Below are 110,233 nucleotides of genomic sequence, written 5' to 3'. Positions count from 1 at the left end.
CGCGACACGCCGCTCTCGCCCACGAACATGTGGTGCGCTTCCTCGGTCAGCATGAACTTCGTGGTGCGCGCCAGCGGGTCGAAGGCGCTCTCGGCCAGCGCCGACAGCTGGAACTTGCCGTCGCGGTCGGTGAAGTACGTGAACATGAAGAACGCGAGCCAGTCGGGCGTGCGCTCGTTGAAGGCGCCCAGGATGCGCGGGTTGTTCTCGTCGCCCGAGGTGCGCTGCAGCAGCGCCTCGGCTTCCTCGCGGCCATCGCGGCCGAAGTGCTTGTGCAGCAGGTAGACCATGGCCCACAGGTGGCGGCCCTCTTCCACGTTGATCTGGAACAGGTTGCGCAGGTCGTACATGCTGGGCGCGGTGAGGCCCAGGTGGCGCTGCTGCTCCACCGACGCGGGCTCGGTGTCGCCCTGCGTCACGATGATGCGGCGCAGGTTGGCGCGGTGCTCGCCGGGCACGTCCTGCCAGGCCTTCTCGCCCTTGTGGTCGCCGAAGTGGATCTCGCGGTTGGCGTCGCCCGGGTTCAGGAAGATGCCCCAGCGGTAGTCGCGCATCTTCACGTGGCCGAACTGGGCCCAGCCCTGCGGATCGACGCTCACCGCCGTACGCAGGTACACCTCGTGGTTGGTGGAGCCCTCGGGGCCCACGTCGTCCCACCAGTTGATGAAGTTCGGCTGCCAGCCTTCGAGCGCACGCTGCAGCGTGCGGTCTTCGCCGAGGTTGACGTTGTTGGGGATCTTCTCGCTGTAGTTGATCGTGCTCATGGGGGGTTCCTTCCGAATACACACAAACTCGGGACCGAACGCAGAAGTCGCGAAGGTTTCGCAGAAGCCGCAGAAGAAAAACCAGGGAAGGTTCTCGTGATTCTTCTTCTGCGGCTTCTGCGTAGCTTTTGTCTTCCTTCTGCGTTCGGCTGTTCTTGTCTCTTCCTGTGGTCCTGTATTTGCCTCAGACCCGGTTCAAATCGAAGCCGGCTTTCTGGCCGGTGCCGTAGACCTTCAGCGCGCCCTTCTCGCCCACGGCGTTGGGGCGGTTGAAGATCCAGTTCTGCCAGGCCGAGAGGCGGCCGAAGATGCGGGTGACCATGTTCTCCTTGCTCGCGAAGCGCAGGTTGGCTTCCAGGCCGGTGAGCGAGTCGGGCGACATCGCGGCGCGTTCCTCGATGGCGATGCGGATCTCGTCGTCCCAGTCGATGTCGTCGGGCGCGGCGGTCACCAGGCCCAGCTTCAGGGCCTCGTCGGCATCGAGCGCCTTGCCGGCGGCGGCGCGGGCGGCTTCCAGCGGCGCGGCCTCTTCATAGAAGCGGCGCTGCAGGCGGCTCTGGTCGTTCACCATGGGGAAGAAGCCGAAGTTGAATTCGTCGAGCGTGAGCTTGGGCGCGCGCTCGGCGTCGTCGGGCAGCGCGAGCATGTAGGCGCGGTCGGCCGCGAAGGCCAGTTCGGCCAGCGTGCCGGCAAAGCAGGAGCCGGCTTCGATCAGCGCGAACAGGCTGCGCGAGGACACGTCCAGGCGCGCCAGCGTGCGGCGCAGCGCGCCGATGGTCTCGCGCACCAGCCAATGGTCCTTGTTGGCGAGCATCACGGCGTCCGACGCGAGCACGGCGGCAGCGTCGCCCTCGGTCTTGAGCAGCCAGGTGCCGATGTCGAGCTCGTTGGTGCGCAGGTTCAGGATGGCGTCGTCGAGTTCGCGGCACATCGCCAGCGGCCACCATGCGGCGCCGGCTGCCTCGATGGCGGCGATGTCCGACGGCTGCGCGCCGGTGGGCGCCTTCACTGTGATGGTGGCGGTGCGCTTGCTGCGGTCGATCCGCACGTCGACGTTCGCGTACGAGATGCCGTCGGCGCTGTCGGTGCGCTCCAGGCGGGTCAGCGCCACGCCCTTGCCGTTGGCCGGGCGGTCGCTGCCGGCGGCGAGCTGCGAAGCGCGCTCCTGCACGGCGGCGGCGAACTGCGCGGGCTTGGCGACGGCGTCGACCAGGCGCCAGTCGACCGCGCGCTGGCCGCGCACGCCTTCGACGCTGGTGCAGAAGATGTCGGCGAGGTCATGGCGCACGTGGCGCTTGTCGGTCACGCGGGTCAGGCCGCCGGTGCCGGGCAGCACGCCCAGCAGCGGCACTTCGGGCAGCGAGACGGCGGAAGAGCGGTCGTCCACCAGCAGGATCTCGTCGCAGGCCAGCGCCAGCTCGTAGCCGCCGCCCGCGCAGGCGCCGTTGACGGCCGCCAGGAACTTCAGGCCCGAGTGCTTCGAGGAGTCTTCGATGCCGTTGCGCGTCTCGTTGGTGAACTTGCAGAAGTTCACCTTCCAGGCGTGGCTGGAAACGCCCAGCATGAAGATGTTGGCGCCGGAGCAGAAGATGCGGTCCTTGCCGCTGGTGACGATCACGCTGCGCACCTCGGGGTGCTCGAAGCGCACGCGGTTGAGGGCGTCGTTCAGCTCCACGTCCACGCCCAGGTCGTAGCTGTTGAGCTTGAGCTTGTAGCCGGGGCGGATGCCTCCGTCTTCCGCGATGTCGAGCACGAGGCGCGCGATGGCGCCGTCGAAACTCATCGACCAGTGGCGGTACTGGCCGGGTTCGGTGCGGTAGTCGACGCGCTGGGGCGCCTGGAGCGTGGTGGTGTCGGTCATGCGGAAGTCTCCTGTGGGGCAGTGTTCGGAAACCGTGAACAGGAAAGATAATGCACTTTCTTGCTCCGATGACATGCATCATGCTGCATGCACACAGGCAAGTCAATGCCTGCTGCACTTTTTTTCAGATTTCAGGAGTCCGGAAGGCGCCTAGACCAGTCCCATGGACTGGCGGACGGCCGCACGCAGGGCCTGGAAGCTCTGCGGGAGCGTCTTGCCGCTGGTGTCCACCGACAGGTCGGCCTTCGAATAGAAGGCGGCGCGGCCGTTCAGGATGCGGCGCAGGTCTTCCATCGCTTCCTTGCTGGCGGCCATCGGGCGGGTGTCGCCCTGCGCGGCCACGCGGCCCATGTGCTCCTCGGGCGCGGCCTGCAGCCACACGGTGGTGCAGTGCGCGAGCAGCTCGTTGAAGGTGGCCGGGTCGGAGACGATGCCGCCGGGCGTGGCGATCACCACCTCGCTGTAGATCTGCACCGCTTCTTCGAGCGCGCGGCGCTCGTAGCGGCGGTAGGCGTTGGTGCCGTACAGGTCGTGGATCTCGCGCACGCTGCAGCCGGCGAGCTTTTCGATCTCGCGGCTGAGCTCGATGAACGGGATTTCCAGGTCTTCCGCCAGCATCTGCCCCAGCGTCGACTTGCCCGCGCCGCGCAGGCCCACGAGCGCGATGCGCCGGTGCCGCGCCGGGTCGACCGAGGCGGTGCCCAGCAGCTCGCCGATGGCCACGCGCACGCGGCGCAGGTCGGCCTCGCTGCGGTTCTCGAGCAGTTCGCGGATGAGCAGCCACTCTGGCGAGCTGGTGGTGACGTCGCCCACCAGCTCGGCCAGCGAGCAGTGCAGCGCGCCGGCCACCTGCTGCAACACCAGGATCGACGCGTTGCCGATGCCGTATTCGAGATTGGCCAGATGGCGCTCCGACACGTCGGCCGCGACAGCCACCGCCTTGCGCGTGAGCCCGCGCTGCGCGCGCAGGTTGCGCACGCGGTCGCCCAGCGCCGACAGCAGCGGATTCTTCGCCTCCCCGGCGACGGCCTGGCCCGGCGCGCCGTTGCCGCTTTCAGGCGCGGCGGCCAGCGCCGCGTCTACATGCTCGTTCATGCAATTCCTCGTTCTTCGCCGGGATTGTGCGCGCTCAGGGTAAACACCATAGATGCACTATATTGCTTGACACTCATTGTCTCGATGCTTATTGTTCGGCCACACGCAAGATACTGCACACTCAGTGATCCTGCAAGGTAGTTCCAAAGTTCGAGGCCCCACGATGTCCGACAGCAGCACTCCCGCCACCGGCAAGGAAGCATTTCACCAGCTGATCGCCGGCCTGACCGCCCAGATCGCCGGCAAACCGCTCGACGGCGAGCTCGACCGGTGGCTCAACACCCACCACGGCGCCGGCAGCGCCAGCTTCGAGCAGCTGCGCCAGGCCTGCATCGGCGGCGTCGCCGAAGGCTGGCTCTGCGAGCGCGAAGGCGGCGGCATCAGGTACGGCCGCGTCTTCAAGGCCGAAGACGTCCTGCACCGCTTCTCGGTCGACGTGGTCGACATGCAGGACATCGCCGGCCCGCACCACACGCATCCCAACGGTGAGATCGACCTGATCATGCCGCTCGACGGCGCCGCCGCCACCTTCGACGGCCGGCCCGCGGGCTGGTGCGTCTACGGCCCCGGCACCGCGCATCGCCCGACCGTGGCCAGCGGCCGCGCGCTCGTTTTATATCTCCTGCCCGAGGGGCAGATCAGGTTCACCCAATGACCGAGCTTCTTCCCAACTACGTCTCCGGCCGCTGGCAAAGCGGATCGGGGGCCGGCACGCCCCTGTTCGACCCGGTGCTGGGCACCGAGCTCGCGCGCGTCGACGCCACCGGCCTGGACCTGCCGGCCGCCTTCGCCTTCGCACGCGAACAGGGCGGCAGCGCGTTGCGCGCCCTCACCTACCGCCAGCGCGCGGGGCTTCTCGCGGCCATCGTGAAGGTGCTGCAGGCCAACCGCGACGCGTATTACGAGATCGCCACCGCCAACTCCGGCACGGTGAAGAACGACTCGGCCGTGGACATCGACGGTGCGATCTTCACGCTCGGCCAGTACGCCAAGTGGGGCGATGCGCTCGGCGACGTGCGCGCGCTGCGCGACGGCGACGCGGTGAAGCTCGGCAAGGAGCCGGTGTTCCAGTCGCAGCACCTGCAGGTGCCGACGCAGGGCGTGGCGCTGTTCATCAACGCATTCAACTTCCCCTCCTGGGGCCTGTGGGAGAAGGCGGCGCCCGCGCTGCTCTCCGGCGTGCCGGTGATCGTGAAGCCCGCCACGGCCACCGCCTGGCTCACGCAGCGCATGGTGAAGGACGTGGTCGACGCGGGCGTGCTGCCGGCCGGCGCGCTTTCCATCGTGTGCGGCAGCTCGGCCGGCCTGATGGACGCGCTGCAGCCCTTCGACGTGGCTTCCTTCACCGGCTCGGCCGAGACGGCGGCGGTGATCCGCTCGCACCCGGCCGTGGCCCAGCGTTCGGTGCGCGTGAACATCGAGGCCGACAGCCTCAACAGCGCCCTGCTGCTGCCCGGCGCCGCACCCGGCAGCGACGCCTTCAACCTGCTGGTGCGCGAAGTGGTGCGCGAGATGACGGTGAAGTCGGGCCAGAAGTGCACTGCCATCCGCCGCATCCTGGTGCCTGCGGAGCTCTATGACGCGGCGGCCGAAGCCATCGGCGCCAAGCTCGCGGGCATCACCGTCGGCAATCCGCGCAACGAGAGCGTGCGCATGGGTTCGCTGGTGAGCCGCGCGCAGCTGGATTCGGTGCGTGAAGGACTGGCTGCGCTGTCCGCGCAGGCCACCGTGCTGCACGACGGCCGCGACAAGCCCCTGGTCGACGCCGACCCGGCCATTGCCGCCTGCATCGGCCCCGTGCTGCTGGGCGCGCGCGACGCCGACGCAGCGCAGCAGGTGCACGACGTGGAAGTGTTCGGCCCCGTCGCCACGCTGCTGCCCTACCGCGACCTCGCGCACGGCATCGCACTGGCGCATCGCGGCCAGGGCTCGCTCGTCACCTCCATATATGGAAGCGACGACGCGGCACTGGCGCAGGCCGCGCTCGCGGTGGCCCCGAGCCACGGCCGCGTGCACGTCGTCAGCCCCGAAGTGGCGCAGGCCCACACCGGCCACGGCAACGTGATGCCGATGTCGCTGCACGGCGGCCCCGGCCGCGCGGGCGGCGGCGCCGAACTGGGCGGACTGCGCGCGCTCGACTTCTATCACCGCCGCGCCGCGGTGCAGTCGAGCCCCGGCGTGATCGCCGCGCTCGGCCTCTAGAAGAGAACACGGAAAAGAACACGGCCGAAGGAGACAAGACCATGACCCCGCCCCCACGATTCAACTTCGCCGGACACCTGTTCGACCTCAACCGCGAACGCGCCGCGCGCCCCGCCTACATCGACGACCGCGGCACGCTGAGCTACGGCCAGCTCGAGGAGCGCTCGCGCCGCCTGGCCGCCGCGCTGCAGGCCGCCGGCATCCGGCGCGAAGAGCGCGTGCTGCTGCTCATGCTCGACGGCAACGACTGGCCCGTGAGCTTCCTCGGCAGCCTCTATGCCGGCGCGGTGCCGGTGGCGGTCAACACCCTGCTCACGCCCGACGACTACGCCTACATGCTCGACCATAGCCGTGCGCAGGCGGTACTGGTGTCGGGCGCGCTGCTGCCCACGCTGCAGGAGGCGATGTCGCGCGGCGGGCACGAGGTGCGCGCGCTCTTCGTGTCGCAGCCCGCCGGCGCGCTGCCCGAAGGCGCGCAGGAATTCGACGCCGCGCTCGCCGCCGTCGAACCGCTCGCGGCGCCGGTGACCACGGCTTCGGACGACCCGGGCTTCTGGCTGTATTCCTCCGGCTCCACCGGCAAGCCGAAGGGCACGGTCCACACGCACGCCAACCTGTGGTGGACGGCCGAGCTCTACGGCAAGCCGGTGCTCGGCCTGACCGAGGACGACGTCTGCTTCTCGGCCGCCAAGATGTACTTCGCCTACGGCCTGGGCAACGCGCTGACCTTTCCGCTCTCGGTGGGCGCCACCGTGGTGCTGATGGCCGAGCGCCCCACGCCCGACGCCACCTTCCGCCGCTGGGTGGAACACAAACCGACCGTGTTCTTCGGCGCGCCCACGGGCTTCGCGGGCATGCTCGCCTCGCCCAGGCTGCCCGCGCGCGAAGCGGTGGCGCTGCGCATGTGCTCCTCGGCCGGCGAGGCGCTGCCGGGCGAGATCGCGCAGCGCTTCAAGCAGCACTTCGGCTGCGAGATCATCGACGGCATCGGCTCGACCGAGATGCTGCACATCTTCATCTCCAACCGCCCAGGCGACGTGCGCTACGGCACCACCGGCCGGCCGGTGGAAGGCTACGAGGTCGAGCTGCGCGGCGAGGACGGCCGCCCCGTGCCCGACGGCGAGGTAGGCGACCTCTACATCCGCGGCCCGAGTTCGGCGCTGATGTACTGGGCCAACCGCGAGAAGTCGCGCGAGACCTTCCAGGGCGGCTGGACCAAGAGCGGCGACAAGTACACCCGCGACGCCGACGGCTATTTCACCTACGCCGGGCGCAGCGACGACATGCTCAAGGTCAGCGGCATCTACGTCTCGCCCTTCGAGGTCGAGGCCACGCTGATGCAGCACCCGGCCGTGCTCGAGGCGGCGGTGATCGGCAAGGAAGACGCCGACGGCCTGACCAAGACCAAGGCCTTCGTGGTGCTGAAGGACGGGAGCGCGGCCACCGAGGACGAGCTCAAGGCCTTCGTCAAGGAACGCCTGGCGCCCTACAAGTACCCGCGTTTTCTCGAATTCGTGGGCGAGCTGCCCAAGACGGCGACGGGGAAGATCCAGCGCTTCCGGCTGCGCGAGAAGGAAAAGCAGGCGTGATGCACGCGCCGTCTTCCTCTTTCTCCCTCCCCCGCTGGGGGAGGGCCGGGGTGGGGGTATCGGCCTCCATGCAGGCACAGCCTTTGCGAGCGCCGCTTGCCCCCATCCCGACCTTCCCCCAAAGGGGGAAGGAGCAAAAACCATGAGCACCGACTTCGCCACCATCACCTGGCGCAACCGCGAGGTGCGCATCGAATGCCAGTCGATCGCGCCCGAGCGCACCGCTGCGCCGCTCGTCGTGTTCCTGCACGAGGGCCTGGGCTCGGTCGCGATGTGGAAAGACTTTCCCGCGCGGCTGTGCGAAGCCGCCGGCGTGCGCGGCCTCGTGTTCTCGCGCCCCGGCTACGGCCGCTCCACGCCGCGCGCGGACGACGAGATCTGGGACGTCGACTTCATGCACCGCCAGGCGCACGAGGTGTTGCCCGCCCTCTTCGCCGCGCTCGGCCTCGGCGACCAGAAACCCTGGCTCTTCGGCCACAGCGACGGCGGCTCGATCTCGCTGCTGCATGCCTCGCGCTTTCCCGACAAGGTGGCGGGCCTCGTCGTGCTGGCGCCGCACATCTTCGTGGAGGACGTGACGGTGGCGAACATCGAGAACGCGCGCACCGCCTACCTCGGCACCGACCTGCCGCAGAAGCTGGGCCGCTACCACGACAGCGCCGACTCCGCCTTCTGGGGCTGGAACCGCATCTGGCTGCACCCGCCATTCCGCGACTGGAACATCGAGAGCGAACTCGACACCATCCGCTGCCCCGTGCTCGCCGTGCAGGGCATCGACGACGAGTACGGCACCCTCGCGCAGATCCGCGGCATCGCCGCGCGCGTGGATGGATGCGAGCTGCTGGAAATCCCTCAATGCGGGCATTCCCCGCATCGCGATCAGCCGGATCGTGTCATCGTCGCGGCCACTTCCTTCATCACCAGAAATCGGAGAGAGACACCATGACCATTCGCAGCACCGCCCGCCTCGCCTTCACGGCCATCGCCCTCGCCTCGCTGGCGGCGGCCGCCGGCGCCCAGGGCACGGGCAAGCTCAAGGTCGGCCTGATGCTGCCCTACAGCGGCACCTACACCGCCCTGGGCGTGGCCATCGAGAACGGCTTCAAGCTGTACGTCGACGAGCAGGGCGGCAAGCTCGCCGGCCGCGAGATCGAATACTTCAAGGTCGACGACGAGTCCGACCCGGCCAAGGCCACCGACAACGTCAACAAGCTCATCAAGCGCGACAACGTCGACGTGATCGTCGGCACCGTGCACTCCGGCGTGGCCATGGCCATGGCCAAGGCCGCCAAGGAAAGCGGCACCGTGCTGATCGTGCCCAATGCCGGCGCCGACGCAGTGACGGGCCCGATGTGCGCGCCCAACATCTTCCGCAGCTCGTTCAGCAACTGGCAGCCGGCCTACGCCATGGGCGAGGTGGCGGCCAAGCAGCAGGGCAAGAAGAAGGCGATGACCATCACCTGGAAGTACGCCGCGGGCGACGAGTCGGTCAACGGCTTCAAGGAAGGCTTCGAGAAGAACGGCGGCAAGGTCGACAAGCAGCTCACCCTGCCCTTCCCCAACGTGGAGTTCCAGGCGCTGCTGACCGAGATCGCGGCCGCCAAGCCCGATGCGGTGTACGCCTTCTTCGCGGGCGGCGGCGCGGTGAAGTTCGTCAAGGACTACCAGGCCGCCGGCCTGAACAAGACCATCCCGCTGTACGGCCCCGGCTTCCTGACCGACGGCACGCTCGACGCGCAGGGCGACTCGGCCCAGGGCATGCTGACCACGCTGCACTACGCCGACGGCCTGAACACCGCTCGCGACAACGCCTTCCGCGTGGCGTATGCCAAGTCGTTCAAGCTGCAGCCCGACGTGTACGCCGTGCAGGGCTACGACGCCGCCCAGATGCTGGGCGTGGGCCTGAACGCCACCAAGGGCGACATCTCGAAGAAGGCCGAGTTCGCGGCCGCCGTCGAGAAGGCCAAGATCGACAGCCCGCGCGGCGCGTTCACCGTGAGCAAGTCGCACAACCCGGTGCAGGACATCTACCTGCGCAAGGTGGAGGGCAAGGAGAACAAGCTGGTGAGCACGGCCATCAAGGGCCTCGCCGATCCGGCCCGCGGCTGCAGGATGTAAACACCCCAGGCTTCGCGCACTTCGTGTGCTGCGCCAACCCCCTTGCAGGGGGCGACACCTGCGGCCCGGCAAAGCCGGTTCCGCGGTGTCCCGCGCAACGCACGCCTATTGAACAACGATCCCGCCCAGAGAGAACCCCCTCGTGGATTTCGGAACCTTCCTGGTCCAGTGCCTGAACTCGGTTCAGTACGGACTGCTTCTCTTCCTCGTGGCCTCGGGGCTGACGCTGATCTTCGGGATCATGGGCGTCATCAACCTCGCCCACGGGAGCTTCTACATGATCGGCGCGTACATGGCGTTCTCGCTCGCGCCGCTGTTCGGCGACCAGTTCCTGCTGATGCTGGTGGCTGGCGTGGTGCTGGCAGCCGTCTTCGGCTACCTGCTCGAATGGGCCTTCTTCAGCTACCTCTACCAGCGTGACCACCTGCAGCAGGTGCTCATGACCTACGGTCTGATCCTGGTGTTCGAGGAGCTGCGTTCCATCCTCGTGGGCAACGACGTGCACGGCGTGAAGGTGCCCGCGTGGCTCGACGGCAGCTTCGCGCTGGGCAGCGTGATGAGCTACCCGTGGTACCGGCTCTTCGCGTCGGCCGCCTGCATCGTGCTGGCCGTGGGCCTGTACTGGGTGGTGAACCGCACGCGCCTGGGCATGATGATCCGCGCCGGCGCAAGCAACCGCGACATGGTGCGCGGCCTGGGCATCGACGTGAAGCGGCTCTACCGCATCGTGTTCGCCGCGGGCGTGGCGCTCGCGGCGCTGGCCGGCATGATCGCCGCACCGATGTCCTCGGTGTATCCGAACATGGGCGCGAGCGTGCTCATCATCTGCTTCGTGCTGGTGGTGATCGGCGGCATCGGCTCCATCACCGGCGCGCTGGTGGCCTCGCTGCTGGTGGGCTTCGTCGACACCTTCGGCAAGGTGTTCTTCGCCGACTTGAGCGGCATCGGCATCTACCTGCTGATGGCCATCGTGCTCATCTGGAAGCCCGAGGGGCTGATGGGGAGGCGGCCATGACAGCCATGAAGAAGAGCGCCTTCCTGCTTCCCGTGGCCTGCGCGGTCGCCGTCGGCGTCGCCGGCCCGTTCATGGGCAACTACGCATCGGACTTCATCGTGAAGGTGATGATCCTCTCGATCTTCGCGCTGAGCCTGGAGCTGCTGGTGGGCATGACGGGCCTCGTGAGCCTGGGCCACGCGGCGTTCTACGGCATCGGCGCGTACGTGACGGTGCTGGCCTCGGGCAACGAGGGCGGCAACTTCGCGCTGCTGCTGCCGGCTGCGATGGGCGTGGCGGCGCTCTACGCGCTCTTCGTCGGCGCGCTGAGCCTGCGCACCCGCGGCGTGTACTTCATCATGGTGACGCTGGCCTTCGCGCAGATGGCCTTCTTCGTGTTCCACGACACCAAGGTCGGCGGTGGCAGCGACGGCATCTACATGTACGTTCGGCCCGCCATCGGCGCGCTCGACCTGGAGAACCGCACGGTGCTGTTCTACGTGGTGCTGGCCTCGCTGGTGTTCACCTACGCCCTGCTGGCGCTCATCCGGCGATCGCGCTTCGGCGCGGCGCTGGCGGGCATCCGCGTGAACGAGCAGCGCATGCGCGCCGCCGGCTTCGCGGTGTACGGCTACAAGCTCGCGGCCTTCGTGCTGGCGGGTGCGCTGGCCGGGCTCGCGGGCTTCCTGCTCGCCTCGCGCGACGGCGTGGTCAACCCCGAGCTGATGGCCTGGCACAACTCGGGCGAGGTGCTGCTGATGGTGATCCTCGGCGGTCTCGGTCACCTGCGCGGCGCGGTGATCGGTGCCGTGGCGTTCACGCTGCTGAAGGAAATCTTCTCCACGCACGCGGTGATGGGCCCGCTGGCCGACCACTGGCAGCTGACGCTGGGGCTCACGATCATCGTGTTCGTGGCGCTGCTGCCCAAGGGCCTGATCGGCCTGGTGCAGCGGCTGTCGCCGAAGGGGGCTGCATGACTGTTCCCACGCTCCGGTTTTGTCCCCTCTCCCGCTTGCGGGAGAGGGCTAGGGTGAGGGCTGCGAACCTGACCATCAACCCGCGCTTTCTACCGCCCAATGCCCTCACCCCAACCCTCTCCCCAAGGGGAGAGGGAGCAAGACCATGAATGCAGCCGCTCTTCTTTCGGTCTCTGGCCTGACCCGCCGCTTCGGCGGCCTCACGGCCGTCAACGGCGTCACGCTCGACCTGCACGTGGGCGAGGTGCATGCCGTGATCGGCACCAACGGCGCCGGCAAGTCCACGCTCATCAACATGCTCTCGGGCGAGATCGAGGCCAGCGAGGGCCGCATCACGCTCGACGGCACGGACATCACCGGCCGCGCGCAATGGAAGCGCGCGCGCGACGGCGTGGGCCGCAGCTACCAGCGCACCACCATCTTCCCGGAGTTCAGCGTGCACGAGAACTGCCGGCTCGCCGCGCAGGCCGCCACGCCGAAGCCCTGGGCCATCTGGGAGTCGTCGCGCGGCTGCGCGACCAGTAGTGCCTCGGCCGACGCTGCGCTAGAGGCCGCCGGCCTCGCGCACGAGGCGCAGCGCATCGCCGGCACCATGAGCCACGGTGCGCAGCGCCAGCTCGAAGTGGCGATGTGCCTGGCCACCAACCCGCGCGTGCTGCTGCTCGACGAACCCCTCGCCGGCATGGGCGCCGAGGAAACCGACCGCATGCTCACGCTGCTCGCGCGGCTGAAGGCCACGCACGCGATCCTGCTGGTGGAGCACGACATGGACGCCGTGTTCCGCATCGCCGACCGCATCACCGTGATGGTGAACGGGGCGGTCATCGCCACGGGCAACCCGACCGAGATCCGCGAGAACCCGGAAGTGCGCACGGCCTATCTCGGAGACCACTGACATGCTGCTCGTGCGCGACCTCAACACCTACTACGGCAACAGCCACATCCTGCGCGGCGTGCATGCCGGCATTCCCGCGGCCACCTCGGTCGGCCTGCTCGGGCGCAACGGCATGGGCAAGACCACGCTGATCCGAACCATGATGGGCTACGTGCGCCCCGCCTCGGGCGAAGTGCAGGTCGACGGCCGCACCGTCACCGGCTTGCCGCCCGAGAAGATGGCGCGCCTGGGCATCGGCTACGTGCCCGAGGGGCGCGGCATCTTCCCGAACCTCTCGGTGCGCGAGAACCTCGTGATGAGCGAGCGAGCGGGCATCGACGGCCGGCGCGAATGGACCTTCGACCGCGTGATGGCCACCTTCCCGCGCCTGGCGGAGCGCCTGTCGAACGGCGGCCAGCAGCTGTCGGGCGGCGAGCAGCAGATGCTCTCCATCGGCCGCGCGCTCATGACCAACCCGCGCCTCTTGATCCTCGACGAGGCCACCGAAGGCCTTGCGCCGCTGATCGTGGCCGAGATCTGGCGCGTGATCGGCGAGATCCGCGCCACCGGCATCGCCACGCTGATCGTCGACCGCGACTACCGCAAGGTGCTCGCGCACACCGACCTCGCGGTAGTGATGGAGAAGGGACAGATCGTGCGGCACGGTGCCTCGGCCGACCTGCTGGCCGAGCCGCACGCGCTGGAGGAACTGCTGGGCGTGTAGGCCACGCGATGACGCGCGAGATCAGCCTCCTCGACACATCGGGCAAGCCCCTGCCCTTCGACGGCAGGATGCTGATGAACGCGCAGGCCACCGCGTGGCAGGGCTTCGCGCTGGAGGTGCGCGCAATGTCCGGCGATGGCGAGAACCCCGCCTGCTACAACCCGCATCCGCTGATCGGCCTGTGCGTGCGCGGCCATGTGAAAGGCGCGATGACGCGGGGGCGGCGCCAGCATCCCTTCGAGTCGAACGCCGGCGGGATCTTCATCTTCGAGCAGGGCTACGAGGTCGAGCGCGCAACCTGGACCGGCGAGCTCGCCGAGACCATCGTGCTGGAGATCCGCCCCGAGGCACTGCGCAGCCTCATGCCCGAGGGCGACGGCGAGCTGCACCTGCAGACGCAACTGTCGACCACCGACGCGACGCTGTCGGCCCTGGTCATCGCCATGCGCGACGAGGTGGAGCGCGGCTGCAGCTCGGGCCGCCTGCATGCGCAGGGCCTGTCGATGGCGCTCGCGAGCTACCTGCGCAACCGCTACGGCGCCACGGGCAACACCCGGCGCCCGCGCGGACGGCTCTCGCAGAACGACCTGCGCAGGGTGTACGACTGGGTCATGCAGCATCTGTCCGAGGACTTCGGCATCGACGAACTCGCGGCCGAACTGCACCTGAGCGCGGTGCATTTCACGCGGCTCTTCCGCGCCAGCACCGGCGCGACGCCGTACCGCTACGTGATGGAGCAGCGCGTGCGCCACGCGCTGTCGCTGCTGCGCGGCAACCAGTCGCTCGCGGAGATCGCGCAGGCCGTGGGCTTTTCGAGCCAGGCGCATTTCACGCAGGTGTTCCGCCAGCTGGTCGGCACCACGCCGGCGCGCGCGCGGCGCGGGTAAGTCCCGGTGGAGGGTGAAGGAATCCTGCAAGCGGTGATCGCATGTCGATATACCGCGGCGGGGGGCGCGGGCAAATTCATGTCTCTACACAACAGGAGACGAGAAGATGCCCAAGCCATTGCCCACCCCGCCGATCCCCATTTCCGCCGTCCTCTGCCTGAGCCTCGCCGCGGCAGCCGTGCTCACGGCCTGCGGCGGCAGCAGCTCCTCAGGCCCTGCCGTGCTGCCTCTCGTTCCCGCGCCAGCCACGGCTCCACCCGCCGGCACGCCGCTGGCCCTGGCCTGCGATGAAAGCCTGAAGACCGCGTTCAAGCCCGACGCCGACACCACCGTGACGGTGGTGAAACAGTTCAGGAAAGGCGACGACCTGAACCTCGACGGCAAGGCCTCGGGCACGGTCGCGGCCAGCGACGTGTGCATGGTCAAGCTCAACGTGGGGCCCGGCCATGCGGGCCCGGCCGATGCGCCATCGACCTCGCCGGGCATCGGCATCGAGGTGTGGCTGCCTTCGCAGGCCTCGTGGAACAGCCGCATCCGCGTGCTCGGCGGCGGCGGCTTCGTCGGCGACGCGGGCATTGGCGCGAAGACGCAGATCGGTGGGGCGAATGCAGCCGCCATCGCGGCGGGCGAAGGCTCGGTGAGCGCTGTGACCGACGCCGGGCATGCATCGAAGGCGCCGCTGCCTTCGGTGGACGGCTCTTTCGCGATGAACCCCGACGGCACCGTCAACACCACGCTGTGGACCGACTTCGCGAGCCGCGGCATTCACCAGATGGCCGTCAAGGCCAAGGCACTCGCCGCCGGCTTCTACCAGCGCGACGCGAAGTACGCCTACTGGGATGGCTGCTCCACCGGCGGCCGCCAGGGCCACATGCAGGCGCAGGTGAACCCCGACGATTTCGACGGAATCCTGGCCGGCAACAGCGCGATCAACTGGACCAGCTTCATCACCGCCGAGCTGTATCCGCAGGTGGTGATGCAGCGCGACCTTGGCGGCACGCCGCTCACGGCCGACCAGCTTTCGCTGGTGTCCTCGTCGGCGGTGAGCGCCTGCGACAGCGCGCTCACGGGCCAGCACGACGGCTTCATCAGCGACCCCGCCGCCTGCAAGTACGACCCCGCTCAGGACAAGACCGTGCTTTGCACCGCCAGCGGCGGCACCAACGCCACCGCCGCATGCCTGAGCACCGCGCAGGCGCAGGCCGTCAACAAGATCTGGTACGGCCAGACACGCGACGGCAGCGCGCCCGCCCCCGCCAGCGACATCGGCTACGGCGCCACGCTGGCATCGAACCAGCTCTGGTACGGCCTCACGCGCGGGACCGCGCTCAACAGCCCCGGCGCGCCGGGCTTCTCGCTGGCCGACTCGGTGGCCGGCGTGCCCATGCCCTTCCACATCGCCGCGCACCAGGTGGCGCTGAACCTGCAGGACCCGACGATCGCAACGCCGGACTTCATCAACGCCACGGGCAACGGCGCGGACAAGTGGAAGGGCCTGTCTTACGCCCAGCTCGCCAACGCGAGCGACCGCGGCAAGGCGCTGCAGACGGCCTTCGCGAACATCAACGCCGACAACCCCGACCTCGCGCGCTTCCGCGACCGCGGCGCCAAGCTGCTGACGTACCACGGGTTGGCCGACCAGCTGATTCCGAGCTCGGGTACCGCCAACTACTACGAGCGCGCGGCAAAGGCGATGGGCGGCATCGATGCACTGCAGAAGTTCTACCGCTACGTGGAGATCCCGGCGATGGGCCACTGCGCGGGCGTGGGCTCTGTCAACGGCCTCGCCGGCACCAGCCCCACGGCCAACCCGCCGCTGCCGGCGCAGAACCAGCTGTTCACGGCGCTGACCGACTGGGTCGAGAAAGGCATCGCGCCCGACAGCATGGTGATGCAGAACGCCGACAGGTCGCTCGCGCGGCCGCTGTGCACCTACCCGAAGAAGATCGCCTACCTCGGCGGCGACGTGAGCAAGGCCGAGAGCTTCGCCTGCCGCTGAGCGAACCGGCGGCACACTCTGTTGCAAAGCACGAAGGCGATCTTCGGACTTCACCGGGTTTCACCTCTGTGCTGCGACAGCGCGACAGCCGAATGATGGTCGGCTGCACGGCCCGGCGTGGCCGTGCCCACCCATCCGCGAGGCTGCGCATGACGTCCCTGCAATCGCGTCACATCGACAACGTCTACTCCATCACCACCGGCGCGGCGCTGGCCGATCCGGCGGCGAGCCTGGTCCACAAGTCGTGGGCGCGCTGCGTGCGCGACCACGGGCTCGATCCGTCGAGGCCGAGCCCCGCGCGCATCCTGCCGGCGCAGGAAGTGCGCGCGCACCAGCAGCAGCTGGAGCATTTCCTGCGCGCCGCGCGCTCGGGCATGGAAGACATCTACCGCCGCGTGGCCGACCTGGGCTACATGGTGCTGCTGACCGACGCGGAAGGCATCACGGTCGACTACATCGGCAACCCCGCGTGGGACGACCAGCTGCGCAAGGCCGGCCTCTACCTCGGCGCCGACTGGAACGAGGCGCACGCGGGCACCTGCGGCGTGGGCACCTGCCTGATCGAGCGCCAGCCGATGACCTGCCACCAGACCGAGCACTTCGACGCCACGCACATCGCGCTCACCTGCACCACCGCGCCGCTGTTCGACCACAGCGGCAAGCTCACGGCCATCCTCGACGTGTCTGCCCTGCGCTCGCCAGAAGCCAGAGAGAGCCAGCATCTCGTGCGGCACCTGGTGGCCATCTACGCGCGGATGATCGAGGACGCCGACTTCCTGCGCAGCTTCCGCAGCCACTGGATCCTGCGGCTGGGCAGCGCCTTCGGGCTGGTCGACGTGGCGGGCGAGGTGATGCTGGCCTTCGACGAAGGCGGCACGGTGGTGGGCGCGAACGGCGGCGCGCGGCAGGCCTTCGCGGGGCGCGCGCTGGGCGGCGCGATCTCCGAATGGCTTCACATGCCGATGGATGCGATCTGGCGCATCGGCAACGGCGGCGCGTCGGCCATGCCCTTCGCGCACACGGTGCTGCTGCCCGGTGGCGGCGAGTACCACGCGTCGCTGCTGGCGCCGCGCGTGCGCAGGCCTTCGGTCGCGACCCCTGCGGCGCCCGCCGCACGCCCGAACGACCGCCTGCCGCCGCTGGAACGCATCGCGGGCGACGATCCGCAGATGCAGAAACTGCTTGCGCAGGCACGCCGGCTGGTGGACCGCGGCATCCACGTGCTGATCGAGGGCGAGACCGGCAGCGGCAAGGAAGTGCTGGCCCGCGCACTGCACGGCGCCAGCGGCCGCGCGGCGATGCCCTTCGTGGCGGTGAACTGCGCGGCCATTCCCGATTCGCTGATCGAGAGCGAGCTGTTCGGCTACACGCCCGGCAGCTTCACCGGCGGCCGCGCCAAGGGCATGAAGGGCCTGATCGCGCAGGCCGACCGGGGCACGCTGTTCCTCGACGAGATCGGCGACATGCCGATGGCGCTGCAGACGCGGCTGCTGCGCGTGCTCTCCGAGGGCGAGGTGCTGCCTCTGGGCGCTGAGTCGCCGCAGCGCGTGGACATCGCGGTGGTGGCGGCCACGCACCGCCACCTGCCCGGGCTCGTGGCCTCGGGTCGCTTTCGCGAGGACCTCTATTACCGGCTGTGCGGCGCGGTGCTGAAGCTGCCGCCGCTGCGCGAGCGCGGCGACATGCGCTACCTGATCGAGGGCATGTTCAACGAGGAAGCCGCGGCGATGTCTTCACCGGCACGGCTGTCGGAAGAGGCGATGCAGAGGCTGCTGGCGCATGACTGGCCGGGGAATCTGCGGGAGCTGCGCAATGTGTTGAGGCTGGCGTTGGCGCTGTGCAGCGACGGCCGGGTCGGCGTGGAAGACCTCCAGCTACAGCTGCCCGCACGATCGGGCCACGTCACCCCGGCCAACGTGGCCCGTGTCGCCGCTTCTTCGGCCGACGACCCAGATGGCATCGCCGCCACCGAGCTGGTCGAACTGCTCAGGCGCCACCGATGGCACGTGGCACGCGCGGCCGACGAACTTGGCCTGAGCCGTGCCACGGTGTACCGGCACATGAAGCGCCACGGCATCGCGCCGCCGCGCAGCCGGCCGTTGGCGGACGACTGAGACGCGCTGCGACAGTTGTCTCGGCTTCGTCGCATGCGGCGTGCGACAAACGCTTGCGCTGCGACAAAACCCCGCCCAAGTCATTGATCCATCGTCGCCCCGCACGCGGCACGAAAGCTGCGCAACGCATGCCGCGCCGCCCCCAAGGCGCCGCGCATCCATCAACGACGCAACGGAGACACGCAATGACAGACCCCACCACCGCCCCCACCCGGGCCGCGGCCCAATGGCTCGCCGACTTCGCCGCCGCGCTCGCGCGCAACGACATCGACGCGGCCGTCTCGCTGTTCGAGGCCGACAGCTTCTGGCGCGACCTCGTCGCCTTCACCTGGAACATCCGCACGCAGGAAGGCCCCGGGGCGATCCGCGCGATGCTGCAGGCGCGGCTGGCCGACGTGCAGCCCACGGCCTTCGCGGTGGAGGGCGAGGCGACCGAGGCCGATGGCGTGGTCGATGCGTGGTTCACCTTCGAGACGCGCGTGGCGCGCGGACGCGGCCATCTGCGGCTGCGCAACGGCAAGGCCTGGACGCTGCTCACCACCATGACGGAGCTGAAGGGCTTCGAGGAGAAGACGGGCGACAACCGCATCAAGGGCGCGGAGCACGGCGTGCACAAGGGCCGCAAGAACTGGCTGGAGAAGCGCCGCGACGAAGAAGCGTCGCTGGGCTACACCGAGCAGCCCGAGGTGGTGATCATCGGCGGCGGCCAGGGCGGCATCGCGCTCGGCGCGCGGCTGCGGCGGCTGGGCGTGCCGACCATCATCGTGGAGCGCAACGCGAAGGCCGGCGACTCCTGGCGCAAGCGCTACAAGTCGCTGTGCCTGCACGACCCGGTCTGGTACGACCACCTGCCCTACATGCCCTTCCCCGACGACTGGCCGGTGTTCGCGCCCAAGGACAAGATCGGCGACTGGCTGGAGATGTACACCAAGATCATGGAGCTCAACTACTGGAGCTCCACCACCGCGAAAAAGGCACGCTTCGACGAAGCCGCGCAGCGCTGGGAGGTGACGGTTGAGCGCGAGGGCAAGCCGGTGGTGCTGCGACCGAGGCAACTGGTTTTCGCGCTGGGCGTGTCGGGCTACCCGAATGTGCCGAAGGTGGCTGGCGCGGAGAACTTCAAGGGCGACCAGCACCACTCCAGCCAGCACCCCGGGCCCGAGGCCTATGCCGGCAAGAAGTGCGTGGTGCTGGGCTCCAACAACTCGGCGCACGACATCTGCGCCGCCCTGTGGGAGCACGGCGCCGACGTGACGATGATCCAGCGCTCGTCGACGCACATCGCGCCCTCCCAGTCGCTGATGGAATTGGCGCTAGGCGGGCTCTATTCGGAGCAGGCGATGAAGAACGGCATCGACCACCACAAGGCCGACCTGATCTTCGCGTCGGTGCCCTACAGGATCATGCACACCTTCCACATCCCGGTGTACGAGGAGATGAAGAAGCGCGACGCCGACCTGTACGCGCGGCTCGAAAAGGCAGGCTTCATGCTCGACTTCGGCGCCGACGGATCAGGGCTCTTCATGAAGTACCTGCGCCGCGGCTCAGGCTACTACATCGACGTCGGCGCCTCGGAGCTGGTGGCCAACGGCAGCATCCACCTGAAGAGCGGCGTGAACATCGAGCGGGTGAACGAGCGCTCGGTGACGCTCACCGATGGCACCGAGTTGCCGGCCGATCTGCTGGTGTACGCCACCGGCTACGGCTCGATGAACGGCTGGCTGGCCGACCTGATCTCGCCGGAGATCGCCGACAAGGTCGGCAAGTGCTGGGGCCTGGGCTCCGACACGCCGAAGGACCCGGGGCCGTGGGAAGGCGAGCTGCGCAACATGTGGAAGCCCACGCAGGTGGACAACCTGTGGTTCCACGGCGGCAACCTGCACCAGTCGCGGCACTACTCGCAGTTCCTGGCGCTGCAGCTGAAGGCGCGCATGGAAGGGATCGACACGCCGGTATATGAGCGGGCGGCGTCGCACCATACGCGCTGACTTGGTGTTATCCCCTCTCCCGCAGGCGGGAGAGGGTCAGGGTGAGGGTGAGTGCCTCCAATAAGGCGCCGCACTCGAATGGACGCCGCAGCCCTCACCCCAACCCTCTCCCCGAGGGGAGAGGGAGCGAGTCCGCTCACTCGCTGATGAACCGCCGCAGCCCTTCCAGGTCGATCACGGTGATGCCGCCGTACTCGATGCGCAGGAACCCGGCCTCCTTCAGCCGGTTCAACGCCGCATTGCACCGCTGGCGTGACACGCCCGAAAGGTTCGCGATCTCCTCCTGCGAGGTCTGGAGATGCGGCTCGCTGCCCGGGTGCAGCCAGGGATGGAAGAGCCCCGCCAGCGCGCGCGCCACCTGGCTGTCGGCATCGAGCAGGCGATGCGCCGCGTAGTTGCCCATGAACCAGTGCAGCCGCTCGTTGATCTGCTGCAGAAGGAAGTGATCGAAGCCGCGCTGCGTGCGGTGCAGCCACTCGAAGGTTTCCAGCGGCAGCGCCGCCACCCTGCTCGGCCGCAGGGCGATGATGTCGGCCGAGCGCGGGAGCGCGCGCAACAGCGTGCCTTCGCCGAACCAGCTGCCCACCGAGAGTCCGCCGAAGGTCACGGAGCGGCCATCGCTGGAGGTGATCGACCACTTGAGCAGCCCCTCGAGGGTGCCGTACCAGTGCATCGGCGTGTCGCCGCGCCGGCACAGCGCGGCGCCCGCCGCCACCTCCACCTCGCGCATCTCGTCGAGCACGCGCTCGCCAGCGCTCACGTCGAGCAGGGGGAACCAGGCCGAACCTTGCAGCAGTTGCGGGATCGTCAGCGATGCCGCTCTGGGGGCCGGCTTCGTCGTGGGCATGGAATGAAAGCTCCTGAAGGCCCGGGTGCGTAAACCCTGAGCCCAAATGTCGTCGCGATGACTGAGTGTGCCTGCGCACCCAAAAATAATAGCGCGCCCCCCTTGAAAGACACCAGGAGCCCCGACCATGTCGAAGCGCAAAGTGATCGTGACCATCGCCCCCACCGGCGGCATGGCGCACAAGTCGCAGAACCCCCACCTCCCCACCCAGCCCGCCGAGATCGCGGCCGACGTGCTGCGCTGCTGGAACGCCGGCGCGAGCGTGGTCGCGATCCACGCGCGCCGCCCGGACGACGGCGCCACCTGCGACGCCAACGTGTACCGCGACATCAACAGCCGCATCCGCGCGGGCGGCTGCGACATCGTCATCAACAACTCCACCGGCGGCGGCGTGCACGGCGACATGGTGAAGCCGCTGGCCGGCGACCGCTGGGAGATCGCGTGGGAGGAGCGCATCAAGGGCATGGACGCCGGCGCCGAGATGTGCACGCTCGACGCCACCACGCTCAACCTGAGCTTCGAGAGCAAGCAGATCCTGATGGACACGCCCATCACCCGTGGCCGAGAACTGGCCGCCGGCATGAAGGCGCGCGGCATCAAGCCCGAGTGGGAAGTGTTCAGCCCCACGCACATCCTGCAGGACACGACCACGCTGATCGGCGAGGGCCACGACGACGAGCCCTACTTCATCAACCTGGTGATGAACGTGCACCGCAACTTCCAGAATGCGATGCCGTATTCGCCGCGCTTCCTGCAGATGATGGTCGACACCCTGCCCAAGGGCAGCATCTTCTGCGTGAGCGGCATCGGCCCGTCGCAGCTGGAGGCCAACGTCGCGGCGCTGCTGCTGGGCGGCCATGCGCGCGTGGGCCTGGAGGACAACCTCTACTTCCGCCAGGGCGAGCTGGCCACCAATGTGCAGCTCACCGAGCGCATCGTGCGCGTGATCCGCGAACTCGACATGGAAGTGGCGACGCCCGCCGAGGCGCGGCAGATGATGGGCCTGCCGCGGGTGGGCACGCCGAGGCCCGAGTTCGCATTGGGCTGACAGCGGCACGCAGCAGGAAAAGACGAACGGAGACGAATACATGAGCAAGCTTTCCCGCACCGCCCTGGCCGCCGCGCTCGGCGCGGCATTCGCCGCAACGGGCGCCTCGGCGCAGGTGTCCGACGACGTGATCCGCATCGGCTTCATCAGCGACATGTCGGGCATCTACCGCGACTACGACGGCCCGGCCGGCGCCGAGGCCATCCGCATGGCGATCGCCGACATGGGCGGCGCCATCGGCGGCAAGAAGATCGAGCTGGTCACGGCCGACCACCAGAACAAGCCCGACATCGCCGCCGCCAAGGCGCGCGAGTGGTTCGACGTGCAGAAGGTCGACATGCTGGTCGCCGGCGTCAACTCGGGCGCGGCCATCGCCATGGCGGGCGTGGCGGCCGACAAGAAGAAACCGTACTTCGTGGTGGGCTCGGGCGCCTCGGGCCTCACCAACGAATACTGCTCGCCCTATACGGTGCACTACGCCTACGACACGGTGGCCATGGCGCGCGGCACCGCGAGCGCGGTGGTCAAGGCCGGCGGCAAGAGCTGGTACTTCGTGACGGCCGACTACGCCTTCGGCGCGGCGCTGCAGAACGACGCCACCAGGACGGTGCAGGCCGCGGGCGGCACGGTGGCGGGCTCGGTCAAGCATCCGCTGGGCGCGAGCGACTTCTCGTCGTTCATGCTGCAGGCGCAGGGCTCCAAGGCGCAGGTGCTGGCACTGGCCAACGCGGGCGGCGACACGGTCAACGCCATCAAGTCGGCGGCGGAGTTCGGCATCGGCAAGAACATGAAGCTGGCCGGCATGATCATCACCATCAACGACGTGCACGCGCTGGGCCTGAAGGCATCGCAGGGCATGTACCTCACCGACAGCTGGTACTGGAACCAGAGCCCCGAGTCGCGCGAATGGGCGCGCCGCTTCTTCGACAGGCACAAGCGCATGCCCTCCTCGTTCCATGCCGGCGACTACTCGGCCGCGCTGCAGTACCTGCAGGCGGTGAAGGCGGCCGGTACCGACGACGCCGACAAGGTGATGGCGCAGTTGCGCAAGACGAAGTTCAATGACATGTTCGTCAAGGGCGGCTGGCTGCGCGACGACGGGCTGATGGTGCACGACATGCACCTGATGCAGGTGAAGACGCCGGCCGAATCGAAGGAACCCTGGGACTACTACAAGGTGGTCGAGCCGATCCGCGGCGAGGCCGCATGGACCACGAAGGCGGAGAGCCGCTGCGCGCGGTGGAAATCGACATGAGCACATCCCCGGAAATCCAACGCGTGGCAGTGGTAGGCACCGGCGTGATCGGCGCGAGCTGGGCCGCGCATTTCCTCGCGCACGGCCTCGACGTGAACGCGACCGACCCGTCGCCCGGCGCGGAGGAAAGGCTGCGCGAAGCCGTGGCACGGCACTGGCCCACGCTGGAGCGCTTCGGTCTCGCGTCCGGCGCGAGCATCGACCGCCTGCGCTTCCACGACAGCCTGGAAGACGCCGTCTCGGTGGCCGACTTCGTGCAGGAGAACGGCCCCGAGCGCATGGACTTCAAGATCGACCTGTTCCGCCGCATGGACGCAGCCGCGCCGCCGGAGGCCATCCTCGCATCCAGCTCCTCGGGCCTCGCTATCAGCGGCGTGCAGTCGGGCTGCGCGCATCCGCAGCGCGTGGTGCTGGGGCATCCGTTCAACCCGCCGCACCTGATTCCGCTGGTGGAAGTGATCGGCGGCGAGCAGACCTCGGCCGAGGTCATCGAACGCACCATGGCCTTCTACGCGGCCATCGGCAAGCGGCCGATCCACGTGAAGCGCGAGGTCAAGGGCCACATCGCGAACCGATTGCAGGCGGCGCTGTGGCGCGAGGCCTTTCATCTAGTCAACGAGGGCGTGGCGAGCGTGGCCGACATCGACGCGGCCATCGCGCACGGGCCCGGCCTGCGCTGGGCGGTGATGGGGCCTTTCATGAACCTGCACCTGTCGGGCGGCGCGGGCGGCATCGAGCATGTGCTCGCGCACCTGGGCGGGCCGATCGAGGACTGGTGGAAAGACCTGGGAGCGCCGTCGATGACGACGGAGTTGAAGCAAAAAGTCGCGCAAGGCGTGGCCGAAGAACTGGGCCAACGCCGGACAGCCGACCTCGAAGCCGCGCGCGACACCCTGCTGTTAAACCTGATTCGCGCCAAGTCCGACACCGGCAGACTCGACTGAAATGACCGACTTCCTCCTCGATGAAAACCTGATCGCCCCGCCCCGCACGGTGCGCATCGACTTCGACGACGGCTCCTTCGCGCTGCGTTCTCCGATGGCGCTGAAGCCCTATGCGCGCTGCATCGGCGAATGGCTGGAGCGCTGGGCGCGCGAGACGCCCGACGCTCTGGCCTTCGCGGAGCGCGACGAGAGCGGCGAAGGCTGGCGCAAGCTGGACTACCGCGCGCTGCGCCAGGCCGTGGGCTCGGTGGCGCAGGCGCTGCTCGACATGAAGCTGCCGGCGGGCCAGCCGGTGGTGATTCTTTCGGACAACGCCATCGACCACGTGGTGCTGATGCTCGCGGCCATGCACATCGGGCGCGCCGCCTGCTCGCTTTCGAGTGCGTATTCGCGCATGGCGAAGGACACATCGCGGCTGCACGGCATGCTGCAGGCGCTGAAGCCCGCGCTGATCTATGCCTCCGACGCGAAGGTGTACGGCGGCTCGCTCGCGGGCAGCGGGGTGGAGGCCGTCGCGGTGTTCAGCCGCAATGCCGACGCGCACCCGGGCGCCGTCGCCTTCGACAGCCTGCTCGCGGCGAAGGAAACACCTGCCGTGATGGAAGCCTTCTCCAACGTGCTGTCCGACACGCACGCCAAGTACCTGCTAACCTCCGGCTCCACCGGCAAGCCCAAGGTGGTCATCAACACGCACCGCATGCTGTGTGCCAACCAGCAGATGATCGCGCAGACCTGGCGCTTCCTCGCACAGGAAAAGCCGGTGCTGGTCGACTGGCTGCCCTGGAGCCACACCTTCGGCGCGAATCACAACCTGCACATGGTGCTGTGCCACGGCGGCGCGCTCTACATCGACGAGGGCCGGCCTGCGCCGGGGCTGATCGAGAAGACGGTGCGCAACCTGCGCGAGGTGAAGCCCACGCTGCTGTTCAACGTGCCGCGCGGCTTCGACATGCTGCTGCCCTTCCTGGAGGCCGACGAGGCACTGGCCGCCGACGTGCTCTCGCGCCTGCGGCTGGCCTTCTACGCGGCGGCGGCACTCGCGCCCTCCACGTGGAAGCGGCTCGAGGCGGTGGCCGCGCGCGTGCGGCCCACGCGGCCGCTGTGGCTCACCACCTCGTGGGGCGCGACGGAGACATCGCCCGCCATTACCTCCGCGCACTGGAAGCTCGACGGCGCCGGCTGCATCGGCGCGCCGCTGCCGGGGCTGGAGCTGAAGTTCGTACCCAACGGCGAGAAGCTGGAGATGCGCGTCAAGGGCGTCTCGGTGTTCCCCGGCTATCGCGATGCGCCGCGCGAAACCGCGCAGGCCTTCGACGAAGAAGGCTACTACCGCATCGGCGACGCCGGCTTCCTGGCCGACCCGTCGCAGCCCGCGCAGGGCGTGATCTTCAACGGCCGCGTGGCGGAAGACTTCAAGCTTTCCACCGGCACCTGGGTGTCGGTGGGCACGCTGCGCGTGAAGCTGGTGTCGATGCTCGCGCCGCACGTGCAGGACATCGTGCTCACCGGCCACGACCGCGACGAGATCGGCATGCTGGTGTTCGCTAGCCCCCAGGGCGCCGCGCTGGCGCCGCAGGCCATGGGCGAACGCATCGCCGGCGTGCTGCGCACGCTGCGCGACGAGGGCGCGGGCTCCTCGCAGTGCCCCGCCTGCGCGCTGGTGCTCGCCGAGCCGCCCAGCCTCGATGCGGGCGAGATCACCGACAAGGGCTACATCAACCAGCGCGCGGTGCTGACGCGGCGCGCCGCCGAGGTGCAGCGGCTGCATGCGCGCACGCCGGGCGATGCGCAGGTGGTGCGGCTGGAAGGCTGATCGCTTCCTTGTCTTGGGCGCTCAGGCCTGCTCGAACAGCTCCAGCAGCGTGTTCTTGAGCCACCGGTGCAGCCCCGAGGTCTCGTGGCGCTGGTGCCAGAAGAGTTCGATGATGCGCGGCGGCGCCTCCAGCGGCACGGGCATCTTGCGCAGGCCCGTCAGGCGCGGGGGCTCGAACTTCTCGGACCAGGGCAGCACCGCGATCAGGTCGGAGCGGCGCACCACCTCGTATGCCGCGCCGTAGTGATTGACCGTCGCGACCAGGTTGCGCTGCAATCCGCGGCTGCGCAGGAACAGGTCGTAGGTCGGCGTGGTCTTGCCGACCAGGCTCACGTCCACGTGGCGCGCGGCAAGGAATTTCTTCAGCGGAATCCTCTCGGCCCGCGCCAGCGGATGGCCGGCACGCATGATGCAGACGAAGTCCGGCGACCACAGCGCCCGTGACTTGAGGAACGCCGGCCGCCGCACCTCCTCGTTGTAGACGCTGATCGCGAAGTCGGCCTTGTTGTCGGCCAGCACCGGGCCGAAGTCGACCAGCGTGTTGGGAATGGCATGGACCTGCATCGACGGCGCGACCTTGCCGAGCCGCTGCGCCAGCCGCGGCACCACGATGGACGACACGTAGTCGGACATCGCGATGCTCACGCTCGCGGTGCTGCGCAGCGCGTCGAACTGCTCGACGTCCATCGTCGCGCGGATCGCATGCAGCGACTGCGACAGCGGCTCCCACAGGTCGATGGCGCGCCGCGTCGGGTTGACGCCCGCGCCGCTGCGCACGAAGAGCGGATCGTCGAAGGTGTCGCGCAGCCGGCGCAGCGCATTGCTCACCGCGGGCTGGGTCAGCGACAGCTTGCTGGCCGCGCGCGTGACATTGCCCTCGGTCATGAGGGCCTCGAACACCTTCAGCAGGTTGAGGTCGGCATTGCGGTAGTTCATCGCGCGTCCTCTTCGTTCATTCATTCACAAGGTCAATAAACACAATCACGCATATAAATTTGTCGTGATATCCCCGCGATCCTACGATCTGCCGCTTCTCCGCACCACCGAAGTCGAGGGATTCACATGACCATGCTGTCGGCCCGCATCGAGCGCCTGCCGTTCTCCGGTTTCCATCGGCGCCTGCTCTTCATGGGAGGGCTGGGCTACACCTTCGATGCGATGGATGCAGCCGTGATCGCCTTCGTGCTGCCGGTGCTGCGCACCGAATGGGGGCTCAGCAGCGTGCAGATCGGCGTGCTGGCCAGCGCGAACTTCATCGGCTTCTTCTTCGGCGCGCTCGCGGCCGGCACCTGCGGCGACCTGTTCGGGCGGCGCAGGGTGATGATGTCGGCCCTCGCCATCTACTGCGTGGCCTCGCTCTTCAGCGGCATGGTCGACAGCTGGACGCTGTTCCTCGGCCTGCGCATCGTGGCCGGCTTCGGCGCCGGCGCCGAGAGCGCGATCATCGCGCCCTACCTCTCGGAGTTCGTCGCGCGCCGCTATCGCGGCACCTTCACCGGCGCACTCGCGGGCTTCTTCTCCTTCGGCTTCGTGGCCGCCGCGCTGCTGGGCTACTTCATCGTGCCGGCGCATGCACAAGGTTGGCGCATCGTGATCTTCATCACCGCGATGCCGGTGCTGCTGCTCCTGTGGTGGCGCCGCGCGCTGCCCGAGTCGCCGCGCTGGCTCGAAAGCCAGGGGCGGCAGGCCGAAGCCGGCGCGATCGTGGACGCAATGGAATCCGACACCGTGCGCCGGGGCCTCGCGCTGCCCGCGCTCAACGAGGAAGACGTGGCCGCGCCGCCGCCCAGCAACAGCCGCGGCGGCCTGCTGAAGAACTACGCCACGCTGGTCTCGCGCAAGCTGATGCGCATCAGCGTCATGACCTGGCTGATGTGGCTGTCGATCACCTTCAGCTACTACTCCTTCTTCACCTGGATCCCGAGCCTGCTGATACAGAACGGCATGACCATCACCAAGAGCTTCGGCTATTCGCTGGTGATGTACCTCGCGCAGATCCCGGGCTACTTCTCGGCCGCATGGCTCAACGAGAAGATCGGCCGGCAGGCCACCATCGTGGGCTACATGCTGCTGGGCGGCATCGCGGCACTGGGCCTGGCCTTCACGCACAGCGACACGCAGATCATGGCCGCGGGCGTGCTGCTGTCCTTCTTCATGAACGGCACCTACGCGGGCGTCTATGCCTACACGCCGGAGGTGTTCCCGACGCAGGTGCGTGCGACCGGCTCCGGCCTGGCCTCGGCCATCGGGCGCATCGGCGGCATCACGGCGCCGATCCTGGTGGGCTTCATCTATCCGTCGCTGGGCTTCGCGGGCGTGTTCGGCATGACGACCGCCGTGCTGCTGCTCGGCGCGGCGGCCGTCACCTTCATGGGCATTCCCACGCGCGGCCGTTCGCTGGAAGACATCGCGGCGGCGGAGCTTTCCTGAGAGACATCGACCAGACCCCCATGCAACCGAACACGAACAGCCATCTCATCGACGAATCCCTCTCGGCCGTGGCGCGCGCGCACGCCGACACGCAACAGCCGCAGGCCACCTTCGACGCCATCGACAAGGCGCTGGCCGCCACCGTGGGCCACCGGCTCTTCACCATCCTGGTTCATCACCGCGCGGCGCGCGAGTCGGAGCGCATTTACACCAACATGCGCGATGCCTACCCGGTGGGCGGGCGCAAGCCGATCACCGATTCGCCGTGGATGCAGCAGGTGATGCACCAAGGCCAGCCCTACATCGGCCGCACGGCCGACGACATACGCGACGTGTTCTTCGACCACGCACTCATCGAGTCGCTGGGCTGCCGCAGCGTGCTGAACATTCCGCTGCGCTGGCGCGGCGAGACGCTGGGCACGCTGAACCTGCTGCACCAGGAGAACTGGTACGGCACGCAGCACGTCGAGACCGCGCGCGTGTTCGCGCAGCTCGCGGTGCCGGCCCTGATGGCCGCCGACTGAACATTAGGAGACCCCTTCACCATGACGAACGCCGTACTGTTCCAGAACGCCCATCTGCTCGATCCGCAGCGCGCCGAGCTGCTGGAAGACCACCACATCCTCGTGGAGGACGGCGTGGTGCGCGAGGTTTCCGACAAGCCGATCCACAGCCCCTCGGCCCGCGCCATCGACGTGAAGGGCAAGACGGTGATGCCGGGCCTCATCGACCTGCACGTGCACGTGATCGCGGTGGAGCTCAACCTCGCGCGGCAGGTGCACATGCCCAACGTGCTGGTGACGCTGCGCAGCGTGCCGATCTTGCGCGGCATGCTGCGACGCGGCTTCACCACGGTGCGCGACGCGGGCGGCGCGGGCTTCGCCTTCAAGCAGGCGGTGGATTCCGGGCTGGCGCAGGGCCCGCGCCTCTTCGTCTCGGGCCGCGCATTGAGCCAGACCGGTGGCCACGGCGATATGCGCGCGCGCTCCGACTACATGGGCAACGGCGACGGCGTGTGCGCCACCTGCGTGCGCGTCGGCGCGCTGGCGCGCGTGGCCGACGGCGTGGACGCGGTGCGCAAGGCGGTGCGCGAGGAGCTGCAGATGGGCGCGGACCAGATCAAGATCATGGCCTCCGGCGGCGTGGCCTCGCCCACCGACCCGGTGGGTGCCTTCGGCTACAGCGAGGACGAGATCCGCGCCATCGTGGCCGAGGCACAGGGGCGCGACACCTATGTGATGGCGCATGCCTACACGGCAGCCGCCATCGCGCGTGCCGTGCGCTGCGGCGTGCGCACCATCGAGCACGGCAACCTCGTCGACGCGCCCACCGCCACGCTCATGGCGCATCTGGGCGCCTACGTGGTGCCCACGCTCGTCACCTACGACGCGCTGGCCACCGAGGGCGAGAGCCTGGGCCTGCCGGCCGAAAGCGTGGCAAAAGTGTCCAGCGTGCGCGAGGCGGGCCTGCGCTCACTGGAGATCTACAAGGCCGCGGGCGTGAAGATGGGCTACGGCTCCGACCTGCTGGGCGAGTCGCAGCGGCTGCAGAGCGACGAGTTCCGGCTGCGCGCCGAGGTGCTGTCGCCGGCCGAGGCCATCGCCAGCGCGACCACGGTGGGCGCCGAGATACTGGGCATGAGCGACCGCCTGGGCCGACTGGTGCCCGGCGCACTGGCCGACCTGCTGGTGGTGGACGGCAACCCGCTGCGCGACATCGGCTGCCTGCTGGGCCAGGGCGAGCGCATTCCGCTCGTCATGAAGGAAGGCGTGGTGCAGTTCGACGAACTCGCCACCCTGCACTGAACGAGAGCGCTACGGCTGCGCCAGCCACTTGCGCCACAGCACCAGCGCCTTGTCCTGGTAGCGCCGGGTGGCGGCGAGCAGCGCGGTGCGCGGCGCGGTCGACATGAGCTCGGCCGGCAGCAGCGGGTCGCGGATGATGTGCGCGATCACGGCACGGCCCAGCAGCAGCGACTCGCGCGTCGCGGTCTCGAGCTTCTGGGTGGCGAGCCGCTTCTCGCTGCGCTCCACGCCCGTCTGCAGGCGGCGGTAGTCGGCCTCCATGGCGCGCACGTTCCACAGCTTGCGCGCGGCCGCCTGAGCCGCCTCGTCGAGGTCGGCGATGCGGAACACCAGCGCGTCGGAGGACAGCCCCAGTGCCGCCAGGTGCTTGCGCTCGGCCGCGAGGCCGCCCGAGAGGTTGTCGGGCCGGATGTGCAGGCCCGGGTGCAGCGCGGCGAAACCGCGCAGCGACAGTGCGAGCGCGTGATGGCGCCACGCGGTCTTGTCGGCGCGCGGCACGCCGGCGTCGTGCACCGCCAGCCAGTCGCCGCGCCATGCGACGGTCTGCGCCTGCCGGTTGCGCCAGGCATCGACGGTGCGCGACAGCGCCGCGCCCTTGCGGTCGAGCATGTAGCTGCCGCGCTCGCCGCGCGCGATCTTGCCCTCGGCCGCGAGCCGCGTCAGGCCCACGCGCAGGGTCGACTCGCCGATGCCCATGAGCGCGCCCGCACGGCACAGCGCCTGCGCGCTCAGCGTGCCGCCGTCGGCCACCAGAAGGTCGAGGATCAGGTCGGGCGCGCTGGGGACGGCGACCGGCACATTACATACTTTGTCCATGTTTGCAGGAGAGAGAAATATTTCCTACGATCATCGTGAGCGATCGAGCATGTAATTTTGCCCGGAAGGATGCGCGCATGGCCATGCAATACGTGAGCTGCGACACAGACGGCGCCGTCTGCACCATCACCCTGAACCGGCCCGACAAGCGCAACGCGGTCGACGGCCTGGTGGCGGCCGAACTGCGAGAGGCCTTCGGCCGGTTCGAGGCCGAAGAGGCCCTGCGCGTCGCGGTGCTCACCGGCGCGGGCGGCAACTTCTGCGCGGGCGCCGACCTCTCCGCCGTGGGCGACCCCGCCCGCCGCAACGAGCTCGACCCCGAAGGCGGCGGCAGCGGCCCGATGGGGCCCACGCGCATGGCGCTGTCGAAGCCGCTGATCGCGGCGGTGAACGGCTTCGCGGTGGCCGGCGGCCTCGAGCTCGCGCTGCTGGCCGACCTGCGCGTGGCCGACGAGGACGCGGTGTTTGGCGTGTTCTGCCGCCGCTGGGGCGTGCCGCTGATCGACGGCGGCACGGTGCGGCTGCCGCGCATCGTGGGCATGGGGCGAGCGCTCGACATGATCCTCTCGGGCCGACCGGTGGGCGCGCCCGAGGCGCTCGCGATGGGCCTGGTCAACCGCATGACGCCGCCCGGAGGCGCGCTGGCCGCCGCGCAGCAGCTGGCGCGCGAGATCGCCGCCTTTCCGCAGCGTTGCATGCTGGCCGACCGCCGCTCCGCCTACGAGCAATGGGACATGCCGCTGGCCGAGGCCCTGCGCCGCGAAGGCGCGCTGGGCGTGCCGGTGGTCTTCGCCGAGGGCCAGGCCGGCGCCGCGCGCTTTGCCGGCGGCGCCGGGCGCCATGGCGAGTTCGGAAGCTGAAAACCCGGCCTACCCCTGCCCGATGCGGCGCAGCGTGGTCCGCAGCGCCTTCGCGAAGCGCGGGTCGGCCATGGCGCCGACGTTGAAGCGCGACCAGCGCGACACCTGCGTCGAGTCGACGGCGAAGATACGCCCCGGCGCCATCACGATCTTGCGCGGCAGCAGCTCCTTGGCGAAGGCCAGCGAGTCGGCCACGCCGGGCAGCGCGGCCCACACGTAGAGCGACTGCGGGCTGCGCGCGAACACTTCGGCGTCGACCGACTCCAGCAGCTTGATGGCGTTGCGCGTGGCCTCGCCCAGCCGCGTCTGCAGCCGGTTCAGGTGCCGCTGGTAGTGGCCTTCGCTGAGGATGACGTCGACGGTGCGCTCGGCGTACTCCGAGCTGCTCACGTGGATCAGCGCCTTCAGGTCGGCGAGGTCGCTCGCGAGGTCGGCGCCGCAGGCGATGAAGCCCACGCGCAGCGCGGCCGAGAACGACTTGGAGAAGCTGCCGATGTAGATCGTGCGTTCCAGCTGGTCGAGCGCGGCCAGCCGGGGCAGCGCCGTGGGCTTGAAGTCGGCCAGCGGATCGTTCTCGACGACCAGCAGGTCGTGCTTCTGCGCAAGCTGGAGCACTCGGAATGCCTTGGCGGGCGAGATGTCGGAGCCGGTGGGGTTGTGCGCGATCGACTGGGTGAAGAAGAGGCGCGGCCGCTCGGCAACGAGCAGGCGCTCCAGCGCTTCCAGGTCGGGCCCGTCGGCCAGGCGCGGCACGCCCAGCACCTGCGCGCCCGCGAGCTTGAGCTTGCCGAACAGCGGGTAGTAGCCGGGGTCGTCCACCAGCACCTTGCCGCCGGGCGGCACGAAATAGCGGATGACGATGTCCATGGCCTCGTTGGCGCCGTGCGTGAGCACGATCTGCCGCGGCTCGGCGCCGATGCCGAAGTCGGCCAGCTTGCGCACGAGGTGATCGCGCAGCGGCGCGTAGCCGAAGCGGCTGCCGTAGCGAAAGAGCGCGCCGAGCCCCGTGCGCACGACCTTGGGGTGGTACTTGTCGAGCCGCACGTCGGCCAGCCACTCGACCGGCGGAAAGCCGTCGCCCACGGCGATCGCGTCGGGCTCGGTCTTGAGCTGCTCGCGCATGAGCCACACGATGTCCATCGCGCGGCCGAGGCTGCCGGCGTCTTCCTCCGCGGGCCCGGGGGCCGAGGGCCGCGCGCACACGAAGTAGCCCGAGCCGCGCCTGGGCTCGACCAGCCCGCGCGACACCAGCAGCTCGAAGGCGGCGACCACGGTGTTCTTCGCATAGCCGTGCAGCTGCGCCAGTTCGCGCAGCGAGGGGAGCTTGTCGCCGGCCTTGTAGGCGCCGCTCGCGATCTGACGTTCGATGGCGTTGGCGAGCGAATCGGCGATGGTGGTCATGGCCTGCGACTGTGACACAGCGGGCGCGAACGGCCACCCACTGTCCTCACTGTCCCGCCAAACTGTGCCTTCCGGCGGCGGTACAGCCGACCTAAATTGCCTGCTCCCGAACTCGCATTCAGAAGAGACACGCAACGATGGTCGCCGATTCCCGCCTTCCCAACTTCCGCGCACTGACACCCGCGCAGCGCCTCGAACACATCGCGGGCATCGCCTCGCTCACCGCCGACGAGACCGCCCTGCTCGCCCGGCCCGACGCCTTGGGCATGGACCGCGCCAACGGCATGATCGAGAACGTCATCGGCACCTTCGAGCTGCCGCTGGGCGTGGCCGGCAACTTCGTGGTGAACGGCCGCGAGTACCTGGTGCCGATGGTGGTGGAAGAACCCTCGGTGGTGGCCGCGGCCTCGTTCATGGCCAAGCTGGCGCGCGAAGGCGGCGGCTTCGAGGCATCGAGCACCGGACCGCTGATGCGCGCACAGGTGCAGGTGGTGGGCATCGGCGATCCGCATGGCGCGCGGCTCGCGCTGCTGCGGGCGCGCGAGCGCATCCTGGAGGTGGCGAACAGCCGCGACAAGGTGCTGATCGGCCTGGGCGGCGGCTGCCGCGACATCGAGGTGCATGTGTTCGAGAGCACGCCGCGCGGCGCGATGGTGGTGATGCACCTGATCGTCGACGTGCGCGACGCGATGGGCGCGAACACGGTCAACACCATGGCCGAAGCGGTGTCGCCGCTGGTCGAGGAGCTCACCGGCGGCACGGTGCGGCTGCGCATCCTGTCGAACCTCGCGGACCTGCGGCTGGCGCGCGCCCGAGTGCGGCTCGCACCGGCCGTGCTGGCCACGCGCGAGCGCAGCGGCGAGGAAGTGGTGGAAGGCGTGATCGACGCCTACACCTTCGCGGCCGTCGACCCCTACCGAGCGGCCACGCACAACAAGGGAATCATGAACGGCATCGACCCGGTGATCGTCGCCACCGGCAACGACTGGCGCGCGGTCGAGGCCGGCGCACACGCGTACGCCTGCCGCCATGGCCGCTACACCTCGCTCACCACCTGGGAGAAGGACAACACCGGCGCGCTGGTCGGCACCATCGAGCTGCCGATGCCGGTGGGGCTGGTGGGCGGCGCCACCAAGACGCATCCGCTGGCGCGGCTGGCGCTGAAGGTCCTCGGCGTGCAGTCGGCACAGGAGCTCGGCGAAGTGGCCGCTGCGGTGGGCCTTGCGCAGAACCTGGGCGCCCTGCGCGCGCTGGCCACCGAAGGCATCCAGCGCGGCCACATGGCACTGCACGCACGCAACATCGCGCTGGTGGCCGGTGCCGCCGGCGAGGAGATCGACGCCGTCGCGAAGCAGATGGCGGCCGAGCACGACGTGCGCACCGACCGCGCGGTGGCGCTGCTCGAAGCGCTGCGCAAGAACAAGAAGTAGGCAGGCAGACAGGAAGGCGTTGCGGGCCGCGCCCGCATCAACAACAACGACGGAGACGACAGCATGAAGACGGACAGTGCAGGCCGCGCGAGATGGCGGCTGGTTGAAATATGGGGCGACACCGCCGACCTGGGCCACCTCGCGTGGTCGATCGCCATCGGCCTTGTGGTGAGCCTCGCGGGCTTCCTGGTGGCCAATCGGGTGCTCGCGAGCACGGTGGGCACGCCCGAGCTGGCGCGGGCCTACGCCATGCTCGCGGGCCTGGGCGGCTGCGTGCTGTCGGGCCTGATCTGTGCCTGGCTCTTCACGCCCAAGCGCGAGGTGATCGAGGGCACGGGCGCCGATCCGCGCTGGCGCGAGGAAGTGCTGGCCGAACTGGCCGGCGAGCACGGCGACCTGGGCTCGGTGGCCGACCTGCCCCCTGCGGTGGTGCGCGAGATGAAGGAGCTCGAGATCCACGACCTGTTCGCCTCGTACCGGCCGCGCGCCGCACGGCAGGAAGGCGGCGCGCCATGATCGACGCATCGCTGCTCGACCAGATCCTCGTCGCCACCGGCATGGGCCTCGTCGGCGCCGTGGTGTTCGCCGCCATCGGCCTCGTCTCGGGCACCGACGAGACCACCACGCTCGCGCCGCTGACGCTGCTGGTGGTGCTGCTGGGCGTACCGCCCGAGGGCGTCTTCACCTTCTTCCTGGCCGCGGCCGTGGCCAAGCACATGACGCACGCGGTGCCCACGGCGCTGCTGGGCATTCCGGGCGACACCATGGCCACGCCGCTGCTGCAGGACGCCAACGTGCTGCGCAACCTCGGCGTGCCGCACATCGCGCTGCGCAAGATGGTGTCGGGCGCGATCATCGCGGCCTTCATCGCGGTGCCGCTGGCCGTGCTGTTCGCGGTGCTGCTGGCGCCCTACGGCGCGGCCATCACCAAGGCGGCGCCGTGGATCTTCGTGGTGGCGGCCGTGGCCATCGCGTATTTCTCCAGCGGGCGCTGGGCCTCGGTGGCGACGCTGGTGCCCTTCGTGGTGGTGATCGTGGCGCTGCAGGCGCTCACGGGCAAGTACGGCGTGAAGCTCAGCATCAGCTACTTCCTGGGCATCGCCATCGGGCCGCTGGTGGCCGACCTGTTCTCGGTGATCTCGCCGGCCGCGCGTGCGCGCATGAAGCGCGACAAGGTCCGCACCTTCTCGCTGGCGCCCGACGTGAAGGGCTGGTCGGGCTACTTCCCGAACCCGTTCAAGGTGCTCGACCGCGGGCAGGTGAAGTGGACCTTCGCGACGGCGGCCGTCTCCAGCGCCACCTTCGTGTTCAGCCCCGTCGCGATGACGGTGGTGCTCGGCGAGCTGGTGGGTTCGCGCGTGAAGCACGCCTACCACCGGCTCACGACCACGCTGGCCGCGCGCAACGGCGTGACCGAGGCCACCTACATCGCCGAGGCTCTGATTCCGCTGATCGCCATCGGCCTGCCGCTGAGCCCGGTGGCCGCGGGGCCGGCCGCGCCGCTCTTCAACGCGCCGCCGGTCTTCACCATCGACGCGGCCAGCGGCCAGACCCACAACCTGCACAACCTGCTGAGCCACTGGGAGTTCCTGGGCTACGGGATGCTGGCGGTGGTGCTGGCGGCGCTGGTGGCCTATCCGTTCACGATGAACTTCGCGCGCCGCGCGGCGCTCTTCGTCTCGCGCAAGGTCAGCCACGAGGCGATCATCGCGACCTTCGTGGGGCTGATCGTGGTGATCAGCGTGTGGGAAGGCCAGTTGCTCGGGCTGCTGGTGATCCTGACGATGGGGCTGCTGGGCGGGCTGCTGTCGCGCGCCATCGGCTTCAACACCGGCGTGCAGTTCATGGGTTACTACACGGCGGTGCTGACGGTGCCTGCGGTGGTCAAGGCCTTCGGCTGATCGGAGAAAGAGGCGGTCAGCGCACCTTCGCGCAGACCGCCTCGAACACCGCGCCGCTCACCGTCTCGGGCTTGCCGACTGGCGACCACTGGGTGTGGCGGCCGATGTCGAGGTCGTGCACCTCGAGCGGCCCGTTGTAGCTGACGACACGGCGCATCTTCTCGCGGCGGCCCTTGCAGTCGTAGTCGCCCAGGTAGTTGGACGCGCGGAAGGGCTGCTTGCCCACGTCGTTCTGGAGCTCGAAGTAGTCGTAGCGGGTCCAGGCCTCGACGAATTCGCCGTGGGGGCGGATCGACGGGATCTTCAGCGACACCTTCTTGCGGGCCGTGGTCATGAGCTGTGTCCACTCCTGCTGTTTCGGCTGGGGCTGCGCGGAGACACAAGGGACGGCGGCCACCAGCGCAAGGACGCCGACGGCGGGGATCAGGCGAAGGAACGGGTTCACGGCTCGGGCTCCCTGTGTGGTTCTGTATGTCTGCATGGGCCGGCGCCGGCCGGCAGCCGGAAGATATCAAAGCAGGCCCAGGGCAGCTCAGCGCGGCTTCGGCTGGGTCTTCTTCGGGGCCGGCTTCGGCGCAGGCTTCGGCTTGTCGCCACCGAACAGCTTTTCCACCTGCTGCCCCACGCGCGCCCCGATGGCGGTGCCCACACCCGGCAGCACCGCGCTGCCGATGGCCGCGCCGGTGAGCGCGGCGCCGGTCAGCGAGAGTTCGGGGTCGCTCATGCTGCCGCCCACCTTCAGCGGCACGCCGACCACGCCGTCGACGAGGTCGACCGCGATCTCGCCGTCGAGCTTGCGGTTGAAGAGCTTCAGGTTGCCGCTGGCGGTGAGCACGCCCGAGCGGGCCTTGAGGTTGCTGTACTGCATCACCACGCCGTCCTCGGTGCCCTGGGTGTCGAGGGTGCCGGTGAGTTCGTCCAGCGCGGTGGTGCCTCCTCGGCTGATGCCTGCGGTGGTGACGGCCTTGGCCACGTCCAGCCTGGTGAGCGTGGCCGGTTGGACCGAGAAGGTGGTGCGGGTGTGCAGGCTGCGGATGAGCGCGCCGAGATCCTCGGCGCTCGCCGCCTCGGCCGCGAGCGTGGTGGTGCCCGAGAACTTGCCGGCCACCGAGGTGCGGCGGCCGAAGGCCTGCACCAGGCTCTCGATGTCGATCTGGCGCGGCTCCAGGTCGGCCGAGAGCTGGAGCTTGCCGTCGGGCTGCGTCTCGAGGCGGGAGACGCCGTTCCAGGTGCCGCCGCCCACCTCGATGCGGGTGCGCCAGCGGTCCTGCCCGGCCTGGCGGTCCAGGCGCAGGCGCACCGCAGAGGGCGTACCGGCGCGCTCGATGCGGGCCTGGCGCGGTCGCCAGCCGGGGTCGAAGCGGATGTCGCCGTCGTAGGCCAGCGAGATGTCGCGCCGGTCGATCCAGCTCACGTCGCGCCAGCGCAGCTGTTCCACGGGGACGGGCGCGAGCGTCCATGGCGCCGGCAACGCGATGACGCCCTCCCCGCTCTCCCGCGGCTTGGGCCCCTTGCCCCGGAAGGCACGCACCGAGGCGCGCGGCAACACCAGGCCGTCGACCTCGATCTCGTCCACCGCAATGACGCGCTGCAGCAGCGGCGCAAGCTGCAGCTGCACGCTCACGCGGCGCAGGGTGATGGGGCGGGGCTGGTCGGTGGCGATGTCGGACAGCACGAGCACGGGTACCGGCACCAGCGCCCAATGGGCGCCACCCACCTTCAGGGCCACGCCGAAGCGCTTCTCGAAGGCCTCGGCGATCTTCGCGGCCACCTCGTCGTCGGTGGGCAGGCGCGCGCTCACCACCCACACCAGCGCGCCCACGCCCAGCAGCAATGCAACGGCGATGCCGAGGAGCCAGCGGCGCAGGGGGAGCTTCATCGGCGCAAGGTAGCACGCAAAGGCGACTCGGTTTGTCAGCCGCCATCGCTATAGTTTTGGCCACTGTTACAGGCAGGAAGAAAGAAAGAGGCACTGAATGCGTATCTGGAAGAAAGAGGTCTCCGTCGAGACCCTGACGAGCAACCACGTGGGCACCGTCGTCTCCGCGCTGGGCATCGAGTTCCTGGAGGTGGGCGACGACTTCATCCGCGCCCGCTGCCCCGTGGACGAGCGCACCCGCCAGCCCTACGGCATCCTGCACGGCGGCGTGTCGGTGGTGCTGGCCGAGACGCTGGGCTCCTGCGGCGCCCACTACTCGGCCCCCGAGGGCGACCGCGCCGTGGGCCTGGACATCAACGCCAACCACATCCGCTCGGTGACCAGCGGCTGGGTGATCGGCACGGCGCGGCCGGTGCACCGGGGGCGCACCACGCAGGTCTGGCAGATCGACCTGACCAACGAGGCGGGCGAGCTGACCTGCGTATCGCGCATCACGATGGCGGTGCTGCAGGCGCGCTGAAGGCGGCAGCTTTCTTTCTCCTGCGGCAGGGTGCATGCCGGTGTTCAGGGCGGGGTTCATCACCCACAATCACGCCCCGGGAAAGCCGGGACGTCCCGGCCACCGAGCACTACATCCAACAAGAGGAGATAGAAGAATGTTCAACTGGACTGAACGGCCCGCGTCCGCGCTGGCCAACGGCGCGGTAATCGCGCCCGACGAGCGGCTGCCCTGGCTGCAGACCGGCGCGATGGGCGTGCAGCACGTCATCGCGATGTTCGGCGCCACGGTGCTGGCGCCGATCCTGATGGGCTTCAACCCCAACATCGCGATCCTGATGAGCGGCATCGGCACGCTCATCTTCTACTTCGTCACCGGCGGCAAGGTGCCCAGCTACCTGGGCTCGAGCTTCGCTTTCATCGGCGTGGTGATCGCCGCCAGCGGCTACGCGGGCAAGGGGCCCAACGCCAACATCGCGGTGGCGCTGGGGGGCATCGTGGCCTGCGGGGTGGTGTACATCCTGATCGGGGCCATCGTGCAAGCCATCGGCACGGGCTGGATCGAGCGCTTCATGCCGCCCGTGGTCACGGGCGCGGTGGTGGCGGTGATCGGGCTCAACCTAGCGAGCGTGCCCGTCAAGAACATGGCGGCCGGCAACTTCGACGCCTGGATGCAGGCCGTGACCTTCCTCTGCGTGGGCCTGGTGGCGGTGTTCACCCGCGGCATGCTGCAGCGCCTGCTGATCCTGGTGGGGCTCATTTTGGCGACGCTGGTCTACGCCGCGCTGACCAATGGCATGGGCATGGGCAAGCCGGTGGACCTGAGCGGCATCGCCAACGCGGCCTGGTTCGGCCTGCCGACCTTCACCGCGCCGGTGTTCACGGCCAACGCGATGCTGCTGATCGCGCCGGTGGCGATCATCCTGGTGGCGGAGAACCTCGGCCACCTGAAGGCGGTGACGGCCATGACCGGCCGCAACCTCGACCCGTACATGGGCCGCGCCTTCATCGGCGACGGCATCGCCACCGTGGTGAGCGGCGCCGCCGGCGGCACCGGCGTGACCACCTACGCCGAGAACATCGGCGTGATGGCGGCCACGCGCATCTATTCCACCGCCGTGTTCGTGGTGGCCGCCGTCATCGCGCTGGTGCTGGGCTTCAGCCCCAAGTTCGGCGCGCTGATCCAGGCCATTCCGCTGCCGGTGATGGGCGGCGTGAGCATCGTGGTGTTCGGCCTGATCGCCATCGCGGGCGCCAAGATCTGGGTCGACAACAAGGTCGACTTCTCGCAGAACAGGAACCTGATCGTGGCGGCCATCACGCTGATCATCGGTACGGGCGACTTCACGCTGAAGTTCGGCGACTTCGCCTTGGGCGGCATCGGCTGCGCGACCTTCGGCGCGATCATTCTTTACGCCCTGCTGGGCCGCTCGAAGAACTGAGCAGGCCCCGATCCAGGCCCTCCGGAAAAGTGCAACCTCATGAAAGAAGTGTTCTCTGGAGGGCCTGAGGCGGGGGCCCTTCACCGGCCTTTGGCCCGCGCCCGTTAGACTCCAACGCTTTTCGCACCGACGTTTTCCCAATGGCCGATGTCTCCGCCGCGCGCACCAAGGCGGTTTTCGAATTCAAGAGCGCCACGCTGCCGCTGATCGCAGTGATCCTCAAGACGTCCGACCTGGACGTGCTGGCCGAGGCGCTCGACGCCCAGCTGGCGGATTCGCCCGACTTCTTCGAGCAGGAGCCGGTGGTGATCGACCTCTCGCTGCTGCAGGAGTCGCAGGACGACGGCGACATCGACTTCGCCGCCCTGCGCGGCCTGCTGGCGCGCCACCAGACGCAGCCCATCGCGGTGCGAGGCGGCAACGACACCCAGCACGCCGCAGCGCGCGCGGCCGGCCTCTCGGTGGCGGCCATGCCCGCGGCCCCGGCGCCCCGCGCCCCGGCCCCGCCGGCCGAGCCCCCGGCCTCCGAGGCCCCGCAGATCGTGCGCGAGGTGCCGGTGCCGGCCAACGGCACGCTGCTGATCGACAAGCCGCTGCGCTCGGGCCAGCAGGTCTACGCCCGCGGCGGCGACGTGGTGGTGACTGCCATCGTGAGTTTCGGCGCGGAAGTCATCGCCGACGGCAACGTGCACGTGTACGCGCCGCTGCGCGGCAAGGCCATTGCCGGCGCGCGCGGCAACACCGAGGCGCGGATCTTCTCGACCTGCATGGAGGCCCAGCTGGTGGCCGTGGCCGGCATCTACCGGACCAACGAGGTGCCGCTGCCCGACACGGTGCTGGGCAAGCCGGCCCAGGTGCGCCTGGACGGCAAGAAAATCTCGATCGATCCCATTCCCTGAGCGGACGAACCCGATCACGGAATGCGGCGACCCTGACAAGCAACAACTGAATCGAAACAAGAAGGAATGGCCATGGCCAAAATTGTGGTGGTGACTTCGGGCAAGGGCGGCGTCGGCAAGACGACGACGAGCGCCAGCTTCGCGTCGGGCCTCGCGCTCGCGGGCAAGAAGACGGCGGTGATCGACTTCGACGTGGGCCTGCGCAACCTCGACCTGATCATGGGCTGCGAACGCCGCGTGGTGTACGACCTGATCAACGTCATCCAGGGCGAGGCCAACCTGAGCCAGGCGCTCATCAAGGACAAGCAGTGCGACAACCTGTTCGTGCTGGCCGCCTCGCAGACGCGCGACAAGGAAGCGCTCACGCAGGAAGGCGTCGAGAAGGTGCTGGCCGACCTCGCCGCGATGGACTTCGAATACATCGTCTGCGACTCGCCCGCGGGCATCGAGACCGGCGCCATGATGGCCATGCACTTCGCCGACGAGGCGCTGGTGGTGACCAATCCCGAAGTGTCCTCGGTGCGCGACTCCGACCGCATCCTGGGCATGCTCAGCAGCAAGACCAAGCGCGCCAAGGAAGGCGGCGAGCCCATCAAGGAGCACCTGCTGATCACCCGCTACAACCCCAACCGGGTGGCGGGCGGCCAGATGCTCTCGCTGGAGGACATCCAGGACATCCTGCGCATCAAGCTGATCGGCGTGATCCCCGAGTCGGAGAGCGTGCTGCACGCCTCCAACCAGGGCGTGCCGGCGATCCACGACAAGGAAACCGACGTGGCCCAGGCCTACACCGACGTGGTGGCCCGCTTCCTCGGCGAGGACCGGCCGATGCGCTTCGTCGAGGCGGAGAAGCCGGGCTTCTTCAAGCGAATCTTCGGGAGCAAGTAGCCCATGTCCTTCCTCTCGTTCCTGCTGGGCGAAAAGAAGAAGACTGCGAGCGTCGCGAAAGAGCGGCTGCAGATCATCCTCGCCCACGAGCGCTCGAGCCTCAGCGGCAAGAAGCGGCCCGACTACCTGCCCGAACTCCAGCGCGAGCTGGTGGCGGTGATTTCCAAGTACGTGTCGATCAACGCGGACGACATCAAGGTCAACCTGGAGACCCAGGACAACCTCGAAGTGCTCGACATCAAGATCGAGCTGCCCGACCCGGCTCCGACGCCGGCGCGCTGAGCGCGAAGGACCTGAAGCGCAGCGCCGGGCCCGCGTTCAGCGCTGCGCCACGAAGCGCGCCACCTGCGTCAGCACCTCGGCTTCCTTGAGGATGCGGCGATGTCCCCATCCCTGCGTGGCGACGAGCTGCGCACCGCGGATCGCATCGCGATACGCCTGCGCGTCGGCGAAGCGGTTCACGCGGTCGTCGCGGTCATGAACGATCAGCGTGGGCTGCGCGATGCGCGGGCCCACCGCCGCCGGTTCGAGCTGCGGCATCAGCACGCCCTCGCGCGATTCGAAGCGCCGCTGCATCGCGAGGCGCGTGGCTTCGCTCAGCCCGAAGGTGTGGGCGAAGTAGCGCGTGTATTCGCGCGGCGAAGCGGGCGGAGCGAGGAGCACGAGACGCTCGGCCGGTAGCCCGCGCGCGGCAGCCAGGGCCAGCCCGTTGGCGCCCAGCGAATGCGCGACGGCGGCGCGTAGCGCATGGCCATCGGCCGCCAGCCGGGCCGCGACGTAGGCGATGGCACGCGCGAACTGCGGCGAATTGCTCATCGTGCCGGCGCTGCGGCCATGGGCCGGCAGCTCGAGCAGCACGGGCCGCAGCCCTGCGGCGGCCACGGCCTGTGCGAGCGGCAGCATCTGGCCCGCATGGCCGCCCCAGCCATGCACAAGCAGCACCACCGGCGCCGACTCGGCGCCCGAGTCCTGCGCGGCGAGGTGGTAGATGCCGACGCTGGCCTCTTCGAAGGACCAGTCCTCGCGCCGCCATTCGGCACCGGGGCCCTGCCCGCGATAGAGCCACTTGGGCGGCAGCGGCGTGCCGAAGACGCGGTAGGCGGCGCGCACCGCCAGCGCCGGCCAGAAGCGCTGCGAGGTGGTGAGGCCGAAGCGCAGCGCGCGCATCGTGCGGCTGGGCCGGTAGTAGTTGGACTGCGCGGCGTGGCCGGCTGCCGGAGGGGAAGTGCTCGTCATGGGTCGGTGGTCCTTCCGGGCTTCAGTACCAGACCCAGTCGCGGTTGCTGCGCGGCAGGCTGCGCAGGGTGTCGCGAAGGCCCTTGATGCCAAGGACGGCCGCGTAGGCGGCTAGAAAGAGGGCAATGATCAGCATAGTGCTTCTCCTGTTTATCGCACGGCTGTGCGAAATTTTGGCAAATCGAACGCAGGGAATCCGCCTGGTTCTTGAAGGGGCCTCGCTCAGGCGAGGTAGCTGGAAAGAAGCCGCTGCCAGGTCTGGGTAGCGCGGTCGGCGGCCTGCGGGTCGCGCAGGAAGCGCGCGTCGTGCAGCTGGGTCATGGTCACGCCGTTGAGCTCGCTCACGAGCTGCGCCGGATCGGTGTCTGCCTTGAGCTCGCCCGTCTCGATGGCCTGCAGCACGGTGCGGCGCAGCGCGGCGCGCCAGCGGGTGATTTCGCCGAGCAGCACGTCGCGCAGCTCGCCCTCGCGGTCGTCGAACTCGAAGGCGCCTGCCATGTAGAGGCAGCCGGTGTGCATCTCGACATCGCGCGTGCGGGCGATCCAGCGCGACACGATATCGTTGAGCCGGGCCAGGCCCTTGGGCTTCTGCATGGCGGGCACGAACACATCGGCCAGGAAGCCGCGGCCGTACTCCTCGATGACGGCCTTCTGCAGCGCCTCGCGCGAACCCACGCGCGAGAACACGCCGCTCTTGGAGAGGCCCAGCCTGCTGGCCACCGCCTGCAGCGTGATCGCTTCCAGGCCTTCTGCCAGCGCGAGGTTCATTGCCGCGCCGACGATGGCGGCGCGGGTGAGTTCGCTTTTCTGGGTCTTGGCGTCCATGCGGCGAACTTTAGCACAGTCGTGCGAAATCACAAGTGCCCGGAGACAGGCCGCTGCTGGAGCGCCTTAAAGATGTTTTGCTCATGTGAAACCAACAAACGCATCGTTCCCCGAATAAGCGCTTCTGCCGAGAATCGCCGGTCGGCCCCAGCCGGGGCTTCGATGACTCCTCCGCGCCAGATGAACTTCCAACAACTGCGCTCGGTACGCGAGGCCGTTCGTTGCGGCTTCAACCTGACCGAAGTCGCCCACACACTACACACCTCCCAGCCCGGCGTGAGCCGGCAGATCCGCGAGCTCGAGGAAGAGCTCGGCATAGAACTCTTCGTGCGCGCCGGCAAGCGGCTCACGGGGCTCACCGAACCTGGCGGGCACGTGCTGCCGATCATCGAGCGCATGCTGATGGAGAGCAGCAACCTCAAGCACGCGGGCCAGGAGTTCGTCGCGCAGCAAAGCGGCCTGCTCTCGGTGGCGGCCACGCACTCGCAGGCGCGCTACGCGATGCCGGTGGCTGTGCAGGAATTCCGCGCGCATTTCCCGAACGTGAAGCTGCACCTGCACCAGGGCTCGCCCAAGCAGATCGCGCAGATGCTGCTGGACGGCGAGGCCGACGTGGGCATCGCGACAGAGGCGCTGGGCGACTATCCGCAGCTGGTCGCCCTGCCCTGCTACCGCTGGACGCACTCGGTAATAGTGCCGCCGGGGCATCCGCTGCTCGACGCGCCGCTCACGCTGGAGGCGCTCGCGCGCTATCCGCTCATCACCTACGACACGGGCTTCACCGGCCGCTCGCGCATCGACGAGGCCTTCGAGCAGCGCGGACTGCAGCCCAACATCGTGCTGGCCGCGATGGACGCCGACGTGATCAAGACCTACGTGCAGCTGGGCCTGGGCATCGGCATCGTGGCCGGCGTGGCCTACGAGGCCGAGCGCGACACGCAGCTGCGCGCGATCGACGCGGGGCGGCTCTTCGGCATCAACCTCACCAAGCTGGCCGTGCGGCGCGGCACTTACCTGCGCAAATATGTCTACGCTTTCATCGAATCTTTCGCGCCCACGCTGACACGCGCGGTCGTCGAAGGGGCTCTGGGAGACCAGGAGAAGGCCTCCCACTACGAAATCTAGGCTTTGTCCAGAAGCTGGAAGCGGTTGTGTACCGGGGACGACAGAATGGTTAAAAAAGAAGTCTGAAGCTTCACACAGGCGGCGTACATTCGGGTTAATTCCTTGGCTTCCTGGAAATGGATCAGCAATGGCATCGTCGACCTCGCAGCAGCAGCAACAGCAAACAAAGGCCTCCCGGAGGGCGGCCGATGCAGCGGAGCGGCGAGAACGCCTGAGACGGAACCTGCCCGCCACGGTTGAACTGCTGCAGAGCCGACAGGCCGACCGCATCGACGACGCCGACATCGACGCGTACGTGAGCCTCAACTGGCTCGAGTGGCACGGCGGCGGCCTGCGCCTGACCATCACGGGGCGCAACGTCTGCGCCCAGTCGATACCCGCGGCATTGGCCTGAGGGCCTTCCTTCTCCGCGCAAACGAAAAAAGCCGCCGCGGTTGCTTGCGGCGGCCTTGCGACACGTGCCGGTTCCGCTTACTGGCCGGCGATGATGTTCGCGATCACGCCCGTGGCGATGGCCGCGAGCACGAAGTCGCCGCCCACGCCCACCCACTGATAGCCGCGGGGCGGCTGCTGCAGCCTGTAGGCGCGCCAGTCCTGCACCACGTAGTTGCGGCCACGGTACTCCGGCGGCACGCGGCCGCCACGACGCCATTCCGTATGCGGCTGCGGGAAGCCGCGGCGGTCGAACTGGCGGCCATCCCGGAAGTCCTGGTTGCCGCGGTAGTGGTCGCCGTGCGGGCCGCGCCGATCGAAATTGCGGTCGCGCTGCTCATAGCGGCCATCGCCGGGACGGCCGTTGTTGTCGAAGCGCCGATCCTGCGCAAAGGCACTCCCTGCGGCCATGCACATCGCGAGTGCCGCGGCGCCCACGGCCATGATCTTCGAGTTGGTCTTCATCCGGAACTCCTTCATGCGTTGATGACGAGTTCATTGTGTGCCGCGCGTGTATCCGATTCGGCCGCTTCAGGTCGCGGTCAGGTGAAATCAGGTAAGCGCTGGTATCCGCGCGGCGCCTTGTCCTTCATGTGACTGGCACGTAGCGGTTGACCACCATGCCGCTCTCGTAGGCCGTCGAGCCCAACAGCCGCAGCTTGTGGCCCTTGTGGGGGTCGTGGAACACCGAGCGCCCCGCGCCCACGGCCGTGGGGTTCACGAAGAACTGGAACTCGTCGACCAGCCCCGCCGCCACGAGCGCCGACGCGAAGCCCACGCCACCGATGGTGATGATGTCCTTGCCCTGTTCGCGCTTCAGCGCGTTCACTTCTTCCGCCATGCCGCCCCTTGCGATGACGGTGCGCTCCCACCGCGAAGACTCGAGCTTGTCGGTGAGCACGACCTTGCGCGCCTCGACGATCTTCTGCGCGAAGGCGTAGTGCGGATCCGCGGGGAATCTCTTCGCGGCACGGCCCCAGTGATCGAGGTAGCCCTCCTGCACGATGAGCCGGCTCAGCAGGATGGTGTCGATGCCTTCGAAGACGGCGTTGAAGTCGCGCTTCAGCCTGTCGTCCCAACCCCAGCGATCGCCCCAGCCCCAGAGTTGCCAGTCGAGGCTGCCATTGGCCGGCGACACATAGCCGTCGACCGACATCTGCATTTGCAGGATGAGCTTTCTGGTCATGCGCGTTCTCCTTCGGCCAGTATGGCCTTCGCCCATTGCTCCAGCGTGGTGGACGACGTGTTGCGTGGCGAACGGGCTTCCAGAGCCCATCCTTCCTGTTCGTTGAAGCTGCGCGCAGTTTCGAGCACCGCTTCGGCAAAGCTCGGCGACATGCCGGCGCCGAGCATGCTCGCCAGTGCGTCCTGGTGAGGCACCTGCACGTACTGCACCTTGGGCTTGCCGATGGCTGCGCCGAGGATGGCGGTGGCTTGCGCCATCGTGTAGTCGCCACCGCCGTGCAGTTCGTGCACGCGCGTGAGGGTGGCGGCTTCGTCGGTCAGCAGCCGCACCGCGCGATCGCCGACGTCCGCGGCGGAGACCATCGGCATCGGAAGGTCGCCGCGAAACAGCGTGCCGAAGAAGCCGGTGCCAGCCTGCGATGCGAAGTCGAGGCCCTTTCGGAAGTTCTCCATGAAGAAGCCGGCGCGCAGATGGACCAGTTCGGGAATGTGCAGCTCGTCGAGGCCCTGCTCCAGCAGTGCGGCGCCCAGCGAACTGCCCTTGCGCAGATGCGCGCTGAGGCCACTCAGCAGCACCACGCGGCGCACCGAAGCTTCCTTCACCGCCCGCGCCAGGTTGGCGCCGATCTCGCGCTCGCGGGCATGCAGGTCCGCCGCCTGCAGGTCGAACGGGACCATGAGAAACGCGCCGTCCACGCCGGCGAACACCTGCCTCAGCGCAGCGGCGTCATCCAGCGAAACGCCCGCGCTGCGCGAGACCGGCCGTACATGATGACCCGCGGCCTGCAGGCCCCGGACTACTGCTTTTCCCACGTCGCTCGTCGCTCCGACCACCGCGTACGTGCTTGTCTTTCGAGTCGTTGGCATCTTGTCTCTCCATTCGGTTGGGGCTGGAATAACTGCTTGTTAAATGCAAGCAGTTGCAGTATTCGGTGACTGATGCAAAAATGCAAGCAGTTTTTGAAAGAGATCGGAGAGACCATGGCCTCCAGCGAAAAGTCGGCATGCCCGATCAACCTCGCGCTCGAAGTCTTCGGCGACCGGTGGAGCCTGCTGATCGTTCGCGACATGATGTTCGCGGGCAAGCGGCACTTCCGCGAGTTCCTGCAGTCGGAAGAAGGCATCTCCTCCAACATCCTCGCGGAGCGGCTGAACAAGCTGGTCGAGTACGGCGTGCTCTCGAAGGCCGACGACCCCAGCCACAAGCAGAAGGCCGTCTACAGCCTCACCCCGACGGGCATCGACCTGCTGCCGGTGGTCACGCAGATCGGCATCTGGGGCCGCAAGTACCGGCCGGTGACCGAGGAAAGTGCAGCGCCTTCCGTGGCCCTCGAAAAGGGCGGCGCCGCCCTGCAGAAGAAGATGCAGGCCGAGTTGCGCAAGACGCACCTCGACTCGCACTAGAGCCAGAACGCGGCGGCCAACGGGCCGGCACTCAGCCCTGGCTGGTGGAGCGAAGACTCAGCCGCCGACCGTGTTGTGGGCCTGGTGCACGCGCGAGCCGCTGCCGCGCCTCGCATCGCGGTCCACCGGCGGCAGGTCGAGTTCGATCAACGCGCCGTGCGCCTTCGCCAGGTCGAAGCTGCCCGTGGACTGCGGCCTGTCGGTGTGCAGCACGAGCGCATAGGGACCTTCGCCGCGCGCCGCGAGGCGCTGGCCGAGCCTGCCCCCGCCGCCGTTCTCTCTCGGCGAGGAGAGCACCAGCACGCTGCGTCCCAACGCGATGACGGCCATGCGCACGTTGCTGCCGGGCACGGCCACGGGTTCGCCGACGTGAGTATCGGCATCGGCGGCGATGCTGCTGCCGAGCAGGGCGCGGTAGCGCGCCAGCGTGGCATCGAGGTCGGCGACCGCCACCGCCAGGCTCGCGACGCCCAGGGCGCCGTTGGCGTGCACTCGCACCTCGCCTTCAGGCACTCGCAAGGCGCGCGGCGTGAGATCGCCGCACAGGAAAGGCAGGTCGGCAGAAAGCGGGCGCGCGGTCTGCCAGCGCAGGCGTTCGCCGTCGGGCCGCACGCGGCCGCCGTCGAGCGGACCTTCGAGCACGAGCCCCCGCGCCTTCGCATCGTCCACGGTGGCGGCGGTGTCGCGCGGCAGCAATGCGAAGTCGACGATGCCTTCGCCGTGCTTGTGCAGCAGCTGCCACCAGCGCTCGCCGGGCGAAGGCTCGCGCCACGCGATCAGCTCGAGGTAGCTGCCGTCGCCGAACACCACCAGCGCGTTGTGCGTGGCGCGGCCCGGATGCTCGCCGCCGCGCAGCACGTGGAATCCGAGCGCGCCGTAGTCGGCGATGGTGCGTTCGAGGTCGTGGACCGCGACGACGATGTGGTCGAGCCTGAGTGCCATGAATGCGTTCTCCGTGGATTTCCGGGTTCAGGATGCGGTGCGCGCCGCGCCGCCGCCGCCGAGGTAGGCGTCGCGGATGCGCGTGTCGGCCAGCAGCTCGCGCGCCGGACCCGACAGCACGATGCGCCCGGTCTGCAGCACGTAGCCGTGGTGCGCGATCTGCAGCGCGAGGCTCGCGTTCTGCTCGACCATGAACACCGACACGCCCTGCGCGTTGATGCGCGCGATGAGCTCCAGCACCTTGTCGACGTACAGCGGCGACAGGCCCATGGTCGGCTCGTCCATGCAGATGAGCTGCGGCCGGCCCATGAGCGCGCGCGCCATCGCCACCATCTGCTGCTCGCCGCCCGAGAGCGTGCCGGCCTGGAACTCGATGCGCTCGGCCACGCGCGGGAACAGCTCCAGCATGCGCTCCAGGTCCTGCGCCACGGCCTTGCGGTCACCGCGCGCATAAGCGCCCATCAGCAGGTTCTCGCGCACCGTCATCGCGGGGAACAAACGGCGCGCCTCGGGCACGGAACCGATACCCTTGCGCACGATCTGCGGCGTGCTCAGCCCCAGCGTCGATTCGCCGTTGAAGAGCACCTCGCCCGAGCGAGGCTTGAGCAGGCCCAGCACGATCTTCATCGTGGTCGACTTGCCGCTGGCGTTGCCGCCGAGCAGGCTGACGATCCGGCCCTTGCGCACTTCGATGTCTAGATCGAAGTGGGCCTGCACGGGGCCGTAGAAGCTGTTGATCTTGCGCAGCTGGAGCAGCGCTTGCTCCTGCTGCGGCTCATGGAAGGCAGGTGCCGCGCTGCGTTCGGGCTGCCCCTCATCCCGACCCTCTCCCCAGAGGGGCGAGGGAGCGAGGCCGGTGCGGGCGACGGTGGCGATCATGCGGGCACCGCCTCTTCTTCATTCGGTGCTTCCACCGAGCCCACATGGCGATGGCCGAGATACGCCTTGATCACCGCCGGATCGTTGCGCACCTCGTCCGGCAGCCCTTCGGCGATCTTGCGACCGTCGTCGAGCACAGCCACGCGGTCCGACAGCTGCATCACCAGGTCGAGCTTGTGCTCGATCAGCAGGATGGCCTGGCCCCGCGCCTTCAGGCCGCGGATGATCTCCAGCATCTCGGCCGTCTCGCTCTCGTTCATGCCGGCGGTGGGCTCGTCCAGCAGCAGCAGGCGCGGCCTGAGTGCAAGTGCACGCGCGATCTCCACGCGGCGGCGGTTGGCATACGAGAGGCTGTAGGCCGGGTGGTCGATGCGCGGGGCAAGGCGCTGGCCGAAGAGCGCGATGATTTCTCGCGCCTCCTCGCGCAGCGCCTCTTCCTCGCGGCGCACCGCGCCGGGCTGTACCAGCGCGAGTGCCAGCTCGGCGATGGCGCCCAGCCCGGGCACACCGCCCAGGCGCGGTTTCACGGCGCGCAGCCGCGTGTGCGCGCCGACCAGCACGTTGTCGAGCACAGTCAGATTCGCGAACACGCGCCCATGCTGGAAGGTGCGCGCGAGCCCGCGTTGCGCGAGCTGCTGCGCAGGCAGGCCGGTGATGTCGTTCCCGTCGAACAACACCAGCCCTTCGTCGGGCCGGTCGAGGCCGGTCACGAGGTTGAACAGCGTGGTCTTTCCCGCGCCGTTCGGCCCGATCACGCTCAGCAGCTCGCCCTCGCCCACGTGCAGGTCGACCGCGTTGACAGCCGTGAGCCCGCCGAAGCGGCGCACGAGGCCGCGTATCTCAAGCAGCGACGGCATCGACCGTTTTCTCCCCCGCCCGAGCCTTCGAGTCGACGTGCTTCACCTCGGCACGGATGGTCTGCGGATTGCGCAGCAGGTTGAGGATGGGGCAGTTGCGCTCCACCGCCTCGAAAAGCGCATCGATCTCCTCGCGGCTCGCGGGCGAGTCGATGTGCACCGTGTAGCCGATCTCGTGCGGCCAGATGGGCGTCTTCTCGTGGCCCGGCTTGCCGCCGCGCGGATCGATGATGCCCGTCACCTCCACCTCGAGGCTCTCGAGCGGAACCTGCCGCTCGGCCGCCTGGATCAGGAAGATGTGCGTGACGCAGGTGCCCAGCACGCCCAGCTGCAGCTCGGGCGAGCTGGGCCCGAGGTCGTAGCCGGCGAAGTCCGGCGGGCTGTCGCTGATGACCTGATGTTCGCGGATGCGCAGCCGGCGCACACCGCTGCGGCCTTCGGCTTTCACGCTTGCTTTGAGTTGCACGGGCCGCGCTGTGCCGGTTTCGATGGCGGCATTGCGCGCCAGCACGGCGGCGCGCTTCTCGGCGAGGTAGTCGTTGAGGTGGCTCATGGTGGTGTGTTCCTTCAGACAGTGCCCAGCAAACCCTGCGGGCGGAATCGGATCAGGAGAAGCAGTGCGACGCCGTAGATCAGCATCCGGTACTCCGCCGTCACGCGGAACAGCTCCGGCAGGCTCACGAGCGCCACCGCGCCCAGCAGCGCGCCGCTGATGTTCCCGAGTCCGCCGAGGATCACCATCGTCAGCGCCAGGATCGAGATCTGCGAGCCGAAGGTCTCGTGGTTGATGTACGAGTACATATGCGCGGTGAAGGCGCCGCTCACGCCGGCTGCGAAGCCGCCGAAGCCGAAGGCCAGCGTCTTGTAGCGGTCGGGGCTCACGCCATAGGCGCGCGCGGCCACCTCGTCCTCGCGCACCGCGCGGAAGGTTCGGCCCAGGTGCGAGCGCAGCAGGCGCCACTGCAGCAGCCCGAGCAGCACCATCGCGCCGAACGAAGCCCAGTAGAGCGCCTCGTTCGACGACGCATCGCGCCCGAAGAGCGACAGCGGCGGAATGCCCGACACGCCGATGGGCCCGTGCGTGAGGCTTTCCCAGTTGAGGATGGTGAGCGCCACGATCTCGCCGATGCCCAGCGTGGCGATCGACACGTAGTGGCCGCGCAGCCTGAAGGCCGGGAAGATCAGCGCCGTGCCGATCAGCGAAGTGAGAAGGCCCGCGAGCACGATGCCCGTTCCCACCGGCAGGCGCAGGTCGAGCACCAGCAGCGACGATGCATAGGCGCCGATGGCCAGCAGCCCCGCATGGCCCAGCGAGATCTGCCCGATGGTGCCGGCCACCAGCGTGAGGCTCAGCGCGAGCGCGCCGTAGAGCCACGCGTTGGTGAGCGTCTGCAGCAGGTACGGAGACGGGTCGAACAGCGGTAGCGCCACCGCCGCTGCGAACAGCGCGAGCAGCAGGCTGCGCGGCACGTGCCAAGGTTTGCTCGGCGCGATGAAGGTGCCTGTGAGCGGCTCGGGCGGCAACGCGCGCTTGCGTCCGAACAGCCCGTTGGGCTTCCACAGCAGGATCACGAGCAGCAGCGCAAAGGCGAAGAGATTGCGGTACGGCGTACCGAGGATCGCCACGCCGTAGCTCTCGATCAGCCCCAGCAGCAAACTGCCCGCGATGGCGCCGGGCACGTTGCCCACGCCGCCGACCACGGTAGCCACCACGCCCTTGAGCGTGGCCTGGAAGCTCATCGCCGGGCTGATGTTGTTGTAGTACATGCCCACCAGCAGGCCCGATAGCCCGCCCAGCGCGGCGGCGATGGCGAACACTGTCTGGTTCACGCGGTCCACGTCCACGCCCATCTGCTGAGCCGCGTCGCGATCCTGCGCGGTGGCGCGCACGGCCCAGCCGAGTTTCGTGAAACGCAGGAAGCCGAACAGCACGGCCGCGCTCGCGAGGCCGATGCCGGCAATGAGGATGTCGAGCGCGCCGATGGTGCCGGTGCCGATCTGCAGGCGCCAGTCGGGCAGCTGCGTGGGCAGCGAGCGCGGGTCGGGGCTGAACACCAGCTGCACCAGGATGTCGAGCACGAAGCTGATGCCGATGGTGGCCAGCAGCGGCGCGATGCGCGCCGAGCCCTGCAGCGGCCGCAGGCCCACGCGCTCGATCAGCATGCCGAGCGCGCCCGAGCCGATCACCACCAGCGCGATGGTCACGGGCAGCGGCGTGTGCAGGTACGTGATCGACGCCCAGCCGATGTACGCGCCCACGGTGTACACCGAGCCGTGCGCGAAGTTGATGAGATGCGAGACGCCGAAGATCAGCGCGAGCCCCACCGCCAGCAGCGCATAGATGTTGCCGATGATCAGGCCGTTGACGGTGTAGTCGAAGAAGGAAGTGAAGCTCATGGCATGCCGGCTTTGCCCCCTCTCCCGCGTGCGGGAGAGGGTTGGGGTGAGGGTGCAGCGGCCGATGCGAGGGACTGCTGTTTTGCGAAGGCCCCTGCCCTCACCCTGGCCCTCTCCCGCAAGCGGGAGAGGGAACGACGCGCGAGACTGCTCATTTCGATGCAGCCACGGCCGCCCTCTCGTCCAGCTGCGCCCACCTGCCGTCCTTCACGACGAGGTTGACGCTCTTCACGCCGATGATCCGCCGCGTCTGCGCATCGAAGCTGGCCTTGCCGAAGATCACGCTGGGCACGTCCTTGATCTTGTAGAACGCATCGCGCACCGCCTTGCGGTCGGCATTGGGGCCGGCCTGGCGCAGCGCGGCGGCTGCGTACACCACCGCGTCGTAGGCGTAGGCGTTGAAGGCGTCGGGCTCCTTGCCGTACTTGGCGCGGAAGCTCTTCACGAAGTCCTGCACCTCGGCGCGCGGCTCGTCGGGATAGAACGCGGTGTTGGTGTAGATGCCGTTCACCGCCGCGCCGCCGAGCTCGATGAACTTCGGCGAATACACCGAGCCCACCGCGGCGATGGGCTGCCTCAGCCCCACGCTGCGCACCTGGCCCGCGATGAGAGCGCCGTCGGGGTAGTAGGAGATGAGCACCAGCCCGTCGGGGTTGGCGTCGCGCACGCGCACCAGGGTCGAGCGGAAGTCTTTTTCGTCGGGCTGGTAGCCCTCGGCGATCGCGACCTGCGCGCCGCGCTCCTGCGCGGCCTTCACGAGCACGTCCTTGCTGGTGCGGCCCCAGTCGGTGTTCAGATACAGCACGGCGATGCGCTTGAAGCCCAGCGTCTTCACCGCGAGCTCGGCCAGCAGTGGCTGCGCGTCGGCCTGGCTGATGGAGGGGCTCCAGATGTAGTCGCCGCCCTTGGTGAAGTCGGGGTGCGAGTTGGTGAAGCCCAGCTGCACCAGGCCCGCGCGCTGGTAGATGGGCGAGGCGGCCATCGAGGCCGGGCTGGAGAAGTCGCCGAGCTCGATGAGCACGCGCTTGTCGTTCACCAGCTTCTGCGCGATGGCCACCGACTGGCGCGGGTCGCTCTGGCTGTCTTCGAAGTTGTAGGCCAGCGGACGGCCGTGGGTGCCGCCCTGCGCGTTGATGTGCTCCAGCGCGAGGTCGAAGCCGGCCTTCCACTGCGCGCCGTACTGCGCGTTCTGTCCGGTGACGGGCCCGCTCGCGCCGAACCACACCGGCTCACCGGTGGCGGGTGCGGCCAATGCGGCAAAAGGCGCGGCCAGCAGGGCCATGGAGAGTGCGGTCACATGACGCAGGAAGCGGTGGCGGTTCAAGAGCAGCGGCATGGTGTCGTTCGGGTCCGGTGATGGATGGGAGAGGTGCGGGGAGCCAGTCATTCTTCGCCCGCGCTCCACACCGGGGAACGAACAAAAACGGGGAGGCTTATGCGCTTTCCGAGCAAAGGGACAAGCGCTCGCGCGGCTTCGGGCTGCGTTTAAGCTGCGCGCCACATGAAGCGACGGCACCTTCTCCATCTGCTGGCGGGCGTATCCGCTGCGAGCCTCCTGGCGGCATGCGGCAGGCGCAAGCCCTCGACGGCGGCGCTGAAGTCCGGAGCCCACGTGCTGGCCCTGGGCGACAGCCTGACCTTCGGCTACGGCGCGCCGCCCGAGGCGTCATGGCCGGTGAAGCTGGGCGAGCTCACTGGCTGGCAGGTCGAGAACGCGGGCGTCAACGGCGACACCTCGGCGGGCGCGCTGCAGCGCCTGCCAGGTCTGCTGGGCGGCGCGAGCTACGACGCGATCCTGATCGGCATCGGCGGCAACGACATGCTGCGTGGCGTGTCGGCCGCATCCACGCGCGACAACCTCGTGGAGCTCGTCACCCAGGCGCGCGCGCACACGCCCTACGTGGCCGTGCTGGCGACGCCCGCGCCCGACGCGATGCGCGCGGCGGTGGGGTCGCTCAGCGATGCGCCGTTCTACGAAGAGGTGGCGAAGGCGCAGCAGGCGCTGCTGGTCGCGAACGTGTATTCGAGCGTGCTCTCGGATTCGTCGCTGCGCTCCGACCGCATCCATGCGAATGCGCGAGGCTACGAGAAGGTCGCGCAGCTCCTGGCGGATCAGCTCAAGTCCGCTGGCTGGCGTTGAGCAGGTCGACGTAGGCGCCCTGCACCAGCTGATCGGTGCGAACGCCCAATTGCGCCATGAGTGCATGCGCCTCGGCGATGCCGGCCTCGGCCGACTCGCCCTCCTCCAACACCACTTCGAGCTCGAGGAATTCGCCAAGCCCTTCCACGCGATCGAGGTGGATGCGCGTGCGGCCCGCGACGAACAGCCGGCGCTGCTTGCGCACCCGGCCCGCCTGGCCCCAGGCGAGCGTGAGCGATTCGCGCAGCACATCGGGCGTGGGGCAGGGCGTGATCAGGTAGAACGATTCCTTCGGACCGGCGCTGTTCGCACGGCGGTAGAAGATCAGCTCCGCGCGGTCGGGCGCGAAGGTGCGCAGCTTGAGGCGGTCGGCGCCGTCGGTGCAGCGGAAGAAGGTGTCGTCCTGCGCGATCTCGATGGGGCCCCTGTCGGCCAGTGTCGCGGCGATGGCTGCGACCCGGTCAATGCTGTCGATGCGGGCCTTGATCTCTACATTTCGTGCCATGTGTTCCTTGGAGAGATGTTCCGGGATGCGTGCGAATGACACCGGGTAGCACCCGGCGCCATTCGCATATGGACGCTCTGCTCATGCCGGTCGCATGAGCGCTGCGCTCATCGATCACGCCGAGCAGCGGCTCCAAGGATCAGGGCGCGCTGCCTTGCGGGCCCACGGACGGCGGTGCAGCACGTCCGCTCGATCCTGGCGAGAGCTTGCGCCCGAAGGCCTCGCCCACCCTGCGCACGGGCCGGCTGGCCTTTTCCGACACGTTGTTGACGCCGCGCCGCGTAGCTGCGTCGGCGCGGTCGATGCCGCGGCCGGCGGCGTTGGTGCCGCGCTGCACGCTGCCCACAACCTTGCCGCCGCGCGAGGGCGACTTGAGCGTATGGGCGCGCTGCGCCTTCGGCGGGTTGTCGGCGCTCTGGGCCTGCGCGAGACCGGGCAGGCACAGCATGGCGGACATCGCCACGGCAAGCGGCGCGTGGAGAGAGAAGGAAAGTTTCATGGAGCCTCCTTGGTGTCTGTGTCTTCCGCTGCCACAGCGGCAGCACGCGCCATGCGCTCGCTCTTCCAGTAGACGTCGTCGCCGCCGTCCATGCGGTTGAGCACGCGCGCGAGCACGAAGAGCAGGTCGCTGAGCCGGTTGAGGTATTGGCGCAGCGCGTCGTTGAGTTGTTCGACGGCGCCCAGCGCCACCACGGCACGCTCGGCCCTGCGCGCCACCGTACGGCACACATGCGCGAGCGAGGCCGCGCGTGTGCCGGCGGGAAGGATGAATTCGGCCAGGCGCGGCAGCGCTGCGTTGTGTTCGGCAAGTGCGTTGTCCAGCTGCAGCAGGGCCTCGGACTTCAGCAGCGTGAAGCCCGGCATGGAGAGTTCGCCGCCGAGGTTGAAGAGCTGGTGCTGCACGTCGACCAGCAGCTCGCGCACGGGCTCCGGCATGGGCTCGCACAGCAGCACGCCGATGTTCGAGTTGAGTTCGTCCACGTCGCCCATCGCGTGCACGCGCAGGTTGTCCTTCGACACGCGCGTGTTGTCGCCGAGGCCAGTGGTGCCGTCGTCGCCGGTGCGGGTGGCGATCTGGGAAAGTCGGTTGCCCATGGGCGCTCCTGCTTCTTTCTTACTGCGCGACGGTCGACGCGTCGATCTTGCCCGCCAGCCATTGCAGACCGGCGAGGTGCTGCTGGTCATGGCTGCAGAGGTAGTGGATGAGGCTGCGCATCGTGAGCGGGCCGTAGCCTTCGAACACTGCCGTGCGCGCGAGCTGTGCGTCGCTCAGGCTGGAGATGATCTCCATCGTCTGCGCGCGCGCCATGCGGAAATCGGCCAGCACCTGCGCCGCATCGGCCGCTCCGTAGTTGCGCTCGATGGCCAGCGGCTCGCTGTCGATGGATGCGAGCGTCGGATGGGTTTCGGCCAGCGTGCGCCGGAAGCGCACGTGGTAGCCCTCGATCTCGATGTCGCGCACATGGCAGAGCTGCTCGATGGCGGTGAAGGCCTCGCTGGGCACGCCTTCCCATGAAGGCGGCGTCCAGTGCCTGAAGGCGAAGGGAATGGCCGCGTAGTGGGCCTCCAGCTGCGAGGGGAAGGCCGCAAGGGCGCTGAGTGTGGTGGGGTTCATGTTTTTCCGAAGCGCATTATGGTGCTCGCTCCGTAGAATGGCCGATCACCCCCACCCCGCCAGGAGACAGCCGATGAACGCCCCGACCCAAACCTCGCACCTGCTGCCGGAGCTTCATCTGCGCGACGTGCCCGAGAGCCTGATCGAGGCGCTGAAGGCACGCTTCGGCGCCAACTGTTCCACGGCGATGGCGGTGCGCACGCAGCACGGGCGCGACGAGTCTTCCTTCGACGCGCCGCCTCCCTCCGCCGTGGTGTTCGCCGAGAGCACGCAGGATGTTGCAGACGCGGTGAAGCTCGCGAGCGAGCACAGCGTGCCGGTCATCCCCTTCGGCGTGGGCTCCTCGCTCGAAGGCCACCTGCTGGCGGTGCAGGGCGGCATCAGCATCGACGTCTCGCGCATGAACAAGGTGCTGTCGGTGAATGCCGACGACCTCACGGTGACGGTGCAGCCCGGCGTCACGCGCAAGCAGCTCAACGAAGAGATCAAGAGCACGGGCCTTTTCTTCCCCATCGACCCGGGTGCCGACGCATCCATCGGCGGCATGACGGCCACGCGCGCCAGCGGCACGAACGCGGTGCGCTACGGCACGATGCGCGAGAACGTGCTGGCGCTCGAGGTGGTGACGGCCGCAGGCGAAGTCATCCGCACCGGCACGCGCGCGAAGAAGTCGTCGGCCGGCTACGACCTCACGCGCCTCATGGTGGGCAGCGAAGGCACGCTGGGCGTGGTCACCGAGATCACGCTGCGCATCTACCCGCTGCCCGAGGCGGTGTCCGCGGCGATCTGCTCGTTCCCGAGCATCGAGGCCGCGGTGCGCACCACCATCGAAACCATCCAGCTCGGCGTGCCGATCGCGCGCGTGGAGCTGATCGACGTGAACACGGTGCGCATGGTGAACGCCTACGCCAAGCTCAACCTGCGCGAAGAACCGATGCTGCTGATGGAGTTCCACGGCTCGCCCGCCGGCGTGAAGGAGCAGGCCGAGACGGTGCAGGAAATCGCGAGCGGCCATGGCGGCAATGCCTTCGAATGGGCGAGCACGCCGGAAGAGCGCACGCGCCTGTGGACGGCGCGGCACAACAGTTACTTCGCGGCGGTGCAGTCGCGTCCCGGCTGCCGCGTGATCTCGACCGACACCTGCGTGCCGATCTCGCGCCTGGCCGACTGCCTGCTCGACTCGGTGGCCGAGGCCGATGCCAGCGGCATCCCCTACTTCCTCGTCGGCCACGTGGGCGACGGCAACTTCCACTTCGGCTACCTGCTCGATCCGAACATCCCCGAGGAGCGTGTGAAGGCCGAAGAGCTGAACCACGCGCTGGTGAGCCGCGCGCTGGCGCTCGAAGGCACCTGCACCGGCGAGCACGGTGTGGGGCTGCACAAGATGGAGTTCCTGGTGAACGAGGCGGGCACGGGCGCCATCGACATGATGCGCACGATCAAGCGCGCGCTCGATCCGAAGAACATCATGAATCCGGGGAAGATCTTCAGCCTCTGATTCCGCTCAGCACTCAACGAAAAAGCCCGGGGCTCTTGCGAGCCGCCGGGCTTTTTGTTGTGCGATGACCGATCGATCGATCAGTTGCTGCGGCGACGGGCTGGTGCCTTCTCTGCCGGCACGTAGGTCTGCGAGGGAGCCGCACCACCGTCCACGCCCAGGCGGCCGCCGCCGCCGAGGCCCTGGCCACGCACCGTCTGCGCCTTGTAGTTGCGCAGCGAGCGGACCATCTGGTTGAAGGCGTCCATGAAGGCCGCGGCGATCACTTTGCCCTGTGCCGTGTTGGTGTAGCCGCCGAGGCCGCCGCCCGCGCTGCGGCCGGCCAGCGCACCGAAGGCGCCGAAGTCGGTCTTGGAGGCGCTGCCTTCGGAAGCGGCGACCTGCACACCGGAGCGGTTGTCGATCAGGGTCAACATCGCGCTGGCTTCCTTGGTCTGCATGCTGCCGCCCAGGGCTGCGAGCGCACGACCACGGCCGCCACCCACCAGGCCGCCGAGCGCGCCGCCGACGCCGCCAGCGTCGCTGTTGCTGAACACGATTTCGGGCGACAGGCCGTAATCGGAAGCGACCATCTGGCCGCGGCCGAAGTTGCTGCCGCCGCGCATTTCGCCCGACTGCATCAGCGCGCGTTCGCGCGTCATGGCATTCATGCCTGCAGCGCCGCGTTCGACCACGATGAAGCAGTTCGATTGCTGCACCAGCAGGCGCAGCAGGTTGGCAGTGGGAGGCAGGCGGTATTCGCCGGTGAGGATGGTGTACCAGCCCGCGTTCTGGTTCTCGATCAGGGAGACGGTGCCGAGCGGCGATTCGCAGCGCTCGAGCTGGCTGCTGGCGTTGTCGGTGGCGCCACCCGCCGCGCTGCCGGTGGCCATGGTCTTGGCCGACTGGCTGCCCATTTGCATGTCGGTCGTGGCGCAACCGGTGAGAAGAAGTGCGCCGGCGGCGATGGCCGCGAGCGGAAACCTGGTGAGCTGCATGGTGGACTACTCCCTCTGTTTGTTCAGAGAACTGGGGTTGGAAAAACCAGCGGTCGAGGATACGCGCAAAGGATTGCAGGAATCAATCAAACGAATGCCGGAGCCCCGATTCACAACACTAGGCCGTTCGGCGGATGCGTTCGATCAGTCCGTTGAGCGCCTCGATGGAGCCGAAGTGGATCGCGAGCTCGCCGCTTTCCTCGATGCGGCCGCCGCGCTTGGTGCGCTTCTTGATGCGGACCTCGACCTCGGCCGTGAGCAGGTCGGCCAGTTCTTCTTCCACGCGCAGCAGGTCGCGCGACTTCTCGCCATCGTTGCTGCGGCGCGAAGGCGTGAGCGTGAACTCGGCCGCGAGCTTCTTCACCAGCGACTCGGCCTCGCGCACCGACATCTTCTTGGCCGCGATCTGGTTGGCGGCCGTGATCTGCGTGCCGCGGTCCAGCGACAGCAACGCGCGCGCATGGCCCATGTCGATGTCGCCGGCCATCAGCATCTGCTGCGCGGGCTCGGCCAGGTTCAGCAGGCGCAGCAGGTTGCTGGCCGCACTGCGCGAGCGGCCCACGGCTTGCGCGGCCTGCTCGTGAGTGAGCCCAAACTCGGTCACCAGGCGTTGCAAACCTTGGGCCTCTTCGAGCGGATTGAGATCCTCGCGCTGGATGTTCTCGATGAGCGACATCGCCGCAGCGGCCTCGTTGGGCACGTCGCGCACCAGCACTGGCACGCTGTCAAGGCCGGCGAGCTTCGCGGCACGGAAGCGCCGCTCGCCCGCGATGATTTCGTACTCGGCGTTCTTGGCCGCGGCCGATTCGGGATCGAGCCGGCGCACCAGGATCGGCTGCATGATGCCCTGCACCTTGATGCTCTCGGCCAGCTCGTAGAGCGCGCCCTCGTCCATGCGCGTGCGCGGCTGGTACACGCCGGCGACCATCTGGTCGAGCATCAGCGTGCTCGGGTTGCGTTGCGCGCCGCCCTCCTCCGCATCGTTGACGCTGCCACTGCCGCCGCTTGTGTTGTCGGCGGATGGGGCGGCCGTCGGGCCCAGCAGCGCTTCGAGGCCGCGGCCCAGTCCCTTGGGTTTCTTGGTCGCCATCAGTTCTTTTCTTTCGAGATTTCGTTCAGGAGTTTCCGGCCCTCGGGCCAGTCGCCCAGGCCCGATTCGGCATTCAGATGACCGCCCGCGCCGGCATCGACGAAGCGCGCGCCCCAGTCGGCGGCAAGCTGGCGGGAGCGCGAGGCTTCGCAGTAAGGGTCGTCGTTGGCGGCGATCAGCACCGCCGGGAACGGCAGCGGCTCGCGCACGATGGGCGCCCAGCCGGGAATCTGCTGGCGCAGGTTGTCGCTCTCCACGTCTCCGGGTGCGACCAGCAGCGCGCCGCGCACCTTGTGCGTGTTGCGCGAATGCGCGGCCCAGGCGGCAACGAGGATGCAGCCCAGGCTGTGCGCCGCGAAGACCACCTGGCCGGGCGACGCCAGCACTTCTTCTTCGAGCCGCGCGGACCAGTCGCCACGCAGCGGGCGCATCCACTCGTGCTGCTCGACGCGGTGATCGCCATGGACCGATTCCCAGCGGGTCTGCCAATGGCCGGGGCCGCTGTTCTGCCAACCGGGCAACAGCAGGATGCGAGGCTCTGTCATTTGCTACGGATTTGATAGCATCCTGCGGGTCGCAAGCGGCCGTCAGGCATTGTTCTCACTTGCCGAATCGGTAGCCGGCGCGGCGGCCGGCGCCATGACGTCGTCGGGAATCGGCAGGTCCGGCGTAATGCGCGCAACCGGTGCGATCGGCGGAGCCACCGCGCCGGAGGCAAAGGCGCTCGCGGGCGGCATCTTGTCGACCAGTTCCTGCGCGAAGGCGATGAAGGCCTGGCTGCCGCGCGCGGCCGGGTCGAACACCACGCCAGGCAGCCCGTAGCTCGGCGCCTCGGCCAGCCGTACGTTGCGCGGGATGACGGTGTCGAACACCTTGTCGCCGAAGTGGGACTTGAGCTGCTCGCTCACCTGCTGCTGCAGCGTGATGCGCGGATCGAACATCACGCGCAGCAGGCCGATGATCTGCAGGTTCTTGTTGAGGTTGGCATGCACCTGCTTGATGGTGTTGACCAGGTCGGTCAGGCCTTCGAGCGCGAAGTACTCGCACTGCATCGGCACGATCACGCCGTGGGCGGCGCACAGCCCGTTCAGCGTCAGCAGGCTCAGGCTGGGCGGGCAGTCGATCAGCACGAAGTCGTACTCGGCACCGACGGCTGCCAGCGCGGTGCGCAGGCGCTTCTCGCGGCGGTCGAGCGCAACCATTTCGACTTCGGCACCTGCCAACTCGCGGTTGGCGCCCAGCACGTCGTAGCCGCAACCGCCTTCCACCAGCTTGTCGGCCTTGACCCGCGCCTCGGCCACCGAGGCCGATTCGAGCAGCACGTCGTACACCGTCAACTCCAGCTCGCGCTTGTCGATGCCCGAACCCATGGTGGCATTGCCCTGCGGGTCGAGGTCGATCATCAGCACGCGCTGGCCTACCTTTGCCAGACCGGCGGCGAGATTGACGGTGGTGGTGGTCTTGCCGACGCCGCCCTTCTGGTTGGCGATGCAGAAAATCTTGGCCATGTGAGTACCGGGGGTCGATCGATCAGCGCGAGATTGCGAGCTTGACGCCGAAGGCGATCAGGAAGCTGCCGGCAAGCTTTTCGAGCGTGGTGGAAATGCGGGGATTCGCGCGGATGCGCTCGGCCAGGAAGTGCGTGAGCAGCGTCGAGGTCAGGCCGTACAGGAAGGTCAGCGCGGCGATGGTCACGGCCATCGCGCCGAAAGTGATCACGCCCTGGTGCCGGGCCGGGTCCACGAACAGCGGGAAGAAGGCCATGTAGAACACGATCGCCTTCGGATTCAGCAGCGTGATCGTGAATGCCTGGCGCATGAAGTGGCTGGGCTTGATGTTGAGGATCGGGGCCGAGCCGGGCTTCGCCATCAGCATCTTGATGCCCATCCAGGCCAGATAGGCTGCGCCCAGCCATTGCACTGCCTTGAACGCAGCCGGGTAGGCAGCCATGACGGCCGACACGCCGGCCACCGCTGCCCAGAGGAGGAACTGGTCGCCGACGATCACTCCGGCCGTCGCGGCGAGGCCGCCACGGATGCCGCCCTTGCTGGTCGAGGTGATCAGCGCCAGATTGCCCGGGCCGGGAATCAAGAGGAACAGGATGATGGCGGCGACGAATGCGCCGTAGTCAGCGATGCCGAACATGGGTTTGCCTCGAAAAAGCGAGCCGGGAAGGAGACCAGAGGGAGGCATCGAGTCTAAGCGAGCACACTGCCGCGAAGATCGTTCGGACACCGGCTTTTACCGGTGTCGCCCCCTCTTTTCGTGAATCAGGCGCCGATTTCGGCGGGAGCCTTGCGTGCCCAGACGATGCAGCGCTCGGCATCCAAGCCCGGAACCGTCAGTTGTTCCACGTGAAACACAGACACGCCCTTGGGCAATACAGCGAGTTCGTCGGTTGGTACCTTGCCCTTCATGGCGAGCCAAACACCGCCGGGTGCGAGCAGATTCATCGAGCCGTTGAAGAAATCGGGCAGCGATGCGAAGGCGCGGGAGCTGATGATTTCATAGCTGCCGACCAGCGATTCGACCCGGGCATGCAGCCCGCGAAGGTTCGGCAGTTCCAGTTCAGCTGCGACCTGCTGGACAAAGGCGGCCTTCTTGGCCACCGCATCAAGGCAACTCACTTCAAGATCGGGTCGCATGATCGCGATCACCACCCCAGGCAAGCCGCCACCGGAACCCACATCCAGCAGCTTCCCCTTCCCTGCCCATTCGCGCCGCAGCGGCGCGACCGCCGCGAGACTGTCGAGCAGGTGGTGCGTCAGCACGCTAGCCGGATCGCGCAGTGCCGTGAGGTTGTAGACCTTGTTCCACTTGAGCATCAGCGTGCCGTAGGCCAGCAGCCGCTCGGCTTGGGAATCGGACAGCGCCACGCCCATGTCGGCCGCGCCTGCGCGCAGCGTGTCGATCGGCGCCGTCATTCGGCGGCAGCTTCCGTTGCAGCGTCGCGGGCAAAGGCCTTATGGCCGCCCTTTCGCAGATGAATCATCAGCAGGGAAATGGCGGCCGGCGTCACACCGGAGATACGCGAAGCCAGTCCCAGCGTTTCCGGCCGGTGCTTGTTGAGCTTCTGTCGCACCTCGAAGCTCAGCGCCTTGACTTGGCTGTAGTCGAAATCGGCCGGGAGCTTCAGGTTCTCGAAGTGCGCCGCGCGCTCCACTTCGTCGTGCTGGCGCTCGATGTAGCCGGAGTACTTGGCCGAGATCTCGATCTGCTCGATCTCGGTTTCGCTCAACGGAGCCTGGGCGCTGTACTTGCCGCCATCCAGCGTCATCAGCGTTTCATAGCTTACGTCGGGCCGGCGCAGCAGGTCGGCCAGGTTGTATTCGTGATCGATGGCCTTGCCCAGCACCCGCTCCGACTCGGCCGCCGGCAGGTTTCGTGGGTTCACCCAGATCGACTTGAGTCGCTCTGTTTCACGTGAAACAGCATCGCGCTTTCGGCTGAAAGCATCCCAGCGCGCGTCATCCACCAGGCCCAGCTTCCGACCGGTTTCGGTCAGACGCATATCGGCGTTGTCCTCGCGCAGCTGCAGCCGGAACTCGGCGCGGCTGGTGAACATGCGGTACGGCTCGGTCACGCCCTTCGTGATCAGGTCGTCGACAAGCACGCCCAGATAGGCTTCGTCGCGACGCGGCAGCCAGGCATCTTCGCCACGGCATTGCAGCGCGGCATTGATGCCGGCGAATAGGCCTTGGGCCGCAGCCTCCTCATAGCCGGTGGTGCCATTGATCTGCCCGGCGAAGAACAGGCCCTTGACTGAACGCGTCTCGAAGCTGCTCTTGAGCTCGCGCGGATCGAAGTAGTCGTACTCGATGGCGTAGCCCGGCCGCAGGATGTGTGCATTCTCCAGCCCCGGCATCGAGCGAACCAGTTGGTACTGGATGTCGAACGGCAGGCTGGTCGAGATCCCGTTCGGGTAGTACTCGTTGGTCGTCAGGCCTTCGGGCTCAAGGAAGATCTGGTGGCTTTCCTTGTCCGCAAAGCGGTTGATCTTGTCTTCCACGCTCGGGCAATAGCGCGGCCCGACGCCGTCGATCTTGCCGGTGAACATCGGGCTGCGGTCGAAGCCCGAGCGGATGATCTCGTGCGTGCGCGCATTCGTGTGGGTGATCCAGCAGGGCATCTGCTGCGGATGCATGTCCGCGCGGCCCATGAAGCTGAACACCGGCATCGGCCCTGCCCCACCGGGCATGCCGTCGCCCGGCTGCTCTGTGCACTTCGAGAAATCGATGCTGCGGCCGTCGAGCCGAGGCGGCGTTCCGGTCTTGAGCCGGCCTTGCGGCAGCTTCAGCTCCTTGAGCCGCGCCGACAGGCTGACGGCCGGCGGATCGCCAGCGCGCCCGGCCTGGTAGTTGTCGAGTCCGACGTGAATGCGCCCATCGAGAAAAGTACCCGCCGTCAGCACCACGGTCCGCGCACGGAAGGCGATGCCCACCTGCGTGACAGCGCCGACCACGCGATCGCCCTCCACCATCAGGTCGTCGACCGCCTGCTGAAACAGGCTCAGGTTCGGCTGGTTCTCCAGCCGGTGGCGGATGGCCGCCTTGTACAGAACCCGGTCCGCCTGCGCACGCGTGGCGCGCACGGCCGGACCCTTGCTCGAATTGAGAATGCGGAACTGGATGCCGGCCTCGTCCGTCGCGATCGCCATCGCACCGCCGAGCGCATCGACCTCCTTCACCAGGTGGCCCTTGCCGATTCCGCCGATCGACGGGTTGCAGCTCATCTGCCCCAGCGTCTCGATGTTGTGGGAGAGCAGCAGCGTCTTGGCGCCCATGCGCGCGGCGGCGAGCGCGGCCTCGGTGCCGGCATGGCCACCGCCGACGACGATCACGTCGAATTCTTCGGGGTACAGCATTTGGAATGGGAGCGCACAACTGACGCGTGCGCGGCGCAAAAGGGGCACCAATTTTAATCGGCGCGACCCTTTTGCGTCCCTTGTGTGGATAAGCTTGGAGAGCGACGCCTAAGGGCTGCTTCCAAGGCCGTCGCTTGATAGTTTGCTATATTTTTTATAGCAAATGAATCCGTCAGGCCGCGGCTTCGTCGACCTGTCCCAAAGGCACCGGCTTCTCGATGCCCATCATCTCGCCGGTGGGCGAAGGCGGCATCGACGGCTGCAGGCTCTCGTCCTGCAGCTCGCGCACGACGAGCTTCTTCCCGGTCATCCGCACGTCGCCGAAGATCGTGCAGAAGGCCACGTCCTTCGCGTCGCGCCCCGTACCCACGCGCACCAGACGGTCGACCGGCGCCATGCGGGTCGGATCGAACAGCACCCAGCGCCCGCCCAGCCACGCCTCGAACACGGCATGGAAATCCTGCGGAGGCTCGTCGAACCACACGTAGCCGACCACCAGCCGCGCCGGAATGTTCAGCGCGCGGCAGAAGGTGATGCCCAGGTGTGCGAAGTCGCGGCACACGCCCGCGCGTTCCACGAACACCTCGCGCGCGGTCGTGGTCGAGTCGCTGCTGCCCGGCTCGTAGGTGATGCTGTCGTGGATCCAGTCGACGATGGCCTGCACCCGGCCGATGCCGGGCGGCAGGTCGCCGAAGAGCTGCTGGGCACAGCGCGACATCAGGTCCGACTCGCAGTAGCGCGTCGGCATCATGTAGTGCAGCACCTCGTCGGGCACCTCGGTCACCGGCATCTCGGCCAGGTCGTTCGGCACCACCACGTGGGCGCGCCTCACGCTGGCCTTGTAGGCGATCTTCAGCGGCCCCGGCTTCGCATCGAAACGGACGAAGCGGTTGCCGCTTCCCTCGTCGCAGAAAAGCCGCAAAGGCGTCGGCGGCTTCACGACCAGTTCCTCCCCGACCACGCTCTGCATGCCCGAGCGCGCTGCTTCGATGTTCAGCAGCATGTGCGCCGGGGCGGCAACTTCGTAGTCGAGCTGCGCCTCGATGTGCGAGAGGTGCATCAGTCGATCGCTTTTTTCACCGCGCCCACGCCCAGCACCGCCAGCACCACGAACAGCAGCGCCAGCACCAGGAACAGGCCGAACAGGAACTTGGCGATGCCGGCCGCACCCGCCGCGATGCCGCCGAAGCCGAGCAGCGCGGCCACGAGCGAGATGACTGCAAAAATGATGGCGTACTTCAACATGCGTTTCTCCTTGCAGCAGGCCCTGCCCGCCGTGGAACGCAGCTTAGGAAGCGCCGTCTTCCAGCCCGATAGTCGCCCCGCGCGTGCAGCCGTAGGACAAAAACGCGACGCCTCCAAACCCGCTAGCATCCGCTGCGGTTTACCCAAAAAATCCAACCAACCTCGACATTCACTGGAGTTCTCGAATGAAGCTGTACTACTCGCCCGGCGCCTGCTCGCTCTCCCCTCACATCGCGCTGCATGAAGCGGGCATCGCCGTCGAACCGGTTCTGGCCAGCACCAAGAGCCACAAGCTGCAGGACGGCACCGACTACTACGGCATCAACCCGCTGGGCTACGTGCCGATGCTCGAACTCGACGACGGCACCCGCCTGCGCGAAGGCCCCGCCATCCTCCAGTACATCGCCGACCTCGCCCCCACCAAGAACCTCGCGCCGGCCGCCGGCACCATGCAGCGCTACCGCCTGCAGGAATGGCTGACCTTCATCGGCACCGAAGTGCACAAGGGCTTCAGCCCGCTGTTCAACCCGAACATGCCCGAGGAAGCCAAGACCATCTTCAAGGACAAGCTCAAGTCGCGCTTCCAGTGGCTCGACGGCGAACTCGCCAGCAAGGAATACCTGATGGGCGATCACTTCAGCGTGGCCGACGGCTACCTGTTCACCGTGACCAACTGGACCAAGCCCACGGGCGTGGACATCTCCGACTTCCCCAACCTGCTGGCCTGGCATGCCCGCGTGGGTGCCCGCCCCGCCGTGCAGGAAGCGATGAAGGCCGAAGGTCTTCTGAAGTAAGCCGAAGCACGCAAAAGCGTTCAGAAGAAGCAAGCGGATCGGAACCCTTCAGGGAAAACCCGAACCGCTTCAGCCACAAGCCGCACGATGCGGCTTTTTTTTCGGGCGACGCTACGGGCAAGAGAGAAAAGAACTCCCGGAAGACCGAAGAAGGAATCTCGCCTTGACCGAAACCCCTCCACCCGCCGAACTGCGCGAAGAGATGCGCGGGCCCGTCATGTGGCTCACCATCGATCGCGAGGAGCGCCGCAACGCCATCAGCGGCGCCGTACTCGCCGGCCTGGGCGATGCCATCGCACGTGCCAACAACGACAGCGCGGTGCGCGCGGTAGTCATCACCGGCGCAGGCACACGTGCCTTCTGCGCGGGCGCCGACCTGCAGAGCGGCACCTCCTTCAAGTTCGACTACGCCGCGCCCTACCAGGGCTTCGCCAACCTCTTCCGCCAGGCCCGGCAGTCGACCGTGCCGCTGATCGCGCGCGTCAACGGCGCCTGCATGGCGGGCGGCATGGGCCTCATGGCGATGTGCGACATGGCGGTGGCCAGCAGCCACGCGGTGTTCGGCTTGCCCGAAGTGAAGGTCGGCCTCTTTCCCGCGCAGGTGCTCAGCGTGCTCGGCGGCCTGCTGCCGCGCCGCGTGCTGGCCGAGATGTGCATCACCGGCGAGCCCATCGACGCGGCACAGGCGCTGGAACTGAATCTGGTCAACCGCGTGAGCGACGACGTCGACGAGAGCGTCGACTGGCTGCTCGGCCGCATGCTCGACAAGTCGCCCGCAGCCATCCGCCGCGGCCTCTACACCATGAAGAAGATCGAGGCCATGGCCTTCGAGGAATCGATGGCCTTCACCGAAAGCCAGATCGGCCTGTTCGCGCTCACCGAGGACGCGGCCGAAGGACAGCTCGCCTTCCGCGAGAAGCGCAAGCCGCAGTGGAGCGGACGATGAGCGGCAGCGGCACCATCGACGAACGCATCGTCCGCATCGGCGGCGCCTCGGGCTTCTGGGGCGACAGCAGCGTGGGCGCGCCGCAGCTCGTGGCCAGCGGCCGGATCGACTACCTCGTGTTCGACTACCTCGCCGAACTCACCATGTCGATCCTCGCGGGCGCGCGGCTCAAGAAGCCGGAGCTCGGCTACGCCACCGACTTCGTCTCGGTGGCGATGAAGGCCGTGCTGAAAGACGTCGTGGAACAGGGCATCCGCGTGGTGAGCAACGCGGGCGGCGTCAACCCGCAAGGCTGCGCCGATGCATTGGCCGCGCTCGCGGCCGAACAGGGCATCGCACTGAAGATCGCCGTGGTGAGCGGCGACGACGTGTCGCCGCTGCTGCCCGGGCTGCGCAAGTCGCAGCCGCCGGTGCGCGAACTTCAGAGCGGCGCCGCTCTGCCCGAGCGCGTGCTCACCGCCAACGCCTACCTCGGCGCACAGCCCATAAGGGCCGCGCTCGATGCGGGCGCGCAGGTCGTCATCACCGGCCGCTGTGTCGACTCGGCCGTCACGCTCGGCGTGCTCATGCATGAATTCGAGTGGCAGCCGAACGAGTTCGACCTGCTCGCCGCGGGCAGCCTCGCCGGCCACATCATCGAATGCGGCTGCCAGGCCACGGGTGGCCTGCACACCGACTGGGACACCGTGCCCGACTGGCCCAACATCGGCTACCCCATCGTCGAATGCAGCGCCGACGGCAGCTTCGTCGTCACCAAGCCCGCGGGTACCGGCGGCAAGGTCACGCCCGCGGTGGTGGGCGAGCAGATGCTCTACGAGATCGGCGACCCCGCCGCCTACCTGCTGCCCGACGTGGTGGCCGACTTCACGCAGGTGCGCATCGAGCAGGCCGGCGAGCACCGCGTGCGCGTGCACGGCGCTCGCGGCCATGCACCGACTGCGAGCTACAAGGTCAGCGCCACCTACGTCGACGGCTTCAAGACGGCGGCGCAGCTCACCATCGTGGGCTTCGACGCTGTGGCGAAGGCGAAGCGAACGGGCGAAGCCATCCTCGCGCGCACCGGCGCGCTTTTCTCGCAGCATGGCCTTGGCCCCTACAGCGGCACGCAGCTCGAAGTGCTGGGCGCGGAGTCCTGCTACGGACCGCACGCGCGCGCATCACAGACGCGCGAAGCGGTGCTGCGGCTTGCGGTGACGCACCCGCGCAAAGAAGCCCTGGAACTGTTCGCGCGTGAGATCGCTCCGGCCGGTACATCGTGGGCCCCGGGCACCACCGGCGCGGGTGGCGGACGCGCCTCGGTTTCCCCATCGATCCGTCAGTACGCGTTCCTGCTCGACAAATCACTGGTCGAGGCATCGGTGGTTATCGATGGAAAGCGCATCGATGTTCCCCGCCCCCAAGTCCCGTCGCCAGCCGAGGTGGCCAAGCCCACCTCTTCGCCTGCCAGAGCCATCAAGACGGGGATCACCGCTTCCGATGCCGACAATATCGAAGTACCGCTGCTGCGCCTGGCCTGGGCCCGCAGCGGCGACAAGGGCGACACCTCGAACATCGGCGTCATCGCGCGCCACCCTGCCCTGCTGCCGCTGCTGCGCGAGCAGCTCACCGAAGCGCGCGTGGCCGAATGGCTCGCGCACCTCGTCAAGGGGCAAATCACGCGCTACGAGGTGCCCGGCATCGACGCCTTCAACTTCGTCTGCGAGCAGGCGCTGGGCGGCGGCGGCATGGCCTCGCTGCGCAACGATCCGCTCGGCAAGGGCATGGGCCAGATCCTGCTGGCCATGCCGGTGCGCGTGAGCCCGGCACTGTTGGCACTGCTCGCCTAGCACCAATCCGTCAACCGTGCGACAGCAGGGTTGAGGCGGCGCGCTTAGCCTTGCGCCCCGTATCAACTCTGCTTTCGATCGCACGATGTCCACCCTTTTCGACCCCGTACAGGCCGGCGACCTGAAGCTCGCCAACCGCATCGTCATGGCGCCGCTCACGCGCAACCGCTCGCCGAACGCCATTCCGCCCGACATCGCCGCCACCTACTATGCGCAGCGCGCCAGCGCGGGCCTGCTCATCACCGAAGCCACCGCCATCAGCCACCAGGGCCAGGGCTACTCCGACGTGCCCGGCCTCTACGGCACCGAGCAGCTCGACAGCTGGAAGCGCGTGACCGAAGCCGTGCACGCCAAGGGCGGCAAGATCGTGGTGCAGCTGTGGCACGTGGGCCGCGTCTCGCACAACGAACTGCAACCCGGTGGCGGAAAGCCCGTCGCCCCCTCGGCCATCACCGCCAAGACCAAGACCGTGCTCATCAAGGACGGCGTGCCCACCTTCGTCGACACCTCCGAGCCGCGCGCGCTGGACGCCGGCGAACTGCCGGGCATCGTCCACTCCTACGCGGTTGCCGCCCGCAGCGCCGTGGAAACCGCAGGCTTCGACGGCGTGGAAGTCCACGGCGCCAACGGCTACCTGCTCGACCAGTTCCTGAAGGACGGCAGCAACAAGCGCACCGACGATTACGGCGGCAGCATCGAGAACCGCGCCCGCCTGCTGCTCGAGGTCACGCGCGCCGTGGTCGACGCCGTCGGCGGCGGCAAGACCGGCATCCGCCTGTCGCCCGTCACGCCCGCCAACGACGCGCACGACAGCGACCCGCAGCCGCTCTTCAACTACGTGGGGAAGCAGCTCGCCACGCTCGGCCTGGCCTACATCCACATCATCGAAGGCGCCACCGGCGGCCCGCGTGAGATCGAGGACCGCCCCTTCGACTACGAGGCCCTCAAGGCCGCGTACCGCGAAGCCGGCGGCAAGGGCGCATGGATGGTCAACAACGGCTACGACAAGCCGCTGGCCGAGGAAGCGTTGAAGGAAGGCGACGACCTCGTGGCCTTCGGAAAGCCCTTCATCTCCAACCCCGACCTCGTGCGCCGCCTGCGCGAGAACGCGCCGCTGAATCCGCTCGACAAGGCCACCATGTACGGCGGCGGCGCCAAGGGCTACACGGACTATCCGGCGCTGGCCTGAAGCCGGAAGCGGCCATGGCAAGATGCGGCGGACCCGTTCGTCCGCCGCCAGCAAGGAAGGAAATGCCATGGCCCGCATCGCGCAACGACTGGCCGATTCAGGCCTCGTATTGCCACCCGCAGTCACGCCGCCTCCCGGCGTCGTGCTGCCCTTCCGGTTCGTGCGCATCGTCGGCCGGCGCGCACTGATCTCGGGCCATGGCCCGCTCAATGCCGACGGCACCATCGCCGCGCCGCTGGGCAAGCTGGGCCGCGAGCTGAGCGTCGAACAGGGCTACACCGCCGCGCGGCTCACCGCGCTCGCAATGCTGGGCAGCCTGCAGCGCGCTCTCGGCGACCTGGACCGCATCACCGCATGGACGCGCGTGTTCGGCATGGTCGCCTGCGCACCGGGCTTCGACAAACAGCCGGCCGTCATCAATGGCTTCTCCGATCTCATCCTCGAAGTCTTCGGCCCCGACATCGGAGCGCATTCGCGCAGCGCGGTGGGCATGGCGGAGCTGCCTTTCAACATTCCGGTGGAGATCGAAGGCGAGGTGGAGTTCGACGCATGAGCACCACGCCCTGGGCACTGCGGCGTGCCGATGCTGCTGATGCCACGGCCATCACCGAATGCGCCGTGGAAGCCTTTCGTCACTACATTCCGCGCCTCGGCCTCATGCCCATTCCGATGACGAAGGACTATGGCGCGGCGATCGCGAACGCGCAGGTCTGGGTGGCGCAACAGGAGAAGCGCATCGTCGCAGCGCTGGTGCTCGACATCACCGAAGAGGGCTTCCTGATCGACGTGATCGCGGTGCGCCCCGCGCAGCAGGGCACGGGCGTGGGCCGCGCGTTGCTCGAACTGGCGGAACAGGAGGCGCTACGGCAGGGCCATGACTCCATCCATCTCTTCACCAACGAGAAGATGACCGAGAACCGCGCGCTCTACGAGCGCATCGGCTACGTCGAATACAAGCGCCTCGCGCTCGCGCAGCGCACCCGCGTGTTCATGCGCAAGCCGTTGAAGTGAGATCTTCTGCGATGCAGCTGGAACGCATTCATCACGTCGCCATCATCTGCGCCGACTACGCGGTGTCGAAGCGCTTCTACACCGAGGTGCTGGGCCTGCGCGTGGTGGCCGAGAACTACCGCGCCGCGCGCGATTCGTACAAGCTCGATCTCGCCCTGCCCGACGGCTCGCAGATCGAGCTCTTCTCCTTCCCCGGCGCGCCCGCGCGGCCTACCCGGCCCGAGGCACAGGGACTGCGGCACCTGTCCTTCGAAGTGCACGATGTGCAAGCCGCCGCCGACGAACTCGCGGCGCAGGGCATTGCGGTGGAGCCCTTGCGCATCGACGAATACACCGGCCGGCGCTTCACCTTCTTCGCCGATCCCGATGGGCTGCCGCTCGAACTCTACGAGGCCGCGCCGGGCAAGGAACTCGAAGCGCTGCTGCTGGAGCTCGAAGGCGCGCTGCATCTGCGCGAGGTGCGCGCGAGCGCTGCACGGCTGGAAGAACTGCTCGACGACGACTTCCACGAGCTCGGCGTCTCGGGCACTGTATGGACACGCGCCGCCATCATCGAGGCGCTGCGCGACGAAGCCTTCTCCGAACGCACGATCTCGGACTTCCGCGTGCTGCGCATGGCCCCCGATGTGGCGCTGGTCACCTACCGCGCGCGCCGCGAAGCCATTCCACAGCGCCCGGCGGCCGACTCCCTGCGCAGCTCGCTATGGAAGCGGCGCGCGGGCCGCTGGCGCATGGCCTTCCACCAGGGCACGCCGCTCGCCTGAGCGCTCAGGCGACTTCACCGAACGCCACGCTCACCCGCAGGCCCGTGGGCTCCGCCGCTTCGAGCCGCAGCTCGGCACCCAGCAGCTCCGCATAGCGCGAGACGATCGACAGGCCCAGCCCGGAACCTTGCCCCAGCTTCTCTCCTGCAGGGCCTTGCGCCCACCGCTGCATCAAGGCGCGCTGGGCTTCGAGCGGAATGCCGGGCCCGTCGTCGATCACGCTCAGCGTGTGGCCCGCGAGTTCGACGGTGATGGTGCGGCCTCCATAGCGCAGCGCGTTGTCGATCAGGTTGTCGAGGATGCCCTCGACCAGCGCCTCGTTGGCCTGCACCACCACGACGTCGTCGAGACCGCGCGCGCCCAGGTCGACGCCGCGCGCATCGGCACGCCCCAGGTGCCGAAGCACCGTCTGCTCGGCCAGCACGTCGAGCCGCACGGGCACGCGCTTGAGCTCGGTGCGGGCCTCCTCGGCCAATGCGAGCGCCAGCAACTGGTCGATGAGGTGGCTGGCGCGCGCCTGCCGCTCCGACACGCGCTCGAGCTGCTCGCGCCACACATGGGTGTCCTGCTGCGCCAGCCCGTATTCGGCCAGTGCGCGGATGCCCGCCAGCGGCGTGCGCAGCTCATGCGCCACGTTGCCGACGAACTCGCGCTGCGCCTGCACGCTGTTGCCCAGGCGCTCGAACAGCGAGTTGACCGCATTGCCCAGGCGCTGGATCTCGCGCGAAGTCTGCGCCACCGCCACCGGAGAGAGGTCGCGCACGTCGCGCCGGTCGAGCGCGCGCTGCAGGTCGCCCAGCGGCCGCAGGTCGCTGCGGATGCCGTACCAGAGCCATATCGCGAGCAGTATCAGCAGCACGATCTGCGGCGCGAGCGCATAGCCCAGCAGCTGCCGCACGAGCGCGGCGCGGCTCAGCGTGGTCTGCGCAATGATCACGCGATAGGGCATGCTGATGTCGGGCTCGGCGTCATGCTCGAGCACCACCGCGCGCAGCGTGCTGCCCTCGTAGTTCACGTCGGAGAAGCGGTAGCGCGAGCCGTCCACCGGCAGCGGCGCCTGCAGGCCCGCCTGGCCGGAGATCAGCGAGCCATCGAGCCGCTGCACCGCGAAGTACACCTTGTCGACCTGGTCGAAGAGCACGGTGGCCACTTCGCGCGGCGTGAGCATCAGCTCGATGCCGCGCTCGCCCGCCTGCACGTTGGCCGACAGCGCATAGGCGTCGTCGAGCATGCCTCGGTCGAAGGCCTGTTCGGAGAAGTAGTTGGCGATGACCAGCGCGATGACCGCACCCACCATCCACGTGAGCGCCAGCGGCACCAGCACGTTGCGCAGCACGCGCTGCGTGAGCGAAGGCGCGCGCACCGCAGCCGGCTGCGATTCGGCGATGGTCTGTTGCTGCTGCCCGTTCACGCGCGGACCGGCGTCGATCACACCTCGGCTTCGAGCAGGTAGCCGATGCCGCGCAGCGTGCGGATGCTCGCGCCCGTGCCCTGCAGCTTCTTGCGCAGGCGCGAGATGAAGGCCTCGAGCGCGTTGTCGCCCAGCGATTCGTCGAAGCTGGAGAGCTTGTCGGACAGCGCACGCTTGCTCACCGTACGGCCCGGCGGGCTCATGAGCTCCCAGAGCACCTCGAACTCGCGCGCGGGCAGGTCGAGCGGCCCGCTCGCGGTGGAGAAGCGGCGTGCCTTGCGGTCGAGCTTGAGCTGGCCCAGCAGCACGATGTCTTCCGTGCCCTTGGCACGGCGCACCAGTGCACGAAGGCGCGCTTCGACCTCCGCCAGGTCGAAGGGCTTGCCGAGGTAGTCGTCGGCACCCGCGTCGAGGCCGGCGATGCGTTCCTCGGTGCGCCCTCGCGCCGTGAGCACGAGCACGGGCGTGCGGTCGCCGCGCGCGCGTGCCTGCCGAAGCGCGGTGAGGCCGCTCGCAAGGCCGCTGGTCGGGCTCGCCGTAGCGGGCAGGTTGAGGTCGAGCAGCACCGCATCGAAGGGCTGCACGCGCCACAGGTGATCGGCGTCTTCCACGTTGGTGGAAACGTCGACACGGTGGCCTGCATCGGCAAGGCTGCGCACCATCACGTCGCGCAGAACGGTGTCGTCTTCGACAAGCAGAATTCGCATGGTCTTTGAATGGTTGGGGGTAATCTGCCTTGCGAACGACGGGTCAGCGGCCGGTCAGTCGCTCCAAGCGATAAACGCAACATGAGCATACGACAGCACGATGAATCACGGGCCACTTTCATGGCCTGCGCCACACGATGAGTGCGCGCGAACCCTCCGATCTGCTGAGCCTGGTTCCCCCGGAGGTGCAGCGCACCGCCGTGGTCCTGCTGCATGGTTTATGCAGCACGCCTGACGAGTTGCTGACCGTGCAGTCCGCACTGCGCAGCCGGGGCTATCCAGTCCATCCGCTGTCGATCGAGGGTTACTCGTTCGACGCCAGCGCGCCGATGCAGCGCGCGGCGCCGTACGAACGCTGGCTCGACGCGATCCAGGCACAGGTGAAGTCGCTGCGCGAGCGGCACGACCGCGTGATGCTGGTCGGCATCTCGGCGGGCTCCTCGCTGGCACTGGGCGCGGCCATCCGCTGCGGCAGCGAAGTCGATGCGCTGGTGCTCATGTCGACCACGCTGCGCTTCGACGGCTGGGCCATTCCGCGCACGCAGTTCCTGCTGCCGCTGGCCTTCTACACGCCGCTGGGCAGGCTCTGGCAATACCGCGAACGCCCGCCCTATGGCGTGAAGAACGAGCGCGTGCGCGCCTGGATCGAGCGCGAGCTGCGCCACCGCAAGATCTCGCGCGCAGGCAGCTCGGTCATCGGCGTGAGCCACCTGCGCGAGCACGACAGGCTCATCCGCCATGTGCGCCGCAACCTGCACGGCGTGCAGTGCGGCAACGTGCTGGCACTGCACGCCCAGCAGGACGAGGTGGCCAGCGTGGCCAACCTGGGCATCCTCGCGCGCGGCCTGCGCTGCCGAGCGTTCCGTGCCGTCGTGGTCGCCAACAGCTACCACATGATCACCATCGACAACGATCGTCAACAGGTCGTGAGCGAAACAGTGTCATTCGTCGACGCGGTGGCGCATGGCACGATGCCCGAGCATCCGCTGTACGCCTGACAACTTCGACCACGTCCGAAAGGAAAGCATTTCCATGTCTTCTTCCGATCTCTCCTCGCCCACCTTCAACAGCATCGCGGCGATCCTGCAGACCGACTTCCGCGTCGACCCCGCAGCCATCTCGCCCGCCACCGCGCTGACCGACCTCGGCCTCGACTCGCTCGCGCTGATGGAGTTCGTCTTCGCCGTCGAGGACGCTTTCCACCTGCGCATTCCCGAAGAGCGTCTCGACCCGCGCGAAGCCGGCATCACGCTGCAGCGCCTGTGCGAAGTGATCGACGCGGAGAGCGCGGGCGCTGTTGCGGCCCAGCCCGCCGAAGCAACCGCATGAGCAGCGGCGCCGCTCACTCCGTGCTCGCGGCCTCCGCCGCGCGCGCCGCATCCGCACCCGTGCGTGTGAGCGGCATCGGCTTCGTCACGCCCATCGGCCGCACCGTGGAGGCCTTCGACGAGGCCCTGTTCGCGGGGCGCTCTGCCGTGCGCGCGCAGACGCTGGAGATCAAGGGCATGGACCCGATGGCACTCGCCGTCGCCGCCTGCGACTTCGACTCGAACGGCGTACGCAGCACCTCCCGCCTGCCACTGGACCGCGGCACCGCCATGGCACTGGCCGCCGCGCAGGACGCCGCCGGCGAAGCGAAGATCGACCTCGACACCATCGACCGCGACCGTCTCGGCATCTTCTGGGGCAGCGGGCTCGCGGGCGCCGGCACCTTCGACAACACCACCAGCACGCTCTACGGCGAGCAGCGCCGCATGCGCCCGACCACCGTGCTCACCGTGATGCCCAACGCCGCCGTGGCCGAGCTCGCCCTGCACTTCGGCGCGCGCGGCTCGGCCATCGCCTATGCCTGTGCCTGCGCCTCCTCGGCCGTGGCCATCGGCGAAGCGATGCGCGCCATCCGCGGCGGCTGGATCGACGTCGCCATCGTCGGCGGCCACGACGCCATGCTCACGCCCGGCGTGATGGCCAGCTGGCACGCCATGCGCGTGATGGCGCCGCCGCCGGCGGATGCGCCTTCGACCGCCTGCCGCCCCTTCTCGGGCGACCGCGCGGGCTTCGCCATCGGCGAGGGCGCCGCCGCGCTGGTGCTCGAATCCGAAGCGCACGCCGCCGCCCGCGGCGCCGGAGCCGCGCCCTTCGTGCTCGCGGGCTACGCCACCAACTGCGACGGCACGCACATCACCAACCCCGACACCGCGGGCCAGGTGCGCGTGATGCGCGCCGCGCTGCGCGACGCGGGCATCGAGCCTTCCGAGATCGGCCACATCAACGCGCACGGCACGGCCACCTCGGCCGGCGATGCAGCCGAGGCCGCGTCGATCCGCGAAGTGTTCGGCAACACCGTGCCGGTGAGCGCGACCAAGGCCATCCACGGCCACGTACTCGGCGGCGGCGGTGCGATCGAGCTCGTCGCGACGCTGCGCGCGCTGGCACGCGAAGCGCTGCCGCCCATCGCCAATCTGCAGACGCCCGACGCCGCCTTCGATCTCGACTTCGTGCAAGGCGAGGCTCGCGAGGCCAAGGGCATGCGTTACGCACTGTCCAATTCCTTCGCTTTTGGCGGCACCAACGCCGTCATCGTGGCCGGCCGCGCGTCCGATCGCTGAAGATTCACTGAACGCTTCCTGAAAAATCGCGCGGTGCACCGGCTGGTTGTTTTCGTCGTGCCGGTGTTCGCGCTGCTCATGGCCTGCGAGTTCGCATGGGGCTGGCTGAAGCGGCGCAACACCTACCGCTTCAGCGACACCATCGGCAGCCTGAGCCAGGGGCTGCTGAGCCAGGCGCTCTCGGTGTGCACGCAGCTCTTCCAGATCAGCCTCTACGCGCTGATCTATCCGCTGGTCGTGATCTGGACGCGGCCCGCCTTCTGGGACAGCGCCATGGGCTGGATCGCTGCGGTGCTGCTGTTCGACTTCTTCGACTACTGGCTGCATCGCGCGGGGCACGAGTCGGCCGTCTTCTGGGCCGCGCACTCCGTGCACCACCAGAGCCAGCACTTCAACTTCTCCACCGCGCTGCGGCAGGAAAGCACGGTGGCCTTTCTCGGCTGGGCCTTCTACCTGCCGATGGCGGTGATCGGCGTGCCGCCGGAGCAGTTCGGGCTCGCGGGGCTGATCGTGCTGGTCTACCAGTTCTGGATCCACACCGAGCACATCGGCAAGCTGGGCTGGTTCGACCGCGTGTTCTCCTCACCTTCGAACCACCGCGTGCATCACGCGGTGAACGACCAGTACATCGACCGCAACTACGGCGGCATGCTCGTGGTGTGGGACCGCATGTTCGGCACCTTCGCAGAGGAAACCGAACGCTGCGTCTACGGCACGCGCAAGGCGCTCGCGAGCTTCGACCCGGTGCGCGCGATCCTCGGTCCCTACATGCCGCTGCTGCGCGATGCCTGGCACACGAAGCGCTGGCAAGACAAGATCGCCGTGTGGTTCAAGCCGCCGGGCTGGCGGCCGGCCGACGTGGCTGCGCGCTTTCCGGAACCCGCGTTCTCGCTGGAAGAAGCCATGCACATCCACGCCCCCGTGCTCACGCGTCCACAGGTCGCGTCGGCCGCCCTCCACTTCGCATGCTGGGTCGGCGTGACGCTGGCCTTTCTCTGGCGCGCGGACGATCTCGCCTTCCACACCGGGCTGACGCTTCTTGCACTCTCGGTCGGCGGCTTCTGGTCCATCGGCGCAGTGCTCGATTCGCGGCTGCGTCTGCGATGGGCCTGGTGCGCGCAGGCAGCGCTTCTCGCCATCTCGGCGGTACTGCTCTTCGGCTGACCGCCATGCATACGCCGCCCGCTATGCTCGGCGCCTTCACCGTTGCGGGGCACCCATCATGCGCAGGCTGGCCACTTCCGAAGACATCGACACCGTCTTCGCCCTCTACATGCACGAGAAGGTCGTGCTCTACCTGGGCTACGACCCGATGCCGCTGGAAGATTTCAAGCCGATCTACCGGCAGCTGCTCGATGGTGGCGACTTCTTCGTCTACGAACGCGACGGCCACATCGCCGGCTTCTACCGCGCCTCGCGCTACCCGGGCCGTGTGCGGCACGTGGCCAGCCTCGGCACGCTGGCTGTAAACCCCGCACTGCATGGCCAGGGCATCGCGCTGGCAATGGTCACGGATGCAATCGAGCGGCTGAAAGCGGACGGCGTCAGGCGCATCGAGCTCATCGTGGAAAGCGACAACGCACCGGCGCTGCGCTTCTACGAAAAGCTCGGTTTCGAACGCGAAGGCACGCTGCGCAGGTTCTACAAGCGCGCCACGGATGCACAGGCCATCGACGACCACATCATGGCGCTGCTGCTCGACTGAGCGGCAGGCGCAACAGGCTCAGGGCTTCCAGCGCCGCAGCAGCAGCGCATTCGCCATCACGCTCACGCTCGACAGCGCCATCGCCGCGCCGGCCACCACCGGGCTCAGCAAGCCGAAGGCGGCGAGCGGAATGCCGGCGACGTTGTAGGCGAAGGCCCAGAACAGGTTCTGCCTGATCTTCGCCACCGTGCGGCCCGAAAGCTCGAAGGCCTGCGCGACCAGCGCGAGATCGCCACGCATGAGCGTGATGCCGGCTGCTTCCATCGCCACGTCGGTGCCGCCGCCCGAAGGCGCCATCGCGATGCCGACATCGGCCGCTGCCAGTGCGGGTGCATCGTTGGCGCCATCGCCGACCATCGCGACGACATGTCCGTTGCTCCTGAGCGCGGCGACCTGCGCGGCCTTGTCTGCAGGCAGCACATCGGCGCGCACATCCTCAGCCGCGATGCCCAGCCGTGCAGCCATGGCCTGCGCCGCGCGCAGGTTGTCGCCCGAGATCATCACCACCCGCAGGCCGCGCGCCCGCAACGTGCGGATGGCTTCGGCGGCCTGTGGCTTGGGCTCGTCGGCGAAGGCGAGCAGGGCCTGCACCTGCGCGGCACCGGCTTCGTCGAAGCGCAGCAGCGCGGAAACCGTCGCGCCTTGCGATTGCAGGCGCTCCACTTCTTCGGCATTTGGCATCGCATCGAGCTCACGGCACCAGCGCAGGCTGGCGATGGCCCATTGGACGCCCTCGACTTCGCCGCGCGCGCCACGGCCCGGCGAAGCCTGCATCGCACCCAGCGCTGGCACCTGCAGGTTGCGCTGCGCGGCGGCCGACAGCACGGCCTTGGCCAGCGGATGCTCGCTGCCGCCTTGCAGGCTCGCGGCGGTGGCCAGCAACTGGTCTTGCGAGGCCGAGGCGCCGGCCACGGGCACCAGCGCGGTGAGCACCGGACGGCCGATGGTCAGCGTGCCGGTCTTGTCGAAGGCGACGGTATCGACGCGGTGGGCGATCTCCAGGGCACGCGCATCCTTGATCAGAACGCCATGCCGAGCCGCCACGCCGGTGCCCGCCATCACAGCCACGGGCGTTGCAAGGCCCAGCGCACATGGACAGGCGATGACGAGCACCGCCACCGCATGGATCAGCGCGGTCTCGATGCCGGCACCCGCCAGCATCCAGCCCGCGAAGGTGGCCAGCGCGATCAGCAGCACAACCGGCACGAACACGGCGGCGACCTTGTCCACCAGGCGCTGGATGGGCGCCTTCGCGGCCTGCGCGTCCTCGACCAGGCGGATGATGCGCGCCAGCACGCTCTCGGCGCCGACCGCGCTCACCTCGACGACCATGCGGCCGTCGCCGTTCACCGCGCCACCGGTCAGCGCATCGCCCGGGCCCTTGGCCACAGGCAGCGGCTCACCGGTGAGCATCGATTCGTCGACTTCGGAATGTCCTTCGACCACCTTCGCGTCGGCCGGTACGCGCTCGCCGGGACGCACCGCGAGACGGTCGCCCACCATCACCTCGGCCAGCGGCACGTCGCTTTCCTTGCCGCGTGCGTCGAGCAGGTGCGCCACCTCGGGCCGCAATTGCTGCAGCGCGCGGATCGCGGACGTGGCCTGGCGCTTGGCGCGCGCCTCCAGCCACTTGCCGAGCAGAACCAGCGTGATCACCACCGCCGAAGCCTCGAAGTACAGGTGCGGCACCATGCCGTGGCCCGCATGCTCGCCGGTGGTCGCACGCCACCAGAGCCATAGCGAAAGCCCGAAGGCCGCGCTGGTGCCAAGTGCGACCAGCAGATCCATGTTGCCGGTGCGCGCCTTCACTGCATGCCAGCCCGCGCGATAGAAGCGCGCGCCCAGCCAGAACTGCACCGGCGTCGCGAGCAGCAGTTGCACCCACGGCGGCAGCATCCAGTCGAGCCCGATGAGGTCGCCCAGCATCGGCGCCATCAGCGGAATCGACAGCGCAAGGCCGATGGCGACCGGGGCGAAGCCGGCCCAGGGCGAGAGGGTGGCTTCATCTGCTGCCTCGCTTGCGGCCCGAGGCTCGTAACCGGCGGCGCGCACGGCGCGGCGCAGCCGGACATCCATGTCATCGTCGCCGGACGTCACCACGCGGGCCGATTCGGTCGCGAGATTCACGCTCACGTCCTGCACGCCGGGCACGTTCTTCAAGGCACGCTCGACGCGCATGACGCAGGAGGCGCAGGTCATCCCGCCGACGGACAGGTCGAGCGTGGCGGTACCGGGGGTTTGCTGGAGCTGAAGTTTTTCCATGTGCCGAGGCTAAAGCCTCACACCATGTCAAGGTCAAGCGGAAAAATTCAGAGCCCCTGCGCTGGACATTGACATCGTGAGAGGGTTCAAACTGCGGGTTCCCCGGTCGTCAGGCCGGCCACGCCACTTCTCTTTACCAGCTACTTTCAAGGAGCAACACGATGAGCCAGAAATTCCAGGTCACGGGCATGAGCTGCGGCCACTGCGCGAACGCAGTGCAGAACGCGGTGCAAACGGTGGATCCCGAAGCGCAGGTCACGGTCGATCTGGAAACGGGCCATGTCGACGTGCTGAGCGAGCAGCCGCGCAAGGACATCGTGGCCGCGATTGAGAACGCGGGGTACGCGGTTCAATGACGATGAGCCAGGTTTCCATCGGCGAAGCCGCGCAGCGCTCGGGCGTGTCGGCCCGCATGGTCCGCCACTACGAGAGCCTGGGCCTGCTGCCGGCGGTGGCGCGCACCGAAAGCGGCTATCGCCAGTACGGCGAGGCCGACATCCACACGCTGCGCTTCATCAAGCGCTCGCGCGACCTCGGCTTCTCGATGGAGGAAATCGCCGAATTGGTCGGGCTGTGGAACAACCGGCGCCGCGCCAGCTCGAGCGTGAAGCGCATCGCCGAGAAGCACCTTGGCGAACTGGAGCAGCGCATCGCCGACATGCAGTCCATGCGCAGCACGCTGGCGCACCTGGTGCACTGCTGCCACGGGGACGCGCGCCCCGAATGCCCGATCCTCGACGACCTGGCGAACTAGGTACTCCCCCAGGCTTCGCGCACTTCGTGTCGCTTCGCCTACCCCCTCGCCGGGGACAACACCTGTGGCCCGGCGAAGCCGGTTCCACGATGTTCCTGGAATAAGTCCTTCAAGCGCCGCGCACCAAGGACAAGACCTTGCCCGCATCCAGCGTGCGGGCCTTTTCCTGGATCGCCGGCAGGTACTGCGTCTGCAGGCTCTGCCCTTCCTTCACCACGCCCGAGAACGCGTCCTTCAGCATCTGCGCCGAGAGCGTGCGGCCGCCAGCGTAATAGCGTTTTGCCACGTGCCCCAGCGCATAGGTCGACGCGAAGCTCATCCCCGAACTCACCGCCTGGTTGCCGAGGCCGCGCAGCAGGCCGCCGCCGACCTTGCCGAGCAAGCCGCCGAGCAGCTTGCGCCCGGCCTGCTCCAGGTACTGCGAGGTAAGGCCAACGCCGACGGTCGCGAGGAAATCCTTGATGTGTCCGCTGTCCAGCTGGTAGCCGTAGGCCTGGCCGATGCGGTAGACCAGCTTCATCTGCAGCGGAATGATCGCCATGGTCGATAGCGTCTCGGGCAGCAGCTCGAGCGCGCCGTTGAGGATGGAGGCGTTGAGGATGGACTTGTCCAGCTCCGCCGTGTCGGGACTCTTCGGCGCTGCAGGCACCGATGCGGCCGCCGCAGTGGCGGCCACCGGCACCGCGGCGATTTCCTCCGCCTGCTGCGAGAACGCGGCCGCCGAGGCGTCCAGGCCCAGCGAGGTGCGCACGTCCGCCAGGAACATCCGCTCCGCCTCCGACTGCGTGCCGTCCGCGTCGCAGACGCACACCGCCATTTCGTAGGCGAGCTGCCTCGCTTCCGGACTCTTGAGCTCGCCCGCCACCGACGCCAGCGACACCCGCTTCATCAGCACGTCCTGGTAGAGCGTCGGCAGGTTCAGCCCGTCGGCCTGCGACAGGCCTTCCGCGATGCGCTTGATCTCGGCGCGCTCGCGCTCGTGCTTCTCGCCGTCCACGAAGGCGGCCAGCAGGCTCAGGGTAACGATCGACTTTGTTTCAGAAGGTGTCATGTTCGATATTTCCGCAATTTCAATGATCCGGTGGGGTCGTGGCTGCGGTCCGAAGGTTCCGTCGGGCGTTCTCCCCACAAACCTTGGGCAACTCTGTGGATAACGTCGGCACTTCTGTGTAGGGGTCTTGCAAGTTATTGATTTCAAACGGAAATCTACGGTTTGCACAAATTTTCAGCAATGAATTTCTCCGGGCGAAAACCGTCTTTCGCAGATTTCTGAAGTGCCGTCAAAGGACAAGTCTGGGGACATTTCTTGAACAAGGCATGGTTTATCCACAGGCCCGAAGGGTTACCCAATGTTGTCCATGTCGCGGGTACAAACCGGAAGCGCGGCTGCGCACAGTGACAGCGGCATGACAAGTGCTTGTCGCATAACGAAAAAAGCGGCATGTCCACAGAGGGTGGCGACCCTTATCTACTACTACTAATTTGAATAAGAAAAACAAGAAGACAAGAAGAGGAAAAGCCGCGCCCCGAAAAAAACGCCGCGAATGGCCGCGCCCGTCCCGGAAGCCGGGGGCGAACCGGCCCTCCCCGGCCGGTCCTCCCCTCGGTAACATCCGTGGATGAGCTTCAAACCCCGGATCCTGATCGCCGAAGACGAGTCGGGCATCGCCGACACGCTGCAATACGTCCTGAAAAGCGACGGATTCATCCCTGTCTGGTGCGCCACGGCCGAGGAAGCGATTGCCCAGTTCGCGCAGGAACCACCGGCGCTGGCCATCCTGGACATCGGACTGCCCGATCTCAACGGTTTCGAGCTCTTCAAGCGCCTGCAGGCGCTCAACCAGTCCATGGGAGGACCGGAGGTGCCCATGGTGTTCCTTACGGCCCGCAGCGACGAAATAGACCGCGTGGTGGGCCTCGAACTGGGCGCCGACGACTACATCGCCAAGCCCTTTTCTCCAAGGGAGCTGGTCGCGCGCGTGCGGACCATCCTGCGACGCAGTGCCAGGAGCGGCTCAGGAGCCCCCCAAGGCGCCGCCGGCACGAATCACGTGGGGGGGCATCAGACGGCCGCGAACGGCGCTCCTGCGGGCCCCCAGGCCCCCGTATCGCCCTTCGCACTGGATACCGAGCGCATGCAGATCCGCTACTACGGCCGGCTGCTCGAACTCTCGCGCTATGAATACGGCCTGCTGAGACTCCTGGTGCAGCGCCCCGGCCGCGTCTTCACGCGCGATGAAATGCTCGAACTCGTCTGGGACGACTCCAGCGACAGCTTCGACCGAACCGTCGATGCCCACATCAAGACCCTGCGCGCCAAGCTCAAGGCGATCGCGCCGGAAGTGGAGCCGATCCGCACGCTGCGCGGCACCGGCTACGCGCTGAACGAAGAACTGCCCGCCAAGGCGTCGTGACACGGCGCACGCGCATCTTCATCGGGATCCTGCTGATCTACACGGCGGGCATCGCCTTCCTTCTCTATCGCGTCGTCTCCGATATCGATCCCCGCTATCGCGAATCCGCCGAGGAATCGTTGGTAGAAACCTCGCAGCTCGTGGCCAGCCTGGTCGAGCAGGACGTGATCGCCGGCGCCATCAACACCGCGCGGCTGGAGCCTTTGTTCCGCACCGTCTATGCGCGCGAGTTCTCGGCGCAGATCTACAACCTGCACAAGAGCCGCGTCGAGCTGCGCGTGTACGTCACCGACCGCAACGGCCGCGTGATGTTCGACTCGCTCGGCAGGCATCTCGGCGCCGACTATTCGAAGTGGAGCGACGTGAGCCGCACGCTCGCCGGCCTGTACGGCGCGCGCACGTCGCGCGACGTCGACGGCGATCCGCGCACCTCGGTCATGTACGTGGGCGCGCCGATCCGCTGGAACAACGAGATCGTCGGCATGGTCAGCGTCGGCAAGCCGGTGCAAAGCTTCGGCCAGTTCGTGGAAGACGCGCGCGGGCGCACCATCTGGGTCGGCGTGGGTTCGGCGCTCGCGCTGCTGCTGCTCACCTTGATCGTCTCGGTCTGGCTGGTGCGGCCCTTCGGCCTGATCCGCGACTACTGGACCTGGGTGCGCGCACAGCGCAGCCTGAGCCTTTCACGCATGGTGAGGCGCGCTATCGACGGCGTGCGAACAGGTTTCAGCGAAATGCGCGACGCGCTCACCGGCCGCAACTACGTGGCCGACTACGTCCAGACCTTCACGCACGAAGTGAAGAGCCCGCTCTCCGCCATCCGCGGCGCGGCCGAGCTGCTGCAGGAGCCGTCGATGCCGCATGCCGAGCGCGAACGCTTCCTGAAGAACATCGAGCGCGAGACCCAACGCATCCAGGAAATCGTCGACCGCATGATGGAACTTACCGCGCTGGAGACGCGGCGCGCGCTCGACCGCACGGAGCCGGTGTCGCTCGCCGCGCTGATCGAAGACATCGCCGCGAGCGCGCAGCCTGCGGCCGCGAAGCGCAACATCAGGCTGCTCGTGAACATCCGCAACGAAGCCCGCACCGAGGGCGACCCCTTCCTGCTGCGCCGCGCCATCAGCAACCTGCTCGACAACGCCATCGACTTCTCGCCGCTGGACAGCGAGGTGCTGCTCACCCTCGAAACCACTTCCAAGCTGGCCCGCGTGAGCGTGCGCGACCATGGCCCCGGCATTCCGGATTACGCGCAGGAAAAAGTCTTCGAGAAGTTCTATTCGCTCGCCAGGCCGCACAGCCAGAAGAAGAGCACCGGGCTGGGCCTTGCCTTCGTCAAGGAGATCGCGGCCTTGCACCATGGCCGCATCGACCTGGGCAACGCATCGCGCGGCGGGGCGGTGGCTACGCTGACGTTGCCGTTGTCGTCATCGCATCACTGAGGAAAGCTGGTCCGCCTGATCAGCGCGCAATAGGCTTCGCGCGTCTGCGGGCTCACCGCACGCAGTGCCTGCAGGTACTGCGTCTGGTGCTGCCCGATCATGCGCGCCGACGCCACCGTCTTCGATCGGCAATACCAGTGGCAGGTGTGCTGCAGCAGGAACAGTTCGGCCGACATCATGTAGGCCTTGGACTTGGGTGTGCGGCCTGCTTCGTTGCGCATCACGCCGGCGATGCCGCGTGCGTGGATGAGCAACGCCTGGCGCATGTCGAAGGCCGCCGACGGAAAGAACTGGGTGAAGAGCGGAATGGCCACGGGCAGCTTGCTCACGCGGGTGACGGGTTCGGGCATTCGCGAGAACTCGGCTGCGAAGCCATCGATCTGGCCGGAGAGTTTTTCTTCTGTGCTGTCCAGGATCTGCCAGATCTGGCGGCGGCGCTCGGCGTCGTCCTCGCCGAGGCAGCGCATGTAGCCGGATGTGAGGCTCTCCATCAGTTTTTCGATCTGATAGCGGCCGAGGTGGCTCGCCAGCAGGGCGATGCGCAGGCGTTGTTCCCTGGACTTGAGGATGTAGAAGCCGGCGGCGACGAGCGCCACCAGGGTGAGGATTTCCATGGATGCGGGAGAAGGAGAAAAAGGAAAAGGCGGGAAGCGGTACCGAGTGTAGGCACCGCGAACCCGCCTTCGCTTCCGGTTTCTCGAAGAAGTCCGGCTACCGGAAGAAATCGAGGATCCGGTTGCGTTCCTCCGGCGGGGGCGGCGCACCGACGGGCGCGCCGGTGAGCTGCTCGACCGGCGGCGGCAGCGTGTCGCTGCTCTCCAGGCCCAGGCTCGCCACGTTGTGGCCCGGCGTGAAATCGTCGAAGTACCACTCGCCGTCGATGCTCACCACGCCCTCGGGCTGGGCCGGGTGAGTCACGGGCACGCCCTGCAGCGCGGTCTGCATGTAGCCGGTCCAGATCGGCAGGCTCAGGCTGCCGCCGGTCTCGCCGCGCACGCCGAGCTGGCGCGGCGTGTCGTAGCCGACCCATGCGATGCCCACCATGGTCGGCTGGAAGCCCGCGAACCAGGTGTCGAAGGAGTCGTTGGTGGTGCCGGTCTTGCCGTAGAGGTCGTCGCGCTTGAGTGCCTGGTAGGCCTTGAAGCCGGTGCCGTTTCGCACCACGCTCTGCAGCAGCGAGTCCATGATGAAGGCGTTGCGCTGCGGGATGGCGCGGCGCGATTCGTCGAGCACCGGCGGCTCGGTCTCCATGATGACCTTGTCGCGCAGGTCGGTGACGCGCGTGACGAGGTAGGGATTGACGCGGTAGCCGCCGTTGGCGAACACCGAGTAGCCCACCGCCATCTGCATCGGCGTGACCGAGCCCGCGCCCAGGCCCATCGGCAGGTTGGCGGGCTGCTTGTCCTTGTCGAAGCCGAACCTGGTGACCCAGTCCTGCGCATAGGGAGTGCCGATGGACTGCAGCACGCGCAGCGTGACGAGGTTCTTCGACTTCATCAGCGCGTTGCGCAGCGGCATCGGACCTTCGTAGGTGCCCTCGAAGTTCTTGGGTTCCCAGGCCTGGCCGCCGTTGGCGCTGGCGTCGAAGTACAGCGGCGCGTCGTTCACCACGGTGGCGGGCGTGAACCCCTTCTCGAGCGCGGCCGAGTAGATGAAGGGCTTGAAGCTCGAACCCGGCTGGCGCCAGGCCTGCGTCACGTGGTTGAACTTGTTCTTGCCGTAGTCGAAGCCGCCCACCAGCGCCTTGATGGCGCCGCTGCGCGGATCCATGCCGATGAAGGCGCCCTCCACCTCGGGCAGCTGGGTGATTTCCCAGGTGTTCTTCGGCGTCTTCGCCACGCGGATGACCGCGCCGCGGCGGATCTTGATATTGGGCGGCGCTTTCGCGGCAAGGCCCGACTGCGCCGGTTTCAAACCATCGCCCGTGATCTGGATGGTTTCGCCGTTCGCGCGCACCGCGCTGATTTCCTTCGCGCTCGCATCGAGCACCACGGCCGCGATCACGTCGCCGTTGTCGGGATGCTCGGCCAGCGCGTCGTCCACCGCTTCGTCGATTTCCTTCTGCTCGCTCGGCAGGTCGACGAATTTCTCGGGCCCGCGGTACGGCTGGCGGCGTTCGTAGTCCATGATGCCCTTGCGCAGCGACCTGTACGCCGCAGCCTGGTCGGCCGCCACGATCGAGGTGTAGACCTTCATGCCGCTGGTGTAGATGCTGTCGCCGTACTGCGCGTACATCATCTGGCGCACCGTCTCGGCAACGTACTCGGCATGCAGCCGGTTGGGGTCGGCCGCATCGCGCAGGTGCAGTTCTTCCTTCTTCGCGGCGGCCGCCTGCTCGGCGTTGATGAAGCCGGTCTCCTGCATGCGGTCGATCACGTACAGCTGGCGCGCACGCGCGCGGCGCGGGTTGGCCACCGGGTTGTTCGCACCGGGCGCCTTCGGCAGGCCGGCGAGCATCGCGGCCTCGGCGATGGTGATGTTCTGCAGCGGCTTGCCGAAGTAGGTTTCGGCCGCGGCGGCGAAACCGTAGGCGCGGTTGCCGAGGTAGATCTGGTTCAGGTAGATCTCGAGGATCTGGTCCTTGGTGAGCTGCTGCTCCAGCCGCATGGCCAGCAGGATCTCGTAGGTCTTGCGGCTCATGGTCCGCTCGGATGTCAGGTACACGTTGCGCGCCACCTGCATGGTGATGGTCGAGGCACCCTGCTTGCGGCCGCCCTTCAGGCTGGCGACCGCCGCACGCAGGAAGCCCTTGTAGTCCACGCCGCCGTGGTCGTAGAAGCGCGCATCCTCCACGGCCAGCACGGCGTCCTTCATCACCTTGGGAATGTTGGCGAAAGGCGTGAGGTTGCGGCGCTCCTCACCGAATTCGCCGATCAGTTGGCCTTCGGTCGAATACACGCGAAGCGGCAGCTTGGGGCGGTAGTCGGAAAGCTCCGAGACGTCGGGCAGCTTCGGGTAGATGGTGACGACCGCGACGATGGCGGCGACCAGCACCACCAGCGCGCCGGAGCCGACACCGATGGCGCCCCAGCCGGCGATGCGCTTCCAGTCGAGGCGGGAATCGCGCGGCGCCGCGCCGTCGTCGCCGGGAGCCTTGGAGTTTGTGCGTTTGAACATGGGAAATGCCTGTTTGGCTAGCGAAAGGGTTGGAGCCGCGGCGCGCCTGCGCGTTCCGGCTTCCGGAGCTCGAACGTGCCTTGCCGCGCAGCACGCTGCGCGCAATGCATCGCGTCGAAGTACTTGTCGTGGTCGAAGGCGATAAGAAGAAGATCCACCCCGGCGTCGAGGGCACGGACGGTGGCGTCGCAAAGACCGCGGTTGTAGGCCGCAGCCATCGTGAGATCGTCGGTGACGAGCAGGCCCTGGTAGCCCCATTCGCCTCGGATCACCCGCTGCACGATTTTGCGCGAGAAAGAGACCGGATAAGCGGCGTCGAGTTCCTCAAGGATGACATGGCCCAGCATGATGGCCGCATCCGAATGTTTCGATACGTCTTGAAACGGCTTCCAGTCGTGCGCCGCGAGCCGGGCGACCGGCGTGCGCAGTTCGGCGGCGAAATGGTGGGTGTCCTCGGTCACGCCGGCCAGGCCGGGAAAGTGCTTGAGCGTGCCTCGCACGCCTGCCGACTCGAGGCCCAGTTCGTAAGCGAGCGCCACCTGCGCGGTGACCGCCGGGTCGGCCGAGATGGCGCGTTCGTCGATGCGGGTGTGGAAGTCCCAGCGGCCCGGCGCACGGCCGGTGCGCAGGTCGACCACCGGGCTGAAGTTGAGCGTGACGCCCAGATCGGCGAGCGCCCTGCCCTGCTGCGCGCCGTAGGCATGGGCGCGCTGGGCGAGTTCGTCTTCTGGCAGATCGGCATCGAGAAGCGAGGCGAGCGCGGGCTGGCGTTCGATCAATGGGGACAGGCGGGAGACAGCGCCGCCTTCCTGGTCGGTCGCGACGATCAGCGGCGGCAGGCCGGCCGAACGGCGCAACGCCTGCAGGCCCGCGATCTCGTCGCGCAGTTCTTCGGCCGTGCGGCCCCTGACATTGCGGCCGGTGACGAAGATGCCGCCGATCAGTCCCTTGCGTGCCAGTTCGCGCAGCTCCTTCGCGTCGTCATAGCCGACGATGAAATGCGCGCCCACCGCCTGCGCGAGCGGGCCCTCCATCGCATTCACCTCGGCGCGATGCTGGCGCGACATCGCTTCGTTGCACAGCGCCGTGAGCAGGGCTGCGAATGCCAGTCCCAGTGCCACGGGCCGCAGCCTGCCCCGTGCGTAGCGCCATGCGAGTGCGATGCCCGCAAGAAGAAAAGCCAGCAGCAGCGGCAGTTCCCAGGCACGCATGAAGCGCAGGTGCGGGTCCTTCAGGTGCCAGGCCCAGAACCACAGCACGGCCAGCGCCAGCCAGCCCGATGCACCAGCGATGACCCGCAGCAGCCTCATGCGGCCGTCTGCGCCTCGGGCACTGCCACGGGCGCGGCTTCGCTGCGGCGCGAGAGCGCGTACCAGTCGACCTTGCGCGTCACGAGCATCAAGGTGGCCAGCATGCCGAAGATCAGCAGCGCGCCCAGCAGCAGCGCATTGCTTTCCGAAGCCAGCAGGCCGTAGAGCGCGCCATACAGCAGCGCCACGAACGCGCCGAACGAGAGGCCGCGCTGCCACCCGCCGAGCACCGCGCTGAAGTACACGGCCAGCAGCGCGACGCTTGCCGAGGCGGCGCCCGCGTACGCCATCCAGAAGGCGAACTTCTCGGACAGCGCCAGCAGCAGCAGGAAGAAGAGCGCGATCGACAAGCCCACCAGGCCGTACTGGATCGGATGCAGGCGCAGCTTGCGGAACAACTCGAACATGAAGGCGGCCATCAGCACCAGGCCGATGAAGAGCACGCCGTACTTGCCCGCGCGCGTGCTCATCGAATAGACGTTGATGGGCTGAGCGAGCGATACGTCGAAGGTCTGCAAAGGGCCCAGGTTGCGACGTGCCGGGACAGCGGGGGCAGCCGTCGCTGCCACGTCGGCGCTGCTGGCCACATCCACTGCGCCGCCCCGACCCGAGAGGCCTGCGCGAACCTGTTCGCGCGCCGAGGTCACGAGCGAGGAAACGCGCCAGTGGGCATCGAAGCCCTGCGGCGTCACGCTGCGCTGGGCCGCGAGAAAGCGGCCGCCGAAGCTGGGGTGTGCCCAGGGCGAGCTCAGGTGCGCGGTCGTTTCTTCGGCGATGGGCGCGATGGCGAGCGTGTCCTGTCCGACCAGGCTCAGCTTCATCTCGAAGGGAATCGGCGTGCCGGCCTGCCAGGCGGCGAGCGCGGCGCCGGTGACCGGCGCATGGATACCGTTGGCGAACCAGGCATCGTCATCCAAGCCGGGCACGCGCTGCCTGAAGCGCAGGGCTTCGCTGCCCATGGTCATGGTCGGCGAGCCATCGAGGCCGCGCAGGTCGCTCACGTTGAAGGCGATGAGCGGGGCCTTGAATTCGATCTTCGAGTCGGTCTCGCTGTGCGACACGGCCTTCGGGTCGAAGGCGGCAAAGCCGCCGCTGAGCGTGGCGTCAAGCGTGTAGAAGGGAATCCTGAAGATGCCGCGATAGCGTTCCTGCGGCGCCATCGTGCCCTCGATGTGCAGCTTGTCGGGGAACACCACGTGGGCCATTTCCTTGCTGCGCGGTTCCTGGCCGATCACCTTGCCCTGCGCGTTGCGCAGCGGCTCCATCCAGCGCTCCACGTAGGGCACCAGCAGCAGCGGGCCGACCATGGTCTGGCGCCCGGCGTAGGTGGCGGCGAGTTCGCTGGCCGCCTCTCGCTGGCTCTCGCCGCGTGCGCGGTTGATCGAATCGATCTCTCCCAGCGGAATGCACAGCAGCAGCAGCAGGAACAGCAGGCCGGCGACCTTGGCCAGCATGGAACTCATCACGACCCTGAGCAACTGAAGCATTTTTTCTCTCCTCGTCTGTAGCGGTGGCCGCGATGCTCGCCGCGCGACCCGAAGGCCGTGTGAAGGGCCCGGGCCGCCTCGCTTCACACAGACTTCACACAGCGGATGCGGGCGGTCCACGACTTCAAGACGCCTTCCAACTGGCTTCTCGCGCGCTGGAGAAAGTTGCGGCCGTGCAAGTTCGCACGGACAAGGACCCCCGCCATGGATGCCCAAACCACCCCACGTCCCGGCCGCTGGCTCTGGCTCGCCACCGTGAGCCTGGCGACCGCGGGCTTCATCGCCATGGGCGTGCGCCCGGCGCACGCTCAGGAAGCGCCCGCCGGTCCGCGCCTGAAGACCGAGAGCCCCTATTTCTTCGTGAAGAGCGACGACCCCTCGGTCGACCGCCTGCCGCTCAAGGGCACCGAGGTCTCGGTGAAGATCTCGGGCGTGATCGCCGATGTGACGGTCACGCAGACCTACCGCAACGAAGGCCAGCGCGCCATCGAGGCGAAGTACGTATTCCCCGGCTCGGCCAAGGCCGCGGTAAGCGGCCTCAACGTACGGCTGGCCGACCGGCTCATCACCGCGCAGATCCGCGAGAAGCAGCAGGCGCAGATCGAGTACGACACGGCCAAGAAGGAAGGCAAGACCGCCGCGCTGCTCGAGCAGCACCTGCCCAACGTGTTCCAGATGAACGTCGCCAACATCCTGCCGGGCGACGACGTGAAGGTGGAGCTGCGCTACACCGAGCTGCTGGTGCCGCAGTCGGGCAACTACCAGTTCGTGTTCCCGACCGTGGTCGGCCCGCGCTACAACTCGCCGCAGTCGGAGAACGCGCAGGCCAAGTGGGTCGCTCTGCCCACGCTGCCCGCGGGCACCGCCGCCGGCACCAGCTTCAGGCTCAAGGCCACCATCGACACGCCGATGGGCATCAAGGAGATCCGCTCGGCCACGCACACCATCGACGTGAAGAAGAGCGACGAGGACCAGCACGCCGACATCGCACTCACCGCCGACGGCCGTCCCGCCGACAACCGCGACTTCGTGCTCGACTACCGCCTCGCGGGCGAGAAGATCGAATCGGGCCTGATGCTCTACAAGGGCCAGGGGGAGAACGCCGAGAACTTCTTCCTCGCCATGGTCGAGCCGCCCAAGGCCGTGGCCGCCAGCGCGATCTCGCCGCGCGACTACATCTTCGTGGTCGACATCTCGGGCTCGATGCACGGCTTTCCGCTCGACACCGCGAAGACGGTGCTCGAACGCCTGATCGGCGGCCTGCGTCCGAGCGATACCTTCAACGTGCTGCTCTTTTCGGGTAGCAACAAGATGCTGTCGCCCAAGTCGGTGCCGGCCACGCGCGCCAACATCGAGCAGGCGCTGGCCACCATCAAGAACTACAGCGGCAGCGGAAGCACCGAGCTCATTCCGGCGCTCAAGCGCGTGTATGCAGAACCCAAGGAAGAGAACGTGTCGCGCACCGTGGTAGTGGTGACCGACGGCTACGTGACGGTCGAGCGCGAAGCCTTCGAGCTGGTGCGCAACAACCTGTCGAAGGCCAACGTGTTCGCCTTCGGCATCGGCTCCTCGGTCAACCGCAGCCTGATGGAAGGCATTGCGCGCGCCGGCATGGGCGAGCCCTTCATCATCACCGACCCGGTCCAGGCCCCCGAGCAGGCCGCGCGCTTCCGCCGCATGGTCGAGTCGCCGGTGCTCACGAACGTGAAGGCCACCTTCGGCGGCCTCGACGTGTACGACGTGGAGCCGCAGGCGCTGCCCGACGTGCTGGGCGAACGACCGGTGATCGTGTTCGGCAAGTGGCGCGGCGAGGCAAAAGGCCGCGTGATCATCGAAGGCCAGGGCGCCAGCGGCCCCTACCGCCAGGAAGTGCGCATCGATGGCAGCACCCGCCAGGACACGGCCGCGCTGCGCACGCTGTGGGCGCGCCACCGCATCCAGAGCCTGAGCGACCAGGAGACGCTGGAAGGCGGCACGGCCCTGAAGGACCGCATCACCGAGCTGGGCCTGAAGTACAGCCTGCTCACCCAATACACGAGCTTCATCGCCGTCGACAAGGTGGTGCGCAACGTGGCGCCGCAGAACAGCGTGGACGTGAACCAGCCGCTGCCCCTGCCGCAAGGCGTGAGCGAGCTGGCGCTCGGCGCCGAGGTGCCGAGCACGCCCGAGCCCGAATCGCTGGGCGCCATCGTCGTGGTGCTGTCGATGCTCGCCATGCTGCGCCGCCGCGCGCGCCGCAACGACGCGCGCCGCTTCACTGCCTGATCCATCCGTAAGAAAGAAAAGAATGTCTCTGGCAATGCTTGCCCACCGCCATCCGCGCATCGTGGACTGGGGCATCCACATCGACCGCACGCCGGCTGCCGGCTGGATCGGCCTGCAGTTCATCGCGCTGATGCCCACCTGGGTGTGGATGGCGCAGCGCATGCGCGACGGCTCCGACGATCCGCTGGGCCTGCTGGCGCTGGTCGCGCTCGCGGCGCTGGCCTGGAGCCGCCGGCGCGAGTTGCGCGCGTCGCCCCGGCTGGGCTGGCTCGCGCTGGCCGGCGCGGGCACCGTGCTCGCGACGCTGATGCGCACGGGGCTCGGCTTCATGCCCGCGTTGCCACCGCTCGCGGCCGGGCTGGTCGCGGTGCTGGCGCTGGCCTGCGGGCTGCTGGCCTTCCTGCCGCGCAAGGTGGCGGCACTGCCGGTGGCCGGCCTCGCGGTGCTCGCGCTGCCGCTGCTCTCCTCGCTGCAGTTCTATGCGGGCTATCCGCTGCGCGTGGTGACGGCCGAGGTCAGCCGCTGGCTGCTGTCGCCGGGCTTCGAGGTGGCGCGCGAAGGCGCGAGCCTGGCGGTCGACGGCCGCCTGGTGATCGTCGATGCGCCCTGCTCCGGCGTGCAGATGGTGTGGCTGGGCTACTTCACGGCCTGCGCGGTCGCGCTGTGGGCTTCGCGCAGCGGCCGGGACTTCATGGCGCGGCTGCCGATGGTCGGCCTGCTGGTGCTTGCCGGGAACATCGTGCGCAACAGCGTGCTGATCGCCTTCGAGGGCGCCGGCCATCCGCTCGCCCCGTGGGCGCACAACACGCTGGGCCTCGTGGTGCTGGCGGTGGTCTGCGGCTCCATCGCCCGGCTGATGGTGCCCGCACGCGCCGAGCCCGAAGCCGCCGAACTGCCCATTCCGGGCCTGATCACCACCCACGGAGGCCGCCATGTCGACACCGTTCTTTGAGCGCTGGTTCGCGAACCATTTCATCAACCGCATCGGCCACAAGACCGCTTTCGCGTTCTCGATGCTGCTGTGCATGCTGTGGTCGGCCATGGCGGCCCTGCGTACGCCGGCGGAACCGATGGCACCCGCCGTCGCGTCGCACGAATGGCCCAGCGAATGGGACGGCGCCGCGCTGCGCCCGCTGGCGCTCAGCGACGTGGAGCAGCGTTTTGCCGACCGCTTCCCCGGCGCCATCGGCCGCATGACCGACGGCACCCGGACGCTGGTGATGCGCGAGGTCAGCCAGCCCACGCGCATGCTGCATCCGGCCGCCGACTGCTACCGCGCACTGGGCTACCGCATCGAGCAGGCGCGCCTGGAACGCGACGCGCGCGAGCGCATGTGGCGCTGTTTTGTTGCTCAACGGCACGGAGCGCAAAAAATCCGCGTCTGCGAGCGCATCGTCGACGCCCGGGGCACGGCTTTCACTGACACTTCAAGCTGGTACTGGGCAGCAGCCAGCGGCCAATCGCATGGGCCGTGGCAAGCTGTCACCGTAGCGAGACCGATCTGAGAAACCTGCCTGTGAAGAAGACCCTGCGATTCGTGCTCTATGGCCTGCTGGCCCTGGTCATTACGGCCTGCGTAGCTATCTTTTTGATAGTCAAGCTGGCGCTCGCGCCGGCTGCCGGCGAATGGAGCACCACGGTGAAGGCAGGGCCGCTGAATTTCGAGATCGGCGTGCCGACGGCGGTGCGCGTGGCCACCTCGACATGGTTCGCGCCGTATCTCGACGGCCGCTCGTTCGGCACCCGATTCGGCACCGTGCGCTTCGCCTGGAAGCCGGCCGGCGAACTGCTGGAAATGCAGTGCGCGCCCTGCAGCGCCGAGGTGCCGGCGCTGGGCACCCAGCCGATCCGCGTCGATCGCCTGGTCGCCACGGTGAAGCGCGACGGCAACACGCTCAACGGCACCTTCGAGGCCACGCCGCAGAGCAACGACGCGAGCCAGCTCCAGGGCCACTGGGACGGCAGGCTCATGCCGAAGAACATCCACCTCAACGCCAGCGTGCAGGACGCCCCCATCGCCCGCTGGTACGCGGTGCTGGTGCCCGCCCTGCCGGAGCTGCAGCGCGCGCGCATCGGCGGCACGCTGGCGCTGCGGGGCCAGCTCGTGCTGCCCGAAGCCACCTTCGCGGTGCAGCCGACCATCAGCCAATTCACCGTGGAAGGGCTGGGCACCGAGGCCATGTTGGGCGCGCGCACCAGCTGCGGCCCCTCGGCGAAGCTGGCCAACGACAGCTGGCTGGCGCGCGCTGTCATCGCCGCCGAAGACCAGCGCTTCTTCACCCACGGCGGCTACGACCTGACGGAAATCCTCGCCTCCATCGACAACAACCAGAAGCCCGGCCAGACACGGCGCGGCGGCAGCACGCTCACGCAACAGCTCGCCAAGCTGCTGGTGACGGGCAGCGACCGCACGGCCGAGCGCAAGCTGCGCGAGCTGCTCTACGCGGTCGAGATGGAGCAGACGCTGGGCAAGGCCCGCATCCTGCAGCTGTACCTGGACAACGCGCCCTGGGGCGGCAATCTCTGCGGCGCCGAGGCTGCGGCCAGGCGCTACTTCAAGCGCAGCGCGCGCACGCTGGAGCCGGCACAGGCCGTGTGGCTCGCAGCCATGCTGCACAAGCCGCAGGCCGTGCTCGAGCAATGGCGCCGCGACGGCCGGATCGACGCCGACCGCGTCAAATGGATCGCCGAAGGCATCCGCGGAATCAGCCGCAACCAGCGCGAGGCCCTGCTCAAGAGCGTGGCCGCGGCGAAATTCATGGCGCCGGAGGCCGCAACGCAATGACGAACACAGCCGTGCTGGGCGCCACCGATATCGAAGCCATCGAACGCGCCACCATCGCGGCGGTGTCGCCCGACCTGACCGAGGAAATCGACGGCTGGCTGCTGCCGTTCGCCAGCGGCACCGTCAAGCGCGCCAAGTCGGCCGTGCCGCTGCATCGCGGCGCGGTCGAGGCCGCCACGCTCGACCGCATCGAGGACCGCTACGACAGCCGCAAGGCCGCGCCCGCGCTGCGGCTTGCCGACGCATCCTGCTTCGACAGCCTGCGCGCCGAGCTGGAGCGCAGGCACTACATGGCCGACAGCCCCACCTGCGTGCAGATCGGCTCGGTGCAGCGCATGCGGCAGGTGGCCGCGCCGGACGGCGCATTGGCCGACGTCGACCGCGCGCCCGACAACGCCTGGTCGGCCCTGTTCCTCGGCGAGGGATTCGACCCCGTGGACGGCGCCCATCGCGTGCGCATGCTCTCGCGCGCCAAGGGCACGCTCTACGCCAGCGTGCGCGAGGGCGGCCGCACCGTGGCCGCCGGCGCGATGGCCTTCGGCCACGGCTGGGCCAGCGTGCACGGCATGCGCACCGACCAGGCGCAGCGCGGCCGGGGTCTCGCTGGGCGCGTGCTGGCCGGGCTGGCGCAGGCCGCGTCGGAACGGGGCTTCGAGCGCGTGTTCCTGCAGGTCGATGCGAACAACCAGGCGGCGCTGTCGCTGTACCGCCGCGCCGGCTTCGGGACGCAGTGGAAATACAGCTACTGGCAGCGCCAGCAATGGCCCTGAAGCTGCAGGCCGCACGAGCCGTCGGCTGACAGCGCGCGGGTGGCGCGGCGCGGGCGTTAGTGCCACCATGGACGCATGACGAACGCCAACCACCACGCCAACCACCACGCCAATCACCCCACCGATCCCGTCGCCACGCCGCGCGGCATCGACCACATCGTGGCCGGTGTTTCCACCAGCGATGGCGACGGCGTGAAGCTCACCCGCGTGCTGCAGCAGCCCCTGCAGAAGCGGCTCGACCCGTATCTCATGCTCGACGCCTTCGGCAGCGACAACCCGGGCGACTACATCGGCGGCTTCCCCAACCATCCGCACCGCGGCTTCGAGACCGTCACGTACATGATCGCCGGGCGCATGCGCCACCGCGACAGCGCGGGCCACGAAGGACTGCTGGAAAACGGCGGCGTGCAGTGGATGACCGCCGGCCGCGGCCTCGTGCACAGCGAACTGCCCGAGCAGGAAGAAGGGCTGATGGAAGGCTTCCAGCTCTGGCTGAACCTGCCCGCGAAAGACAAGATGCGCGAGCCCTGGTATCGCGACATCCAGAGCGCGGAGATTCCCGAATTCACCACCACCGGCGGCGCGCGCGTGCGCGTGATCGCGGGCGCGAGCCACGGCATCGAAGGCGCCGTGCGGCGCGAGCACACCGAGCCGCTCTACCTGGACATCGAGCTGCCGCCAAACGCCGAATTCGCGCAGCCGCTGCCGCAGGACCACAACGCCCTGGTCTACGTGTTCCGCGAATCGCTGTGGATCGCGGGCAGCGAGATCCCGACGCGGCGCATGGCCATCCTCGCCAACGACCCGGGCAGCGACGGCGTGGTGCTGCGCGCCGGCGCGACCAACCACAGCCCGGCGCGCGCGCTGCTCATTGCCGGCAGGCCGCTCAACGAACCCATCGCGCAGTACAGCCCCTTCGTGATGAACACGCCCGAGCAGATCCGGCAGGCGGTGCACGACTTCCAGAACGGGAAGCTGGGCTGAGGCTGCTGTAGTCGCCCGCCTACCGGAAGACGGCATCGGGCACGGGCTCCGGTTGCCGCGCGGGCAGCCTAGATTGCGACCATGCCTCCCACGATCCGGAAAGGACAGGCGCCGAAGACGCTGCAGCGCGCCGAGTTCCATGAACGTTTCATGCAGCCCTTTCAAGACCCGGCCTTCCGTGCCGAGGCCGATTCGCTGCGGCGCATCGAACTCATCGCCTGGGAGGCCTACGAGGAAGGCCGCAAGTCGCCCGTCACCCGCAAGGCCGGGCCCGGCTATGCCGACCCCGAGTACGAACTTTCGGTCGACTGGCTCGAGGCCAAGGCGCGCATCGACGCCGCGCAGTCGGCCTGGAGCCAGCCGCAGACGGCGTCACGAGTGCTGCTGGTGATCGGCTCGCCGCGCAACGACGGTACCTGCCCCAGCGAGGTTTCCAAGACCTGGCGGCTGGCGCAGATCGCGCGCGAGGTGCTGGACGGCAGCGGCATCGAGACCGACCTGCTCGACCTGAGCCTGCTGACTTCCGAGTACGGCCTGCAGATCCACCCGTGCAAGGGCTGCGTCTCCACCGCCATGCCCTTGTGCCACTGGCCCTGCAGCTGCTATCCGAACCACTCGCTGCGCCAGACCGGCGACTGGATGAACGAGATCTATGAGCGCTGGGTGTCCGCGCACGGCGTGATCCTGCTCACGCCCACGCACTGGTACCAGGCCGCGAGCCCGCTGAAGCTCATGATCGACCGCCTGGTGTGCGCGGACGGAGGCAACCCAGACCCCACCAGCACCCACGGCAAGAAGCCCGATGAGGCCAAGGCGCTGGAGCTGGAGGGCTGGGGCTATCCCAGGCACCTCGACGGCCGCGCCTACGGCGTGGTGGTGCACGGCGACGTGGCCGGCGTGGAGAGCGTGCGCCGCAATCTCTGCGACTGGCTCGACTGGATGGGCCTCATCGAGGCCGGCACGCAATCGCGGCTGGACCGCTACATCGGCTACTACGAGCCCTACGCCACCAGCCATGAGGCGCTCGACGCCGATGCCGACGTGCAGGAGGAAGTGCGCCAGGTGGCCCGCTCCATGGTCAACGCGGTCGCCGAACTGCGCGCGGGCAGGCTGCAGCCTCCCGACCGCGGACTGAAGCGGCCCCGGCCCAAGTAGGAGGAAAAGAGTCGATAAATCACGCAGGAGGCGGCTTCCACGGGCCCTGTTCATCATTCTTTACGCAAGCTCACGCCGGGCTAACGGATGCGATACAGAGCTCTTCCACACTTCCTCTCACCTGCTGCCCATCGGCGGCGGGCTTCTTCGAAAGGAAGCACTTCTCATGATTTCTCTTCGCCAACGCATCGTCTGGGCCAGCCTGCTCGGTTCGGCCGCCCTCGCCTCCTCGGGCGCCTTCGCTCAAGCGCCGGCTGCCGTTCCCTCCGCAGCCGCGCCCACCGCCGCGGTGGCCCAGGCCGACAACGCCGCCGCGCCCAAGGCGCAGCACAAGCGCATGGATCCGGCCCAGCGCATGGAGCGCATGAAGGAACACCGCGCCAAGCGTCTTGCCGCCCTGAAGGAAAAGCTCAAGCTCACTTCGGCCCAGGAAGGCGCATGGAGCACCTTCACCAGCGCGACGCAGCCGCCCGCCGGTCCGCGTCCGCACATGGACCGCGCCGAGTTCGCCAAACTGACCACGCCGGAGCGCCTGGAACGCATGCAGGCCCGCCAGGCCGAGCGCAGCGCGATGTTCGCCAAGCGCGCCGAAGCCACGAAGACCTTCTACGCCACGCTGTCTCCCGACCAGCAGAAGACCTTCGACGCCGAGACCGCCCACTTCGGCGGCCCGCGCGGTCACCGTGGCCATGACGGCGGCCATCGCGGCGCGCCGCCGGCTCCCGCCAAGAGCTGATCGATCGCTGCCCGGAGGCAGCAACAAAAAAGCCCGCAACGCGAAAAGCGCTGCGGGCTTTTTGCCTCATGGGCTCATGGCTCAATGGGCCTTTGTGCCTACTTCGGCGTACCCGTCTTGTCCGTGGGGTTCGTCACCACGTCGGGGCGCTCGCCCTTCTGGCCGAACTGCGGCTTCACCTTGCGCCCGGTCTGGCTCACTTCGGCGCGCGACATCTCGCCGGTGGGCGGCGGCATGGCGTTGGGCTGGCTGTTGACCGTGGTGGTCACCTCGCCCTTGGGCACCGGGTTGTTGGCGTTGTTGCGGTTGTGCGCGCGGGCCTCTGCCTTCACCGATTCACGCGACAGCGGCATCGAGTTGTCGGGCCGCTGCGGCGGATTGGCGACGCCGGCCGGCGTCATGGTGCTGGCTTCGCCGCCGACCGAGGGATCGGGCTGGGCGGGAATGGACGTGGTCTGCGCCATCGCGATGCCCGCCGCGCCCAGCAGCGCGGCGAGAACGGGGGCGTGGAAAGCTGTCTGGTGTCTCATGGGGTACTCCTTGTGGCTTGTTCCTTGAAAGGCGGGCTGCCTTTTTCCGAACCGTGAATTCACCGTAGAAGCCTCGAAATTCCGCCCGTGTGGGGGTGCGGCAGGCGTGCCTGTAGGAGCCGGCCGTCCGGGCACGAAGGCGGCGGCGGGATGGCGGCGGGAAGAAGTTGGCGCGTTCCTACAGTCAGCGAGGGCGCGGCCACGTACAACGTGCATGACGATGTCCTCCACGCCCATCATTCCCGACGCCACCATGCCTGATGCCGCCGACGCGGCCGATGTCGCCAATGGCCAGCCGGCAGCGCAGGTCACGCCGACTTCGCTCAAGGTCATGACGGTGAACACCCACAAGGGCTTCACCGCGCTCAACCGCAGGTTCATCCTTCCCGAGTTGCGCGACGCCGTGCGCACCGTGGGCGCCGACGTGGTGTTCCTGCAGGAGGTGCTGGGCACGCACTCGCGCCATTCGCGCCGGGTAAGCAACTGGCCCGAGGCGCCGCACTACGAGTTCCTGGCCGACACCATGTGGCCGCAGTTCGCCTACGGCCGCAACGCGGTGTATCCGAAGGGGCACCACGGCAATGCGGTGCTTTCCAAATTCCCCATCGTGCATTTCCGCAATCACGACGTGTCGGTCAGCGGCCCCGAGAAGCGCGGCCTGCTGCACTGCGTGCTGCGGCTGCCGGGCCGCGTGGTCGACGTGCACGTGATCTGCACCCACCTCGGCCTGGCCGAGGCGCACCGGCAGCAGCAGCTGGAGTTGCTGTGCCACATCGTGCGCGACGAGGTGCCCGCCGAGGCGCCGCTGATCGTGGCGGGCGACTTCAACGACTGGCGCGGCCGTGCGCACGACATCCTCGAAAAGGGCGCCTCGCTGCGCGAGGTGTTCGTGCACGCCACCGGCCGGGCGGCCCGGACCTTTCCGGCGCGCTTCCCGGTGCTCTCGCTGGACCGCATCTACGTGCGCAACGCCGGCGCGCATGCGCCGGTGGTGCTGCCACGCAGGCCGTGGTCGCATCTTTCGGACCACGCGCCGCTGGTGGCGGACATTGACCTGTGAGCACGCCGCCATGAGCGACAACAACGTCAACGACAACCACTGGATCGCCGGCAACCGCATCGGCCTGCTGGAGAACGGCGAGGAGTTCTTCCCGCGCGTGTTCGAAGCCATCCGCCGGGCGCGGCGCGAGGCGATCGTCGAGACCTTCATCCTGTTCGAGGACAAGGTCGGCCTGCAGCTGCATGCCGCCATGCGCGAGGCGGCGCTGCGCGGCGTGAAGGTCGACCTGATGATCGACGGCTTCGGCTCGCCCGATCTCTCGCGCGAATTCATCGAGGGACTGACCTCGGCCGGCGTGAAGGTGCGTGTGTTCGACCCGGGCCGCCGCTTCATGGGCCAGCGGCTCAACGTGTTCCGCCGCATGCACCGCAAGATCGTGGTGATCGACGGCGAGCGCGCATTCGTCGGCGGCATCAACTACTCGGCCGACCACCTGCTCGACTACGGCCCGATGGCCAAGCAGGACTACGCGGTGGAGCTCGAAGGCCCGATCGTGGGCGAGATCCACCAGTTCGTGCTGCGCGCGATCGCTCTCGGAGGCAAGGGCGCCGGCTGGTTCCGCCGCAGGCTGCGCCAGCTGCCCGATGCGAGGCATGCGCAGTCCGCCGGCACGGCCGACGCGATGTTCGTCACGCGCGACAACCGGCGCCACACCAACGACATCGAGCGGCAGTACCGCGCGGCGATCCGCGCCGCGCGCGAGCGCATCGTGATCGCCAACGCGTATTTCTTCCCGGGCTACCGGCTCATCAAGGAGCTGCGCCGCGCCGCGCGGCGCGGCGTGGACGTTCGGCTCATCCTGCAGGGCGAGCCCGACATGCCGATCGTGAAGACCGCGGCCAGCATGCTCTACCACCATCTGCTGCACGCGGGCGTGCGCATCTACGAGTACTGCGACCGCCCGCTGCACGGCAAGGTCGCGCTCATGGACAGCAGGTGGAGCACCGTGGGCTCCAGCAATCTCGATCCGCTGAGCCTCTCGCTCAACCTCGAGGCCAACGTGGTCGTGCGCGACGAGGCCTTCAACAACGTGCTGGCCGAGCGCATGGAGAGGTTGATGCAGCACAGCTGCAAGCAGGTGCAGGCGGCCGACCTCGCCAGCGAATGGAGCGGCTGGCGGCTGGTGCGCAGCTTCTTCGTGTTCCACATCCTGCGCTGGTACCCGGCCCTGCTGGGACGACTGCCGCGCCACGTGCCGCGCCTGACGCCGGCCGAAGCCACCGACCTCGCGAGCCGGCGCGACACCGGGCGCAGCAACCCGACGGGCGGCGCCACGCAGACGGAAGCGGCCTGAACGGCCCGGACCGCCCGAACCGCAACAGGAGCGCCTTCCGATGAGCACCCTGGCCCTTTCGCGCCACAGCTGGTGGCCCTGGGCCCGCCGCACGGCGGTGTGGGGCTTCTTCGCGCTGATCGCGTGGCTGCTGGTGCGGCAGGCGCTCGTCATCGACTGGGAGGACGTGCTCGACGCGATTCGCGTGCTGCCCGCGGTTTCCCTGCTCGCGGGGGGCGCCCTGGCGGCCTGCAGCTTCGCCCTCTACAGCACCTACGACCTGCTGGGCCGGCACATCACGCGGCACCGCCTGGGCACGGGCACGGTGATGGGCGTGACCTTCATCAGCTACGCCTTCAACCTCAACCTCGGCTCGCTGGTGGGCGGCGTGGCCTTCCGCTACCGGCTCTATTCGCGGCTGGGGCTTTCCAACGACACCATCACGCGCGTGCTCGGCTTCAGCATGCTGACCAACTGGCTGGGCTACCTCGTGGTGGCCGGCGCCGCCTTCTGCTTCTGGCCGATGACGCTGCCGCCCGAATGGAAGATCGGCAGCGAGGGCCTGCGCGTCCTCGGCGCGACGCTGCTGGTGGTCGCGCTGGCCTACCTGGTGATGTGCGCCCTGGCGCGCGGGCACGTGTGGCGCGTGCGCGGGTTCGGGCTCAAGGTGCCGGGGTTCGGCATGGCGCTGCTGCAGCTCGCGATGTCGTGCGCCAACTGGTCGCTGATCGGCGGCGTGATCTGGTTCCTGCTGCAGGGGCAGGTGGCCTATGCGCAGGTGCTCGCGGTGCTGCTCGTGGCGGCGGTGGCCGGCGTCCTCACGCACGTGCCGGCGGGACTCGGCGTGCTGGAGGCGGTGTTCGTCGCGCTGCTCTCGCACGAGGTGCCGCAGGCGCAGTTGCTCGGCGCGCTGCTGGCGTACAGGGGGCTCTACTACCTGCTGCCTCTGGCGGTGGCCGCGCTGGGCTACCTGCTCACCGAGGCGCGGGCCCGGCGGCTGCGCGCGCCCGCGCTGCGTGGCGGGCGCTAGCTAGAAGTGATACGTGTAGCGCAGCCGCACGAAATTCTCGCCCGGGTTGGGCTTCTTGATGCCGCCGTTGGAGAAGTGCTGCAGCCGCAGCGTCAGCTCGTGCGCGCCGTGCTCTCCGAAGCTGCGCCCGATGCCGATCACCTCGGTGAACTGGAAGGCGGTGCTGAAGCTGCGGTCGGGCGTCCTGTAGACGTGGTCCATCACGCTGCCGCCGACGCCGCCTTCGGCAAACCAGGGCGAGCCGCCGTGGTCGAAGCGGTAGCGCCAGGTGTAGATCGCACCGATCTGCGCGTAGTCGTGCGGACCGTTGCCCAGCGCCGGTGCATGCCAGTTGCTCAGGAACAGGTCCCAGTAGGTGGTGAGCGCGCCCTCCTGCACCGGCTGCCGCGGCGACCACGGGATGGTCATGCCCACCGTGGCCGAATTGGTGGCGCCTCTCTCCCCGTGCGGCGCACGGCCGCCTTCGACGTAGAAGCCGCGCTCCTTGTCCTCGAAGGCGTGGGCGCAGGTACCTGCCAGACCGAGAAGACCCGCGACCAGAGCGGTTGCGACGGCAGGCAGGCAGGTGTGAAATCTCATGATGTGGCGGGCGAATGCACTGGATGGAATCGAGAGGCCATCTTCAATCTCCGCCGCTGTTCGCACCTGCCCGGCACGTAATTTCCACATCGGAAAGTAGGACTCGATCAACAAAAATGCAGAACTGTTGTTCTTGTGCACCAACCGCTTCCGCCGGCTCACGCCTATAGTGCCCTCGGCCTCTTCCACGGCCCGTCCAACATGTCGTCGTCTTCTTCTTCAAGTCCAGTTGTCCGCCTCCAGGGCCCGCTCATGCAGCAGTGGTTCGACTTGGCGCTCAAGACCCACGAGATGCTGCTGTCCTCCGGCCTCGTGATCGGCATGCGCACCGAGCGCATGGCCCGCGCGGGGCTCGCGCCCAGCGCGGACGACCTTGCCGAGTTCCAGCTCATGGGACAGGAAAAGCTCGATGCCGCGAGCGAGTCGGGCTTCGCGATGGCCCGGCAGTGGCACAGCAGCCACTTCTCTCTGGCCAACCGGGTGCTGCAGCAATGGCTGCGGAGCACGACGGCCTTCTTCTCGCTCGCGGGCAGCGTCACGCCCGCGCAGGCGGCCGCGCACGGCGACGCCTTCGTGCAATCGGCGGCGGATACGGTCGATGCGGCGGGCGAGCTGCCCGAGATCGCGGCGCGCATCGCGCGCCAGGGCCTCACGCCCATCCACGCTGCCGCCACGTCGAACGCGCGCCGGCTGTCGGGGCTCGAAGAATCCTGAGCTTCAGGCCTTCGCCGGCACCAGCGTCAGCAGCGTGATCTCCGAAGGCGCGCCGAAGCGCTTGGGCGGGCCCCAGTAGCCGGTGCCCCGGCTCACGTAGACCCACATGTCGTGCAGGCGGTGCAGGCCGGCCGTGAAGGGCTGCTGCATCGGCACGAAAAGATTCCACGGAAAGAACTGGCCGCCGTGCGTGTGGCCCGACAGCTGCAGCTGGTAGCCGGCCGCAGCCGCCAGCGGCGCACTGCGCGGCTGGTGTGCCAGCAGCACGCGCGTGTGCACCAGCGGCGGCGCGTCGTGCAGCGCCAGGTGCGGGTCGCTGGCGTGCGCCGCGTCGAAATGTCCGGCGGTGAAGTCGGTCACGCCGGCCAGCACCAGCGCGCTTTCGAAGAGCTCTTCATCGGTCTGCGCGCCGCGCACGTTGCGCGTCTGCAGCACCACGTGCTCGTTGAGCAGCACCTTCAGGCCCAGCCGGCGCAGCTCGTCGATCCAGGCATGCGCGCCCGCGTAGTACTCGTGGTTGCCCGTGACCACGAAGGTGCCGTGCCGCGCGCGCAGCCCGGCCAGCGGCGCGATGTGCTCGCGCAGCTCGGGCACGCTGCCGTCGACCAGGTCGCCGGTGATCGCGATGGCGTCCGCGCCCAGGCGGTTCACCGCGTCGACGATGCGCTGGATGTAGCTGTTGCGGATCGTCGGCCCCACGTGGATGTCGCTGAGCTGCGCGATGCTGAAGCCCTCCAGCGCCTGCGGCAGGCCACGGATCGGCACCTCCACCCGCTTCACGCCGGCCGTGCGGCGCGCGTTCAGGAAGCCGACGGCCGAGGTGGCCGTGGCCATCGCCAGCACCGCCAGCGCGCTCCACGGCAGCAGCGTGGCCCATTGCACCTGCACGCCGCCGACGGCGCCCGCGAGCCAGGCCAGCAGCAGGCCGGCGTCGCGCACCAGCGTCAGCACGAACATCGAGGAGAACCAGCCCATGCTGATCAGGCCGGTCCACTTGAGCACGCTGCCGTTTCCGGAGCGCTCGCGGGTGCCGCGGCGCGACACGAAAGGCAGGGGAATCGTCGCCGCCGACACCGCCAGCGCGACCAGCGCCAGCGGCCACGCGGGCGTGAGCACGGCGAGCGCGGGCAGCAGGCGCAGCGCGATATAGACGTGCAACAGCGCGGTCAGTGCGCTCAGGGGACGGATCGGCATCGGGGCAAAGGGGGCGGGCGCGGCCCGGGACAGGCCATCTGCAAGGCGCATGCCGCGCATTCAAGACACCGCGAGGCGCATCGGTCGCTATTTTTTCTATAGCGTACGGCGCCCGGATAGCAAGCCTTGTGGCATGGCCCAACCCCGGATTGTGCGCCAGCCGGATGCAGGCCGGCGCTCACTTGCGTGGCTCTACTGCACCGTGCGCGTGCCGGCCGAGGCCATGTCGGTGCCGGCCGGCCAGACGAAGGTCGCCTTGGCCGGCGCGCCCTGCGGCACGCGCAGCTCCTGCTTGAGCACCTGGCTGCCGATGCGCGCCTCGACCGTGTAGTTGCCCGGGTCCAGCCGCGCCACCATGAAGGGGCCGCCCGACACCACGTTGTCGAGCAGCGCGGTGCCGCTGCCGTCGCGCACTGTCACGTGCACGTTGGCCGCGAAGTCGGCGCCCTTGTGGTCCTTGATCGCGAATTCGAAGGTGGCGGGCCAGCGCGGCGACACCGTCTCCATCAGCTGGGCCTCGTCGCTGCCGATGCCGCCGCTCATGTATTCGACGCCGTGCGACATGTAGATAGGCGGGTTCACCGTGGCCTGGGCCGACGTCACGGCGCCGAGCAGGACGGCGCCGCAGAACATCGCGGCCGCCAGCGGCCGCATTGCGCGCAGCGAGGATGGAAAACGGGGGGTCATGGTCAGAGTCCTTTCTTTCCTTGGTCGTCGTGGCGAGAAGCCACGCCGCCACTGTGCTGTGCGCGGCTTAGGAAAGTCTGACCTGTGGATGCCCGCGGCGGCGGGCGGGCGCTCGCTGGCTCAGCGCGCCGTGGCGGACGACTGCGCGAGCGTCTGCGTCTGCGGCGGCATCACCGAGGCCATGTCGAAGTTCGACGGCCACACAAAGGAAGCGCGCGCCGGCACGCCAGCGATCACCACCAGCGTCTGCGTCAGCGTCAGGCCGCCGAGCGTCACGTTCACGTCGTAGGCGCCCGGATTCAGGCGCGCGAGCATGTAGGGGCTTTGCGATTCCACGCTCATCACCGTCTGGCCGGTGTATTTCTGGTGGATTTCCACCGCGGCCTTGGCCGGGAAGCCGGGTTTCAGCGCGCCCTTGCCGTCGCTGATGCCCAGCTCGATGGTCGCGGCCCAGCGCGGCGAGACCATTTCCATGAACGCGGCCTCGTCCCTGGCGGCGCCGCCGCACATGTATTCGATGCCCTGCGCCACCTGGATGGGCGGGTTGGTGAACGCATGGGCCGTGCTCACGGCCCCGAGGAGTGCTGCTGTGCCGCCCAATACCAGCGCGGCCAGGGGCCGGCGGAGACGCTTAGGGTTCATTGCTGTGTGGTCCTCGAACTTGCGTGACGTGAAATCCGTCGGGGATTTTGCTTAGCAAGAGTCGGGCTAGATATAGCGTTTACGAGGAACGATCTGCGGATCGGAACTGAATGCTATTGTTTTCATAGCTGATGACGGCCGTGTGACGTGGCCCCGCGCCACTTCTGCTCACAAACCTCACGGAAACCCTGATCCGCTCCATCGAGCGCATCCGGGAGTGCGTTCGGCAACAGTGCATGGCGAACGCCTACAGCGGTGCACGCCCGGGCGGGCTAAGAACGACGGCTGCAAACCGCAACGAAGGAGCTTTCAGCCATGTCTTGGGAATCGACGATCAACGAATTCAGGCGAGTGGACGCGCAGCGCGAGGACTACCCCGGCGAGCACCTGGTGGTGCTGGGCGTGGGCGTGCTGCTGCTGCTCGCCGCGGGCCGCAGCCGCTCGCTCGTGGCGCGCCTCGCGGCGGGCGCGGCGGGTGGCGCGCTGATCGGCCGCGCCGCCAGCGGCACCGGCGGCATCTCGAAGC

The 110,233-nt window shown here is 68.2% G+C and carries 109 protein-coding genes (2 of these 109 only partly in view); 63 read left to right on the top strand and 46 right to left on the bottom strand.

Annotated elements, in window-relative coordinates:
- From boxB to ABL844_RS00675, 3 genes are all read right to left on the bottom strand, one after another.
- Window positions 1–764, bottom strand: partial view of a benzoyl-CoA 2,3-epoxidase subunit BoxB gene (boxB, locus tag ABL844_RS00685; RefSeq protein ID WP_126020605.1) — the 5' portion only. Its footprint begins 664 nt before the window's first position; the window shows 764 of its 1,428 coding nt (coding positions 1–764); its start codon is at window positions 762–764; the stop codon falls past the left edge of the window.
- Window positions 765–948: 184 nt separating this feature from the next.
- Window positions 949–2,625: a 2,3-epoxybenzoyl-CoA dihydrolase gene (gene boxC / locus ABL844_RS00680; RefSeq protein ID WP_418130183.1), complete on the bottom strand. Its 1,677-nt coding sequence runs from the start codon at window positions 2,623–2,625 to the stop codon at window positions 949–951.
- Between the two features lie 150 nt (window positions 2,626–2,775).
- Window positions 2,776–3,720 carry a helix-turn-helix transcriptional regulator gene (locus tag ABL844_RS00675; protein WP_184638973.1) on the bottom strand — a complete coding sequence of 315 codons (945 nt, stop codon included), beginning with the start codon at window positions 3,718–3,720 and terminating at the stop codon, window positions 2,776–2,778.
- Between the two features lie 163 nt (window positions 3,721–3,883).
- Here ABL844_RS00675 and ABL844_RS00670 point away from each other — a divergent pair, with 163 nt between their 5' ends.
- The 13 genes from ABL844_RS00670 to ABL844_RS00610 all read left to right on the top strand — a co-directional run bounded on the left by ABL844_RS00670 (window position 3,884) and on the right by ABL844_RS00610 (window position 20,186).
- Complete coding sequence (locus ABL844_RS00670) at window positions 3,884–4,375, top strand: DUF4863 family protein (RefSeq protein ID WP_418130182.1); 492 nt, start codon at window positions 3,884–3,886, stop codon at window positions 4,373–4,375.
- Window positions 4,372–5,922: a 3,4-dehydroadipyl-CoA semialdehyde dehydrogenase gene (locus ABL844_RS00665; RefSeq protein WP_418130181.1), complete on the top strand. Its 1,551-nt coding sequence runs from the start codon at window positions 4,372–4,374 to the stop codon at window positions 5,920–5,922. The genes ABL844_RS00670 and ABL844_RS00665 overlap by 4 nt, the downstream gene beginning before the upstream one ends.
- A gap of 41 nt (window positions 5,923–5,963) precedes the next feature.
- Entirely contained in the window at window positions 5,964–7,511 is a 1,548-nt protein-coding gene (locus tag ABL844_RS00660; RefSeq protein ID WP_369660147.1) for a benzoate-CoA ligase family protein, read from the top strand.
- A gap of 142 nt (window positions 7,512–7,653) precedes the next feature.
- A complete protein-coding gene (locus ABL844_RS00655; protein ID WP_184638978.1) occupies window positions 7,654–8,457 on the top strand; it encodes an alpha/beta fold hydrolase in 804 nt (267 codons plus the stop codon).
- Entirely contained in the window at window positions 8,454–9,629 is a 1,176-nt protein-coding gene (locus tag ABL844_RS00650; RefSeq protein ID WP_184638979.1) for an ABC transporter substrate-binding protein, read from the top strand. The genes ABL844_RS00655 and ABL844_RS00650 overlap by 4 nt, the downstream gene beginning before the upstream one ends.
- Before the next feature lie 142 nt (window positions 9,630–9,771).
- Window positions 9,772–10,644, top strand: a complete 873-nt coding sequence (locus ABL844_RS00645) for a branched-chain amino acid ABC transporter permease (RefSeq protein WP_126020622.1) — start codon at window positions 9,772–9,774, stop codon at window positions 10,642–10,644.
- Window positions 10,641–11,600, top strand: coding sequence for a branched-chain amino acid ABC transporter permease (locus tag ABL844_RS00640; protein WP_184638981.1), 960 nt, complete (start codon window positions 10,641–10,643; stop codon window positions 11,598–11,600). Before ABL844_RS00645 ends, ABL844_RS00640 begins: the two co-directional genes overlap by 4 nt.
- 145 nt (window positions 11,601–11,745) lie before the next feature.
- A complete protein-coding gene (locus tag ABL844_RS00635) occupies window positions 11,746–12,495 on the top strand; it encodes an ABC transporter ATP-binding protein (RefSeq protein ID WP_184638983.1) in 750 nt (249 codons plus the stop codon).
- A 1-nt stretch (window position 12,496) separates the two neighbouring features.
- A complete protein-coding gene (locus ABL844_RS00630) occupies window positions 12,497–13,198 on the top strand; it encodes an ABC transporter ATP-binding protein (RefSeq protein WP_126020628.1) in 702 nt (233 codons plus the stop codon).
- Window positions 13,199–13,206: 8 nt separating this feature from the next.
- Window positions 13,207–14,085 carry a helix-turn-helix domain-containing protein gene (locus ABL844_RS00625; protein ID WP_369660151.1) on the top strand — a complete coding sequence of 293 codons (879 nt, stop codon included), beginning with the start codon at window positions 13,207–13,209 and terminating at the stop codon, window positions 14,083–14,085.
- Between the two features lie 106 nt (window positions 14,086–14,191).
- A complete protein-coding gene (locus ABL844_RS00620) occupies window positions 14,192–16,084 on the top strand; it encodes a tannase/feruloyl esterase family alpha/beta hydrolase (protein WP_418130180.1) in 1,893 nt (630 codons plus the stop codon).
- A gap of 149 nt (window positions 16,085–16,233) precedes the next feature.
- Window positions 16,234–18,198: a sigma-54-dependent Fis family transcriptional regulator gene (locus ABL844_RS00615; protein ID WP_418130179.1), complete on the top strand. Its 1,965-nt coding sequence runs from the start codon at window positions 16,234–16,236 to the stop codon at window positions 18,196–18,198.
- Between the two features lie 185 nt (window positions 18,199–18,383).
- The gene (locus tag ABL844_RS00610) at window positions 18,384–20,186 is read left to right on the top strand and encodes an NAD(P)/FAD-dependent oxidoreductase (protein ID WP_418130178.1); all 1,803 of its coding nucleotides are present in this window, start codon (window positions 18,384–18,386) and stop codon (window positions 20,184–20,186) included.
- 136 nt (window positions 20,187–20,322) lie between these two features.
- Here the strand turns inward: ABL844_RS00610 and ABL844_RS00605 are convergent, their stop codons facing one another.
- The gene (locus ABL844_RS00605) at window positions 20,323–21,033 is read right to left on the bottom strand and encodes a Crp/Fnr family transcriptional regulator (protein WP_184638991.1); all 711 of its coding nucleotides are present in this window, start codon (window positions 21,031–21,033) and stop codon (window positions 20,323–20,325) included.
- Window positions 21,034–21,160: 127 nt separating this feature from the next.
- Here ABL844_RS00605 and ABL844_RS00600 point away from each other — a divergent pair, with 127 nt between their 5' ends.
- From ABL844_RS00600 to ABL844_RS00585, 4 genes are read left to right on the top strand one after another with little or no spacing between them, the layout of a single operon-like run.
- Window positions 21,161–22,081, top strand: coding sequence for a 3-keto-5-aminohexanoate cleavage protein (locus ABL844_RS00600; RefSeq protein ID WP_418130177.1), 921 nt, complete (start codon window positions 21,161–21,163; stop codon window positions 22,079–22,081).
- 40 nt (window positions 22,082–22,121) lie between these two features.
- On the top strand, window positions 22,122–23,336 hold the full coding sequence (locus ABL844_RS00595) for an ABC transporter substrate-binding protein (RefSeq protein WP_418130176.1): 1,215 nt from the start codon (window positions 22,122–22,124) through the stop codon (window positions 23,334–23,336).
- Window positions 23,333–24,280 (top strand): 3-hydroxyacyl-CoA dehydrogenase NAD-binding domain-containing protein, encoded by a 948-nt coding sequence (locus tag ABL844_RS00590; RefSeq protein ID WP_184638995.1) that lies wholly within the window; start codon window positions 23,333–23,335, stop codon window positions 24,278–24,280. The genes ABL844_RS00595 and ABL844_RS00590 overlap by 4 nt, the downstream gene beginning before the upstream one ends.
- Window position 24,281: 1 nt before the next feature.
- Window positions 24,282–26,093, top strand: a complete 1,812-nt coding sequence (locus ABL844_RS00585; RefSeq protein WP_418130175.1) for a feruloyl-CoA synthase — start codon at window positions 24,282–24,284, stop codon at window positions 26,091–26,093.
- Between the two features lie 21 nt (window positions 26,094–26,114).
- Here the strand turns inward: ABL844_RS00585 and ABL844_RS00580 are convergent, their stop codons facing one another.
- Complete coding sequence (locus ABL844_RS00580; protein ID WP_184638999.1) at window positions 26,115–27,029, bottom strand: LysR family transcriptional regulator; 915 nt, start codon at window positions 27,027–27,029, stop codon at window positions 26,115–26,117.
- Between the two features lie 126 nt (window positions 27,030–27,155).
- Between ABL844_RS00580 and ABL844_RS00575 the strand changes: the two genes are divergently transcribed.
- The 3 genes from ABL844_RS00575 to ABL844_RS00565 are packed head-to-tail and all read left to right on the top strand — an operon-like array spanning window position 27,156 to window position 30,328.
- Complete coding sequence (locus tag ABL844_RS00575) at window positions 27,156–28,523, top strand: MFS transporter (RefSeq protein WP_184639001.1); 1,368 nt, start codon at window positions 27,156–27,158, stop codon at window positions 28,521–28,523.
- A gap of 20 nt (window positions 28,524–28,543) precedes the next feature.
- Window positions 28,544–29,047 (top strand): GAF domain-containing protein, encoded by a 504-nt coding sequence (locus tag ABL844_RS00570; RefSeq protein ID WP_418130174.1) that lies wholly within the window; start codon window positions 28,544–28,546, stop codon window positions 29,045–29,047.
- 21 nt (window positions 29,048–29,068) lie between these two features.
- Window positions 29,069–30,328: an amidohydrolase family protein gene (locus ABL844_RS00565; protein WP_418130173.1), complete on the top strand. Its 1,260-nt coding sequence runs from the start codon at window positions 29,069–29,071 to the stop codon at window positions 30,326–30,328.
- Window positions 30,329–30,337: 9 nt separating this feature from the next.
- On the opposite strand, the gene ABL844_RS00560 is transcribed toward ABL844_RS00565, so the two are convergent.
- Window positions 30,338–31,144: a PaaX family transcriptional regulator gene (locus tag ABL844_RS00560; protein ID WP_418130172.1), complete on the bottom strand. Its 807-nt coding sequence runs from the start codon at window positions 31,142–31,144 to the stop codon at window positions 30,338–30,340.
- Window positions 31,145–31,221: 77 nt separating this feature from the next.
- Between ABL844_RS00560 and ABL844_RS00555 the strand changes: the two genes are divergently transcribed.
- A complete protein-coding gene (locus ABL844_RS00555; protein ID WP_418130171.1) occupies window positions 31,222–32,004 on the top strand; it encodes a crotonase/enoyl-CoA hydratase family protein in 783 nt (260 codons plus the stop codon).
- Window positions 32,005–32,013: 9 nt separating this feature from the next.
- On the opposite strand, the gene ABL844_RS00550 is transcribed toward ABL844_RS00555, so the two are convergent.
- Window positions 32,014–33,405, bottom strand: a complete 1,392-nt coding sequence (locus tag ABL844_RS00550) for a PLP-dependent aminotransferase family protein (protein WP_418130170.1) — start codon at window positions 33,403–33,405, stop codon at window positions 32,014–32,016.
- Window positions 33,406–33,542: 137 nt separating this feature from the next.
- Here ABL844_RS00550 and ABL844_RS00545 point away from each other — a divergent pair, with 137 nt between their 5' ends.
- The 3 genes from ABL844_RS00545 to ABL844_RS00535 all read left to right on the top strand — a co-directional run bounded on the left by ABL844_RS00545 (window position 33,543) and on the right by ABL844_RS00535 (window position 36,736).
- Entirely contained in the window at window positions 33,543–34,835 is a 1,293-nt protein-coding gene (locus ABL844_RS00545; RefSeq protein WP_418130169.1) for a hydroxymethylglutaryl-CoA reductase, degradative, read from the top strand.
- Window positions 34,836–34,898: 63 nt separating this feature from the next.
- Entirely contained in the window at window positions 34,899–35,351 is a 453-nt protein-coding gene (locus tag ABL844_RS00540; protein ID WP_126020663.1) for a hypothetical protein, read from the top strand.
- Entirely contained in the window at window positions 35,348–36,736 is a 1,389-nt protein-coding gene (locus ABL844_RS00535) for a tripartite tricarboxylate transporter permease (RefSeq protein ID WP_184639017.1), read from the top strand. The genes ABL844_RS00540 and ABL844_RS00535 overlap by 4 nt, the downstream gene beginning before the upstream one ends.
- A gap of 16 nt (window positions 36,737–36,752) precedes the next feature.
- On the opposite strand, the gene ABL844_RS00530 is transcribed toward ABL844_RS00535, so the two are convergent.
- Together ABL844_RS00530 and ABL844_RS00525 are read right to left on the bottom strand one after the other, a co-directional pair.
- Entirely contained in the window at window positions 36,753–37,181 is a 429-nt protein-coding gene (locus ABL844_RS00530; RefSeq protein WP_418130168.1) for a surface-adhesin E family protein, read from the bottom strand.
- Between the two features lie 87 nt (window positions 37,182–37,268).
- Window positions 37,269–38,615 (bottom strand): hypothetical protein, encoded by a 1,347-nt coding sequence (locus tag ABL844_RS00525; protein ID WP_418130167.1) that lies wholly within the window; start codon window positions 38,613–38,615, stop codon window positions 37,269–37,271.
- Window positions 38,616–38,712: 97 nt separating this feature from the next.
- Between ABL844_RS00525 and ABL844_RS00520 the strand changes: the two genes are divergently transcribed.
- The 5 genes from ABL844_RS00520 (at window position 38,713) to minE (ending at window position 42,624) form a co-directional block, all read left to right on the top strand.
- The gene (locus ABL844_RS00520; RefSeq protein ID WP_126020671.1) at window positions 38,713–39,135 is read left to right on the top strand and encodes a hotdog fold thioesterase; all 423 of its coding nucleotides are present in this window, start codon (window positions 38,713–38,715) and stop codon (window positions 39,133–39,135) included.
- 136 nt (window positions 39,136–39,271) lie between these two features.
- Window positions 39,272–40,555: a solute carrier family 23 protein gene (locus tag ABL844_RS00515; RefSeq protein WP_418130166.1), complete on the top strand. Its 1,284-nt coding sequence runs from the start codon at window positions 39,272–39,274 to the stop codon at window positions 40,553–40,555.
- A gap of 140 nt (window positions 40,556–40,695) precedes the next feature.
- Window positions 40,696–41,454 (top strand): septum site-determining protein MinC, encoded by a 759-nt coding sequence (gene minC / locus ABL844_RS00510; protein ID WP_126020675.1) that lies wholly within the window; start codon window positions 40,696–40,698, stop codon window positions 41,452–41,454.
- A 72-nt stretch (window positions 41,455–41,526) separates the two neighbouring features.
- Window positions 41,527–42,342 (top strand): septum site-determining protein MinD, encoded by an 816-nt coding sequence (gene minD / locus ABL844_RS00505; RefSeq protein ID WP_126020677.1) that lies wholly within the window; start codon window positions 41,527–41,529, stop codon window positions 42,340–42,342.
- Window positions 42,343–42,345: 3 nt separating this feature from the next.
- Window positions 42,346–42,624, top strand: a complete 279-nt coding sequence (gene minE / locus ABL844_RS00500; RefSeq protein ID WP_019653579.1) for a cell division topological specificity factor MinE — start codon at window positions 42,346–42,348, stop codon at window positions 42,622–42,624.
- Window positions 42,625–42,660: 36 nt separating this feature from the next.
- On the opposite strand, the gene ABL844_RS00495 is transcribed toward minE, so the two are convergent.
- Together ABL844_RS00495 and ABL844_RS00490 are read right to left on the bottom strand one after the other, a co-directional pair.
- The gene (locus ABL844_RS00495; protein ID WP_126020679.1) at window positions 42,661–43,578 is read right to left on the bottom strand and encodes an alpha/beta fold hydrolase; all 918 of its coding nucleotides are present in this window, start codon (window positions 43,576–43,578) and stop codon (window positions 42,661–42,663) included.
- A gap of 222 nt (window positions 43,579–43,800) precedes the next feature.
- Entirely contained in the window at window positions 43,801–44,403 is a 603-nt protein-coding gene (locus tag ABL844_RS00490) for a TetR/AcrR family transcriptional regulator (protein WP_126020681.1), read from the bottom strand.
- A 180-nt stretch (window positions 44,404–44,583) separates the two neighbouring features.
- Between ABL844_RS00490 and ABL844_RS00485 the strand changes: the two genes are divergently transcribed.
- Together ABL844_RS00485 and ABL844_RS00480 are read left to right on the top strand one after the other, a co-directional pair.
- Window positions 44,584–45,528, top strand: coding sequence for a CysB family HTH-type transcriptional regulator (locus tag ABL844_RS00485; protein ID WP_418118620.1), 945 nt, complete (start codon window positions 44,584–44,586; stop codon window positions 45,526–45,528).
- Between the two features lie 127 nt (window positions 45,529–45,655).
- Window positions 45,656–45,922: a hypothetical protein gene (locus tag ABL844_RS00480; protein WP_184639026.1), complete on the top strand. Its 267-nt coding sequence runs from the start codon at window positions 45,656–45,658 to the stop codon at window positions 45,920–45,922.
- 77 nt (window positions 45,923–45,999) lie between these two features.
- On the opposite strand, the gene ABL844_RS00475 is transcribed toward ABL844_RS00480, so the two are convergent.
- The 3 genes from ABL844_RS00475 to ABL844_RS00465 all read right to left on the bottom strand — a co-directional run bounded on the left by ABL844_RS00475 (window position 46,000) and on the right by ABL844_RS00465 (window position 48,012).
- Entirely contained in the window at window positions 46,000–46,425 is a 426-nt protein-coding gene (locus tag ABL844_RS00475) for an RcnB family protein (RefSeq protein WP_126020687.1), read from the bottom strand.
- 124 nt (window positions 46,426–46,549) lie between these two features.
- The gene (locus tag ABL844_RS00470; protein ID WP_369660172.1) at window positions 46,550–47,146 is read right to left on the bottom strand and encodes a dihydrofolate reductase family protein; all 597 of its coding nucleotides are present in this window, start codon (window positions 47,144–47,146) and stop codon (window positions 46,550–46,552) included.
- Window positions 47,143–48,012 (bottom strand): NmrA family NAD(P)-binding protein, encoded by an 870-nt coding sequence (locus ABL844_RS00465; RefSeq protein WP_418130165.1) that lies wholly within the window; start codon window positions 48,010–48,012, stop codon window positions 47,143–47,145. The genes ABL844_RS00470 and ABL844_RS00465 overlap by 4 nt, the downstream gene beginning before the upstream one ends.
- Before the next feature lie 114 nt (window positions 48,013–48,126).
- Here ABL844_RS00465 and ABL844_RS00460 point away from each other — a divergent pair, with 114 nt between their 5' ends.
- A complete protein-coding gene (locus ABL844_RS00460) occupies window positions 48,127–48,549 on the top strand; it encodes a winged helix-turn-helix transcriptional regulator (protein ID WP_126020691.1) in 423 nt (140 codons plus the stop codon).
- Window positions 48,550–48,606: 57 nt separating this feature from the next.
- Here the strand turns inward: ABL844_RS00460 and ABL844_RS00455 are convergent, their stop codons facing one another.
- The 6 genes from ABL844_RS00455 to ABL844_RS00430 form a co-directional block, all read right to left on the bottom strand.
- Window positions 48,607–49,491 carry a VOC family protein gene (locus ABL844_RS00455; protein WP_418130164.1) on the bottom strand — a complete coding sequence of 295 codons (885 nt, stop codon included), beginning with the start codon at window positions 49,489–49,491 and terminating at the stop codon, window positions 48,607–48,609.
- Window positions 49,492–49,518: 27 nt separating this feature from the next.
- Entirely contained in the window at window positions 49,519–50,370 is an 852-nt protein-coding gene (locus tag ABL844_RS00450; protein ID WP_418130163.1) for an ABC transporter ATP-binding protein, read from the bottom strand.
- Entirely contained in the window at window positions 50,367–51,227 is an 861-nt protein-coding gene (locus ABL844_RS00445; RefSeq protein ID WP_418130162.1) for an ABC transporter ATP-binding protein, read from the bottom strand. Before ABL844_RS00445 ends, ABL844_RS00450 begins: the two co-directional genes overlap by 4 nt.
- The gene (locus ABL844_RS00440; protein WP_184639035.1) at window positions 51,211–51,780 is read right to left on the bottom strand and encodes an OsmC family protein; all 570 of its coding nucleotides are present in this window, start codon (window positions 51,778–51,780) and stop codon (window positions 51,211–51,213) included. The genes ABL844_RS00445 and ABL844_RS00440 overlap by 17 nt, the downstream gene beginning before the upstream one ends.
- A gap of 14 nt (window positions 51,781–51,794) precedes the next feature.
- Window positions 51,795–53,624, bottom strand: coding sequence for an ABC transporter permease (locus ABL844_RS00435; protein ID WP_418130161.1), 1,830 nt, complete (start codon window positions 53,622–53,624; stop codon window positions 51,795–51,797).
- Window positions 53,625–53,775: 151 nt separating this feature from the next.
- Entirely contained in the window at window positions 53,776–54,960 is a 1,185-nt protein-coding gene (locus ABL844_RS00430) for an ABC transporter substrate-binding protein (RefSeq protein WP_418130160.1), read from the bottom strand.
- Between the two features lie 165 nt (window positions 54,961–55,125).
- Between ABL844_RS00430 and ABL844_RS00425 the strand changes: the two genes are divergently transcribed.
- Entirely contained in the window at window positions 55,126–55,764 is a 639-nt protein-coding gene (locus tag ABL844_RS00425) for a GDSL-type esterase/lipase family protein (RefSeq protein WP_126020701.1), read from the top strand.
- On the opposite strand, the gene ABL844_RS00420 is transcribed toward ABL844_RS00425, so the two are convergent.
- The 4 genes from ABL844_RS00420 to ABL844_RS00405 form a co-directional block, all read right to left on the bottom strand.
- Window positions 55,742–56,269 (bottom strand): class IV adenylate cyclase, encoded by a 528-nt coding sequence (locus tag ABL844_RS00420; protein ID WP_418130159.1) that lies wholly within the window; start codon window positions 56,267–56,269, stop codon window positions 55,742–55,744. The genes ABL844_RS00425 and ABL844_RS00420 overlap by 23 nt on opposite strands.
- 139 nt (window positions 56,270–56,408) lie before the next feature.
- Window positions 56,409–56,768 (bottom strand): hypothetical protein, encoded by a 360-nt coding sequence (locus ABL844_RS00415; protein ID WP_369660181.1) that lies wholly within the window; start codon window positions 56,766–56,768, stop codon window positions 56,409–56,411.
- Window positions 56,765–57,364: a cob(I)yrinic acid a,c-diamide adenosyltransferase gene (locus ABL844_RS00410; RefSeq protein ID WP_184639041.1), complete on the bottom strand. Its 600-nt coding sequence runs from the start codon at window positions 57,362–57,364 to the stop codon at window positions 56,765–56,767. The genes ABL844_RS00415 and ABL844_RS00410 overlap by 4 nt, the downstream gene beginning before the upstream one ends.
- A 19-nt stretch (window positions 57,365–57,383) precedes the next feature.
- A complete protein-coding gene (locus tag ABL844_RS00405) occupies window positions 57,384–57,884 on the bottom strand; it encodes a DinB family protein (RefSeq protein WP_418123578.1) in 501 nt (166 codons plus the stop codon).
- A gap of 73 nt (window positions 57,885–57,957) precedes the next feature.
- Here ABL844_RS00405 and ABL844_RS00400 point away from each other — a divergent pair, with 73 nt between their 5' ends.
- Window positions 57,958–59,382, top strand: coding sequence for an FAD-binding oxidoreductase (locus ABL844_RS00400; RefSeq protein WP_418130158.1), 1,425 nt, complete (start codon window positions 57,958–57,960; stop codon window positions 59,380–59,382).
- An 80-nt stretch (window positions 59,383–59,462) separates the two neighbouring features.
- Here the strand turns inward: ABL844_RS00400 and ABL844_RS00395 are convergent, their stop codons facing one another.
- The 9 genes from ABL844_RS00395 to ABL844_RS00355 form a co-directional block, all read right to left on the bottom strand.
- Window positions 59,463–60,359 (bottom strand): CsgG/HfaB family protein, encoded by an 897-nt coding sequence (locus ABL844_RS00395; protein WP_126020711.1) that lies wholly within the window; start codon window positions 60,357–60,359, stop codon window positions 59,463–59,465.
- 118 nt (window positions 60,360–60,477) lie between these two features.
- Complete coding sequence (locus ABL844_RS00390) at window positions 60,478–61,449, bottom strand: ParB/RepB/Spo0J family partition protein (RefSeq protein WP_418130157.1); 972 nt, start codon at window positions 61,447–61,449, stop codon at window positions 60,478–60,480.
- Window positions 61,449–61,994: an RBBP9/YdeN family alpha/beta hydrolase gene (locus ABL844_RS00385; RefSeq protein WP_184639051.1), complete on the bottom strand. Its 546-nt coding sequence runs from the start codon at window positions 61,992–61,994 to the stop codon at window positions 61,449–61,451. The genes ABL844_RS00390 and ABL844_RS00385 overlap by 1 nt, the downstream gene beginning before the upstream one ends.
- A gap of 42 nt (window positions 61,995–62,036) precedes the next feature.
- Window positions 62,037–62,957 (bottom strand): ParA family protein, encoded by a 921-nt coding sequence (locus tag ABL844_RS00380; protein WP_418130156.1) that lies wholly within the window; start codon window positions 62,955–62,957, stop codon window positions 62,037–62,039.
- 22 nt (window positions 62,958–62,979) lie between these two features.
- On the bottom strand, window positions 62,980–63,594 hold the full coding sequence (locus ABL844_RS00375) for a LysE family transporter (RefSeq protein ID WP_369660187.1): 615 nt from the start codon (window positions 63,592–63,594) through the stop codon (window positions 62,980–62,982).
- 125 nt (window positions 63,595–63,719) lie between these two features.
- Window positions 63,720–64,373, bottom strand: coding sequence for a 16S rRNA (guanine(527)-N(7))-methyltransferase RsmG (gene rsmG, locus ABL844_RS00370; protein ID WP_418130155.1), 654 nt, complete (start codon window positions 64,371–64,373; stop codon window positions 63,720–63,722).
- Entirely contained in the window at window positions 64,370–66,313 is a 1,944-nt protein-coding gene (mnmG, locus tag ABL844_RS00365; protein ID WP_418130154.1) for a tRNA uridine-5-carboxymethylaminomethyl(34) synthesis enzyme MnmG, read from the bottom strand. Before mnmG ends, rsmG begins: the two co-directional genes overlap by 4 nt.
- Window positions 66,314–66,485: 172 nt before the next feature.
- Window positions 66,486–67,373, bottom strand: a complete 888-nt coding sequence (locus ABL844_RS00360) for a transglutaminase-like domain-containing protein (RefSeq protein ID WP_418130153.1) — start codon at window positions 67,371–67,373, stop codon at window positions 66,486–66,488.
- Window positions 67,373–67,558: a DUF1328 family protein gene (locus tag ABL844_RS00355; protein ID WP_126020728.1), complete on the bottom strand. Its 186-nt coding sequence runs from the start codon at window positions 67,556–67,558 to the stop codon at window positions 67,373–67,375. Before ABL844_RS00355 ends, ABL844_RS00360 begins: the two co-directional genes overlap by 1 nt.
- Before the next feature lie 185 nt (window positions 67,559–67,743).
- Between ABL844_RS00355 and gstA the strand changes: the two genes are divergently transcribed.
- From gstA to ABL844_RS00320, 7 genes are all read left to right on the top strand, one after another.
- Window positions 67,744–68,352, top strand: coding sequence for a glutathione transferase GstA (gene gstA / locus ABL844_RS00350; protein WP_184639061.1), 609 nt, complete (start codon window positions 67,744–67,746; stop codon window positions 68,350–68,352).
- Between the two features lie 202 nt (window positions 68,353–68,554).
- A complete protein-coding gene (locus tag ABL844_RS00345; protein WP_184639808.1) occupies window positions 68,555–69,298 on the top strand; it encodes an enoyl-CoA hydratase/isomerase family protein in 744 nt (247 codons plus the stop codon).
- Window positions 69,295–71,124 carry an acyclic terpene utilization AtuA family protein gene (locus tag ABL844_RS00340; protein ID WP_418130152.1) on the top strand — a complete coding sequence of 610 codons (1,830 nt, stop codon included), beginning with the start codon at window positions 69,295–69,297 and terminating at the stop codon, window positions 71,122–71,124. The genes ABL844_RS00345 and ABL844_RS00340 overlap by 4 nt, the downstream gene beginning before the upstream one ends.
- Window positions 71,125–71,209: 85 nt before the next feature.
- On the top strand, window positions 71,210–72,313 hold the full coding sequence (locus ABL844_RS00335; RefSeq protein ID WP_418130151.1) for an alkene reductase: 1,104 nt from the start codon (window positions 71,210–71,212) through the stop codon (window positions 72,311–72,313).
- Window positions 72,314–72,380: 67 nt separating this feature from the next.
- The gene (locus ABL844_RS00330; protein ID WP_126020737.1) at window positions 72,381–72,866 is read left to right on the top strand and encodes a RidA family protein; all 486 of its coding nucleotides are present in this window, start codon (window positions 72,381–72,383) and stop codon (window positions 72,864–72,866) included.
- Window positions 72,863–73,324, top strand: coding sequence for a GNAT family N-acetyltransferase (locus ABL844_RS00325; protein WP_418130150.1), 462 nt, complete (start codon window positions 72,863–72,865; stop codon window positions 73,322–73,324). The genes ABL844_RS00330 and ABL844_RS00325 overlap by 4 nt, the downstream gene beginning before the upstream one ends.
- An 11-nt stretch (window positions 73,325–73,335) precedes the next feature.
- On the top strand, window positions 73,336–74,088 hold the full coding sequence (locus tag ABL844_RS00320) for a VOC family protein (protein WP_418130149.1): 753 nt from the start codon (window positions 73,336–73,338) through the stop codon (window positions 74,086–74,088).
- A gap of 4 nt (window positions 74,089–74,092) precedes the next feature.
- Here the strand turns inward: ABL844_RS00320 and ABL844_RS00315 are convergent, their stop codons facing one another.
- Both ABL844_RS00315 and ABL844_RS00310 read right to left on the bottom strand, forming a co-directional pair.
- On the bottom strand, window positions 74,093–75,475 hold the full coding sequence (locus ABL844_RS00315; protein ID WP_184639810.1) for a sensor histidine kinase: 1,383 nt from the start codon (window positions 75,473–75,475) through the stop codon (window positions 74,093–74,095).
- 41 nt (window positions 75,476–75,516) lie between these two features.
- Window positions 75,517–76,206: a response regulator transcription factor gene (locus ABL844_RS00310; protein WP_126020743.1), complete on the bottom strand. Its 690-nt coding sequence runs from the start codon at window positions 76,204–76,206 to the stop codon at window positions 75,517–75,519.
- A 137-nt stretch (window positions 76,207–76,343) separates the two neighbouring features.
- Here ABL844_RS00310 and ABL844_RS00305 point away from each other — a divergent pair, with 137 nt between their 5' ends.
- From ABL844_RS00305 to ABL844_RS00285, 5 genes are read left to right on the top strand one after another with little or no spacing between them, the layout of a single operon-like run.
- Entirely contained in the window at window positions 76,344–77,204 is an 861-nt protein-coding gene (locus tag ABL844_RS00305) for an alpha/beta hydrolase (protein WP_184639069.1), read from the top strand.
- A gap of 34 nt (window positions 77,205–77,238) precedes the next feature.
- Window positions 77,239–77,535, top strand: coding sequence for a phosphopantetheine-binding protein (locus ABL844_RS00300; RefSeq protein WP_126020746.1), 297 nt, complete (start codon window positions 77,239–77,241; stop codon window positions 77,533–77,535).
- Window positions 77,532–78,815, top strand: a complete 1,284-nt coding sequence (locus tag ABL844_RS00295) for a beta-ketoacyl-[acyl-carrier-protein] synthase family protein (RefSeq protein WP_418130148.1) — start codon at window positions 77,532–77,534, stop codon at window positions 78,813–78,815. The genes ABL844_RS00300 and ABL844_RS00295 overlap by 4 nt, the downstream gene beginning before the upstream one ends.
- A 33-nt stretch (window positions 78,816–78,848) precedes the next feature.
- Window positions 78,849–79,979, top strand: a complete 1,131-nt coding sequence (locus ABL844_RS00290; protein WP_418130147.1) for a sterol desaturase family protein — start codon at window positions 78,849–78,851, stop codon at window positions 79,977–79,979.
- 58 nt (window positions 79,980–80,037) lie between these two features.
- On the top strand, window positions 80,038–80,520 hold the full coding sequence (locus tag ABL844_RS00285) for an N-acetyltransferase family protein (RefSeq protein WP_418118595.1): 483 nt from the start codon (window positions 80,038–80,040) through the stop codon (window positions 80,518–80,520).
- Between the two features lie 18 nt (window positions 80,521–80,538).
- Here the strand turns inward: ABL844_RS00285 and ABL844_RS00280 are convergent, their stop codons facing one another.
- Window positions 80,539–82,782: a heavy metal translocating P-type ATPase gene (locus tag ABL844_RS00280; RefSeq protein WP_418130146.1), complete on the bottom strand. Its 2,244-nt coding sequence runs from the start codon at window positions 82,780–82,782 to the stop codon at window positions 80,539–80,541.
- Between the two features lie 161 nt (window positions 82,783–82,943).
- On the opposite strand from ABL844_RS00280, the gene ABL844_RS00275 reads away from it, so the two are divergent.
- Both ABL844_RS00275 and cueR read left to right on the top strand, forming a co-directional pair.
- Window positions 82,944–83,138, top strand: coding sequence for a heavy-metal-associated domain-containing protein (locus tag ABL844_RS00275; protein ID WP_126020754.1), 195 nt, complete (start codon window positions 82,944–82,946; stop codon window positions 83,136–83,138).
- Entirely contained in the window at window positions 83,135–83,536 is a 402-nt protein-coding gene (cueR, locus tag ABL844_RS00270; RefSeq protein WP_369660200.1) for a Cu(I)-responsive transcriptional regulator, read from the top strand. Before ABL844_RS00275 ends, cueR begins: the two co-directional genes overlap by 4 nt.
- A gap of 109 nt (window positions 83,537–83,645) precedes the next feature.
- Here the strand turns inward: cueR and ABL844_RS00265 are convergent, their stop codons facing one another.
- The gene (locus ABL844_RS00265; protein WP_126020758.1) at window positions 83,646–84,587 is read right to left on the bottom strand and encodes a YcjF family protein; all 942 of its coding nucleotides are present in this window, start codon (window positions 84,585–84,587) and stop codon (window positions 83,646–83,648) included.
- Window positions 84,588–85,155: 568 nt separating this feature from the next.
- On the opposite strand from ABL844_RS00265, the gene creB reads away from it, so the two are divergent.
- Both creB and creC read left to right on the top strand, forming a co-directional pair.
- Window positions 85,156–85,950: a two-component system response regulator CreB gene (gene creB, locus ABL844_RS00260; protein WP_418130145.1), complete on the top strand. Its 795-nt coding sequence runs from the start codon at window positions 85,156–85,158 to the stop codon at window positions 85,948–85,950.
- On the top strand, window positions 85,947–87,389 hold the full coding sequence (creC, locus tag ABL844_RS00255; protein ID WP_126020762.1) for a two-component system sensor histidine kinase CreC: 1,443 nt from the start codon (window positions 85,947–85,949) through the stop codon (window positions 87,387–87,389). The genes creB and creC overlap by 4 nt, the downstream gene beginning before the upstream one ends.
- Here the strand turns inward: creC and ABL844_RS00250 are convergent.
- The 4 genes from ABL844_RS00250 to creD form a co-directional block, all read right to left on the bottom strand.
- Window positions 87,383–88,003, bottom strand: a complete 621-nt coding sequence (locus tag ABL844_RS00250; RefSeq protein WP_418130144.1) for a hypothetical protein — start codon at window positions 88,001–88,003, stop codon at window positions 87,383–87,385. The genes creC and ABL844_RS00250 overlap by 7 nt on opposite strands.
- Before the next feature lie 97 nt (window positions 88,004–88,100).
- The gene (locus ABL844_RS00245) at window positions 88,101–90,506 is read right to left on the bottom strand and encodes a penicillin-binding protein 1A (RefSeq protein WP_418130143.1); all 2,406 of its coding nucleotides are present in this window, start codon (window positions 90,504–90,506) and stop codon (window positions 88,101–88,103) included.
- Between the two features lie 17 nt (window positions 90,507–90,523).
- Complete coding sequence (locus tag ABL844_RS00240) at window positions 90,524–91,765, bottom strand: glycoside hydrolase family 3 N-terminal domain-containing protein (protein ID WP_418130142.1); 1,242 nt, start codon at window positions 91,763–91,765, stop codon at window positions 90,524–90,526.
- A gap of 47 nt (window positions 91,766–91,812) precedes the next feature.
- On the bottom strand, window positions 91,813–93,303 hold the full coding sequence (creD, locus tag ABL844_RS00235) for a cell envelope integrity protein CreD (RefSeq protein WP_418130141.1): 1,491 nt from the start codon (window positions 93,301–93,303) through the stop codon (window positions 91,813–91,815).
- 204 nt (window positions 93,304–93,507) lie between these two features.
- On the opposite strand from creD, the gene ABL844_RS00230 reads away from it, so the two are divergent.
- From ABL844_RS00230 to ABL844_RS00195, 8 genes are all read left to right on the top strand, one after another.
- A complete protein-coding gene (locus tag ABL844_RS00230; protein ID WP_418130140.1) occupies window positions 93,508–95,568 on the top strand; it encodes a VIT and vWA domain-containing protein in 2,061 nt (686 codons plus the stop codon).
- Between the two features lie 22 nt (window positions 95,569–95,590).
- Complete coding sequence (xrtQ, locus tag ABL844_RS00225) at window positions 95,591–96,520, top strand: exosortase Q (RefSeq protein WP_369660208.1); 930 nt, start codon at window positions 95,591–95,593, stop codon at window positions 96,518–96,520.
- Window positions 96,501–97,073: a hypothetical protein gene (locus ABL844_RS00220; RefSeq protein WP_418130139.1), complete on the top strand. Its 573-nt coding sequence runs from the start codon at window positions 96,501–96,503 to the stop codon at window positions 97,071–97,073. Before xrtQ ends, ABL844_RS00220 begins: the two co-directional genes overlap by 20 nt.
- Window positions 97,074–97,084: 11 nt before the next feature.
- Window positions 97,085–98,353: a biosynthetic peptidoglycan transglycosylase gene (locus tag ABL844_RS00215; protein ID WP_418130138.1), complete on the top strand. Its 1,269-nt coding sequence runs from the start codon at window positions 97,085–97,087 to the stop codon at window positions 98,351–98,353.
- Window positions 98,350–99,123 carry a GNAT family N-acetyltransferase gene (locus ABL844_RS00210; protein ID WP_418130137.1) on the top strand — a complete coding sequence of 258 codons (774 nt, stop codon included), beginning with the start codon at window positions 98,350–98,352 and terminating at the stop codon, window positions 99,121–99,123. The genes ABL844_RS00215 and ABL844_RS00210 overlap by 4 nt, the downstream gene beginning before the upstream one ends.
- A gap of 75 nt (window positions 99,124–99,198) precedes the next feature.
- Window positions 99,199–100,107 carry a pirin family protein gene (locus ABL844_RS00205; RefSeq protein WP_418130136.1) on the top strand — a complete coding sequence of 303 codons (909 nt, stop codon included), beginning with the start codon at window positions 99,199–99,201 and terminating at the stop codon, window positions 100,105–100,107.
- An 81-nt stretch (window positions 100,108–100,188) separates the two neighbouring features.
- Window positions 100,189–101,262 (top strand): flavodoxin family protein, encoded by a 1,074-nt coding sequence (locus tag ABL844_RS00200; protein ID WP_418130135.1) that lies wholly within the window; start codon window positions 100,189–100,191, stop codon window positions 101,260–101,262.
- A 166-nt stretch (window positions 101,263–101,428) separates the two neighbouring features.
- Entirely contained in the window at window positions 101,429–101,998 is a 570-nt protein-coding gene (locus ABL844_RS00195; RefSeq protein ID WP_369660211.1) for a Spy/CpxP family protein refolding chaperone, read from the top strand.
- Between the two features lie 98 nt (window positions 101,999–102,096).
- Here the strand turns inward: ABL844_RS00195 and ABL844_RS00190 are convergent, their stop codons facing one another.
- A complete protein-coding gene (locus ABL844_RS00190) occupies window positions 102,097–102,528 on the bottom strand; it encodes a serine/threonine protein kinase (protein ID WP_418130134.1) in 432 nt (143 codons plus the stop codon).
- 220 nt (window positions 102,529–102,748) lie between these two features.
- On the opposite strand from ABL844_RS00190, the gene ABL844_RS00185 reads away from it, so the two are divergent.
- Genes ABL844_RS00185 through ABL844_RS00175 form a run of 3 tightly spaced genes read left to right on the top strand, consistent with a single transcriptional unit; the run spans window position 102,749 to window position 105,891 of the window.
- A complete protein-coding gene (locus ABL844_RS00185) occupies window positions 102,749–103,588 on the top strand; it encodes an endonuclease/exonuclease/phosphatase family protein (protein WP_375792094.1) in 840 nt (279 codons plus the stop codon).
- Between the two features lie 10 nt (window positions 103,589–103,598).
- Window positions 103,599–104,882 (top strand): cardiolipin synthase ClsB, encoded by a 1,284-nt coding sequence (clsB, locus tag ABL844_RS00180; protein WP_418130133.1) that lies wholly within the window; start codon window positions 103,599–103,601, stop codon window positions 104,880–104,882.
- A gap of 40 nt (window positions 104,883–104,922) precedes the next feature.
- Window positions 104,923–105,891 (top strand): lysylphosphatidylglycerol synthase domain-containing protein, encoded by a 969-nt coding sequence (locus ABL844_RS00175; protein WP_418130132.1) that lies wholly within the window; start codon window positions 104,923–104,925, stop codon window positions 105,889–105,891.
- Here the strand turns inward: ABL844_RS00175 and ABL844_RS00170 are convergent, their stop codons facing one another.
- Window positions 105,892–106,470, bottom strand: coding sequence for an acyloxyacyl hydrolase (locus ABL844_RS00170; RefSeq protein WP_418123544.1), 579 nt, complete (start codon window positions 106,468–106,470; stop codon window positions 105,892–105,894).
- Window positions 106,471–106,722: 252 nt separating this feature from the next.
- Between ABL844_RS00170 and ABL844_RS00165 the strand changes: the two genes are divergently transcribed.
- Entirely contained in the window at window positions 106,723–107,184 is a 462-nt protein-coding gene (locus ABL844_RS00165) for a polyhydroxyalkanoate granule-associated phasin (RefSeq protein WP_418123542.1), read from the top strand.
- A gap of 3 nt (window positions 107,185–107,187) precedes the next feature.
- Here ABL844_RS00165 and ABL844_RS00160 read toward each other — a convergent pair whose 3' ends face one another.
- The 3 genes from ABL844_RS00160 to ABL844_RS00150 form a co-directional block, all read right to left on the bottom strand.
- Window positions 107,188–108,438 carry a metallophosphoesterase gene (locus ABL844_RS00160; protein WP_418130131.1) on the bottom strand — a complete coding sequence of 417 codons (1,251 nt, stop codon included), beginning with the start codon at window positions 108,436–108,438 and terminating at the stop codon, window positions 107,188–107,190.
- Window positions 108,439–108,570: 132 nt separating this feature from the next.
- Window positions 108,571–109,065, bottom strand: a complete 495-nt coding sequence (locus tag ABL844_RS00155) for a hypothetical protein (protein WP_126020800.1) — start codon at window positions 109,063–109,065, stop codon at window positions 108,571–108,573.
- Window positions 109,066–109,185: 120 nt separating this feature from the next.
- A complete protein-coding gene (locus tag ABL844_RS00150; RefSeq protein WP_184639106.1) occupies window positions 109,186–109,707 on the bottom strand; it encodes a hypothetical protein in 522 nt (173 codons plus the stop codon).
- Window positions 109,708–110,022: 315 nt separating this feature from the next.
- Between ABL844_RS00150 and ABL844_RS00145 the strand changes: the two genes are divergently transcribed.
- Window positions 110,023–110,233, top strand: partial view of a hypothetical protein gene (locus ABL844_RS00145; protein WP_184639107.1) — the 5' portion only. The gene runs 89 nt beyond the window's last position; the window shows 211 of its 300 coding nt (coding positions 1–211); it begins with the start codon at window positions 110,023–110,025; the stop codon falls past the right edge of the window.

This window comes from Variovorax sp. 278MFTsu5.1 (genome assembly GCF_048305045.1).
GTDB lineage: Bacteria > Pseudomonadota > Gammaproteobacteria > Burkholderiales > Burkholderiaceae_C > Variovorax > Variovorax guangxiensis.
The sequence above is the reverse complement of the archived record's forward strand: the minus strand, read 5'-3'. Positions and strand labels throughout refer to the sequence as shown.

What these genes read in the sequence shown, in the direction of transcription:
- boxC (WP_418130183.1), bottom strand. Translation starts at nt 2,625, where the DNA reads ATGACCGACACCACCACGCTCCAGGCGCCCCAGCGCGTCGACTACCGC.
- ABL844_RS00675 (WP_184638973.1), bottom strand. Translation starts at nt 3,720, where the DNA reads ATGAACGAGCATGTAGACGCGGCGCTGGCCGCCGCGCCTGAAAGCGGC.
- ABL844_RS00670 (WP_418130182.1), top strand. Translation starts at nt 3,884, where the DNA reads ATGTCCGACAGCAGCACTCCCGCCACCGGCAAGGAAGCATTTCACCAG.
- ABL844_RS00665 (WP_418130181.1), top strand. Translation starts at nt 4,372, where the DNA reads ATGACCGAGCTTCTTCCCAACTACGTCTCCGGCCGCTGGCAAAGCGGA.
- ABL844_RS00660 (WP_369660147.1), top strand. Translation starts at nt 5,964, where the DNA reads ATGACCCCGCCCCCACGATTCAACTTCGCCGGACACCTGTTCGACCTC.
- ABL844_RS00655 (WP_184638978.1), top strand. Translation starts at nt 7,654, where the DNA reads ATGAGCACCGACTTCGCCACCATCACCTGGCGCAACCGCGAGGTGCGC.
- ABL844_RS00650 (WP_184638979.1), top strand. Translation starts at nt 8,454, where the DNA reads ATGACCATTCGCAGCACCGCCCGCCTCGCCTTCACGGCCATCGCCCTC.
- ABL844_RS00640 (WP_184638981.1), top strand. Translation starts at nt 10,641, where the DNA reads ATGACAGCCATGAAGAAGAGCGCCTTCCTGCTTCCCGTGGCCTGCGCG.
- ABL844_RS00635 (WP_184638983.1), top strand. Translation starts at nt 11,746, where the DNA reads ATGAATGCAGCCGCTCTTCTTTCGGTCTCTGGCCTGACCCGCCGCTTC.
- ABL844_RS00630 (WP_126020628.1), top strand. Translation starts at nt 12,497, where the DNA reads ATGCTGCTCGTGCGCGACCTCAACACCTACTACGGCAACAGCCACATC.
- ABL844_RS00625 (WP_369660151.1), top strand. Translation starts at nt 13,207, where the DNA reads ATGACGCGCGAGATCAGCCTCCTCGACACATCGGGCAAGCCCCTGCCC.
- ABL844_RS00620 (WP_418130180.1), top strand. Translation starts at nt 14,192, where the DNA reads ATGCCCAAGCCATTGCCCACCCCGCCGATCCCCATTTCCGCCGTCCTC.
- ABL844_RS00615 (WP_418130179.1), top strand. Translation starts at nt 16,234, where the DNA reads ATGACGTCCCTGCAATCGCGTCACATCGACAACGTCTACTCCATCACC.
- ABL844_RS00610 (WP_418130178.1), top strand. Translation starts at nt 18,384, where the DNA reads ATGACAGACCCCACCACCGCCCCCACCCGGGCCGCGGCCCAATGGCTC.
- ABL844_RS00605 (WP_184638991.1), bottom strand. Translation starts at nt 21,033, where the DNA reads ATGCCCACGACGAAGCCGGCCCCCAGAGCGGCATCGCTGACGATCCCG.
- ABL844_RS00600 (WP_418130177.1), top strand. Translation starts at nt 21,161, where the DNA reads ATGTCGAAGCGCAAAGTGATCGTGACCATCGCCCCCACCGGCGGCATG.
- ABL844_RS00595 (WP_418130176.1), top strand. Translation starts at nt 22,122, where the DNA reads ATGAGCAAGCTTTCCCGCACCGCCCTGGCCGCCGCGCTCGGCGCGGCA.
- ABL844_RS00590 (WP_184638995.1), top strand. Translation starts at nt 23,333, where the DNA reads ATGAGCACATCCCCGGAAATCCAACGCGTGGCAGTGGTAGGCACCGGC.
- ABL844_RS00585 (WP_418130175.1), top strand. Translation starts at nt 24,282, where the DNA reads ATGACCGACTTCCTCCTCGATGAAAACCTGATCGCCCCGCCCCGCACG.
- ABL844_RS00580 (WP_184638999.1), bottom strand. Translation starts at nt 27,029, where the DNA reads ATGAACTACCGCAATGCCGACCTCAACCTGCTGAAGGTGTTCGAGGCC.
- ABL844_RS00575 (WP_184639001.1), top strand. Translation starts at nt 27,156, where the DNA reads ATGACCATGCTGTCGGCCCGCATCGAGCGCCTGCCGTTCTCCGGTTTC.
- ABL844_RS00570 (WP_418130174.1), top strand. Translation starts at nt 28,544, where the DNA reads ATGCAACCGAACACGAACAGCCATCTCATCGACGAATCCCTCTCGGCC.
- ABL844_RS00565 (WP_418130173.1), top strand. Translation starts at nt 29,069, where the DNA reads ATGACGAACGCCGTACTGTTCCAGAACGCCCATCTGCTCGATCCGCAG.
- ABL844_RS00560 (WP_418130172.1), bottom strand. Translation starts at nt 31,144, where the DNA reads ATGGACAAAGTATGTAATGTGCCGGTCGCCGTCCCCAGCGCGCCCGAC.
- ABL844_RS00555 (WP_418130171.1), top strand. Translation starts at nt 31,222, where the DNA reads ATGGCCATGCAATACGTGAGCTGCGACACAGACGGCGCCGTCTGCACC.
- ABL844_RS00550 (WP_418130170.1), bottom strand. Translation starts at nt 33,405, where the DNA reads ATGACCACCATCGCCGATTCGCTCGCCAACGCCATCGAACGTCAGATC.
- ABL844_RS00545 (WP_418130169.1), top strand. Translation starts at nt 33,543, where the DNA reads ATGGTCGCCGATTCCCGCCTTCCCAACTTCCGCGCACTGACACCCGCG.
- ABL844_RS00540 (WP_126020663.1), top strand. Translation starts at nt 34,899, where the DNA reads ATGAAGACGGACAGTGCAGGCCGCGCGAGATGGCGGCTGGTTGAAATA.
- ABL844_RS00535 (WP_184639017.1), top strand. Translation starts at nt 35,348, where the DNA reads ATGATCGACGCATCGCTGCTCGACCAGATCCTCGTCGCCACCGGCATG.
- ABL844_RS00525 (WP_418130167.1), bottom strand. Translation starts at nt 38,615, where the DNA reads ATGAAGCTCCCCCTGCGCCGCTGGCTCCTCGGCATCGCCGTTGCATTG.
- ABL844_RS00520 (WP_126020671.1), top strand. Translation starts at nt 38,713, where the DNA reads ATGCGTATCTGGAAGAAAGAGGTCTCCGTCGAGACCCTGACGAGCAAC.
- ABL844_RS00515 (WP_418130166.1), top strand. Translation starts at nt 39,272, where the DNA reads ATGTTCAACTGGACTGAACGGCCCGCGTCCGCGCTGGCCAACGGCGCG.
- minC (WP_126020675.1), top strand. Translation starts at nt 40,696, where the DNA reads ATGGCCGATGTCTCCGCCGCGCGCACCAAGGCGGTTTTCGAATTCAAG.
- minD (WP_126020677.1), top strand. Translation starts at nt 41,527, where the DNA reads ATGGCCAAAATTGTGGTGGTGACTTCGGGCAAGGGCGGCGTCGGCAAG.
- minE (WP_019653579.1), top strand. Translation starts at nt 42,346, where the DNA reads ATGTCCTTCCTCTCGTTCCTGCTGGGCGAAAAGAAGAAGACTGCGAGC.
- ABL844_RS00495 (WP_126020679.1), bottom strand. Translation starts at nt 43,578, where the DNA reads ATGACGAGCACTTCCCCTCCGGCAGCCGGCCACGCCGCGCAGTCCAAC.
- ABL844_RS00490 (WP_126020681.1), bottom strand. Translation starts at nt 44,403, where the DNA reads ATGGACGCCAAGACCCAGAAAAGCGAACTCACCCGCGCCGCCATCGTC.
- ABL844_RS00485 (WP_418118620.1), top strand. Translation starts at nt 44,584, where the DNA reads ATGAACTTCCAACAACTGCGCTCGGTACGCGAGGCCGTTCGTTGCGGC.
- ABL844_RS00480 (WP_184639026.1), top strand. Translation starts at nt 45,656, where the DNA reads ATGGCATCGTCGACCTCGCAGCAGCAGCAACAGCAAACAAAGGCCTCC.
- ABL844_RS00475 (WP_126020687.1), bottom strand. Translation starts at nt 46,425, where the DNA reads ATGAAGACCAACTCGAAGATCATGGCCGTGGGCGCCGCGGCACTCGCG.
- ABL844_RS00470 (WP_369660172.1), bottom strand. Translation starts at nt 47,146, where the DNA reads ATGACCAGAAAGCTCATCCTGCAAATGCAGATGTCGGTCGACGGCTAT.
- ABL844_RS00465 (WP_418130165.1), bottom strand. Translation starts at nt 48,012, where the DNA reads ATGCCAACGACTCGAAAGACAAGCACGTACGCGGTGGTCGGAGCGACG.
- ABL844_RS00460 (WP_126020691.1), top strand. Translation starts at nt 48,127, where the DNA reads ATGGCCTCCAGCGAAAAGTCGGCATGCCCGATCAACCTCGCGCTCGAA.
- ABL844_RS00455 (WP_418130164.1), bottom strand. Translation starts at nt 49,491, where the DNA reads ATGGCACTCAGGCTCGACCACATCGTCGTCGCGGTCCACGACCTCGAA.
- ABL844_RS00450 (WP_418130163.1), bottom strand. Translation starts at nt 50,370, where the DNA reads ATGATCGCCACCGTCGCCCGCACCGGCCTCGCTCCCTCGCCCCTCTGG.
- ABL844_RS00445 (WP_418130162.1), bottom strand. Translation starts at nt 51,227, where the DNA reads ATGCCGTCGCTGCTTGAGATACGCGGCCTCGTGCGCCGCTTCGGCGGG.
- ABL844_RS00440 (WP_184639035.1), bottom strand. Translation starts at nt 51,780, where the DNA reads ATGAGCCACCTCAACGACTACCTCGCCGAGAAGCGCGCCGCCGTGCTG.
- ABL844_RS00435 (WP_418130161.1), bottom strand. Translation starts at nt 53,624, where the DNA reads ATGAGCTTCACTTCCTTCTTCGACTACACCGTCAACGGCCTGATCATC.
- ABL844_RS00430 (WP_418130160.1), bottom strand. Translation starts at nt 54,960, where the DNA reads ATGCCGCTGCTCTTGAACCGCCACCGCTTCCTGCGTCATGTGACCGCA.
- ABL844_RS00425 (WP_126020701.1), top strand. Translation starts at nt 55,126, where the DNA reads ATGAAGCGACGGCACCTTCTCCATCTGCTGGCGGGCGTATCCGCTGCG.
- ABL844_RS00420 (WP_418130159.1), bottom strand. Translation starts at nt 56,269, where the DNA reads ATGGCACGAAATGTAGAGATCAAGGCCCGCATCGACAGCATTGACCGG.
- ABL844_RS00415 (WP_369660181.1), bottom strand. Translation starts at nt 56,768, where the DNA reads ATGAAACTTTCCTTCTCTCTCCACGCGCCGCTTGCCGTGGCGATGTCC.
- ABL844_RS00410 (WP_184639041.1), bottom strand. Translation starts at nt 57,364, where the DNA reads ATGGGCAACCGACTTTCCCAGATCGCCACCCGCACCGGCGACGACGGC.
- ABL844_RS00405 (WP_418123578.1), bottom strand. Translation starts at nt 57,884, where the DNA reads ATGAACCCCACCACACTCAGCGCCCTTGCGGCCTTCCCCTCGCAGCTG.
- ABL844_RS00400 (WP_418130158.1), top strand. Translation starts at nt 57,958, where the DNA reads ATGAACGCCCCGACCCAAACCTCGCACCTGCTGCCGGAGCTTCATCTG.
- ABL844_RS00395 (WP_126020711.1), bottom strand. Translation starts at nt 60,359, where the DNA reads ATGCAGCTCACCAGGTTTCCGCTCGCGGCCATCGCCGCCGGCGCACTT.
- ABL844_RS00390 (WP_418130157.1), bottom strand. Translation starts at nt 61,449, where the DNA reads ATGGCGACCAAGAAACCCAAGGGACTGGGCCGCGGCCTCGAAGCGCTG.
- ABL844_RS00385 (WP_184639051.1), bottom strand. Translation starts at nt 61,994, where the DNA reads ATGACAGAGCCTCGCATCCTGCTGTTGCCCGGTTGGCAGAACAGCGGC.
- ABL844_RS00380 (WP_418130156.1), bottom strand. Translation starts at nt 62,957, where the DNA reads ATGGCCAAGATTTTCTGCATCGCCAACCAGAAGGGCGGCGTCGGCAAG.
- ABL844_RS00375 (WP_369660187.1), bottom strand. Translation starts at nt 63,594, where the DNA reads ATGTTCGGCATCGCTGACTACGGCGCATTCGTCGCCGCCATCATCCTG.
- rsmG (WP_418130155.1), bottom strand. Translation starts at nt 64,373, where the DNA reads ATGACGGCGCCGATCGACACGCTGCGCGCAGGCGCGGCCGACATGGGC.
- mnmG (WP_418130154.1), bottom strand. Translation starts at nt 66,313, where the DNA reads ATGCTGTACCCCGAAGAATTCGACGTGATCGTCGTCGGCGGTGGCCAT.
- ABL844_RS00360 (WP_418130153.1), bottom strand. Translation starts at nt 67,373, where the DNA reads ATGCACCTCTCGCACATCGAGGCGCAGCTCGACTACGAAGTTGCCGCC.
- ABL844_RS00355 (WP_126020728.1), bottom strand. Translation starts at nt 67,558, where the DNA reads ATGTTGAAGTACGCCATCATTTTTGCAGTCATCTCGCTCGTGGCCGCG.
- gstA (WP_184639061.1), top strand. Translation starts at nt 67,744, where the DNA reads ATGAAGCTGTACTACTCGCCCGGCGCCTGCTCGCTCTCCCCTCACATC.
- ABL844_RS00345 (WP_184639808.1), top strand. Translation starts at nt 68,555, where the DNA reads ATGCGCGGGCCCGTCATGTGGCTCACCATCGATCGCGAGGAGCGCCGC.
- ABL844_RS00340 (WP_418130152.1), top strand. Translation starts at nt 69,295, where the DNA reads ATGAGCGGCAGCGGCACCATCGACGAACGCATCGTCCGCATCGGCGGC.
- ABL844_RS00335 (WP_418130151.1), top strand. Translation starts at nt 71,210, where the DNA reads ATGTCCACCCTTTTCGACCCCGTACAGGCCGGCGACCTGAAGCTCGCC.
- ABL844_RS00330 (WP_126020737.1), top strand. Translation starts at nt 72,381, where the DNA reads ATGGCCCGCATCGCGCAACGACTGGCCGATTCAGGCCTCGTATTGCCA.
- ABL844_RS00325 (WP_418130150.1), top strand. Translation starts at nt 72,863, where the DNA reads ATGAGCACCACGCCCTGGGCACTGCGGCGTGCCGATGCTGCTGATGCC.
- ABL844_RS00320 (WP_418130149.1), top strand. Translation starts at nt 73,336, where the DNA reads ATGCAGCTGGAACGCATTCATCACGTCGCCATCATCTGCGCCGACTAC.
- ABL844_RS00310 (WP_126020743.1), bottom strand. Translation starts at nt 76,206, where the DNA reads ATGCGAATTCTGCTTGTCGAAGACGACACCGTTCTGCGCGACGTGATG.
- ABL844_RS00305 (WP_184639069.1), top strand. Translation starts at nt 76,344, where the DNA reads ATGAGTGCGCGCGAACCCTCCGATCTGCTGAGCCTGGTTCCCCCGGAG.
- ABL844_RS00300 (WP_126020746.1), top strand. Translation starts at nt 77,239, where the DNA reads ATGTCTTCTTCCGATCTCTCCTCGCCCACCTTCAACAGCATCGCGGCG.
- ABL844_RS00295 (WP_418130148.1), top strand. Translation starts at nt 77,532, where the DNA reads ATGAGCAGCGGCGCCGCTCACTCCGTGCTCGCGGCCTCCGCCGCGCGC.
- ABL844_RS00285 (WP_418118595.1), top strand. Translation starts at nt 80,038, where the DNA reads ATGCGCAGGCTGGCCACTTCCGAAGACATCGACACCGTCTTCGCCCTC.
- ABL844_RS00280 (WP_418130146.1), bottom strand. Translation starts at nt 82,782, where the DNA reads ATGGAAAAACTTCAGCTCCAGCAAACCCCCGGTACCGCCACGCTCGAC.
- ABL844_RS00275 (WP_126020754.1), top strand. Translation starts at nt 82,944, where the DNA reads ATGAGCCAGAAATTCCAGGTCACGGGCATGAGCTGCGGCCACTGCGCG.
- cueR (WP_369660200.1), top strand. Translation starts at nt 83,135, where the DNA reads ATGACGATGAGCCAGGTTTCCATCGGCGAAGCCGCGCAGCGCTCGGGC.
- ABL844_RS00265 (WP_126020758.1), bottom strand. Translation starts at nt 84,587, where the DNA reads ATGACACCTTCTGAAACAAAGTCGATCGTTACCCTGAGCCTGCTGGCC.
- creB (WP_418130145.1), top strand. Translation starts at nt 85,156, where the DNA reads ATGAGCTTCAAACCCCGGATCCTGATCGCCGAAGACGAGTCGGGCATC.
- ABL844_RS00250 (WP_418130144.1), bottom strand. Translation starts at nt 88,003, where the DNA reads ATGGAAATCCTCACCCTGGTGGCGCTCGTCGCCGCCGGCTTCTACATC.
- ABL844_RS00245 (WP_418130143.1), bottom strand. Translation starts at nt 90,506, where the DNA reads ATGTTCAAACGCACAAACTCCAAGGCTCCCGGCGACGACGGCGCGGCG.
- creD (WP_418130141.1), bottom strand. Translation starts at nt 93,303, where the DNA reads ATGCTTCAGTTGCTCAGGGTCGTGATGAGTTCCATGCTGGCCAAGGTC.
- ABL844_RS00230 (WP_418130140.1), top strand. Translation starts at nt 93,508, where the DNA reads ATGGATGCCCAAACCACCCCACGTCCCGGCCGCTGGCTCTGGCTCGCC.
- xrtQ (WP_369660208.1), top strand. Translation starts at nt 95,591, where the DNA reads ATGTCTCTGGCAATGCTTGCCCACCGCCATCCGCGCATCGTGGACTGG.
- ABL844_RS00220 (WP_418130139.1), top strand. Translation starts at nt 96,501, where the DNA reads ATGTCGACACCGTTCTTTGAGCGCTGGTTCGCGAACCATTTCATCAAC.
- ABL844_RS00210 (WP_418130137.1), top strand. Translation starts at nt 98,350, where the DNA reads ATGACGAACACAGCCGTGCTGGGCGCCACCGATATCGAAGCCATCGAA.
- ABL844_RS00205 (WP_418130136.1), top strand. Translation starts at nt 99,199, where the DNA reads ATGACGAACGCCAACCACCACGCCAACCACCACGCCAATCACCCCACC.
- ABL844_RS00200 (WP_418130135.1), top strand. Translation starts at nt 100,189, where the DNA reads ATGCCTCCCACGATCCGGAAAGGACAGGCGCCGAAGACGCTGCAGCGC.
- ABL844_RS00195 (WP_369660211.1), top strand. Translation starts at nt 101,429, where the DNA reads ATGATTTCTCTTCGCCAACGCATCGTCTGGGCCAGCCTGCTCGGTTCG.
- ABL844_RS00190 (WP_418130134.1), bottom strand. Translation starts at nt 102,528, where the DNA reads ATGAGACACCAGACAGCTTTCCACGCCCCCGTTCTCGCCGCGCTGCTG.
- ABL844_RS00185 (WP_375792094.1), top strand. Translation starts at nt 102,749, where the DNA reads ATGTCCTCCACGCCCATCATTCCCGACGCCACCATGCCTGATGCCGCC.
- clsB (WP_418130133.1), top strand. Translation starts at nt 103,599, where the DNA reads ATGAGCGACAACAACGTCAACGACAACCACTGGATCGCCGGCAACCGC.
- ABL844_RS00175 (WP_418130132.1), top strand. Translation starts at nt 104,923, where the DNA reads ATGAGCACCCTGGCCCTTTCGCGCCACAGCTGGTGGCCCTGGGCCCGC.
- ABL844_RS00170 (WP_418123544.1), bottom strand. Translation starts at nt 106,470, where the DNA reads ATGAGATTTCACACCTGCCTGCCTGCCGTCGCAACCGCTCTGGTCGCG.
- ABL844_RS00165 (WP_418123542.1), top strand. Translation starts at nt 106,723, where the DNA reads ATGCAGCAGTGGTTCGACTTGGCGCTCAAGACCCACGAGATGCTGCTG.
- ABL844_RS00160 (WP_418130131.1), bottom strand. Translation starts at nt 108,438, where the DNA reads ATGCGCGGCATGCGCCTTGCAGATGGCCTGTCCCGGGCCGCGCCCGCC.
- ABL844_RS00155 (WP_126020800.1), bottom strand. Translation starts at nt 109,065, where the DNA reads ATGACCCCCCGTTTTCCATCCTCGCTGCGCGCAATGCGGCCGCTGGCG.
- ABL844_RS00150 (WP_184639106.1), bottom strand. Translation starts at nt 109,707, where the DNA reads ATGAACCCTAAGCGTCTCCGCCGGCCCCTGGCCGCGCTGGTATTGGGC.